Annotated in this window: 97 protein-coding genes, 1 tRNA gene, 1 pseudogene and 1 riboswitch (2 of these 100 only partly in view); of the genes and pseudogenes, 45 read left to right on the top strand and 54 right to left on the bottom strand. The window is 40.0% G+C overall.

Annotation, left to right across the window (positions count from 1 at the left end; translation table 11 throughout):
- The 4 genes from NMG88_RS07825 to NMG88_RS07840 all read right to left on the bottom strand — a co-directional run.
- Positions 1-1,314: the 5' portion of a YcjF family protein gene (locus tag NMG88_RS07825; RefSeq protein WP_235765648.1), read on the bottom strand. 285 nt of this gene lie to the left of the window's left edge; 1,314 of the gene's 1,599 nt are visible here — the first part of the coding sequence; its start codon is at positions 1,312-1,314; the stop codon falls past the left edge of the window.
- A gap of 206 nt (positions 1,315-1,520) precedes the next feature.
- Entirely contained in the window at positions 1,521-4,178 is a 2,658-nt protein-coding gene (locus NMG88_RS07830; protein WP_254035284.1) for a ParA family protein, read from the bottom strand.
- A gap of 34 nt (positions 4,179-4,212) precedes the next feature.
- Positions 4,213-4,647 carry a hypothetical protein gene (locus tag NMG88_RS07835; protein WP_227350378.1) on the bottom strand — a complete coding sequence of 145 codons (435 nt, stop codon included), beginning with the start codon at positions 4,645-4,647 and terminating at the stop codon, positions 4,213-4,215.
- A 204-nt stretch (positions 4,648-4,851) separates the two neighbouring features.
- Positions 4,852-5,433, bottom strand: coding sequence for a DUF1802 family protein (locus NMG88_RS07840; RefSeq protein ID WP_042153292.1), 582 nt, complete (start codon positions 5,431-5,433; stop codon positions 4,852-4,854).
- Between the two features lie 72 nt (positions 5,434-5,505).
- On the opposite strand from NMG88_RS07840, the gene NMG88_RS07845 reads away from it, so the two are divergent.
- On the top strand, positions 5,506-6,468 hold the full coding sequence (locus NMG88_RS07845) for an aldo/keto reductase (RefSeq protein ID WP_227350380.1): 963 nt from the start codon (positions 5,506-5,508) through the stop codon (positions 6,466-6,468).
- Positions 6,469-6,544: 76 nt separating this feature from the next.
- Here the strand turns inward: NMG88_RS07845 and NMG88_RS07850 are convergent, their stop codons facing one another.
- Positions 6,545-7,696 carry a nucleotidyltransferase domain-containing protein gene (locus tag NMG88_RS07850; RefSeq protein WP_227350381.1) on the bottom strand — a complete coding sequence of 384 codons (1,152 nt, stop codon included), beginning with the start codon at positions 7,694-7,696 and terminating at the stop codon, positions 6,545-6,547.
- A 55-nt stretch (positions 7,697-7,751) separates the two neighbouring features.
- On the opposite strand from NMG88_RS07850, the gene NMG88_RS07855 reads away from it, so the two are divergent.
- Positions 7,752-7,955, top strand: a complete 204-nt coding sequence (locus NMG88_RS07855; protein ID WP_254035285.1) for a magnetosome magnetite crystal formation protein family — start codon at positions 7,752-7,754, stop codon at positions 7,953-7,955.
- On the opposite strand, the gene NMG88_RS07860 is transcribed toward NMG88_RS07855, so the two are convergent.
- The 3 genes and pseudogenes from NMG88_RS07860 to NMG88_RS07870 form a co-directional block, all read right to left on the bottom strand.
- Positions 7,914-8,585, bottom strand: a complete 672-nt coding sequence (locus NMG88_RS07860; RefSeq protein ID WP_254035286.1) for a bestrophin family protein — start codon at positions 8,583-8,585, stop codon at positions 7,914-7,916. The genes NMG88_RS07855 and NMG88_RS07860 overlap by 42 nt on opposite strands.
- Positions 8,586-8,630: 45 nt before the next feature.
- Positions 8,631-9,110, bottom strand: a complete 480-nt coding sequence (locus NMG88_RS07865; protein WP_042153299.1) for a Crp/Fnr family transcriptional regulator — start codon at positions 9,108-9,110, stop codon at positions 8,631-8,633.
- Positions 9,111-9,270: 160 nt separating this feature from the next.
- A pseudogene (locus NMG88_RS07870) lies at positions 9,271-12,325 on the bottom strand (HEAT repeat domain-containing protein).
- Between the two features lie 256 nt (positions 12,326-12,581).
- Between NMG88_RS07870 and NMG88_RS07875 the strand changes: the two are divergent.
- Complete coding sequence (locus tag NMG88_RS07875; RefSeq protein WP_042153303.1) at positions 12,582-12,974, top strand: hypothetical protein; 393 nt, start codon at positions 12,582-12,584, stop codon at positions 12,972-12,974.
- 160 nt (positions 12,975-13,134) lie between these two features.
- Here the strand turns inward: NMG88_RS07875 and NMG88_RS07880 are convergent, their stop codons facing one another.
- On the bottom strand, positions 13,135-14,229 hold the full coding sequence (locus NMG88_RS07880; protein WP_254035287.1) for a Get3/ArsA fold putative tail anchor-mediating ATPase NosAFP: 1,095 nt from the start codon (positions 14,227-14,229) through the stop codon (positions 13,135-13,137).
- A 107-nt stretch (positions 14,230-14,336) separates the two neighbouring features.
- Between NMG88_RS07880 and NMG88_RS07885 the strand changes: the two genes are divergently transcribed.
- Positions 14,337-14,825 (top strand): DUF29 domain-containing protein, encoded by a 489-nt coding sequence (locus NMG88_RS07885; RefSeq protein WP_235751258.1) that lies wholly within the window; start codon positions 14,337-14,339, stop codon positions 14,823-14,825.
- Between the two features lie 197 nt (positions 14,826-15,022).
- On the opposite strand, the gene petP is transcribed toward NMG88_RS07885, so the two are convergent.
- The 12 genes from petP to NMG88_RS07945 form a co-directional block, all read right to left on the bottom strand.
- On the bottom strand, positions 15,023-15,229 hold the full coding sequence (gene petP, locus NMG88_RS07890) for a cytochrome b6f subunit PetP (RefSeq protein WP_026788853.1): 207 nt from the start codon (positions 15,227-15,229) through the stop codon (positions 15,023-15,025).
- A gap of 83 nt (positions 15,230-15,312) precedes the next feature.
- A complete protein-coding gene (locus NMG88_RS07895; protein WP_026788852.1) occupies positions 15,313-15,525 on the bottom strand; it encodes a hypothetical protein in 213 nt (70 codons plus the stop codon).
- 146 nt (positions 15,526-15,671) lie between these two features.
- The gene (locus tag NMG88_RS07900) at positions 15,672-17,153 is read right to left on the bottom strand and encodes a dolichyl-phosphate-mannose--protein mannosyltransferase (RefSeq protein WP_026797106.1); all 1,482 of its coding nucleotides are present in this window, start codon (positions 17,151-17,153) and stop codon (positions 15,672-15,674) included.
- 71 nt (positions 17,154-17,224) lie between these two features.
- On the bottom strand, positions 17,225-18,568 hold the full coding sequence (locus NMG88_RS07905) for a hybrid sensor histidine kinase/response regulator (protein ID WP_254035288.1): 1,344 nt from the start codon (positions 18,566-18,568) through the stop codon (positions 17,225-17,227).
- A 317-nt stretch (positions 18,569-18,885) separates the two neighbouring features.
- Positions 18,886-20,217 carry a glucose-6-phosphate dehydrogenase assembly protein OpcA gene (gene opcA, locus NMG88_RS07910; RefSeq protein WP_254035289.1) on the bottom strand — a complete coding sequence of 444 codons (1,332 nt, stop codon included), beginning with the start codon at positions 20,215-20,217 and terminating at the stop codon, positions 18,886-18,888.
- A gap of 181 nt (positions 20,218-20,398) precedes the next feature.
- Positions 20,399-21,928 carry a glucose-6-phosphate dehydrogenase gene (gene zwf / locus NMG88_RS07915; protein WP_042153315.1) on the bottom strand — a complete coding sequence of 510 codons (1,530 nt, stop codon included), beginning with the start codon at positions 21,926-21,928 and terminating at the stop codon, positions 20,399-20,401.
- A gap of 343 nt (positions 21,929-22,271) precedes the next feature.
- A complete protein-coding gene (locus NMG88_RS07920; protein WP_254035290.1) occupies positions 22,272-24,917 on the bottom strand; it encodes a glycosyltransferase 61 family protein in 2,646 nt (881 codons plus the stop codon).
- Between the two features lie 27 nt (positions 24,918-24,944).
- Entirely contained in the window at positions 24,945-27,698 is a 2,754-nt protein-coding gene (locus tag NMG88_RS07925; protein WP_254035291.1) for a zinc-dependent metalloprotease, read from the bottom strand.
- A 197-nt stretch (positions 27,699-27,895) separates the two neighbouring features.
- Positions 27,896-28,825, bottom strand: coding sequence for a DHH family phosphoesterase (locus NMG88_RS07930; protein ID WP_254035292.1), 930 nt, complete (start codon positions 28,823-28,825; stop codon positions 27,896-27,898).
- A 73-nt stretch (positions 28,826-28,898) separates the two neighbouring features.
- The gene (locus NMG88_RS07935) at positions 28,899-30,284 is read right to left on the bottom strand and encodes a DUF3370 domain-containing protein (RefSeq protein ID WP_254035293.1); all 1,386 of its coding nucleotides are present in this window, start codon (positions 30,282-30,284) and stop codon (positions 28,899-28,901) included.
- Positions 30,285-30,642: 358 nt separating this feature from the next.
- Positions 30,643-30,909, bottom strand: a complete 267-nt coding sequence (locus NMG88_RS07940; RefSeq protein WP_227350387.1) for a type II toxin-antitoxin system RelE family toxin — start codon at positions 30,907-30,909, stop codon at positions 30,643-30,645.
- The gene (locus NMG88_RS07945) at positions 30,906-31,115 is read right to left on the bottom strand and encodes a hypothetical protein (protein ID WP_026788845.1); all 210 of its coding nucleotides are present in this window, start codon (positions 31,113-31,115) and stop codon (positions 30,906-30,908) included. Before NMG88_RS07945 ends, NMG88_RS07940 begins: the two co-directional genes overlap by 4 nt.
- 471 nt (positions 31,116-31,586) lie before the next feature.
- On the opposite strand from NMG88_RS07945, the gene NMG88_RS07950 reads away from it, so the two are divergent.
- The 14 genes from NMG88_RS07950 to NMG88_RS08015 all read left to right on the top strand — a co-directional run bounded on the left by NMG88_RS07950 (position 31,587) and on the right by NMG88_RS08015 (position 47,920).
- Positions 31,587-34,001 (top strand): CHAT domain-containing protein, encoded by a 2,415-nt coding sequence (locus NMG88_RS07950; protein ID WP_254035294.1) that lies wholly within the window; start codon positions 31,587-31,589, stop codon positions 33,999-34,001.
- A 296-nt stretch (positions 34,002-34,297) separates the two neighbouring features.
- The gene (locus NMG88_RS07955) at positions 34,298-34,495 is read left to right on the top strand and encodes a hypothetical protein (protein ID WP_254035295.1); all 198 of its coding nucleotides are present in this window, start codon (positions 34,298-34,300) and stop codon (positions 34,493-34,495) included.
- Positions 34,464-35,069 (top strand): LamG domain-containing protein, encoded by a 606-nt coding sequence (locus NMG88_RS07960; protein WP_254035296.1) that lies wholly within the window; start codon positions 34,464-34,466, stop codon positions 35,067-35,069. The genes NMG88_RS07955 and NMG88_RS07960 overlap by 32 nt, the downstream gene beginning before the upstream one ends.
- 276 nt (positions 35,070-35,345) lie before the next feature.
- Positions 35,346-36,176, top strand: a complete 831-nt coding sequence (locus tag NMG88_RS07965) for an RNA polymerase sigma factor (protein ID WP_254035297.1) — start codon at positions 35,346-35,348, stop codon at positions 36,174-36,176.
- Positions 36,116-37,723: a tetratricopeptide repeat protein gene (locus NMG88_RS07970; protein WP_254035298.1), complete on the top strand. Its 1,608-nt coding sequence runs from the start codon at positions 36,116-36,118 to the stop codon at positions 37,721-37,723. Before NMG88_RS07965 ends, NMG88_RS07970 begins: the two co-directional genes overlap by 61 nt.
- Before the next feature lie 161 nt (positions 37,724-37,884).
- The gene (locus NMG88_RS07975; protein WP_254035299.1) at positions 37,885-39,615 is read left to right on the top strand and encodes a hypothetical protein; all 1,731 of its coding nucleotides are present in this window, start codon (positions 37,885-37,887) and stop codon (positions 39,613-39,615) included.
- 211 nt (positions 39,616-39,826) lie between these two features.
- A complete protein-coding gene (locus tag NMG88_RS07980; RefSeq protein WP_254035300.1) occupies positions 39,827-41,131 on the top strand; it encodes a hypothetical protein in 1,305 nt (434 codons plus the stop codon).
- Positions 41,132-41,257: 126 nt separating this feature from the next.
- Positions 41,258-42,418, top strand: coding sequence for a hypothetical protein (locus tag NMG88_RS07985; RefSeq protein WP_254035301.1), 1,161 nt, complete (start codon positions 41,258-41,260; stop codon positions 42,416-42,418).
- Between the two features lie 132 nt (positions 42,419-42,550).
- Positions 42,551-43,357, top strand: coding sequence for a hypothetical protein (locus NMG88_RS07990; RefSeq protein WP_254035302.1), 807 nt, complete (start codon positions 42,551-42,553; stop codon positions 43,355-43,357).
- Between the two features lie 161 nt (positions 43,358-43,518).
- Complete coding sequence (locus NMG88_RS07995) at positions 43,519-44,601, top strand: hypothetical protein (protein ID WP_254035303.1); 1,083 nt, start codon at positions 43,519-43,521, stop codon at positions 44,599-44,601.
- 160 nt (positions 44,602-44,761) lie between these two features.
- Positions 44,762-45,325 carry a mannose-binding lectin gene (locus tag NMG88_RS08000; RefSeq protein WP_254035304.1) on the top strand — a complete coding sequence of 188 codons (564 nt, stop codon included), beginning with the start codon at positions 44,762-44,764 and terminating at the stop codon, positions 45,323-45,325.
- 271 nt (positions 45,326-45,596) lie between these two features.
- On the top strand, positions 45,597-45,878 hold the full coding sequence (locus NMG88_RS08005; protein WP_254035305.1) for an S-layer homology domain-containing protein: 282 nt from the start codon (positions 45,597-45,599) through the stop codon (positions 45,876-45,878).
- Between the two features lie 200 nt (positions 45,879-46,078).
- The gene (locus NMG88_RS08010; RefSeq protein ID WP_026797093.1) at positions 46,079-46,945 is read left to right on the top strand and encodes a DUF4231 domain-containing protein; all 867 of its coding nucleotides are present in this window, start codon (positions 46,079-46,081) and stop codon (positions 46,943-46,945) included.
- Positions 46,946-47,053: 108 nt separating this feature from the next.
- Complete coding sequence (locus NMG88_RS08015) at positions 47,054-47,920, top strand: Uma2 family endonuclease (protein WP_254035306.1); 867 nt, start codon at positions 47,054-47,056, stop codon at positions 47,918-47,920.
- 87 nt (positions 47,921-48,007) lie between these two features.
- Here the strand turns inward: NMG88_RS08015 and NMG88_RS08020 are convergent, their stop codons facing one another.
- On the bottom strand, positions 48,008-48,736 hold the full coding sequence (locus tag NMG88_RS08020) for a hypothetical protein (RefSeq protein ID WP_141292605.1): 729 nt from the start codon (positions 48,734-48,736) through the stop codon (positions 48,008-48,010).
- Positions 48,737-49,121: 385 nt separating this feature from the next.
- Positions 49,122-49,898: a DUF362 domain-containing protein gene (locus NMG88_RS08025; protein ID WP_042153324.1), complete on the bottom strand. Its 777-nt coding sequence runs from the start codon at positions 49,896-49,898 to the stop codon at positions 49,122-49,124.
- Between the two features lie 366 nt (positions 49,899-50,264).
- Here NMG88_RS08025 and NMG88_RS22575 point away from each other — a divergent pair, with 366 nt between their 5' ends.
- The 4 genes from NMG88_RS22575 to tkt all read left to right on the top strand — a co-directional run bounded on the left by NMG88_RS22575 (position 50,265) and on the right by tkt (position 58,517).
- Positions 50,265-50,555: a DUF2949 domain-containing protein gene (locus tag NMG88_RS22575; RefSeq protein ID WP_081692362.1), complete on the top strand. Its 291-nt coding sequence runs from the start codon at positions 50,265-50,267 to the stop codon at positions 50,553-50,555.
- A 317-nt stretch (positions 50,556-50,872) separates the two neighbouring features.
- Entirely contained in the window at positions 50,873-54,571 is a 3,699-nt protein-coding gene (locus NMG88_RS08035; RefSeq protein ID WP_254032362.1) for a WD40 domain-containing protein, read from the top strand.
- A 392-nt stretch (positions 54,572-54,963) separates the two neighbouring features.
- The gene (locus NMG88_RS08040) at positions 54,964-56,193 is read left to right on the top strand and encodes a hypothetical protein (RefSeq protein WP_042153326.1); all 1,230 of its coding nucleotides are present in this window, start codon (positions 54,964-54,966) and stop codon (positions 56,191-56,193) included.
- A gap of 317 nt (positions 56,194-56,510) precedes the next feature.
- Complete coding sequence (gene tkt, locus NMG88_RS08045; RefSeq protein ID WP_227350392.1) at positions 56,511-58,517, top strand: transketolase; 2,007 nt, start codon at positions 56,511-56,513, stop codon at positions 58,515-58,517.
- Between the two features lie 216 nt (positions 58,518-58,733).
- Here tkt and NMG88_RS08050 read toward each other — a convergent pair whose 3' ends face one another.
- The 7 genes from NMG88_RS08050 to NMG88_RS08080 all read right to left on the bottom strand — a co-directional run bounded on the left by NMG88_RS08050 (position 58,734) and on the right by NMG88_RS08080 (position 64,617).
- Positions 58,734-59,552, bottom strand: a complete 819-nt coding sequence (locus NMG88_RS08050) for an ABC transporter ATP-binding protein (protein ID WP_042153331.1) — start codon at positions 59,550-59,552, stop codon at positions 58,734-58,736.
- Positions 59,553-59,731: 179 nt separating this feature from the next.
- Positions 59,732-60,541, bottom strand: a complete 810-nt coding sequence (locus tag NMG88_RS08055; RefSeq protein WP_026788828.1) for an ABC transporter permease — start codon at positions 60,539-60,541, stop codon at positions 59,732-59,734.
- 4 nt (positions 60,542-60,545) lie between these two features.
- On the bottom strand, positions 60,546-61,583 hold the full coding sequence (locus tag NMG88_RS08060; RefSeq protein WP_227357859.1) for an ABC transporter substrate-binding protein: 1,038 nt from the start codon (positions 61,581-61,583) through the stop codon (positions 60,546-60,548).
- 39 nt (positions 61,584-61,622) lie between these two features.
- Positions 61,623-62,336 carry a hydrogenase nickel incorporation protein HypB gene (hypB, locus tag NMG88_RS08065; RefSeq protein WP_042153335.1) on the bottom strand — a complete coding sequence of 238 codons (714 nt, stop codon included), beginning with the start codon at positions 62,334-62,336 and terminating at the stop codon, positions 61,623-61,625.
- 49 nt (positions 62,337-62,385) lie between these two features.
- A complete protein-coding gene (gene hypA / locus NMG88_RS08070; RefSeq protein WP_072005185.1) occupies positions 62,386-62,802 on the bottom strand; it encodes a hydrogenase maturation nickel metallochaperone HypA in 417 nt (138 codons plus the stop codon).
- Positions 62,803-62,888: 86 nt separating this feature from the next.
- Positions 62,889-64,082 (bottom strand): agmatinase, encoded by a 1,194-nt coding sequence (gene speB / locus NMG88_RS08075; RefSeq protein WP_042153340.1) that lies wholly within the window; start codon positions 64,080-64,082, stop codon positions 62,889-62,891.
- 81 nt (positions 64,083-64,163) lie between these two features.
- A riboswitch (guanidine-I (ykkC/yxkD leader) is annotated at positions 64,164-64,304 on the bottom strand.
- Between the two features lie 154 nt (positions 64,305-64,458).
- Positions 64,459-64,617: a hypothetical protein gene (locus NMG88_RS08080; protein WP_174235985.1), complete on the bottom strand. Its 159-nt coding sequence runs from the start codon at positions 64,615-64,617 to the stop codon at positions 64,459-64,461.
- 97 nt (positions 64,618-64,714) lie between these two features.
- Here NMG88_RS08080 and ftsW point away from each other — a divergent pair, with 97 nt between their 5' ends.
- Positions 64,715-65,917 (top strand): putative lipid II flippase FtsW, encoded by a 1,203-nt coding sequence (ftsW, locus tag NMG88_RS08085; RefSeq protein WP_042153344.1) that lies wholly within the window; start codon positions 64,715-64,717, stop codon positions 65,915-65,917.
- 324 nt (positions 65,918-66,241) lie between these two features.
- On the opposite strand, the gene NMG88_RS08090 is transcribed toward ftsW, so the two are convergent.
- Both NMG88_RS08090 and cphA read right to left on the bottom strand, forming a co-directional pair.
- Positions 66,242-66,544 (bottom strand): hypothetical protein, encoded by a 303-nt coding sequence (locus NMG88_RS08090; protein WP_026788822.1) that lies wholly within the window; start codon positions 66,542-66,544, stop codon positions 66,242-66,244.
- A 108-nt stretch (positions 66,545-66,652) separates the two neighbouring features.
- Positions 66,653-69,250 carry a cyanophycin synthetase gene (gene cphA, locus NMG88_RS08095; protein ID WP_254035307.1) on the bottom strand — a complete coding sequence of 866 codons (2,598 nt, stop codon included), beginning with the start codon at positions 69,248-69,250 and terminating at the stop codon, positions 66,653-66,655.
- 471 nt (positions 69,251-69,721) lie between these two features.
- Between cphA and trpB the strand changes: the two genes are divergently transcribed.
- Complete coding sequence (trpB, locus tag NMG88_RS08100; RefSeq protein ID WP_227397687.1) at positions 69,722-70,972, top strand: tryptophan synthase subunit beta; 1,251 nt, start codon at positions 69,722-69,724, stop codon at positions 70,970-70,972.
- 53 nt (positions 70,973-71,025) lie between these two features.
- Here trpB and NMG88_RS08105 read toward each other — a convergent pair whose 3' ends face one another.
- The 4 genes from NMG88_RS08105 to NMG88_RS22660 form a co-directional block, all read right to left on the bottom strand.
- Entirely contained in the window at positions 71,026-71,274 is a 249-nt protein-coding gene (locus tag NMG88_RS08105) for a hypothetical protein (RefSeq protein ID WP_254035308.1), read from the bottom strand.
- 136 nt (positions 71,275-71,410) lie between these two features.
- Positions 71,411-71,785: a hypothetical protein gene (locus NMG88_RS08110; RefSeq protein ID WP_254033328.1), complete on the bottom strand. Its 375-nt coding sequence runs from the start codon at positions 71,783-71,785 to the stop codon at positions 71,411-71,413.
- Between the two features lie 23 nt (positions 71,786-71,808).
- Positions 71,809-72,087 carry a hypothetical protein gene (locus NMG88_RS08115; protein ID WP_042153356.1) on the bottom strand — a complete coding sequence of 93 codons (279 nt, stop codon included), beginning with the start codon at positions 72,085-72,087 and terminating at the stop codon, positions 71,809-71,811.
- Positions 72,035-72,373, bottom strand: a complete 339-nt coding sequence (locus NMG88_RS22660; RefSeq protein WP_072005186.1) for a DUF6972 family protein — start codon at positions 72,371-72,373, stop codon at positions 72,035-72,037. The genes NMG88_RS08115 and NMG88_RS22660 overlap by 53 nt, the downstream gene beginning before the upstream one ends.
- Before the next feature lie 205 nt (positions 72,374-72,578).
- On the opposite strand from NMG88_RS22660, the gene NMG88_RS08120 reads away from it, so the two are divergent.
- Positions 72,579-73,094 carry a CAP domain-containing protein gene (locus NMG88_RS08120; protein ID WP_042153359.1) on the top strand — a complete coding sequence of 172 codons (516 nt, stop codon included), beginning with the start codon at positions 72,579-72,581 and terminating at the stop codon, positions 73,092-73,094.
- Positions 73,095-73,209: 115 nt separating this feature from the next.
- On the top strand, positions 73,210-73,836 hold the full coding sequence (locus NMG88_RS08125) for a ribonuclease D (RefSeq protein WP_042153361.1): 627 nt from the start codon (positions 73,210-73,212) through the stop codon (positions 73,834-73,836).
- Positions 73,837-74,712: 876 nt separating this feature from the next.
- On the opposite strand, the gene NMG88_RS08130 is transcribed toward NMG88_RS08125, so the two are convergent.
- The 3 genes from NMG88_RS08130 to NMG88_RS08140 form a co-directional block, all read right to left on the bottom strand.
- Positions 74,713-75,813 carry a DNA-methyltransferase gene (locus NMG88_RS08130; RefSeq protein WP_036833732.1) on the bottom strand — a complete coding sequence of 367 codons (1,101 nt, stop codon included), beginning with the start codon at positions 75,811-75,813 and terminating at the stop codon, positions 74,713-74,715.
- A 46-nt stretch (positions 75,814-75,859) separates the two neighbouring features.
- Positions 75,860-75,944: transfer RNA gene (locus tag NMG88_RS08135), tRNA-Ser, on the bottom strand.
- 25 nt (positions 75,945-75,969) lie between these two features.
- On the bottom strand, positions 75,970-76,893 hold the full coding sequence (locus NMG88_RS08140) for a TIGR04168 family protein (RefSeq protein WP_375295667.1): 924 nt from the start codon (positions 76,891-76,893) through the stop codon (positions 75,970-75,972).
- 120 nt (positions 76,894-77,013) lie between these two features.
- On the opposite strand from NMG88_RS08140, the gene nadA reads away from it, so the two are divergent.
- From nadA to NMG88_RS08165, 5 genes are all read left to right on the top strand, one after another.
- Positions 77,014-78,009, top strand: a complete 996-nt coding sequence (nadA, locus tag NMG88_RS08145) for a quinolinate synthase NadA (protein WP_027248981.1) — start codon at positions 77,014-77,016, stop codon at positions 78,007-78,009.
- A 189-nt stretch (positions 78,010-78,198) separates the two neighbouring features.
- Positions 78,199-78,831, top strand: a complete 633-nt coding sequence (locus NMG88_RS08150) for a TIGR04282 family arsenosugar biosynthesis glycosyltransferase (protein WP_026788815.1) — start codon at positions 78,199-78,201, stop codon at positions 78,829-78,831.
- Positions 78,832-78,960: 129 nt separating this feature from the next.
- The gene (locus NMG88_RS08155; protein ID WP_027248979.1) at positions 78,961-79,788 is read left to right on the top strand and encodes a pentapeptide repeat-containing protein; all 828 of its coding nucleotides are present in this window, start codon (positions 78,961-78,963) and stop codon (positions 79,786-79,788) included.
- A gap of 12 nt (positions 79,789-79,800) precedes the next feature.
- Positions 79,801-80,013: a pentapeptide repeat-containing protein gene (locus tag NMG88_RS08160; RefSeq protein ID WP_026797085.1), complete on the top strand. Its 213-nt coding sequence runs from the start codon at positions 79,801-79,803 to the stop codon at positions 80,011-80,013.
- Between the two features lie 124 nt (positions 80,014-80,137).
- Complete coding sequence (locus NMG88_RS08165; protein WP_042153369.1) at positions 80,138-80,755, top strand: CP12 domain-containing protein; 618 nt, start codon at positions 80,138-80,140, stop codon at positions 80,753-80,755.
- A 392-nt stretch (positions 80,756-81,147) separates the two neighbouring features.
- Here NMG88_RS08165 and NMG88_RS08170 read toward each other — a convergent pair whose 3' ends face one another.
- From NMG88_RS08170 to NMG88_RS08180, 3 genes are read right to left on the bottom strand one after another with little or no spacing between them, the layout of a single operon-like run.
- Positions 81,148-82,005 (bottom strand): 2OG-Fe(II) oxygenase, encoded by an 858-nt coding sequence (locus NMG88_RS08170; RefSeq protein WP_227350404.1) that lies wholly within the window; start codon positions 82,003-82,005, stop codon positions 81,148-81,150.
- Entirely contained in the window at positions 81,974-82,615 is a 642-nt protein-coding gene (locus tag NMG88_RS08175) for a hypothetical protein (protein ID WP_227365898.1), read from the bottom strand. Before NMG88_RS08175 ends, NMG88_RS08170 begins: the two co-directional genes overlap by 32 nt.
- Entirely contained in the window at positions 82,609-83,916 is a 1,308-nt protein-coding gene (locus NMG88_RS08180; protein WP_227365896.1) for an AAA family ATPase, read from the bottom strand. The genes NMG88_RS08175 and NMG88_RS08180 overlap by 7 nt, the downstream gene beginning before the upstream one ends.
- A gap of 101 nt (positions 83,917-84,017) precedes the next feature.
- On the opposite strand from NMG88_RS08180, the gene lpxC reads away from it, so the two are divergent.
- The 4 genes from lpxC to NMG88_RS08200 are packed head-to-tail and all read left to right on the top strand — an operon-like array spanning position 84,018 to position 86,681.
- The gene (gene lpxC, locus NMG88_RS08185) at positions 84,018-84,854 is read left to right on the top strand and encodes a UDP-3-O-acyl-N-acetylglucosamine deacetylase (protein ID WP_227350406.1); all 837 of its coding nucleotides are present in this window, start codon (positions 84,018-84,020) and stop codon (positions 84,852-84,854) included.
- 53 nt (positions 84,855-84,907) lie between these two features.
- Complete coding sequence (gene fabZ, locus NMG88_RS08190) at positions 84,908-85,369, top strand: 3-hydroxyacyl-ACP dehydratase FabZ (protein WP_042153372.1); 462 nt, start codon at positions 84,908-84,910, stop codon at positions 85,367-85,369.
- A gap of 40 nt (positions 85,370-85,409) precedes the next feature.
- Positions 85,410-86,225 carry an acyl-ACP--UDP-N-acetylglucosamine O-acyltransferase gene (gene lpxA, locus NMG88_RS08195; RefSeq protein ID WP_235765659.1) on the top strand — a complete coding sequence of 272 codons (816 nt, stop codon included), beginning with the start codon at positions 85,410-85,412 and terminating at the stop codon, positions 86,223-86,225.
- An 18-nt stretch (positions 86,226-86,243) separates the two neighbouring features.
- Complete coding sequence (locus NMG88_RS08200; RefSeq protein ID WP_227350408.1) at positions 86,244-86,681, top strand: DUF29 domain-containing protein; 438 nt, start codon at positions 86,244-86,246, stop codon at positions 86,679-86,681.
- Here NMG88_RS08200 and NMG88_RS08205 read toward each other — a convergent pair.
- On the bottom strand, positions 86,678-88,072 hold the full coding sequence (locus NMG88_RS08205; RefSeq protein ID WP_141292620.1) for an NACHT domain-containing protein: 1,395 nt from the start codon (positions 88,070-88,072) through the stop codon (positions 86,678-86,680). The two genes, NMG88_RS08200 and NMG88_RS08205, sit on opposite strands and share 4 nt — an antisense overlap.
- Before the next feature lie 329 nt (positions 88,073-88,401).
- On the opposite strand from NMG88_RS08205, the gene NMG88_RS08210 reads away from it, so the two are divergent.
- Complete coding sequence (locus tag NMG88_RS08210; protein ID WP_026797081.1) at positions 88,402-89,448, top strand: glycosyltransferase family 2 protein; 1,047 nt, start codon at positions 88,402-88,404, stop codon at positions 89,446-89,448.
- On the opposite strand, the gene NMG88_RS08215 is transcribed toward NMG88_RS08210, so the two are convergent.
- The 5 genes from NMG88_RS08215 to NMG88_RS08235 form a co-directional block, all read right to left on the bottom strand.
- Positions 89,445-89,885 carry a hypothetical protein gene (locus tag NMG88_RS08215; protein ID WP_026794578.1) on the bottom strand — a complete coding sequence of 147 codons (441 nt, stop codon included), beginning with the start codon at positions 89,883-89,885 and terminating at the stop codon, positions 89,445-89,447. The genes NMG88_RS08210 and NMG88_RS08215 overlap by 4 nt on opposite strands.
- 292 nt (positions 89,886-90,177) lie before the next feature.
- On the bottom strand, positions 90,178-90,375 hold the full coding sequence (locus tag NMG88_RS08220; RefSeq protein ID WP_026797079.1) for a hypothetical protein: 198 nt from the start codon (positions 90,373-90,375) through the stop codon (positions 90,178-90,180).
- Between the two features lie 61 nt (positions 90,376-90,436).
- Positions 90,437-92,056: a 2-isopropylmalate synthase gene (locus tag NMG88_RS08225; RefSeq protein ID WP_026797078.1), complete on the bottom strand. Its 1,620-nt coding sequence runs from the start codon at positions 92,054-92,056 to the stop codon at positions 90,437-90,439.
- Positions 92,057-92,208: 152 nt separating this feature from the next.
- Positions 92,209-92,730: a LabA-like NYN domain-containing protein gene (locus NMG88_RS08230; protein ID WP_026788799.1), complete on the bottom strand. Its 522-nt coding sequence runs from the start codon at positions 92,728-92,730 to the stop codon at positions 92,209-92,211.
- A gap of 72 nt (positions 92,731-92,802) precedes the next feature.
- Positions 92,803-93,141 carry a zinc ribbon domain-containing protein gene (locus tag NMG88_RS08235; protein WP_227365893.1) on the bottom strand — a complete coding sequence of 113 codons (339 nt, stop codon included), beginning with the start codon at positions 93,139-93,141 and terminating at the stop codon, positions 92,803-92,805.
- 69 nt (positions 93,142-93,210) lie between these two features.
- On the opposite strand from NMG88_RS08235, the gene NMG88_RS08240 reads away from it, so the two are divergent.
- Positions 93,211-94,131, top strand: coding sequence for a transposase family protein (locus tag NMG88_RS08240; RefSeq protein ID WP_042154442.1), 921 nt, complete (start codon positions 93,211-93,213; stop codon positions 94,129-94,131).
- Between the two features lie 151 nt (positions 94,132-94,282).
- Here the strand turns inward: NMG88_RS08240 and NMG88_RS08245 are convergent, their stop codons facing one another.
- The gene (locus NMG88_RS08245; protein ID WP_254035309.1) at positions 94,283-96,481 is read right to left on the bottom strand and encodes a DUF4347 domain-containing protein; all 2,199 of its coding nucleotides are present in this window, start codon (positions 96,479-96,481) and stop codon (positions 94,283-94,285) included.
- A gap of 746 nt (positions 96,482-97,227) precedes the next feature.
- Here NMG88_RS08245 and NMG88_RS08250 point away from each other — a divergent pair.
- Together NMG88_RS08250 and NMG88_RS08255 are read left to right on the top strand one after the other, a co-directional pair.
- Complete coding sequence (locus NMG88_RS08250) at positions 97,228-98,193, top strand: Rpn family recombination-promoting nuclease/putative transposase (protein ID WP_254030434.1); 966 nt, start codon at positions 97,228-97,230, stop codon at positions 98,191-98,193.
- A 53-nt stretch (positions 98,194-98,246) separates the two neighbouring features.
- Positions 98,247-99,224 carry an Rpn family recombination-promoting nuclease/putative transposase gene (locus NMG88_RS08255; protein WP_254033316.1) on the top strand — a complete coding sequence of 326 codons (978 nt, stop codon included), beginning with the start codon at positions 98,247-98,249 and terminating at the stop codon, positions 99,222-99,224.
- A gap of 69 nt (positions 99,225-99,293) precedes the next feature.
- Here the strand turns inward: NMG88_RS08255 and NMG88_RS08260 are convergent, their stop codons facing one another.
- Positions 99,294-99,785, bottom strand: coding sequence for a YajQ family cyclic di-GMP-binding protein (locus NMG88_RS08260; protein ID WP_026788794.1), 492 nt, complete (start codon positions 99,783-99,785; stop codon positions 99,294-99,296).
- A gap of 95 nt (positions 99,786-99,880) precedes the next feature.
- A complete protein-coding gene (locus tag NMG88_RS08265) occupies positions 99,881-100,384 on the bottom strand; it encodes a hypothetical protein (RefSeq protein ID WP_026788793.1) in 504 nt (167 codons plus the stop codon).
- A gap of 110 nt (positions 100,385-100,494) precedes the next feature.
- On the opposite strand from NMG88_RS08265, the gene NMG88_RS08270 reads away from it, so the two are divergent.
- Together NMG88_RS08270 and leuS are read left to right on the top strand one after the other, a co-directional pair.
- On the top strand, positions 100,495-101,922 hold the full coding sequence (locus NMG88_RS08270) for a carotenoid oxygenase family protein (RefSeq protein ID WP_227350409.1): 1,428 nt from the start codon (positions 100,495-100,497) through the stop codon (positions 101,920-101,922).
- 95 nt (positions 101,923-102,017) lie between these two features.
- Positions 102,018-104,585 carry a leucine--tRNA ligase gene (gene leuS / locus NMG88_RS08275; protein ID WP_042157288.1) on the top strand — a complete coding sequence of 856 codons (2,568 nt, stop codon included), beginning with the start codon at positions 102,018-102,020 and terminating at the stop codon, positions 104,583-104,585.
- 134 nt (positions 104,586-104,719) lie between these two features.
- Here the strand turns inward: leuS and NMG88_RS08280 are convergent, their stop codons facing one another.
- Complete coding sequence (locus tag NMG88_RS08280; RefSeq protein WP_193372484.1) at positions 104,720-105,520, bottom strand: sulfite exporter TauE/SafE family protein; 801 nt, start codon at positions 105,518-105,520, stop codon at positions 104,720-104,722.
- 282 nt (positions 105,521-105,802) lie between these two features.
- On the opposite strand from NMG88_RS08280, the gene cpcD/petH reads away from it, so the two are divergent.
- Together cpcD/petH and NMG88_RS08290 are read left to right on the top strand one after the other, a co-directional pair.
- On the top strand, positions 105,803-107,005 hold the full coding sequence (gene cpcD/petH / locus NMG88_RS08285; RefSeq protein ID WP_026788790.1) for a bifunctional rod-capping linker CpcD/ferredoxin--NADP reductase PetH: 1,203 nt from the start codon (positions 105,803-105,805) through the stop codon (positions 107,003-107,005).
- A gap of 331 nt (positions 107,006-107,336) precedes the next feature.
- Positions 107,337-108,290 (top strand): GDSL-type esterase/lipase family protein, encoded by a 954-nt coding sequence (locus NMG88_RS08290; RefSeq protein ID WP_254035310.1) that lies wholly within the window; start codon positions 107,337-107,339, stop codon positions 108,288-108,290.
- Between the two features lie 20 nt (positions 108,291-108,310).
- Here the strand turns inward: NMG88_RS08290 and NMG88_RS08295 are convergent, their stop codons facing one another.
- Entirely contained in the window at positions 108,311-108,496 is a 186-nt protein-coding gene (locus NMG88_RS08295) for a hypothetical protein (protein WP_036832366.1), read from the bottom strand.
- A gap of 413 nt (positions 108,497-108,909) precedes the next feature.
- Here NMG88_RS08295 and NMG88_RS08300 point away from each other — a divergent pair, with 413 nt between their 5' ends.
- The gene (locus tag NMG88_RS08300) at positions 108,910-113,265 is read left to right on the top strand and encodes a Calx-beta domain-containing protein (protein ID WP_227350411.1); all 4,356 of its coding nucleotides are present in this window, start codon (positions 108,910-108,912) and stop codon (positions 113,263-113,265) included.
- A 177-nt stretch (positions 113,266-113,442) separates the two neighbouring features.
- On the opposite strand, the gene NMG88_RS08305 is transcribed toward NMG88_RS08300, so the two are convergent.
- Positions 113,443-113,667: a hypothetical protein gene (locus tag NMG88_RS08305; RefSeq protein WP_254035311.1), complete on the bottom strand. Its 225-nt coding sequence runs from the start codon at positions 113,665-113,667 to the stop codon at positions 113,443-113,445.
- Positions 113,668-114,333: 666 nt separating this feature from the next.
- Between NMG88_RS08305 and NMG88_RS08310 the strand changes: the two genes are divergently transcribed.
- Positions 114,334-115,343 carry the 5' portion of a tetratricopeptide repeat protein gene (locus NMG88_RS08310; protein WP_227365882.1) on the top strand. It continues 913 nt past the right edge of the window, so 1,010 of the gene's 1,923 nt are visible here — the first part of the coding sequence; the start codon lies at positions 114,334-114,336; the stop codon falls past the right edge of the window.

The following is a 115,343-nucleotide window of genomic DNA, read 5'->3' on the forward strand; positions in this document are numbered from 1 at the left end:
TTGAATTGCCCGTCCGACTACTAAGGTTGCTAAATTTAATTGTAAGGCGGTTGAGACTAACTGAATTACCCCTTTTACTACACCTAAACTCCCTAAAGTTTTTGCTAGGGATAGGGCTAATTCTCTACCGCGATCGCTATTTAATTCACACCCATAAATTTTACCAATTTCTATCACCATTTGGGTATTAACAGCCGCCGTAGCAATTAAATCAATTACGGGTAAAGGTGTTACGGCAATTACCCCCGCACCTATCCATTGAAACCGCTCCACAATTTTTTCGGCTTCCCGTTTGCGTTGACTATCAATTAAGAGTCTAGCTTCTTCTCCTAACCGTTGGGATTGTAATAAAATATTATCAGCAATTAATTCTTCTCCTTCGGATCTTAAAATTAGGGCGATGCGTCGAATTAATGGCATAATATCCGGTTCCTGTTGAATTATTTCCCCCGTTTCTAATTTAATTGATTGCGGATTCGCGGCGATAGAAATGACATCATTTGCATCTAAAAATAGTTTAACTCTATCTTTAAGTTTTGCTAAAATAATATTTTGATCTGCTGCTGTGTACAAATCTTTTTTATTTAAAATAATTAGCGATCGCTTGCCAATTTCAATTAAAGCTTGTAAAGATTGATATTCCGATTGTCTTAAATCATTATCTAAAACAAATAATAATAAATTAGCATCAGTCGCCAGCGAACGGGCTAATTTTCCCCGCTCAGACCCGGCTATTCCTGCTTCTAAAATTCCGGGGGTATCGGTAATTAAAATTTCCCGCTCAATTCCATCTAATTTTAAATGATAGGTTTCTCCCACTTCTGTTGTTCCCATGGGTGCATTAACTTTCCCCACCATTCGACCCATTAACGCATTAACTAAAGAGGTTTTTCCTGCCGAACCCGTACCAAATACAACCACCTGAATATTACCTTTAGCTAATTCTAAAGCCATTTCTTGAGAGCGACTTAATAAGGCTTTTTTAGACACCTCATCCTGAATTTGAGTTACCTGTTCTTGTACAGATTTGATCGATGCTTCCGCCGCTTCTATCTTGTCTAAAGGTATTTTTAAAGGTCGCCGTTTTTTGCGAGATTTCCCTGATTTTTGGAAGAATCGAGTATAATAAAAAAAGGCAAAAATTGCCAATCCTAACAATATAATTAACAACAAAAGTAGCAAATTTGCTAAAATAGGATTAGCTGACCAAATTACCTGACTATAAAGAGCCGATAAGGAACTAACCAGCCAAATCATTAAGCCTAAAATTAGACAAATTCCAAAAATTAAAAGTAAATAACGAGAGATGGGCATAATGCGATCGCTCCAACCGTAAATCAGCCAATTTTATCTTTCTATACTATAGCAATCATAAACAAGCATTGTTATAGTTTGCAACTATCAACTTGTGTAAAAAATAAAGTTTTGGCTTTAATTTATGGAGAAGAAAAATAATTTTATTTATACGCTGTTTAAACAAATTAAATTCTGTGTTGGAGGAAATTGAGAAACCTAATTTACTACTTCGTACCTGTACGAATCATCTTGAAACCATAGACATAAATATCAGGAAACCCATAACGTTGTTCTTTTTCTCGCCATTTAGCCAGACCAATTCCGCTTAAAAAATTGGCAAATTCATCGAAATCAGGATATATTTCCTGTGCGCTTTTTTGCCATACTTGTTCAAGTTGTTCTCTGGATGGTAAAGATTGAACACCTTCTAGGGCTTCAAAAAATTGATATAGGTCAGGATATTCCTGTTTAATTGCATCACAACGTTCCTCTGAAGCCTTTTCTAAACCAATCTCCAGAGATTTTCCTCGGAGTAAACGATCAGTTGGATACTTAACAGATGTTTGTTCTTTATAAGTTAGCTCCTGCTCTTTTGCTCCTTGAAGTAAAGCACTTAAGCTGCGAGGAAATGCAGTACCATTTAAGTCGGATAAACGTTCGTAAACCCATCTATAAACATATTTAGATCTATGGCTTGTTCTTCGACGAATTCCCCACAATAAATCCAAGGCACGATTTAAGGTTTCTTCATTGGCATTATCAATATTTTCAACAGGTGCAGAACGATCTACGAAACTTTTAAAATCTCGTGATTGCATGGCTTGACGAAGGGCTAATCGTAAGAAATCTACCCTTGTCCACGTCAAAAATAGATCACGTCCATTAAAGTGACTTTTATTGTCAAAGTTTAACCGATTCCAAATATCTTCCCGGAGGAATATTTTAAATCGAATTGAGGTTAACCGACGGGCATCGCAAGATTGAATCAGTTGAAATAAACCCGTTAAAGCTTGTTGTCTGACTCCATTTTTTTCGGGGAAATCTTCATCTAAATCGTCATATAAAAGCCAAAGTGTTTGATTTTTATCCCGTGGTTGTTCCTTCAGAATATCTAAGACCTCAGGTAAAATAAGTCTCAAATTTGAATCCGTTGATAATTGAATTAATGCTCTAGTATGTTCAGACTGCCAGTTTTCGCGTGATAGTCCTTTCAGAATTTCGCGTAATTGAGTTTTCTGCCCCCCTTTATCTGGCAGTTTTAAACTGTTTTCTTGGAATAATCGCAGTATTAGGTATGCTCGCCAAAATTCTTCCCAACTTCCCTGATTTTCTTCTAACTTTTGATTGATGTATCGGAACTCGTCACGGGATGGACGACTATTCGTGAATCCTCCATGACCAGAAAGGAAAGTTACGGAATCTAATCGACCACGAGCTAACTGTTTAGCATTAGATTCATGTCTTAATAGAAGTAAGTAAAGTGCCGTTTTTCCCGTGCCTTTTCGACCGCGTATAAGACAAGTTGTTTCATCTAAGAATTTGTCAAAATTAGCAGTTTTCTGAAAGAGTAAATTCAAATCTTGTTTGGGATCAGCCGCGTTTAATGCTTGAAATTGAAGGCTTTCGATAATTTTCCAGCGTTGTTCTGCATCTGTTCCCGTTAGAATTTCCTGTGAGCGGATTTGATTAGTTTCTTCATCAATTAAGTTAGCAATTCGATTGTAGTAATCCAATAAGCCCGTTACAGGATAATGATCGGCTAGAGCAATGGGTTGAAGATAAGGTATTACTAATGGTTCTGCAATTTCCGATTGAGACTCATCTGAGTCATCCCCATTTTCACTCTGTTCATCTTGATCTATTTCTCGCTCAATTACTTCGCGCAAAAGTCGCCAAAGCTTTGTAACTTTAGCCATTCCAGTATCGCTGAGATCGGGAACAGGTGAAAACACAAAGTTTATTGACAGTTTGCCAAAAGAATTAAGTGATTTTAGGAGAAGATCGATCCCTTGTCGATTCTGCTCATTTGGAAATAAAAATATAATCGCTTCATCAGCAGCTTGGAGTAAAGATAAAGCACCCCATTCATTGATTCCGGTACGCGAATCTACCAAGATAATATCTGGTTTTAGCTGCTCTTGAATTTCACGACTAAAAATAGACCAGAGGGTTTCACCCTGATCAAGAATAGTAGTTGCTCGCAGATCATCAACTTTAGAAATATAATCAAGACTTAAAGAACCAGCAGGAACAATAAAAAGTCTTCCTGTAGCATCAGGTATTGTAACTTCTCCAAATATTTTGGTGATTAAAATATTAGGTTTTAACCCTTTCGGTAAATAAGAACGTTCATAAAAATAATCCACAATACCGAATTCAGGTAGTGGGTTTAAGCTAAAAGCTGTACTTAAACCAGGTGCTTCTAAATCTAAGTCAACAGCCACAACTTTTCGACCGCGCATAGCCAAAATCCAAGCAACATGGGTTAAGGCAGTTGTTCGACCCACTCCCCCTTTAAAGGAATAAAATGTTACTGTTCGAGGAATACGGGGTTGAGGTTGAGAAAATTGGGATTGATTTTGCGGATTTGCTGCCCATAATGCTAAATCTTGCCAAGTATTTATTGAGCTTCCATTTACAAGCTGTGGGGCTGACAAATTCAGGGATCGTGCTTCTTCTAATGTATATAAAGAAATGAAACCTGGGGATATCTTAAATTGACTTAGGATGTTTTGTAATTGATCCCTTCTCTGTGGTAAAGATAATTCATTAAAGCGATCACTTACAATTGTTAAATTCAGAAGTCCAGAAGTTGAAATATTGATGTCAGTCCATTCTTCCTGTGGACTCTGCACATAAGTGTCCGTAAGCTGCCGTTTCAATGATAGTTGCCAGATTTCCTCCATATCTGCCTCTTTAAAGTTGAGTAGCTTGCCTCTGTAACCAACCTATGAGACTCTTGTATGCAGATAGCCACTGCTTATAGTCTTCATCATTAGGTTCACTGCCATCGTAGCGCATATCTATAAAATGTTGATTTTTAGGATTTTCAACTGTGACCAGCCATTTCATGACCTGCGGAATCTTTTGAACCCTATCATAGAGCTTATGATGCCGCTTTAAAGCATCTTGAAAACTATGTCCTGGATTTGTGATTGTGTGACCATGATTATTAGAATCCGTCTTCCATTCTCGCTTTGCACTTTTGGGTAATGAAGCCAATATCATTGATTTTAGCAGACACTCTATGGTAACACCACCAAAGTGCATGGCGGCTACTTTTCGGTTAGATGAACAAAGTATTTCGGTATCCTTATGACGCTGTAAAAAAGCAGATTGGTAATCTTCCATGTTTGCCAGAGGTTTGGTGAAAATGATCAATCTAACAAATAACTCTCTTGCTTATTATATTATTACCTAGATGTCCAGTTCTTCCGTACTTACTTAAAACTCCTAAATTGTTCTGGAGTTGACACCCAGGCTTCAGGGTTATCTCCCGTAGTAAGCCCTTCAGGGCTTTCTTAAAAAATATGGAATAGAAGCCTGAAGGGTTCACTACGAGGGTTGAAGAATTTGATCAATAGTTGATACTTGTTGATCGTAGTCTTCTTGCATTAATATAGGAACCATATTTTCTAATGAAATCGTTTCCTTTAAATCTATCCAAGACCGACATCCTCCATAACTGGGATGATAAGCAATATTATAAACTTTCTCAAGTTTATAGGTTCTCAGTAATAAAATATAAAGGGGTTGATCGGGTTTGAATTGAAGGCGATCGCGCACAAATGCTTGATTCCAAATATGATATTTTATTAAGGAATTAATTAAAGATTCATCTTGAGCATTATTCCATGATAAAATATTAGTAATTTCCGCAAAACTACTAATTTTAACGGTTTCAGGATGCCAACCGGAAGCAACGGGTTGGACAAGATTTGCATATTCAGGTTTTAATAAAGTGGGTTTTTGATGTTCAAAGGTGGGATAGAGTAGAATTTTATCGTGATCTACCTTAAATTTTCCTCCTTGTTCTCGAATTCCGCCTTTTCTCAATAACATAATTGTTTCACCCATTTCTAGGGCTTGAATGGCAATATCCCATTCTTTTAAAGCATAATTTGTTACGGTTTCCATGATTTAACTATAGATGCTAATTTTTGCTAAAATTACATACAATAATAATAACCTACAACTGAGGAACTTAACATGGAAAAACGAACTCTGGGTCAATCTGATATTTTAATTACGCCCATTTTAATTGGAACTTGGCAAGCGGGAAAACGGATGTGGGTGGGAATTGAAGACGCAGAAACTATTAAGGCTATTCGTGCCGCCTTTGATGCGGGTATTACTACCGTTGATACCGCAGAAATTTATGGGGAAGGACACTCGGAACAAATTGTAGCTCAAGCGTTATCGGATGTCCGAGATCAAGTTATTTATGCTAGTAAAGTTTTTGCTAATCATTTAAAATATGATCAAGTGATTGCAGCCTGTGAACGATCTTTAAAAAATCTGAATACCGATTATATTGACCTCTATCAAATTCATTGGCCTTCTGGATTTATGAATTCGGAAATTGTTCCTATTGAAGAAACCATGAGGGCTTTAAATCACTTAAAAGAACAGGGCAAAATTCGAGCTATTGGTGTTTCTAATTTTTCTCGTTCTCAATTAGAGGAAGCCGCCCAATATGGAAGAATAGAAAGTTTACAACCCCCCTATTCTTTATTCTGGCAAAAGGTAGAAAAAGATGCCATGCCCTATTGCATTGAACAGAATATTTCGATTTTAGCCTATTCTCCCTTAGCCCAAGGATTATTAACGGGAAAATTTGGCTTTAATCATCAATTTGCCGAAGGAGATCATCGTTCTAAAAATAAACTTTTTGCTGATAAAGACCATTATCAACGGGTACAAAATGCCTTAGACAAATTACGCCCCATTGCTGAAGTTTATCACTGTACTTTAGGACAATTAGCGATCGCTTGGTTAATTGCTCAACCTCAAACTAACGCGATTATTGGGTTTAGAAATGCCGAACAAGCCCAACAAAATACTCTGGCAACTGAGATTATTCTTTCGCCCGAAGATATTGCAGAAATTGATAAAATCGGACGGACTGTTACTGATTATTTAGATGATAGTCCGGTGATGTGGAATTTTTAAAAGGTGATATTCTTAACCCATTCCCCATTCCCCATTCCCCATTACCTATTACCTATTACCTATTACCCATTACCCATTAAAATCCTTGCCGAGATACTAATTCAATGCAAAGTTGATTCACAACTTCCGCATCTACCTGTTTCGGCAAGGTAGAATTTTCTGCTGCTTGGTCGAGTTTCTCATAGAAACCTTTAGCAATTTCCATCACCTGATCATAAGAATATTTCCCTTTTTTGATGGCTAATAATTCCTCCGCATCTCCAGTTTCTCGACGGTCTACTATTAAAGATTGAGTTTCTAAAACCTCAATTCCGGTTTTTAATAGCCGAATTGCTTGCATAGCAAATTTGCAATCATATCCCACCTTAGCCTCCATCTCAGCCCGATCTCGATTGCGATTTTTTTTCCAATCTTGATAATGTTGGTATTCTCGACAGGCCCTTTGATACTGTTGACTTTTTTGCAATAATTGGATAAAATCGTTAGAGGAATTAGACAAATTTTGAGTCATTTCTAAAGTAGATTCTGGTAAGGGATACTGTTTTAAAACTCCTTTAAAATCTATATCCGCAGTTAGCAGTTTATACAGTTCTTGGCTGGGTTCTAAAAATTCAATGCGAGCGCGAACTAACCCATATAAATATTCTAAAAAACCATTCATTTGACTAACGGTTAAGGGCGGTATATCCACTAAACCAAATTCTGCCGCCGTCGGCTTTTCCGTTGGAGGATTCAATAACCAACGACGATGGGATTCTAACTTTTTAATTTGAGCATAGCCATAGCCAGAATAGGTTTGTTTGACTTTTTTAGATAAAAAAATCTGACGATGTTCTCTCAATCGTTCCCCAACTTCCGTCAGATGAATATAGTCTTTAAACCATAATAATTCTAAAATATTAGGGTTATTATCAATCAAGAGTTTCAGAAATTTTTTTAATTCATATAAACAGGTATCTTGAGATAAAAAGGGGAACTTTTCTGTCGGTTCTGTGTCCCAACCCCGATCTTTTTGTTCAATCAGATTAAATCCTAAATAATAGGGTTTGGTGGCAATAAATACCCCACGATAATCATAATCAGAAGCAGGGGTGTCCAGTCCATAACCTCTGGAACCCGTTAACGCGAGTAAAATTGTCCGGTTTTCAATCTCTAAACGGTTCATAAAGACAGAAATTAAAAAAGTGCGTTCTGCTATTTTACTGTAATTCAATTTCAGGTCTAACACAAATGTTATCCGGGGTTGATATAATAAATCAATTACCCTTTAAGGAGTGATCCTCATGGAACGAGATAAACGACTGATTCTATCGGTACTGAGTCATGGTGCAATCTTTTTTAGTGCTACCTTAATCGCCATTGGTATTCCTATTGCTATTTTATTTCTAGTTCAAGATTCCGTTGTCAAAGCAAATGCCAGAGAATCCCTAAACTTTCATATCAATTTATACATTTATGCGTTTGTATTTACAATTTTGATAGGCTAAAGGTAAAGGAGTTTTACTAATTCGTTCGCACCCCCCCAAAACATCGACCATGGTATCTAAAAGTTTATATAAAGCAGTTAATTGATAAATATGAAGGTGATGGTGTTTGTTTTGAGCCTGTAAATAATCTCCTATCCAAAAGGCAATTTCCAGAGGGGGATGATTCATTGTTTGCAGTTTTGTATACTGTTCTGAGGAAATTAAAGCCTCAATTTCTGAATTAATTTTCTCTCCCCTTAAATGAAGTTTAGTTGCCACTGCAAAAGCAACTAATAGTTTTAATATAGCGATTTTATTAGTGGTATCATTAATATCTTTTTCGGGAACTATTAACCAGATTTGACGAGAAAAATTTCTCACGGTATTGACTAAAGTTCCCCAAAGTTTTCGACCTTCCCAAAAGCGATCATAGGCTGTATTTGTTCGGAAAACTAATAATAAACCCAGAACCAAATCAGGAAAAATAAAATAATTAAAAACTTCCGATACGATCGGCCAATCATGATAATCGAATAGAGAAATTGCCATGCCCAATGTTGTACATAGAATCACACGGGGCATGATCGCTGGAATAACAGAGTTTTTAATGGTGACTGTTAACTTAAACCAGTTTTTTTCGCTATTAGACATATAAGTTTTTGAAGGTTTATCCTCCTAAAAATTCCTACTAACAGACTATCCGGCAGAAGGTCGCAGTTCGACGACTTTATTTCCTGCTACGGTCGGGGTAGGCGGATTTAATTTTTGATTCAGTTCTCGAATTCGTCGAGATAATAAACGAATAATATTAATCGCAATTCCGGGGGTTTCATCAATCGCATCATAGAGTTGCATTTGGGTTAAGATCAAACATTCGCAGGTTTCTAGGGTGCTGACGGTGGCGGAGCGAGGTTCGGCATCAAATAGAGACATTTCACCGAAACAAGTCCCTTTTCCCAATTCGGCTAAATTGCGATCGCCAATGTGAACTCGTACCCGTCCAGAAACCACAATATAAAGCGCCCGTCCTTCCTGACCCTCAGTAAAAATACTATGTTCATTAGGAAAGGATAATTCATCCATAACCGATGCTAGACGGACTAAAAAATCGTCTCGCAATTCTTTAAAAATCGGGACACCCCTGACAAATAAAAGGCGTTCAACGCTAGTTAACATAGGTTTACTAAAAAATTCATTTCTAGGAGGGAACACCGGAACACCGGAACACCGGAACACCGGAACACCGGAACACCGGAACACCGGAATAGGGAATAGGGAATAGGGAATAGGGGGAAAATCATTAACTTCTGTGTTCCGCACTCTATACCTTTGATCGCTATTTCACTCCAAGCTGTATCATTAACTCCTCAACTTGGTTTGCGACTAAATGATCGGGATCATTTTGTAGCATTGGCAATAATTCTATCAAAGCCCGTTCAGATGCAATCTTTAGATATGCTAAGACAGCTTCTCGAACAAACCCGGTGGGATGACGTAAGCACATCAGGGCTTGTTCAGCCGTTAAACTCCATCGGGAGCTTTTAGCGACATGGAAACAACAAGCCAAAGCCCAGTCCGAGAGAAAATGACGTAACTCTAATAAACGGCGTAGGCGATCGCTCGGTTTCATGGGTTGATAGCTAACTAAAATCGGATAAATTTTGCAATTTCTCCAATTTAGAGTGCTGATCGAGAATGCTAATTAATGCCCGTTTATGGGCAATATCAACAATATTATCAATAATTTCTAACCCCCGTGCGACATTAGAAGAAGAATTGGACTGGACATTAAAGGATGCGGCTTGAACCGAGCTATGGGGATACAAAAACTTCATTAACAGAAAGCAACGATCCACCGCATCAATTTCTAATCCTTCCAGGGCGCGTTTTAATAACTGTTGGGGAGCATGAATATCAGGGACAACCGGATCGAAGGGATCGAAGGGATCAAAGGTATCTGAATCTTCATCTTCCGAGTCCGATAGGATAGGTGTTTCTAGGGACAAATCTAGCAAAGCCGCATAAATTTGACCGATGAACATTAATTCCTGCTCAATTAAAATTTCTACCCCGGTGCGTCCGACCCGATCTAATACTCCTTCAATTCCAGTATCTTGAGGAATTTTAAGCAAAATTCTCAGGATATTGCGCCGGGTAGTTCCCCAGGAAATCATTAATTCACCGATCAAAGTATCCAGGGCTTCGGTAGTACCAATTTCGCCGAGGGCTGTCCAAGCCTGTAACCGCACTAAATCCGGCTTATATATATCACTAGCTTGCTGGATTAACAAAGGAATTGCCTCATTCCCTAATCTCACTAAAGCCTGTAAAGCCGTATCCCTTGTGGAACGATAGCAGAGAGCTTTCATTAAAGAAGGATAGTATTCTTCCAAATGGGTAGAGGCGATCACATCTAATAATGCACAACGGACGCGCAAAGATTCATCCTGTAACAAATCGTTAAGATAGAGCCGCAGTCCTTGTAAATAGTCAGCTTCTCCCAGGGCGCGGACTCCCATCACCCGTTCCCGTTCTTGGCCGTTGGTAATCATCCGCCGGATGGTATTGGTGGCGGCGGCCTTTTGTTCGCGATCGCCTCGACGCAAAATCAAGGCCCCGGCCGTTCCCCGCACCACCGGATCAACCTGGGGTTGGAGATAGGGGCGCAACTGTTCCATATCGGGACTGGTTTCGGTTAACCACAGGTATCGCAAAGCCAGGGCCAGGACTTCCGGGGCCAAAGTCCCTTGGGTAAAAGCTCGGATTTCCTCCAAATAGGCGGGATTTGGGTGATTGAGCATAATTTCCAAGCTCTGACGCTGTAACCCTGGGGAAAGACTACCCAGGAGGGGAACCAGGGTTTCACCGACGTTTTTCGCATCCAGTTGACTCAAGAGTTCAATACAGGAGCGTTTATCGGCTTCTTCTCCGGGTTTCTTGAGGGTTTCCACCACATTCCGCTTGAGTTGGGGCATATCAATATCCGAGACACTCAGCCGCCCCCGTTCGGCGCTGCGAACCAATAAACTCACATATTGGGCGCGAATTAACCAAACTACCAATAGCCAAACCACAGCCATGAGGATGATCAGACCGACGAACATTAATCCCTGTTCACTTTGTAACTGGGTTTGGGTCGATTCGGGAAAAATCAACCGCGAAATCCAGAGGGTAATTAAAATCAGTACCCCCGTCACCCCCGTGGACATGGGTTCAAACACCCCGTTTACCATTGATTGAATATCGCTGCGAACGTGATCCGGCAATGGTTGGAACAGGACGGCTCCGGTGGTTTCAATTAAGGTGTAATGGAATAATTCATCTAAGAATCGCAGGATCACAAATCCTAAAAATACCGAAAATATCCCGGTAATTCCGCCAATCAAGGAAATCGTGCCTAAAATAATCACCCCAACGGGTAAAACAATGGCGGTGACAAAGACTCCCGTGCGTTCAACTAATCGGCTAGACCCAAACCACTGTGTTAAGACTTGAGCTACACTCAAAATCCCTTCAAAGATTCCCAGGAAGCTAACAATCCCACTGGCTCCGGCCGTATCGCTTTGAAATTCTAATTGACTAAAAAATTGAAAATCTACTAATACATATAGGGCTTCTGCTAGAACAAAAAACGAGACTAGGGGAATCACATAACCCAACACCGGGCCCTTGAGATTGCGGGTACTAAATTCTTGTTCTTCATCTTCCGGTGTCCAGCGCGTGGAGTCGGGGAAGGATTGACCGTAGCGTTGGGATAGATAAAATAAAATTACGGCGGCTAGGAGTACCATCACCCCGGAAACCAAAGTGACGTTATTCAGTCCCACCACTTTTAATAGTAGGGGAAGGGAAAACCCACTAATTACCCCAGCGACTAGAAATCCACTACTAATAATTGGATAGGTGCGTTTAATTTCTCGAATATTAAACAGTTGGTTGGCGGTGATTGCATTATTTAAGTCGTTGAGAACATAAGACGCTTCCACCCATAACCACATTAAAAATAGGGTAATAAATTGAAGACTTAACCCTAATATTTTGATATCGGATAATCCTAGTCCCCAACGAAATAAAAATAGGGGTATTGCCATGATCACAAAGATAATGACAATCGCTTGACGTAGGGGAAAAACCTTTTGCAGCGATGAATAAACAAATCCCAAGCCTGAACCCATCCCGGCACTGGCGATATAGATCCAGGGTAATTTATCAGCACCGTATTCATCCAGGAATAAACCCACGGTACTTAGTTCTAACCAAATTAACCCCACGGACGCTAAGGTGTAGACCAAAAACATCAGTAGGGTTCTTTCTACTTCTTCCTGACGGAGATTCAGCCCCCGCAGCACCCCCTGTCCCAGCATAGCGGAACCACTGACTGGTTTTTCCATGCGATGCCCAAACCCCTTTTTGTGATGTTCAAAACCTCTGAATAGAGTTTAACTGATTTATCGCCCCTCTTGGGTTGGAGTTGAGGGTTGGTGGTTTCTACTCTACAAATATTAACGTTTCTCCTTGATAAACTCTCCTACCTTAGAGGTAGACTAGAAGTAATAGAAAGCAACGAAGATAACTCACTGCCCAAGCTGTTGCCATGCTCCCAAGTTTCGACAAACCTTTAATTTTCTACGTTTGAGTCCAGTTATTATGAACGCAGATACCTTTAACACCCATTCTGTTACCTGCCCAATTTGCCATCATACTAGCATTTTGCCCTCAATTGGAATGTTAGGTGGACTCTTTACTTGCCCTCACTGCCATACACATTTTGTCATGAGTCACAGTGGTCATTATGTGCGAGATCCCTTTTGTCTCCAGAAGTGTGCCGTTGCCCAAATGCTCCGACGCCAAAGTCATCCCCTTGCACGAATTCTACGAGATTTAAGCTTAACGAAAGGATTACCACTTTTAGCGATTATTAGCAGTCTTTTATTTTTGGGAGTATCCCTGACAATTAATGAAAAATTAAACTTAAATAATCAAACTATAGATTCTCAAGTAGAACCTTCACCCCGTTCTTCTTCCTCTGAACCCTATTAATAATTTAAGGTAATGGGTAATTGGTAATTGGTAATTGGTAATTGGTGATAGTGGTTTATTTTTCGATTAATAAATTAACAGTTAACGATTAACTCTCGCACTGATGACTTATGACTGATAACTCATAACTGATAACTGTTAACTGATGACTGATAACTGGTTAAAAGCTAATCGTTAAATAACCGTTTTGAAACTTGGCTCCAGTTACGGGTTTTCCGGTTAGGGCTGGGGGAAGAAAGATATTCCGCCGTTGATCTCCGGCTTCTATCGTGACTTCTGGGCCGTATTGGGTTAGCTTGACTTGTTTTTTATCAAAACTGGGCAGAAACAGGCTGACCTTGCGTTGTGCCACATCAATACTAATTGGTTTTGGAGCTAACCCAGCCTGGGTAAAATCAGGTAAAGACTTGATCAGAGGTTGCCAACTTTGACCGGAACGTGGGGGAATTACACTGACTTTTAACGGATCAAATGCCTCTGTAATTGCTTCTGTTAGGGATGTTTGGTTTAATAGCATCCCGCCCACGGTGAGTCCCACTTGTTGGGCGCTTCCCCATAAATATCTAGCTGTGGCGATCGCCACTTCATCTTGATTACTGACTAAATAAGCCGCCACTCGCTGAGGATCGGATACCGCCGTTTTCCCTTGCTCCAAGATATTATTCATGTCTTGAGTCGGTTGGGCAAAAGTATCCCCAGAAATATCAATATTCAGAACACTACTGGCAATCGGTTGTACAAAAGGAGAGAGGGTTTTTCCCAAATCCGACTCCATAAATACATTCCGAAAACGGCGTAAATACCAGCTTAAAATCTCTGGCATTCCTAACATTCTCAGGGTATCTTGACTGGCTAACCCATCATAAACAATTACATCATATTCGCCACTGGCATCATATTGGCGAATCGCGTTGAGGGCCAGGGCACTATCCATCCCGGGTAAAACCCCCAATTCCTGACCATAAACATTCCTAAAAAACGGGGTACGAACATATTGGTTTTCCAGCTTTTTTACTTCTTCCCAACTGCGTTCGAGTAAAACTGCACTTTTCAATTGTACGGCTTTTAAATGGGTGGCGATTTCCGTTGGATCACACCCCACTTCCGTTTCTAGTAGGATATTCCAGGCGGGACTACCATCTTGTCCGACTAATAATACCCGCTTCCGACTGGCGGCCAATTGTTGAGCGGCTGCGATCGCCAGTGTTGTCCGACCCGTACCCCCCTTGCCCAAAAATGTTAATGTTAAGGCCATTTATGATTTTCCTAATCTCGTTTATGGAAACTTGATCCTACAACAAATCAATTAGAATAGGTATACGGCAATCCGGTATATTTTCAACTCATCAAGGAGCTAATTTGATGAACTCTGAATTATCACTCAAACTCAACCAACTTTATGAACAAGATTTCCATTTATGGGTACAGCAAACGATTCAATTGCTAGAAAGCAAACATTTTGAAGAATTAGATTGTCAAAATTTAATTGAAGAATTAGACAGTATGGGAAAAAATGATAAAAATGCCTTAAAAAGTAATCTGAGGATTTTATTAATGCACTTACTGAAATATAGATTTCAGCCAGAAAAACGTTCTAATAGTTGGCAATATACAATCATTGAGCATCGTCAAAGGATTGAAGATGCACTCGAAAACAGTCCCAGTCTCAAGCCATTTTTAGAAAATATTTTTATACAATGTTATCAAGATGCCCAAAAATTAGCAGCCGCAGAAACAGGTTTACCCCGTTCTTGTTTTCCTGAAAATTGTCCATTTTCTATTGAAGAAACACTGAATATTGATTATTTACCCGATTCTGATAATAGTGATATATATAGCAATCCTCAATAGGTTGTGGTAGGGGCAATTCATGAATTGCCCCTACCACAAGGATTAAATTTCAAAAATATTACAACTTAAATAGGATTGCTATAGAAGCGAATGACATTTTGACAATTTCCAAAAATCAAGAGGATGATCCACAATAGCCTCAAGCCAAACTTGCAGATCATCCTCTTAATATTTCCCGTCCCCACCATAGGGGAATATTAACGAGAAACTTCTAGTTCATCTTCAAAGAACCAAGTTGCTGCTTTATTATCGAGTTGGACAATAAAACCGACTCCACTCCCATCTACCATTTTGAAGCCTTTGACAGTTCCAAAAGGATTTTGCTTGAGTTGAGCGATAATATCGGCAGGGACTCGCTCTATAACTCGACGAATCTTGACTCTTTGACCAATTTCGATTGCCACGTCCGGTGTTCTCCTTGGGGTATTAACCAATTCACAATTTAGTTTAATATGTCCTTGCCCCAGATTATCGAAAAAATGGGCAACTAAGAGGGAAAAACCCCATCTTTGAGTCCAGACAAGTTAATATGGATATTTGGGGTGGCTATTTCGGGGTTAGGACTGGATCTATTTTCTTTGGATAGACCCGCTAAAGACCAAGTTAAACTTAAAACTGCTAGTTTAGCGATCGCATCTAATTGTTTTTCTTGGGATTCTGGTACGGGGTATTCTTTGGAATCAGAGTTATTGTTATTCATAAAATTATATTTTTTAGAACCTATTACAAGTATTCACGATCTAGCTTGAGATTTCCGCAATATCTATCAAGATTATTTGTGATCATTATTACCAATTAATGTGATGAATCTCACCTTTTATTCTAAATTGGGATCAGTCCCAGAAGCTAAATCCAAGATCGAAACCACATCCGCAGTTGCCATTGTAGAGGGGATAAAGGCAGTCCCAAATATAAGGGCATCCAATACAAAAAACCAAATAAAACCAGGAATATGATCAGAAATCCTAGCCACCGAAATTGTTTATTATGACTATATAACCATCGTTCTACCCACCAAGCTAAAGCCATACAGCTAAACACAAATCCGGTCATATAGTGATAAATAAATAAACAGCGAGTAACTCTCACCCAGGGTAATAAATTTGCTAACCAATTCAAACTTAAAAATAGAGCCAACCACAGTTCCGGTGTCGGCGGAAATTCTAGGGATAATCTAGGTTTTAAATAGGGAAATCTAACAGATAAAGCCATCCAAACTCGTTGAATTAACAGAAAACATAATAATAAACTTGCTAAGGTCGATAACCACCATAAAAAGGGATTTCCCATCGCATGAACTGAATAAATAATGGGAAGTTGATCGGGATAACTTAAAGGTAAAGTTGGATCAAGGGGAGTGGTAGTATCAACTTTCTGATAAAAATAGGCAATTGGTCGTAACATCAGAATCCAACTGTACCATTTAGAACAGTAGGGATGAACTTTTGTACCATCTCCTAAGTTATGATGATAAGCCCAAATTTTAGCTTGAAGACCCCAAAAGGGCGGATCTGGATTTTGTTGTAAATGGGGAAGCCAACCGATCCAATAAACCAGAATAGGAATGATAATTAAGGTGACTAGAATAATAATTGTGGTGAGTTGATTTAGATTTTGTAAGGGAGATTTAAAAGATGTTTCTGGGATTATTTTTTTTGAATTTTTGGTACAATATTGAATCAATCCTGAGACTATTAATATTAAATAAATCCCCAATAAAAATCCTAATCCATTCCATTTAGTTAGGGCTGCTGCTCCTAATCCAATTCCGGCTAAACCCATCCAAAACCAATGGTTAATCCCTTTTTTATGTAAAGCCTTTAAAAAAAATAGTTGTCCTAATAATCCAAAAAATACAATATAAATATTACTCAGAGCATAGCGAGATTCTACTAGAAATAATCCATCTGTTGCCATTAAAAAGGTAGCAATTAAAGTATAACTGCGACGTTGAGTTAGTTGATAGGCGATCGCACCTACAATTAAGGGAATAAACGAACCAAATAAAGCATTAAACCACCGATAACTCCAAGTAGATAGGGTCGAACCCGTTAAATTATTAATGGTTTCTTGTCCGAAGGGTAGTTTAGATCCGAGCCAAATTCCAATGGCAATTAAATATTGACTTAGGGGGGGATGGGAATTAAAAAAAGGAGTTTCAGTTAAATAATTATTAGCAAATTGAGCAAAATAAACTTCATCAAAAACCAAACTATTAAATCGGCCTAAACCCCAAAATCTTAAAAGAATAGACCCAATAAATATTGAGATCATTCCCAAAGTAAAACTAGATAATTTGAGTTGAAATTTATATTTTGTATCAGTCATTATTTTTGGATTTAATTCCTATGTTGGGTCTGATAGTAGAGACTCACCATGGCGCGTCTCTATACTGATTACTAATTAATGATTTCTAATTCTCTACAAATCGGAATCTCGATAATAAATTCCGATCCTTTTCCTAACTGAGAACGACACAATAATCGCCCTTTGTGGGTATCTTCAATAATCTTTCGACTAATGGATAGTCCCAGTCCTGTGCCTTTTCCTACAGGTTTAGTGGTAAATAAATAATCAAAGGCACATTTTTTAGTATCTTCAGACATTCCCGTCCCATTATCCCTAACTGAAACAGCAACAGCACGACTATTAGAAACCAGATAGGTTGAAATTATAATTTGATTCGGATGTTGCAGTAATTCTTGATAGGATTTAGTGGCGCTAGATTCATTTAAGGCATCAATAGCATTATTAATTAAATTCATAAACACCTGATTTAATTGCCCCGGATAGCAGTCAACTAAAGGCATTTGACCATACTTTTTAATCACCTTAATATCAGGACGGTGATCGGTTGCTTGTAATAAATGTTTCAGGATTAATAGGGTACTTTCTAACCCTTCATGAATATTAAAAGGAACTTGAGCCTTAATATCGCTCCGAGAAAAAGTGCGTAAACTGGTACTAATATTAGAAATTCGATCTGTGCCTAATTTCATAGAAGAAATCAATTTAGGTAAATCTTCGATTAAATAGTCTAAATCAATGGATTCAGCATAGGCAAGAATAGAAGGATCGGCATTAGGATAATAACTTTGATACAGTTTTAAATGCTGAATTAAATCCTTAATATAAATATTAGCATGATTCAAATTACCCGCAATAAAGTTAATCGGATTATTAATTTCATGGGCTACTCCAGCAATCAAATGCCCTAAAGTTGACATTTTTTCACTTTGTACTAATTGCATTTGAGACTGTTTTAAATCTTCTAATACTTGGGATAATTCGGCTGTTCTTTCTAAAACCCGTTGTTCTAATTCTTGATTTTTTTCTAATAATTGTTGTGTTAAAGAACTAATTTTTAAATGAATTTTAATTCTAGCAATCACTTCTTCAGATTGAAACGGTTTAGTAATATAATCCACAGCCCCAATTGATAAGCCTTTGACCTTTTCTAAATTATCCATCACTGCGGTCATAAAAATGATCGGAATATCATGGGTTGAAGCATGACTTTTCAGGTGTTTGCAGGTTTCAAACCCATCGGTTTCGGGCATGACCACATCTAATAAAATCAAATCAGGTTGTTCAGTTTCCGCAACTTGAATAGCTTGATTACTATGGTTTGCGATTAAAATTCTCCAGCCACAATTATTAATAAAACCTGATAATAAATTAAGGTTTGTTGGGCTATCATCGACAATTAGTATGGTGGTTTCTTTGAATGAGTTGGAGTGCATATTAAATGGGATTATGATTTATGGATCAATCGAAATTGTTCCAGCAGAAAGCAAATTACTATCTCAACTCAACTTAATTATAAATATTCGTAGCCGTTGATCAATGAATTTATTTTCAATGCCTCCCAAAAGGAAACAAAAGACACAATACCCCCAACCTGTTGAGTATCTAAACTTATATGGAACTATTTAGATTATATTTTACGTTGACTGATCATGATTTGACAATGACACCCATCACAACTAATGGCGGACTCAACAAAAAACACCCCATCATGGGGTGCAACAAAGGGGGCTATTCTTACTTGAATCTGAACTTATTGTAACTTCAGAATTTGAGCCGTTAGATCCAGACTTTCCTCATAGAGAACATCCCGTCCCCAACGCTGTAACTGTTGAGCCATAAGGGATTCCGCTTTTTGATCCGTGGCGGCGATCACTTGTTCAGTCCGACAAGATTGGGCACTTCCTCCGGCTTCCATCCGCATACATCCGGTGGTTTCCGAACATAAAATTGTGCAGCAGTTGGCGTTAGGATTACTAGAAGTTAACCGTAATCCCACTAAATCTCCTGGAATTTCACCATAATCCGCCGTGGGAATTGCCGCGAGTTCGGCCATAATTTTTTTATCATTCGGCCCGATAAACTCAATATGTTTTAAATCATAATCCCCACCTTTAGCTACAAAAGAAACAGGTTTCCATTCCAAACGACTCGCAAACCACCCCAAAAACATTAGGGCTTGAGCCGCATTGCCTTTTTCATAGTCAATGGTGATATTATCAATTTCGACCAAGGAAGCTCTACGTTCTGGGGGGTCAAAGGCAGAGGCAGTTAATTCTTGCCAAGGGGAAAGTCGATGCCAATTCAAGTCAGCAATATAGGTTTCCTGTTCAATCAAATCGTTCATTTTTAACAATTCTGATTCTGGATCACTAAAATAAGAGGAATCCACAATCACACAATTACAACAACCCGCTAATTGTTTAAACAATTCCTGCTCTGGGTTAGGTGTGGCTTTCCACCAAACAAACTTAGGTAAATCGGGAATCATCAGGGAGGAAACCACACTTCCCACCCGTTCTAAGGCTGCTTTTGTGCCTCTGAGGGTAATATATTCACAACAGACTAACCCTTCTTCACTTTTTTTCTGAATCGGGCAGTAGGCAGAAACCTGGGCCGTAACTCCGGTATCCTCTCCTACAATTGGACACAGGGTAATAATCCGACAGGGATTTTGAGCGGCAATGGTTTCACTAATACTAAATCCCCGTCCATCCAGATTCGGAATAATTTGATCTTCGGGGGGAAGTTTGGTAAATTCTTGGCGTAATTTTAGCAAGGTATCGGGGTCAACTCGCCCGTTAATGAGTAAACCATAAATTCTCTGAGCTTCTTTAATCGCATTCCGGGTTGATGTTCCATGAATCCCATCAATACTGCCCAGATAAAACCCTAAAGCCCCCAACAATTGTTGAAATTCTTCGGGTTCATAAACCACCATACTAAAGGTAGCCGCCCGGGTAGCAATGGCGGTGGTTTTCCCATTTCCAATATTCTGACTCAGCCAAATACTACTTAACTCAGCTTCAATTTGACTGAGGGAAATATCCTTGGGTTTTTGTAACGCAACAAGTGGTGTAGTCATAATCAGTTATCAGTTAACAGTTAACAGTTATCAGTTATTAGTGATCAGTTATTAGTCATCAGTTATTAGTTATCAGTTATTAGTTATCAGTTATCAGTAAAGAAAAGAAGTGATTAAGAAACAGTTGATCAAATTCTTAACTCTTACACTGATAACTCTTACACTGATAACTGATGACTGATTAAAGTCTTCTCCAACGACGGCCATCCCGGTTGAGCAGAAGTTCTGATTCCACTGGCCCCCAAGTTCCGGCTTCATAGAGCGGGATAGACTCGGCTGGGGCTGGGGCATCCCAAACTTCTAAAACCGGGGTGAGGGCTTGCCAAGAGGCTTCGACTTCATCCCCCCGTGTAAATAGGGTTTGATCTCCTAACATACAGTCAACCAATAAACGGGCATAGGCATCTGTATTCGCTTTACCAAAAGCCGTATCATAGCGAAAATCCATATCAACGGAACGAGTCCGCAGAGAATTTCCGGGGGTTTTCACCTCAAAGCGCATGGAAATTCCTTCATTTGGTTGAATTCTCAAGACCAAAACGTTCGGGTTGGCCTGTTTTGCCGCGGACTGGAACATCAAAAATGGCACTTCTTTAAATTGAATGGCAATTTCCGTCACCTTTTTCGGCATTCGTTTTCCGGTTCGCAGATAGAACGGGACACCCTTCCAGCGCCAGTTATCAATATAAAATTTTAACGCGGCATAGGTTGGGGTGATGGACTCCAGGGCGGCTCCATCTTCGGAACGATAACCCGGAACCTGTAGGCCATTCATCCAACCGGGGGTATATTGTCCCCGTACCGCAGAATATTCTAAAAAATTAGTATCAGCCAGGTGGGTTGCTTGTACCACCTTAACTTTTTCGTTACGAATGCTATCGGCGTCGAGGGAGTTGGGGGGTTCCATCGCCGTCAGGGAAAATAACTGCATCAGATGGTTTTGTACCATATCCCGCAGCGCCCCGGAAGTTTCATAATAGCCCGCCCGTCCTTCTAAACCAACGGTTTCCGCCACGGTAATTTGGACGTGATCGACAAATTGACGGTTCCACAGGGGCTCAAAAATCGCATTGCCAAATCGAAACACCATCAAGTTTTGGACGGTTTCTTTCCCCAAATAATGGTCAATCCGATAGACCTGTTCTTCGCAACAGACTTGACGCACCACCCGGTTGAGAATTTGGGCCGAACCTAAATCTCGACCAAAGGGTTTTTCAATGACTAAACGCTGTTTTTTGGGGTCGGGGAGCATTCCGGCTCCACCTAATTGTTGAATGGCTTCGGCAAAAAAACGTGGGGCTACGGATAAATAAAAGACTCGGTTTCCTCTGGTGTGGCGCAGTTCATCGATTTCCCCTAAAAAGGCTTTGAGTTTTTGGTAACTTTCGGGTTCATCCATATTCCCCGAACAGTAAAAAATCCCTTGGGCGAAGTCGTCCCAAAGGGCTTGGGAATATAAACCGCCCCCAAATGCTTCCACCCCTTCCCGCAGGTGTTCGCGGAAAAAGTCGTGGCTCCATTCCCGACGAGCAACCCCGACAATGGTTATTTCTGGCGGAAGTTTGCGCTCTAATTTCATCTGGTAGAGGGCTGGGACTAATTTCCGTTGGGTTAAGTCTCCCGATGCACCAAAAATTACTAAAATCTGGGGTTCGGGAATTCGATCTTGTTGCAGTCCCACCCGCAAGGGATTTTCAATCAGTGTTACCATGTCTATTCCTTTTGCGACAGCGAGATTATTTTTCTGGTGGACTCTAGGGATTAAGGTAGCACGTTTACCCGTCCTAAATCGGCTAGAGATGTTTCCCAATTATGGAATTGAGTTAATTTATAATTTTTACCCTTGACAGTGCTTGATCCGGCAAAATTTTTGTTTAATTTAAGATTAGCTTGTGATTGCTGGTTTTTAGATATTAATTTTTCGGTAATTTTAACCCATTCCCAATAAGTACCTAAACAAAATTAATTACACATCCTCCACCCTGTTCCCTCCCCCCCTAGCCCCCCGTGCACGGCGGGTTTGGGGGGACTGTTCCCTCTCTCAACTAGGTAATTTATTTTGTGTAACTACTTAGTACCAGCAGATTTAAAAATTCTTGAATATTAACTAAAATATCTTCGGAAAAAGGTTGAGGATAAACTAAACGGTGGAGATAGTAACCTGGGAAGGTTTCTCCAATATAATAATAGTAATCTAATTCGACTAAATTACTAATCCACCAATAGCAATGATAGACATAATTTGGGGAAAATAACTCGATTACTTTGGTGTTGGGTTGACAAAAGACAAGATTGGTTAACCCACTCCCATGAGGTGCAATAATTATTTCAGCCTGGGAAAATAACCCAGCTTGTTCGATCACAGACATTGATTCTAATTTAATAGAGTGGAATCCCCAGGGTTGTAAAACCCTTAATAATTCATCTTCGTTTAAAATTCGACGGCTTTTTGCGGCATTTCTAGTAATATAAATTCGTTTAATATTAGGGGAACTTGTAATAACATCAGGATGCAAAAAATGTTGCTTTAAAAAATTACAAGTCCATGGAGGCATCCAAGCAGCACAACCAGGGAAAGAGGGCACAATTAAAGTTTGGGCTTGGAGATGATGGAATTCATTAATATTAATTTGTTTATTTGGGGGAATTTGTAATTTCTCTAAAGTCTCTTTTTGAAAAGACAAACGATTGTCAACAATAAAGTAATCAATTTCATTCCAATTCACACTGCTTTTTTTTAATAATTCTATTCGAGGTAATACATCTAACATCCAATGAAAATAAACCGAATTTGAAAGTCCGGCTAAAATAGCGACAGTCCCGTTGATAAAATAAATTGGAGGTAATTTATTAAGGGATAAAATAGAATGCTGACTGGGATTTTTGTCAGGATGACCCGGACTTAATAAAGGAAATTCTGGGGAAAGATCCCCTAAAAAATGTTGTTCTTGGGTTAAAATAGCCGATTGAGTTTGATCAGAACTTAACCAAAATCGCCCTTGAGGAATTTTAAGCACAAAAGCAGCAGGAAGTTCCATCTGTTGACCAAATCTAAAACTGAAATGGATAGAATTATCCAAGGATTTTGGGGGTTTTAGATTAACAATAGTTGCGGGATAAATTTGTTGATAATTGTCTGGAGTTGAAGGATTAGATTTTAGCCAATCTTCCGTTGATTGATCAAATTGAATTGGAGGGTTAATTGGTTTAATTTCCGAGAGATCAACAGAAGTATTTAATTTCCCTAATTCTGATAAATTGTTTAATAAACTATCAATCCAATTCGCAACAGAAGATTCATAAATCATGGCTTTTTTAAGATAAGATAATCCGGCTTCAATTTGGTTATTATAAATTAATAAAAATCCTAAATATCCTGAATATAAAGCTGATTTGGAATCAAATTTTAAACATTCTTTTAAACTATCAATGGCTTGATCAATTTCTCCAGTATGAAATAAAGCCTGACCTAAACCATAATAAGCCTCAACTAGATTATAATTAAAATCAATAACTGTTTTAAAATTAGCGACCGCCTGTTGATAACAGTTTAATTTTAATCGACATTTTCCCAATGCCAAATTATAACGAGCTTGTCTTTCTTCCCAGGAAATAGTATTATCTATTACAGATAAAAAATCCGATAAATTAGCCGCTAAATAACACTGAAACGCTTCTACATAATCCTGTTTATAATTATAAAATATATCTCCAGATTTTAAATAAACTAGAAAGTTATTGGGGGCGATATCCTGAGCTTGTTGAAGTAAAATTAAGGCTGGATCTGGATAGAAACTAGATAACATTTTGCTCAAACCAAGATATAACTCTATTGGTGGTGTTGCGGGAGATAATAATAAGTTTAAAAAATTAATTGTTAAGGAATTTATATTCCGAGTTGATAGGGTTTTATTCCCAGTTAAATCCTGATAAAATTGAGGCTGTTTCTCGATTCCTTGTTTAAGAAAACTAATTCCTTTTTCAAATAACCCCAAAATTATTAAACTAATTCCTAAATCGCTATAAGCGGGTGCATAGTTTGGCTGAAGTTGAATTGCATTTTCAAAGGCATTAATCGCAGATTCCCATTGTTTAATCTGAGTTAAACATAATCCTAATTGGTAATAAATTAAATGGTCTGGGGAATATTTAATAACTTCTTGATAACATTGAATTGCGGCTTCAAATTGTTCTAATTTTTGAAAGATATTTGCTTGATTAAGATACATTTGAATAGAATTGGGTTCTAACTCAATCCCTTTTTGCCAAATCCTAATAGCTGCTTCTAAATCTCCTTGAAGTGCAATAGTATGACCTAGATTATCATAAACCTCAAGATCGGTTTCACACCATTCTAAAATTGCTTCATAAATTAGTTGGGCAAATTCAAAAGATTGGGAGGATAAATATTCTCTTGCTTTACCTTTTAAAAAATTGACAAATTCAGTAATTTCAGTTGTTTCTAAATTAGATTCAGCAAAAGCAGAAAACCATATTGTTTGCGCCTGTAATACATCTCCCTGTAATAACCAAGATAATCCCAAATACCAATAATTAGCAACAATATCAGGAGACTCCAAAATACATTGTTCATAAACCGAGATGGCTTTTAAAAACTGTTGTTGACCCAAATAAGTATGTCCTAGACTTTGGAGTTCAGGAATAGATAGAGGCTGATTTGAGGTTGTATTTTTTGACACTGGATTACCTTTTAATTCAATATAAAGTTAATTAGATTCCACCTGTGATTCCAATATTTTTTGAATCCGATTCTGAGTTTGTTCTAAATGCGCTAAGGTGTAAGCATTCATTTTATTCTTGCTTCGTTTTAAGGTTGTTTCTAACTGATTATTTAACTGTTTAAGCTGATACCAAGCTACGGTTTCTGCATCTTCAGGAATGAAAATTTTTCGTAATACCATATTACTTAAAATGTCTAAATGTTGCCGTTGTAAAGAACGCCGTAGACTGGAAATTTCAATTTCTCCATTATTAGCTAAAATTTCCGTCCAGATGCCATTCTGAATAGTTTCAAATAATTCGGGTATGGTTAAAGCATTATTCGCCGTTGTTTTTAATTCTAAATCTCGCAACCTAAATAACCTTATAGGATTAAATAAATCTTGTAAAACATAACGATGAATAAGACTAATTAAGCTAGTAATAGGATAATCTAACCGACTATTTTGATCGGGATTTGCCCAATCTGACCAACGAGACGGAGCTAATTTGTTCAATAAATCAGGAGAAAAATTAAATGCTTTATCGTTAAAAATATAGGTTTCCAAGAGTTTTAACGCATTTCTTTGTTTTTCAATCGAAATCGGTTCTAAAGGTAAACGATTATTTCCATCTCCAGCCCGAGTTCGAGTAAAAGATTGTCCGCCAATATAAAGAGTTAAATGATTGGCTTGAATAAAATAATAGTTAACAATTGTATTGAACATTTTCCGAATTTTATCATAACCTTCTCCCTGACGAGGGGTATATTTTTCTAACCGTTTCCACATCTCAATTGCATTATCAAATTGCCATTGAGAATATTGCAACATATTATTACTTAAATCGTCCTGATTAATTGCTGGGTCAAGAAAAAATCTCAAATCCTCATCGGTTGCATAGGCTAATTCCGGTTGAATTGATCGTTTGGCAATCTCTTGTAACCTTTGCCATTCTCCCTGTGGAGTTGTACTAGCAATTGGTTGATAACCATATTCAATTGCCCATTGATCATAGGGCCCAATTCGGGTAGAAAAATAATCTCCCTGGATTGTTCCTTGGGGGGCTAAATTAACTGGAACATAATCCATAACTGAACTCACTAATCCTTTTTTTTGGGTAATTTCAGTATTATTTAATTCCTCTGGAGCTAGGAGGGTACTGCCTTTAAAATTATGTCTTAATCCCAAGGTATGTCCGACTTCATGGGCAATTAAAAGACGTAAATATTGCTTGATATAGAGTTCCGTTTTAGGACTATTGGGCATCACATTTCCCAAGAGAGATAAAGCAATTGTTCCTACATTGAATTGTTGCTTAGAACCTCGATGAAAGCAGGATTCATGGGTAAAATTAGCTAGGGCTTTTTTATTTTTTTGAGCTTCAGATTGATTGGCAATAGAATAGGCAGATAATCCCCTCGGACAAGGTTGATTTTCTGTCTTTAATCGTGAATTGGGCGGATGATTTTCTGTCCATATCGTTGATAAATTTTCTCCTGAAAATACATCTATTTCATCAGATAAACTTCGGATAGCATTACTTTCTATAATAATATCTGCATCTAAAATTTCCCCGGTTAGGGGGTTAGTATGGGAAGGGCCATAACCACTAAAGTCAACATCAAAGGAAGTAGACCAGCGAATGGTATTATAACGGACATCTGCGGGGTTCCAGGGGGCATTGTCGGGCATTTGTTCGACTTGAATCGCATTTATAAATCCGGCTTGTTCAAAGGCTTTATTCCAGAATAAAATTCCCTCTCGAATTGTCTCCCGATATTCTAAAGGTACGGTATTTTCAATCCAAAATGTAATCGGTTTAACCGGGGGAGAAAAATCAGTATTGGGGTCTTGTTTTTCCAAATTCCAGCGATTAATATAACGAACGGCTGTTGATCTTTCATCCCGTTTTGATAAATCTTTATAGGTGGTTGTAAAATACCCAACTCGTTCATCTGCTAACCGAGGAACATAATTATTACCATAAGGAACTGCTAATAAACTATAACGAACTTTTAAATTAAAGGTGCGGTTATCGGGTAAGGATGGAATATATTGTTCATCTGCATATTGTGTAAGAGAAAATCCAAATAGGGATTCAATTTCGACATTTTCTGGAAAGGTTTGAATTTCCGAAATATAGGATTTACTCGGATCAATCGCATAGTTAGTTGTTAAAAAATCTGAGAATTGGATCATTAACCCGGGTAAATCACTTTCCCCATTGAATAAATCCCCAATTTCAATTAATATAGTTTTTGTATCAGGATTAATACTTAAAATAGGTAAAGTTTTTAAAACAGATTCACTAAAGGAACGATTGATAGAATCAATTTGAGGATCATTTTCTTGAGTACGAAAATTAATATTAGGAACAACAAATTGAATTTTATTCTGTAGATGACGAAATTGAAAGAGAATATCTCTAAGAGCATATCCACTGAAAATTCCGGCTTCTCCGATACCAGATTCCAATGTCACAAAACACAGAAAATCTTGATTTAACTGTTCAGGTGTTAATTCTAAATAAACCTTTCCCGATTCTTTATTTTGATAAATTGTAAATAAACCTTCTAATTTTTTACTGCCTTTAATTATCTCCTCAAAAGACTGTTCAGCAACTTCTTGAGCCACTAAATTTTCTCTAAATTCAGAGATGGAAACCTCTTGAGCATCAACTTGAGATAATCTTAAAATTACTATTAAAAATGATATCAACCCTAACAAAAAAAAACGTTTAACTTTCTTGAATTTAGTCATAATTTACAGTCTTCTTTATAATCCTATCAATGGGGATATAAGTAGTTGCCAAGAGTGCTCAGGACATAGACTCTCTCTCCGCTTACCCGCCGGACATGGCTATATTTTGTCCTCATAACCATGTCCATTACTATATAGCCCAAAACGAGGCGATCATTCTAAAACATGAAACATCCCTAGAAACTAGACTATTAAACTTAACCGTCTTGATTAATTTGAGCAATTAATTCCTTTAGGATGTGCGGAGCCTGATCATTATCAATTTGGCAAGTTCCGGCGTTTTCATGACCCCCACCCCCATACTTTAACATCAACTCTCCAATATTGGTTTTAGAGGTTTTCTGAAAAATAGATTTACCCACAGCAAATACCGTATTTTGTTGTTTAACTCCCCATAAAACATGAATAGAAATATTACATTCAGGGAATAAAGCGTAAATCATAAACCGATTTCCCGCATAAATAGTTTCTTCGGAACGTAAATCTAAAACCACCAAATTTTGATGAACTTGGGAACAGCGTTTCAGTTGTTCTTTAAAATTTTCTTCATGTTCAAAATAAATTTCTACTCGCTCTTTAACGTCAGGAAGCTGTAAAATATCAACAATTTGATGATTTTTGCAATAATCAATTAACTCCATCATCAGTTGATAATTGGAAATCCGAAAATCTCGAAATCTTCCTAATCCAGTTCGAGCATCCATCAGAAAGTTTAATAATACCCAGCCTTCAGGATTTAAAACTTCTTCCTGATTAAATTGGGCGGAATCTGCCTTATCCACCGCCTCCATCATTTCCTCGGAAATATTAGGAAATTTAGCTTTTCCTCCATAGTAATTGTATAAAACCCTGGCCGCCGAAGCCGCATTAGGATCAATAATATAATTTTGATTAATAGAAGGATTTCTAAGGGTTTCACTTAAATGATGATCAAAGGCAAGATAAACCCCTTCAACATAGGGCAAATTCGTGGTAATATCCTGATTAGTAATTTCTATTTTGCCATCCTGCATATCTTTAGGATGAACAAATTTAATTTCATCAATCATCTCTAAATCTTTTAACAGCACCGCACAGACTAAACCATCAAAATCGCTACGGGTAACTAATCTATATTTTTGAGTCATTGTGTTTTCCTTGGGATTGAATATCCTAATTATAATGCTTAATTTTAGAGCTAAATAAGGTCAGTTTCCACTCTTAGTCTAAAGTTTTTACCGTTAATACTTGGGGCGGAGTCGCATCGGGGGGATAAATCAACTCCACTCCCACAGCACGAGAACCCCCCGCAGGTAAATTTAAGTTAACTAACCCTTCCCCCTGTTGTCCCTGACGTTGGACTAGGTGAAAATAACGCTGTTGGTTTTGTCCAAAATCATCAACATAACTCAGTCGCACCGTCCCGCGAAAAAATATTTGTCCCTGGGGGGGTTCAATAAAGGTTAACCGATTAGATGCCACATTTTGTTTAAATGGAGTTTGAATTGATAAACTCACGGTTTGGGATTGTCGGGTAGAATTATATAAGGGTAAAATGAGACTATAACGCACCCCATAATTGCCATGGGCGCGAAGGGCTGTATCAGGATAACGAGCTAATAAGGGTGCGCTTTGAACCTGTTGGGTTCCTAAAGTTGCCGTCGATACCGTACTTAAAGGATAAGAAAAAGCCGAACCTCGATCGGGAATGGTTAAATAATTCATCCCCGGACGGTCTACTACTGTTCCCGTCCATTGGGAACCCACAGACACCCCCGCCACACGACCATAAACCTTTTCTCCCGTGTAGACATTATCCCCGAAGGTTGGGATCACATCTCTGGGTTCGGCTAGTTTTCCCGTATTTAAAAAATCCCACCATTGGGCTAAAGCTGGGATTTGTGGGGGGAAAAACGGAGATAAAGGTAAGCGGGGAATATTGGGAATCATCGGAGAATTCATTGGGGAGTTAAACCGCACTAAATTCGCTAGGTATACAGGGCTATTACTTTGTAATCGGAGTAGGGTCGAACGGGCACTGGCCGTTGGGATGGGTAAACTAAACAACATCTGGGTTTGTTGGGGCGGAATTATGATTTGTTCAGGAAAGCTGAGTTGATTTCTTCCCCGTAAAATATCCCCCGCCATCCGTGACCCTGGCCCAGAAAATACCCGACCCTGGGGGTCTTCCACCAAAGGTGGTAATTCCACAAAGGGCGCGTCCGGTGAGGTAACATAACTAATCCCTTGCAGAATATTCAGGGTAACGGGTTGAGGACTGGGGTTATAAACTAATACTCCTTGATATAGGGTTTGTTGTTTATTAATCGGACGAGCAATATGATGGGAAAAAAATTCAAACTCTCCACTGATAGGAACATTTAGGTGAGCATTAGGAAATTTTTTCGCTGTTTGGGGAAAGGTAGACAATAAAATTCCTTCCCCTTTAACCACTTCGGGACTATTACTATTTAATACCGGAATTTCATTCAATTGTCCAGGTAAAGCTCGAATTTCCTGCGCTTGAGTAATATATCGTTTCCCTGGGTTTGGCGGGGGAATGGTAATCACTTCTGCTAAAACAAATGTAGGAATAAAAGGAAACATAGATAATGATTTAATCTCCTAAATTTACCAGCAAATATGGATTAAGCCCAGCAATGTCTGACTACGCTTAATAACTTTTGATTTGGGGGCGTCAACCGGAAACCTTGCTATTATACGCTTATCTCTGCGATAAAAGCTTCGATTCGAGGATTGAGGACTAAAATTTTAGCACCGATTCTCCAAAAGTCTCAATATGAAATAGAATAGCTGGTCGCACATCATTTAAAGTTTCTTCATAAGTATAGCAATCCTGAATAGTTTGTGTTAGGGGGCAATTCATGAATTGCACCTACCATCAGGATTAAATTTCAAGAAACCCGGTTTCTTAATTGATTGAATCTTGGATAATTATCAGAATCTAGGGAAAGTATCTGTAAATCTCTTTCCGATGCAATACCCTGATGAAAGACACGACACTATCATTAAATTTGATACCGATTCGGTAATCCCCAACTCTAATGCGATAGTAGTCTGCCTCACCTTTTAGTTTTTTTAGATTGCTAACTTCACTCAATTTTTCTACTTGCTCAACCCGTTCAATAACTTCCTGAATTCTGGGCAATAAGTTGGGATCAAGAATCTCGATTAAATCCTTTTCAAAACTCTTTCTAAATTCAATATTCATGGTTTTCTATGCAGAATTTTGAAAATTTCCTCGCGGCTGACTACTTCAGTATTTTCGCCTTCTTTAATCGCATTTTCCATTCCGATATCTTGTATGACTTCGGCAAAAAGTTCAGAAAATACTTCTTTTTCTTCTTGCACCAACTCAAAAATAGCTGTTTTGAGCAATTCTTTGAGTTTAGTTTCATCTAGGGTAATTTCAGTCATGGCTTTTTTTTGAGGTAACATATATTCTAGCTTAGTTATAGCTTAGTTATAGCTTCACGCCTCTAAAATAGTGCGTTGTAGCCAATTGTATCGCCTCTTCGTAGAAAATGAGGATGGGGTGTTTTTCCGGTGTCACAGAATATCCCTTATAATTTATCGTGTCAATGTTTGGATGCGCTGGCAACAAAAAAAGTAATCTTGAATTTTAATGTTGATTATTGCCTATTTGTAGTAAGCCCTTCAGGGCTTATTCATAAATCCCAATTATCAAGGATAAATTTACCAGCAAATATGGATTAAGCCCTTCAGGGCTTACTATGAAGTAGAATTGATTCATAAATGTTTAGGATCACTATAGCTCCTCATCAGTCCCTACGGACAGGAAATTTCCGGTTTCCGCAAGCAAATTTGCCTAATATTAGTTACCCTAGACTCAGGAGCAAAATAGTTACATTTCCGTCATAGATTTTTATGACTCAGGAATTCCATATTTCCGTTACCCCGGTTGGAGATAATGAATATTTGGTGCGAACCGAAAAAGTCGCATCCGGTGTTCCTTTAGCCGAAGAACAAGTTAAATGGCCTGTGGACGAATGGTTAGCCCAGGCTCGTCAATTGATGAATGATCCCCTGTTAGGTCTATTAGAGGGCCAAACAGTTCGTCGTTCCGGTGGTTTTGGCCAAACAATCGCATCTCAATCCACCAGTGATCCGCCTCTATTAAGTTTAGTAGAATTGGGTCAACAGCTTTATCATGGATTATTTCAAGGAACTTTACACAATAGTTGGACTTGCGCCCAAGCGATCGCCCAAAATCGTCAAGAATTATTACAATTACGCTTAGGCGTAAAAGGCAAACGATTATCGAGTTTACCTTGGGAAGTATTGCACGCCGCAGATCGTCCAATAGCGACGGGAACCGATGTGGTTTTTTCCCGTTACCAACCGGGGATGAATTCTATTCCCCAAACCCAAGTTAGAAAACCCAATCAACCCTTAAAAATTTTAATTGCTATTGCTGCCCCCACCGACCAAGAAACGCTACAACTAAAGCGGGAAGTGTTGCATTTACAAGAAGAATTGCGACGGGAAAATAGACGAAGTAACGGCAATTTTGTCAAACCCACAACCCCCGATATTCAACTAACTATTTTAGAACAACCCGACCGAGAACAACTCACTCAAGCCCTAGAACAAGGAGAATATCAAGTATTTCATTATGCCGGACATAGTAATTTAGGTGTATCTGGGGGAGAATTATATTTAGTTAGTCGTCGAACCGGGTTAACAGAAACCCTAAATGGCGATGATTTAGCCGGATTATTAGTTAATAATGGCGTGCAAATGGTGGTGTTAAATTCCTGTCGGGGAGCTTATGGAAATATACCAAATGTTAGCGATGATTCTGCCCAGTTAAATTTAGCTGAATATGCCGTTAAGCGCGGTATTCCAGGGGTGTTAGCTATGGCAGAACGTATTCCCGATGATGTGGCACTGACCTTAACGCGATTATTATATAGAAATCTAAATCAGGGTTATCCGATTGATTTAAGTTTAAGTCGAGCCAGACAAGGATTAATTTCTGCTTATGGTTCCGATCAACTATATTGGGCATTGCCAATTTTATATTTACATCGACAATTTGATGGATATTTAACCGCGAATCACGCCAATAATTCGATTCTCGAAGAACAGGAATTTTTACCTTTACCTTCTCCTCCAGTGGAACAAGAGTTGAAGCCAAAATCTACCACTAAAACTCTATCATTATCCGAATTAGATAACATGAATGATGATAATATCGAAGATCTATTAGATGATATCGTTTATGAAGATAATTTAGACAATGATTCAGATAATCTTGACTTTATTGGAGATTTTCTAAATAAATCAAAGGTTGAAAATCCCCCCATAAAAACCGAATCAATATCAAGTTTAGTATCAGAAAAAATACCTTCTTTATCTTTAAATTCACCGTCAAAACCTATTACAAATAAGTCTTTAAACTCTGATTCTAAAACCTTTTTATCGGGTTTAAGTGCCGTTAATTTATTTAAGGGAAAACGATTATTCTGGGTTTTACCATTTTTGCTCATTCCCTTGGGTTTTGGGGCTTTGTGGTGGCAAAATATGGCTTTACAATCGAAAAAATTAGCCAGTGATAGACAAACTCCTTTAGTTACTATTAACTCAAATCAACCTCAAGCTACGGATTTAAAAACAGCAAATACTGATTATGTTTTAGGAATTGCTGTTGAACAATTTTATCAGAGAAATCTATTATCGGCAGAAGAAGCAACTACAGAATTATTAGATAGAGGAGCATTACAAAAAGCTAAAGCCGCCTTAGCTGCGGTACAGGTTCAAGATTTGAATAATCCTATGGTTAATTTTCTTCATGGTCGGTTAGCTTGGCAATCTATTCAAAGGGGAAGTACGGAATATAAAATTGATGACGTGCGACGCCATTGGGCAAAAGCAGTTCAACAAAATCCTAAATCTATGAAGTATAAAAACGCCTTGGGTTTTGCTTATTATACCGAAGGAAAGTTAGAAAATGCCTATCAAGTTTGGATGCAAGTTTTAGAGGTTGAGGAACCTACTTTATCAGGAAAAATAACACCCGGAACTGCTAATAATATCCAGTCTCAAGTTCAACAACAAGATAAGTTAAATGCTTATGCGGGAATTTCCTTGGTTTGGTGGAGATTTGCTCAAACTTTGCCTAGTAAAGAAAAAGAATTTATGTTGAGTAAAGCGGTTAAATTTAGTAGTAAAGTGATGAGTGAAGCACCTAATAAATTTGAACCTAATGAATTATCTCAAAATTGGATGTGGTCTAAGGAGTTAATTCGAGATTGGCAATTATTGTTACAACAGAAATAGATGATTATTGAAATCATCAAAACTTACCCGAAGATAGCCCCATCCATAACCCGAATTAATAGATGTATGCTTGAAGTTGGGAAAACTTTTGTAGAGCGAGTATTGCTTCGATAGTGGAAGATATGGTAACGTATTGGGCAAAGTTTAGTTTTAAGCTTGAGTGCCTGTTTGATGGGGTGCATTTGTTGAGAAAAAACGCATCTAGCTCGAAAATTTCAGAAATTGCCTTCTGAGATCTTCTTATAGATTAGAAATCGAACTAACCCAAAACAATAACGTCGATCCGAGGATAAAAAATGACTCCCATACCAGTTTATAATTCAGAGGACAAAGTTTACACATTTAATGGTATCAGTGACTTTGAAAAAGTTGATAATAGCGACGCAATCAACTTTAGCAGCGATCAGGACTTCACCATAGCCGTTTGGGTTAAAGCCGAAAGTCAACAAAAAGACACGAAAAATGGAGATAGGGAAACTCTCTCTCTATATTAATGGAAAATTAGAGGGTAGCAATCAAGATACGACTACTGGGAATACCAAAACTAATAGTCCCCTCTATCTGGGTTGCCGAGGTTATCAAAATGCGGGCATGAATTATTTCATGGGCAGTATCAAGGGTTTATCTATTTATAATGTCGCCCTCAGTCCAGAGCAAATTCAGGCAGTGGTTAACCCGACCCCAGTGAAACCGATTATTTTAGACGGCCAATTGGAAATTCCCTGCAAATTGGAGACAGGGGTAGAATTTACTAACGAGCAGAGTCAGGATGTCACGTTTAAATTTACCCCATCAGGCCGATTTAGCGTTCCGGAATTTTTGCCGGAGTGTACATCAGCAGGAATTAAGGACTTCAAATATCAGGATGTGATGAAATATCCTAACAATACATCCTTTGCTCTGCTGGCGGTGAACAAGCAAACCGGTGCGGTTGTAGCAGAAGTGGGTCAAGAAACGACTCTAGTTGTCAAAGCGGGTGAAACTTTAATCTTCATTCTTAATGACGTGCCTGGGTGTTACTGCGATAACACCAGCGCCATCACAGTCAATTGGTCGTGCTCTGTCTAACTCCTTAACTGGCAACGGGCAATATTATTGCTTGAAACCCAGATCACAGTAAATATTTAAGTCCCATCAATCGCGGATCTAATTATGACCGAATCGAAGCGGTTTTGTCGATTGGTGGGATGACAATGACTTGATTTTTACTGGCTTTTATATTATAGATGTAAATTTTTCCAACTATTTTCAACACGGCTATAGAAATCCTAAATTATTTGTGGAATAATTCTTTAGGAGGATGACATAACGAACCCATTAAGTTAACTCCCATGCACTGAAAACATGAATAGTAATAAAACTTTACATCCCTTAGTAATTGCCCAAGCTGTAAAGACAATTTCGGATGGCACAAAAGAGAGAGAAAAACTGTTTTGGCAGCAATGGGGGCAGTATCGAGATTATCTTTATCATTGCTGCCTGAAATGGATGAGAGGTAATGCTATTGATGCCGAAGAGGTACTCAGCCAAGCGATGCTCAAAGCCATTGAGAAGATTAGACAGGGGAGTCATATCGTTACTAACTTTAAAGCTTGGTTGACCCGACTAACCTATAACCTCTGTATGGATATACATCGAGAATACAAGATGTTAGGTAATCGGGTTGAGAGCTTGGAAATAATATTTGAAAAAGGGGATGATGGGCTTGTTTCCTCCTCAAATAGTCCTGAAAGCTGGGCTTTGGAGTGCGAACTAGGAATAATCATTCACCGTGTGATTGAGGATTTACCACCCAGACTGCGGGAACCCTTTGTCCTATACTTCATTGAGGAGAAATCCTATCAGGACATAGCACAAGAGCTAGGGATATCCTACGACAACCTTTGCAAACGGATTTCACAGGCACGAGGAATTGTGCAAAAACGATTGACAAGGTATTTGTCTGGGTTAGAACAATCTTCTCTATTGCCTTTTAAGTTACCCGACAAAAAAAAGATAACCGAAGTAGAGAGTTTCGACTCCAATGCAATTATCAGGGCTGACTCAGAGATTACCCCACCCTCCCGACAAAAGGAGGGCTTTGATCGTTCCCTTAATTATCAAGTAAGTGCGATATGTCTCGAAACACTGCCTCATGCTTGGTATCACTCACCCAGTCCTCTGGGGTGGAGTTGAATATTCACCTAGTCTTAGAAGAAAAACCAACCCGACAACACCAGAAGTTGAAAACATTAAGTCAGTATGTGCAGCAGTATCCCTCTGGCTGGAAAAAAAGGTTGGAATTAGCTAATTTGTTCTACGCGATGGGTCAATGGTCTCTGGCGATTGAAGAGTATCGCCATGTCCTTGACCTACAGCCCCAATTAATCAATCTGTGGTTGAAGTTGGGGAAACTTTTGGAACTCATGCAACAGAAAGCTGAGGCAATTAAGGTTTATGAAAGTGCCTTAGCTTTCTCAGAAAATGAAGTTGTAAGTAAGAACATTAGCGGATTGATTGCCGTTTGTCAAGGTGATACGGAAAAAGCCATCATTGCGTTTGAAACGGCGGCTAACCTAGAACCAGATAACACTGCTACCTGGCTGGCTCTGGGACAATTGCAGATGGGTAGAGAGAATCCTGTGGGGGCTTTACAAGCATTTAACAGGATTTTGTCCATCAACCCAGATGATATTGTGGCTTTAATTCATAGCTATGATGGACTGCTCCAACTGGGGAATTATCAGGAAGCCCAGCGATGGCTGAATCAATTAATCGTCCTAGCTCCTAATGATTTGCGGGTACTTCAACGACAGTTGGATTGGCGTTGCACGATGAGATGGGTATCTGGTGAAGAGGGCAAGCAGACTAAAAAGATGATTAGCTCTGCTTTACGACAGGCACCTCATGGAGCCGAAGTCCATAAATCCTTAGCTTATTACCACATTTTTCGAGGAGATTGGGAGCAAGGAGTCAGGGTGTTAACAGAGTTTACTGAAGAACACCCTAATAATCCTCGTGGTTGGTATTACTATGGGCTGTGTTTATTTCACAGGGGGGATTATCAGAGTGCAGCTAAAGTGATACTGAAAGCTTATCGTCTCTATCCCAATGATTGTGAAATCTATCGAGCCTTATGTGAAATTTTGATTGCCTTTACCCAAGTTTCTCTCCCAGGAGGAAAGGAAAGTCTTGCTTCAATCGTGCAAGAAATGCTGGAGAGATTTCCTGAACGTTGGAGTGTTTGGGCGACAGCAGGGCGGGTGCTGGTGCAAAAATTTAAGCAAATTGAGAGGGGATGTCGTGTTTCTTTCCAGGGAACTCAACTTCAGCCTCTGTTACCGGATGCTTGGTTTCGTCATGGCCGAGTGTTAGCCTTAGCCCATAAACACCAAGAAGCGGTGGAGGTACTACAGCAAGGATGGCAGTTTTTACCTGAAAATGGGGGATATCTGCAATTCGTCTCGGCTGCGGTGTGGCTAGGAGAAAGTTATCGGGTGCTGGGGAATGATGGGGCGAGTCACCACTGGTGGGAAGAAGCTTGCGTGGGAAGTCAGGAACTGAGAATGTTCAATCCCGTTATGGCTGATTACTGGTTAGGGAGAGCTTTAGAGGGGTTAGGGGATGTTGTGGGGGCAATAAAGGTTTATCGCAGTGCCTTAAGTCAACAGTTACTTTATCCGGCTCGTGGGGAGGTTGAAGTGGCTTTGAAACGGCTAAAAACTTTATTGCGAAAGGGTTAACCTCGTTGAGGATGAGTTTCTAGTGGGATTGAGTTAGGGGAAAAAAACAGCCTCTAACTCAAAAAATTCAGAAATTGCCATCTGAGATCGTCTTATAGATACAGATGCCTAAGCCCGGAACCGGGCTACCACGAAAAAAAATCAGTTTACAGGTAAATAACATGGCCGAATCATCAATTGTTAAAGTTGATCCTAACGAGGAAAAGCTCGAATTAGTCATCAAAACGGGTAACAAAGAGGAAATCTATTCACTTTTGGCTAAACCGAGCTACACATCTGTGTTAGTCGTTGAGGCTGAACGGGAAATTTTGCAGACTTTATCGATCGAAAAAGTCATATTGAACTTAAAAACGACTGGTGATTTGATGTACCTGGCATTTAATGCCTTGTCAGGGGTACCGAATATCCAGGTCAAGATGTCTGACCTACAAAGATCGTTCTATGAAGCTTGTACAGTTTGCATAACAACAGTTCAAGGTTTTGTAACAAAGTCTGATGATGTCATCGAGAATATATTCTCGGCTTATAGCTTCTTATATCAGATTGAGGAAGAGGCAGCTGTGGATATAATTGCACAGTGTGGAGAGACTGCAAAAGAGATGGCTCAGGAAGCCAGAGCTTTAGCTGCTCGTTTTAAAAAAATTATAGCTGACTGCACCGTTGTACATAATGAGTCACTGGACTTAAGAAATATTAAGAATGAAGACCGAGAAAAGTTAAAGCAGGGTTTAGCCGAGTTGGCAGCAGTTCAGAAAAACGCTGAGACGCTTCAAGAGCAGATTAAATCATCACTAGAACAAATCAATATAGAATATGAGGAAGCTAAACAGATAGAGCAAAGAGAATCCCAAAGGGCTTTTGATCTAGGACTCGCCTCTACAATTATGGGGGGTCTGTCTGCGGCTTTTGGTGCAGGAGTTCAAATGTTCGCTGCGGCAAAAACTGGGGGATTGATGGGGGGAAATTTAGGCGGTGGAAACACTTCAGCAGGTAACACCCAAACCTCATCAACGAGCCCGACAATAAATAAGGTAGACTCATCAATAGCTGATTTGGAGAAAGCAACGAAAGAGGAGCTTGCACTTCAGCGAAAAAAACTTAAAGTTGAGCAAGAAATTGTTGAGTGCAACAAAAATATACAAGACCTACCTGATTCCCCGGCAAAAGAAGCTGAAAAACAGAAACTTCAACAAAAAACCCAAGAAAACCAATTATTAGCACAGCAGTTAGAACAAGCAAAACTAGCCCTCGAAGGTTTTCAAAAAGCCACAGATCGGATGTCACAGGACTTGAAAGAAATGTCAAGTTCCTCACAGTCTGCACTAGAGCGTGCGTCAACTCACAAACTTAATTTGTTCAATGCCCGGAATAAACTTGCAGAGGATAGCCGTCAAACGATGGCAAAACTTGCAGAATATGCAGTACGAGTCTCAAATACAAAAATCGACATTGATAATACAGCTATGGCGATTGAGAGTCTCGAATGTGCAGTTCGCGCTCTCGCCCAAGCCCACGTTGCATTGACTGAGACAGCATTATTTTGGGATTCAATGGCGAATTTCTGTGAAAGGCTGCAATCCCCAAGGGCTCAATCCTCACTGAAAAGCGCTATGAAGATCCAATCTGAGGATAAACGGCGTAAGGCATACTCTCAACCGGTTTTTATGAGAGCAGCCCTTGATATGCTCTGTAAATGGGTGGCTGTGAATAGCGTCTCTAAAAAATATCTGGTTGCTTCAAATGAGGTATTTCAAAAAGTTGGAGCCAACATCGCATCCGCACCTTCAATTGAGGCAGGGCAAAAAGCAGCACCAGCCTTAGCTCAATCAGTTCTTAAAAATCTTAATGCAGAACTGAAAACTTTAGATGTTCAAGCAGTGCTTGTACCTTAAAAATCAAACTTGAGCTATTTATCTAAGGTTGCTTAAACCCTAATAAAGCGATACTTCTAAGATAGTGGGTGTTGTGATGCTTTGCTCCACAACACTCATTATCTCTTCCCCCTTCCTCACTCCCTTTTGTTCCAACCCCTGTGTTGACGACATAAAGCAATGACTAACCCCCTCTAAAATTCTTGATCCACACATTAATTATCTAGGCAAAATGAGCGATCTAACGATACTGACACAAGATAATCTAGGCCTTTGGGTAGAACCTTATATAACGAATAAAGAAAAGATAGAGACCCTGATAATTCCTCAGAAAATTGACAGTAAATTTGTGGCTGATTCTAGGAATCAGATCCTTGGAGTTTTGTCAATGGATTCGTTAGTGCGGAATTTGGAAAATTCTGGGGATTTAGTGTTTCTGGCATTCAACGCTTCGGCGGGAACAGATATTCAGTCTCAAGTAGCTGGAATCCAGTTTTCACTGCATAAAATTTCTGGCCAATGTATTAACACACTTGATATATATATCAGTCAATGTCAACAAATCATGATTGCTCTGGTTAAAATATACAAATATCTATTGGCAGGTAAAGAATCATTAGCCGGTATTCAATTAGAGTATTGCGCGAAGATTGCAAACCAGATGGGTATTTATGCCAAAAGTTTAGGGGATAGTTTTGAAAATCTTTATAATCAGTCCTATGATGTCAGTAAAAATTCATTAAATTTACGAAATCTGAGTTACGCTGATCAGACTAAGCTGACTAAAGAATTGAATGAATTTAATGAACTTCAGACAAACGCGAAAGTCTATCAAGATAATCTTTTAAAAGATATCGATAAGCTGATTATAGATCATTGTGATTCCCTCTTAAAAATAGAAGAGTCTGCTGGCGGGGGCTTTAGCGGTTTTGTTGCTGGGTTTTTAGGGTTTTTTGGAGTCAATGTTCCTGACCCAAGAAAGGAACTTATAGCGCAAGAAAATTCTCGATACTTTGCTCAAATGCAACGTCTTCAGCAACAAAAAATTGAAACTCTTTTAAAAATCAGCAGATATGCAGGACAAATTTCCAACCTAGAAAGCAGTATTTCTGATGCTGCCAGATCTGTTGAGAGTTTCCATACTGTATATAAAGCACTCTCTACAATCGTGGTTTCATTGAAGCAGGAAACTGTTTTCTGGTATTCAATGGAAAACTACTGTAATAACCTTAAAAAATTCAAAAACCTTCAACCCCAGAAAAGCTTATCTTTAGAGAAAAAGATTCAGAGATATTCTAGCGAGCAATTCATGAATATGTTCTTGCGGAGCTTATCCCAATGGATGGCTGTCTATGGAATTTCTCAGGAATCTTTAGTAGCAGCAAGAACTATGGAAAATAAAGTAGCAGCTAATATACAGGCATCACCTTCAATCGAAACTGCTAAGAAACTAACACCTGAGTTAGCTAAAAAGCTTTTCGGTTCTGTCAATATGCAGATTCAAGCTTTAGAAGAGGCTACAAAGCCTATCAACTAAGGTTTAGAACAAGCCTGCTCGTCGTTGATGGAATAGCTGCAATAGATTGGAAATCATCGCTATCTAAAGTCAACCAACTCACTACTGAATTAAGTCACGGATAAACACAACTACCGGAGTATACAAATGAATTTTTTTCCTTCTAAAATACTACTCAATAAAGTCAAGTTTATGGGGAAAACGTTAGTCGTTTTTATTCTATCTTTACTGCTGTTTTTCCCAACTCCTGCATTGGCGTTTAACTTGAGTGGTTTCTTAAATGATATTCAGAAAGTTGACTTCAATAAAGTCGTTAATGATATTCAGAAAGGTGACTTGAATCAAGTCTCTAATGAGCTTCAGAAAATTGACTTCAATCCAGTCGTTAATCTGATTAAAAATACAGTTAATCCCCCTGCAAGTGTAGATCCATCTATTGCCTATAACCAGGAGCTACAATCATACATATCTAAACTTACAGTAGATTTTAAGGGCATACTGGAGTCAATTCAGAAACTTCCCACTCTACCTGAGAAGGAAGGTCAAGAAAGTCTGGCAACGATAGACAGTCAACTACAAAAACTTAAAGAGGATTCAAGTAACCGTGCCAAACAGTTTGATACTTGGAGTAATGAGCAGCAGAAAAAATATCAAGAACTTCTGAAGGACATCAACACAATGTATCAAGAGCAAGAAGTTTTGAAGAGAGAAGTGGAAGCCAAGAAAGCAGAATTACCCATGGTAGAACGTGAATTAGGTCTTGAGGGAAGTAAATATGATGAAGCTTACAATAAGTACGAAAAACTGAACCGCGAGATACAGGATAATTTGGCAGCGGCGAGGCACGTTAGAAGGGAATTAGATGGACTAACCTTTGATCCACTAGGGCTTAAAAGCTCGTTCAATGAAGAAATAAGAAAATACGAAGGTAAAAATCAAGAACTTGAACCGCTCAGAAATGATCTAAAATCACGATTGGATCGGATCTCGCAACTCCGCAATGCCGTTGAAAGCAAGAAAGCAGAACTCAGGTCGAAGCAGTCTCGTATCGATACATTAGAACAAAATAAAACCAAGTTAGAGAGCAACAAGCAGACAATAGCTGAAGCAGCAGTCCTAGCCACTAGAATGTCTTCATTCTGCAATAAGGCTGAAAACGACATCAACTTGGCAAAACAAAATATCGGGAACGTCAAAGAGTATGCGGATGCACTTTCTTCTTTCAGCGACCCGGATATCTTGGGTGAAATCAAAGATTTGGCTACATTAGTCACAAACTTAAGTAATAAAGTCTCTCAAGGAATTTAGAAAATACCTGTTAGACATGACTTAAGGAACAGACGCAATAGATAGCGGTGATTGCCATCTATTTCTATGTAGATTTAAACCCAAAAACGACTGAGTTAATTTATGGACACCCAAAACTACCGGATTATGAAAATGACATTTTTTACCCAGAAAAACCTACTAAGCCAAGCCAAGGTTGTGTGGAAAACCTTAGTAATTTTGATTCTAGCTGTACTGCTTTTTGTGCCAACACCCGCTTTAGCATTGGACTATAATGGCACAATAAAGTCCTATGTATCTAACGTGAAAGTAGAGTTAGATAGTGTATTGACAGCAATTAAAAAACTGCCCAATCTGTCTTACGAGACTGGTAAAACAACACTGTCAGAGATTGAGAGTCAATTACAAAAACTTCAAACCGAAGCCGGGAAAAATGCCGCAGATTTTCAGAAGTTGAGGGATGAAGGTGAGAAAGAGTACAAAAATGTTCTTAATGAGATCAACAAGCTATATGCCTCCCAACAAGCTATGGAGAAGGAAGTGCAGAGGAATGAAGTGGAATACCAGAAAAAACAAAGTGAACTAGAGCGCATTGAACGGGCTGCAAAAAAACTGGGAACGCAAGTGGATAATCAGTTTATCCAAGGAGCTGATAACTTCAGGAAGTATTTGGAAAAAAATAAGTCAGATCTATCATTAATTCAGTCTAGGCTGAAAGCTTTAATAGCCAGTAGAACCAAGTTAGAGGATGATAACAAGAAGTTGTCCGAGGGCATAAAATTAACCCAAGACATCTCCCAATTTTCTGATCACCTCGAAAAGCGAATTAACTTGGCAACACAAAAAACCGAGAACGTCAAAGGGTATGGGGAAGATCTTAAGTCTTTCAGTGACCCGGATATCTTAGGTGAAATTAGCGAACTCAATCAAATGGTGGCGAATTTAACCACGAACTTATAACAGGTTCGGTTCAGTAAGTTATAAAGCTTCACACTATTGTGCTACATACTTTCTGGAATATGTGCAATAGATGGCAATCATCGCTATCTATTGCTATCTAAATTTAAACCCAGAAACTTCTGATTTAATTGATGAGTGTCCAAAACCAACGGAGTATGAAAATGGCATTTTTTACCCAGAAAAACCTACTAAATCAAGCCAGGATTGTGTGGAAAACCTTGCTCTTTTTGGTTTTATCTACACTGCTTTTGGCTCAAGAACCCGTATTAGCATTAGACTATAATAGCGCAATACAGTCCTATGTATCTAACGTGAAAGTAGAGTTAGATAGTGTATTGACAGCAATCCAAAAACTTCCCAATCTGTCTTATGAAAATGGGAAAACAACACTGTCAGAGATAGACAATAAATTACAAAAAATTCAAATTGATGCTAGGCAAAATGCTGTAAAATATGGGAATTTTAGCGATAAATCTCAGAGAGAGTACGAAAATCGTCTTGATAGAATCAATCAGCTACAAGAAGAGCAGGCAAATCAAGGATATAATGAAAATCGCACTCTGGAATATAAAGTTTTTTCTCCAAACGCTATAACACGCGACATCGGTATATTCGGCGATAATAAGTATGTATACTTTTTTGACTTTGTTACCAACCATTGTGAAGCTAATAAACCTGTACCTGAAACTAAGGCTGGCTATATATATTTGACATTTCTTCCCTGTGTAGAAAGACTTGTTGGATCTGATAATGAGGATAATCTAAAAAACTTTAAAGAAGCGATGAAAATTTACTATATAATAGACCGAATCTATCAAGTGGTGGTTTACAACGGTTGCAAAACAGACCTTAGCACTAAAGAATTCGTGGACTGCGCCGTCCGCGCCCTTGATCAATATACTTTTGCCCGTGAAAGAAGTGGAACAAGTGGAACATATTACATCCAATCTGTAGGGCCTATAACGCGAAAGCCGGAAACAATCCGGTTTTTAGAAGCCTATTATATTGAGAAAAGTTTAAGAACTTTACGAATAGAAACTCCTGTGTTACAGAAGGCAATCGTATTAACCAATAAAATCTCCCAATTGTCTGATCACCTAGAAAAGCGAATCAACCTGGCAACACAAAAAGCCGGGAACGTCAAAGAATATGCAGATGCACTTCAATCTTTTAGTGACCCGGATATCTTAGGTGAAATTAGCGAACTCAATAAAATGGTGGCAAATTTAACCACGAACGTATAAATTGAAAAAAGAAAGTTTATAGGTGGATTGAGTTAGGGGAAAAAACGCCTCTAACTCAAAAAATTCAGAAATTGAGCTTGGGAAACGTCTTATTAGTGTAGAGAGGAAACACAAACCTCAATCTATAGGTAAAAACTCACAAAGACAAGGAGTAATTAAAGTGATCTTAAATCGTTGGATTAAGGCAATCTCCGTCTTAATATTTGTTTTTAGCTTGGCACTGATTACCAGTCCCTTGCCTGCTAATGCTGCTTCAAGTAGTTATCAACTCACCTGCGAAGATATTAATATTTACGGTTCTATATTAGAAGCGAATTGTAGAAGAAGGGATCAATCAGTAAATCAGACTCATTTATTGTTGGAAGGGATTGAAAATATTGATGGAACTCTCAAGGTCACTTCTTCTTGGAGACCTGCTAATTTTGATCAGTCTTGTGATCATATCTCAATTCGTGGAGATGTCATTTCTGCTCGATGTCGAACCAGATCAGGTCGCTATGTCTCAACCAGCATACGCTTAAATGGCATTGAAAACATTGATGGAGAACTAAAATACACCAGTGAACCAACAGATGAACCTGTTGCCTTTAATCAGCCTGAGGTTAATGAGGATGTAGAAAGAATTATCAGCGAGATCAGAGCAGATCAAGAGTTCAGATCGCATTTTGATAACGATCAAGAATTTGAGAATTATCTCAACAGATTCCGAGAAAGTTGGAATTAAAAAATTTGGGGTGAATTTGAGTTAGTTGCTCAATCACCATTTGCTATTGTTAAGCTGTTTTTTGATGAAGGGCGATCGCGTATCTTTCCCGAAGGAGCGTGATCGCTTTTTTTGTTTCTGGAAAATGCGATCACATGGAGGAGAATTACCCCTCACAACTTAATAAAGATTGCCACACCGAGATTGAAGTTGCGCTTCAGGTAATCCAAAGCTTTTAGTAGGATATCCAGGGGATATCTTCCGACCTAAACAAGAAATTTCCCGGGTTCAAGTGTTAGTCGATTTAGCAAGTGGGTTAGAGTTAAAACCCCATACAAATTCTCAACAAACCCTGAAAATATTCAAAGATGCTAATCAAATTCCTCCCTGGGCAATTGAGGGTGTTGCCACCGCCACAGAAGCGGGATTAGTCGTTAATTATCCTGATAAAAATACCCTCAATCCCAATCAAACTGCAACCTATGGTGAAGTGTCATCTATGATTTACCAAGGGTTAGTTTATCAGAAAAAAGCACAACCCATTGCTTCTGATTACATTGTGAATTCACGGTGACGGTTGACGGTTAAGGGCGGGGATACCCCGCCCCTACAAATCCGTGAAATCCGTGAAATCCGTTTAAAACAGAGCTTTTGATCAGGTTTCCACTGCTGAAACAGTATTCTCATTTCTTAGATAATTTAAAAATGTTACCCTTCCAGATGGTGTATAATATTGATGAAAGTTATTCTGCTTATTCCGTTAGCCTTTAAGCCATGACTAATGTTACAGAGACGAACCCAGCGTCGATGATCATTACCCTTGAGGATTCTTCCAGTTCACCCAACTCCAGCCTCCTACTGCTGCTAAAAATTGTTGAGTATTTTTCCTTGGCAGGTTTTGTAGGTGCAGCTTTCATTAACATTTTTGTTTCTGAGTTGCAAGTCGCTAAAATCTATGAAATTATTTTAGCAGCAACCTGGATTTGTTTGTTCTTAATTAACCGACAAGTTTTTCAGAACTATCAACAGGCAGACAAACTCTCCAAAATAAAGAAAAATGCTGCACTGTATACAATTTTAACAGGTAATTTAACAGGTGAGAATAGTCCTATGGATAAGTCGGTGATTACCGCCGCGAGAATCCAAGCATTAGAATATGCTCAGGAGTTAATTGAAGACTATAAAAAAACCCGAAGAGACTGTCGCAGTATTTACTATATTTCACAAACTGCCACAATTGTTTTATCGGGTGTCACTCCTATTTTAGTGTTAGTGGATAAACTAGAAGCTGGGGTATCTTGGTTAAAATGGTTGCCTGTAATTTGTCCCGCAATTGCAGCTATTGTTGCTAGTATTGTCACCTCTTTTCCGTTTCAAGAAAATTGGGTAGCGGCGAACACTGCTGTGGAATTATTAGAGGCGGAACAGGAAAAATTCATCTTAGGAGTAAGTACCTTGTATCAATATGATGCGATGGAAGATGGTCAACTTTCTAAAAAAGCTCAAAGAGCCATAGAAAACTTTATTGTTCAGGTGAATACAATTCATCTCAAACAAGTTCAATCCGCAAGTGAGAACAAACAAGAACAACCCCCAGATTCAACCCCTACTATAGAATTAACTCCCCCAACTAAAGCCTAATTTACGTTCCTTGTTTAATCCCAGGAAATCAACCCGCTTAGGCGGGTTTTTTGATGACCTGGATGAAACAGAGATTAAACGAATTTCAAACCGTCAGAGAATGCGTGGATGCTGCATTTAGAAATTGTCCTAACGTATGCGCGTAGCGCTATAACTCAAAAAATTCAGAAATTGAGCTTGGGAAACGTCTTAGAAAATATTGATGGAGAACTAAAATACACCAGTGAACCAACAGATGAACCCGTTGCCTTTAATAAAGATTGCCACACCGAGATTGAAGTTGCGCTTCAGGTAATCCAAAGCTTTGCTGACGGCAAAACAGAACTTGAGCAGCCCGTTCTGGCTGCGGCTCTAACCGATGCACTCGGAGCCGCCGGATATATTCAGCCGGAAATGCTAATTGCTTCTAATTTAGGGCTAGTTGCAACTGTTAATAAAAACACTGTTGTTAAAGCTCCAGACTGGTTTTATGTGCCTCAAGTCCATCCTCTACCTGAAGAGTTAATTCGTCGGAGTTATAGCCCTAATATTGATGGTGCTAATGTGGTGATCGTGATGGAATTTCTATCAGAAGCAGATGGAGGAGAACTATCTATCCGATCAACTCCTCCCTATGGCAAATTCCACTTTTATGAACGGATTCTTCAAGTTCCTACATACATCACTTATGACCCCTACTATAGAAGTTTAGAAGTCCGTTATTTGCAAGATGGGCGATATGTTTTACACCCAGCAAATGATCAGGGACGGGTATGGATTCCACAACTAGAATTATATCTGGGAATTTGGTCTGGGGGACGGTTGCAACAAACTATGAATTGGCTGCGTTGGTGGGATAATTCAGGTAATTTGTTGCTGTGGAGTTCAGAAGAAGCTATTCAAGAACGTCAACGAGCAGACCAAGAACACCAACGGGCAGAACGATTGGCGGCTAAGTTGCGGGAATTGGGAATTGATCCAGATTTGCCAGATTAAATACTATTAAATCCCACCAAAAAAACCAAAAAAAAATTAGCAACTCCGATCTCTTGTTTCTAGGTAGAACCTAGAAACAAGAGATCCCTACAAATCAATAAAGGGTTCAGTGTTGTCACTGCTAGTATCAGGAAGCGTTTCAACAGTTGGAGTTGAAATATTATTATCCGTTGGTTGTTCAACAGTTGGAGTTGAAATATTATTATCCTTTGGTTGTTCAACGGGTGGAGTTGAAATATTATCCTTTGGTTGTTCAACAGTGGGAGTTGAAATAATATTATTATCTGTTGGTTGTTCAACAGTTGGAGTTGAAATAATATTATTATCTGTTGGTTGTTCAACAGTGGGAGTTGAAACGTTATTATCCTTTGGTTGTTCAACAGGTTTAATTAACGCACTATTCGCCCGGATAAAACAGTTTGCAGGTGTGCCATCAAGTTTTTTCTTAACAAAAATCCAAGGTAAAAATTGAGCATCTCTGGTGAAAACAAAGCCACTATAACTCACTTGCGCTCGAAAAATCTCATCGGGTTTAAATGTGGCAACTACCGGCCAATTACTAATACTAGGAAATCCAGGGTTATCAGGATTCCAAATTTCTTCAATGCTTGAATTTCCCATGCGACAATTCAACCCATTAGGATCGGAATCAACAACTTGCCAATATAGATGGGAAGATAGGCTCACATAGTTACCTTGAGCATTGGGTTCAGGGAGGGGTTGAGCAGCCCAAGTAGGTGTGATTCCCAGTAGGAAAACCAACCCTAAACTTAAAATTACTATCCTATAAATCGCTTTGAATCGGTTTAGCATCATAGTCCTCATTGAATTAGGATTTTTTAGGTATCAGGAATTTACCCTTTGATTTGACTTGGGAGCAACCCCGTCCGGTGTGGTATGGCTATTCCTTGATTCTAACACTTCTTTAGAATATCCTTAAATACTATAAAATCATCAAACCTAAACATAAAAATTATTCTTCTATTCCCTCAGTGACAATCCCTTGCTCTATCCCCTGTTAAACTATATCTTAATCAAACCGTTCCTCGTTTTCAATAGATTTCTGGAACAATTTTAATCAAAGTTACATGATTATCTAGTCGATAATTGTGCGCTAACGGTTCCGATTGCCGAAACCCCAGAACATATTTTAGCTACCCAAAAAGCCTTTCATTTGTGTGGTCAAAATGGGGGTATTATTTTACGAACGCAGTTGATCAATCCGGCCTAAATAACTGGGAATTATTTCCCCTGCAACCCTACAGGCTTCTCGATCAACGCTGATTAAATCTTCCCCCCAAAATACTTTTCCTAATGGGATTGATTCACCTCGGTCGGGTTTCCAATTAGGACTGATAAATTGGCGATCGCCATCTACAATAGCCCCATCAAATAAATGTCCGATACAAAAATAAACATCCTGTAAGATTAACGGAACAGAAGGACGGTGTAATTGTCCTCGTGAATGGGGACTTCTCGCGCGATAATGCGCCCTGGGAAACAAACCATATAAATTTTTTAAGGATGCAGAAATTAAAGGGTTTCCATTTAGAATAGTTCGTTTAAATGCCCCGATACTAATTCGACAGTCCACCTCTGTCAATAAACTGGGGGCGAACATCGATTTAAACCGCACGGGTTGGGGGGACAAATTTGGATATTCAGTTAAAGGGAGGATATCCGCATCCAAAATCCGCATTCCGTCCCCTAAAATTTGATCTATCCCATGACGACGAACAATTTCACCCAGAGACACCGGAGAACAAACCCCTTCTACTATTAAAATTTCCGCATCAGGGTTTTGATGTCGCAGGGTTTGGATTACCGTGGTTAAGACCTGCAAACTGACGGTAACGGGCGGCCCAACGGGATATCCTAAATTGGGTTTGACCAAAATCCGTTTTGCCGTTAATGCGATTTGGGGGGGGTAATAGACGAATTCTGCTGTTTTGACGCCCTGAACGATAGAATTTCTCATAAAACCTACATTTCAACGATTAACCAAATTCGGGAATTTTTAATATTTTTTTAATGAATCGATTTTTATTAAACCATTTTTAGCAAAGGTACTCAAACTTCCATAACTAAAATACCATCAAAAAGCGATGTTCACCCAAAGAGTGGTAGCATTATCTCAATTCAACTCCGAAAATAAAATCTTGTAGAGACTGAGTGTAGTGATTATTTGCCCTGTGATGATGATCACATCATTAACCAGATTTAATCACAGATTTCGCCAGATATCTGTCACTGAGTAGCCCTAGATTTTCGGTAAGATTAATAATGTGGAACTTAATTTCTACCAGAATCTAACTTTTTATGCCCTATTTGTAGGAACCTCAAAATGATTTCACCCAAACAAGCACAACTAATTCAGTTTTTACGTTGGGAGTTAGCGATCCCCGCGTCCTCAATTGCTACAGCTTTGCGCCACCCTGAAAACGATTCAGGTCAGTTACCGATGATCCTATGGCAGTATGGATTAATTACACTAGAACAACTGGATCGAATTTTTGATTGGTTGGAACGATTTGGAAGCATCATGGAAGCGAAATCCGTCATGTATTCTTATCCTGATTATTCCCAGTCTTCAATGGATGAAACTATACATATCTCTGTTTCGCTGGCAGCGTAGTTTCCTCTGGCTTAAACTATTTTGAGAAAATGTCTTAAATCCAATTTTTTAAATTCTGTCTATGTCACGATGTTTAATTAGAAGATTTCAACGACCACAATCTCAATTCAATAATTACTAAGTCAGCTTTAATACAAGGCTGACTTTAATTTTAGTTAAGAATTACAACCGCCTCAAAAAGAAAACTTTCAAAGTTCATTGATGTTAATGGATATGATATCTTCTATATAAAAAATAAAATTCTGACCTTGAGAAGATCAAAGATAAGTTCCGATATAACCACTTTCTGTTACAATTCCTGCCACGGTATAGTAAAGGTGCGAGATAAACAGCAAAAACAAACTCGGTTGTATCTGTTGGTCATGATGAACTTTGAACAGGCACTTGCAATTACCGATACATTGGTTTTTAACAAAACCGGAAAACACTTGACTGACGCACAAATCGCCGTTATTCAAGGAACTTGGTACTGTCAGAAATATCATGAAATTGCTTTAGAATATCGCTGTACTCCTGAATATCTGAAGCAGGACGTAGGGCCAAAATTATGGAAGTTATTATCAGATGAGTTAGGTGAAAAAGTTGGGAAAAAGAATTTTCGCGCCGTCATTGAACGTCGTTCCTTAGACGCTTTATTACAGGAAGATGGAGAAGTCAGTAGTACAATTGTTCTCCCTAGTTTGCTCTTAACCGTCAACCCTCAACCCTCAAACCTTAATCCTCAAAAGTCAACCCCCTCAAATGTGGACTGGGGAGAAGCACCGGATGTGTCTCAGTTCTATGGACGCCTTCAAGAACTCGCCCAACTTGAACAGTGGACTTTGCAGGAAGATTGTCGGGTGATTGCGTTATTAGGAATGGGGGGAATGGGAAAAACCTCTTTATCAGTAAAATTTGCTCAACAAATTCATCCTAATTTTGATTATGTGATTTGGCGATCGCTCAGGAATGCACCGCCATTAACTGAAATTTTAATCGATTTAATTCAATTTTTTGCTAATAAGACTGAATATAACTTATCGACCGATCCTGCCCGTCAAATTTCTCAATTGATGGAATTATTAAGAACCTCTCAATGCTTAATTATTTTAGATAATTTAGAATCAATTTTACAAGAAGGAAATCGAGTTGGACGCTACTATCCAGGTTATGAAAATTACGGGGATCTATTTAAACGTTTAGGAGAAACCCAACACAAAAGTTGTCTATTGATTACCAGTCGAGAAAAACCCAGAGAAATATCAGCATTAGAAGGTCAAACTCTGAAAGTTCGTTGTTTACCTTTACCGGGATTAGATACAAAAAATTGCCAAGAAATCATTCAAACTAAAGGAGTTTATAGTTCCTTAAAACAATGGCAAGAATTAATTGAACGCTATGCCGGAAATCCCCTAGCATTGAAAATTGTCACCACTACTATTTATGATTTATTTGCTGGGAATGTTAGTGATTTTTTAGACCAAATCCGGGAAGGAACGGCGATATTTGGGGATATTAGGGATTTATTAGAACAACAATTGGGGCGAATTTCTGAACTGGAATTAGAAACCATGTACTGGTTAGCGATTAATCGAGAACCTTCTACAATAGTGGATTTAAGGAAAGATTTGTTATCAATTATTTCCCCCGTAAAACTGATCGAAGCCCTAGAATCCTTGAGTCGGCGATCGCTAATTGAAAAAAGTAGTGGGAGTTTCACCCAACAACCCGTAGTCATGGAATATATAATTGAAAAATTGATTGAAAAAGTTATCGAAGAAATCGAAACAGAAACCATTAATATTCTTAATCAATATCCCATAATAAAATCCCAAGCCAAAGATTATATTAGAGAAAGTCAAACCCGTTTAATCCTGCAACCGATTGTTCAAAAACTCCTCAACCGTTATCGAATTTCAGGAGAACTCAATCAAAAATTTAAAACCCTAATTGAACGGTTAAAACAAGACCGTCATTCCTCCGGTTATGGAGGCGGGAATATTCTGAATCTTTGTCACCACTTAGATCTCGATTTAGCAGAGTATGACTTTTCTCAATTAACACTCTGGCAAGCCTATTTACAAGATGCTAACTTACAAAACGTTAACTTTTCCGGTTCCGATTTATCTCGATCAGTGTTTGCCAAAACCCTAGGAAATTCCCTCACCGTCGCCCTGGGAAATAACGGAATTCTAGCCACCGGAGATACAGAAGGCAAAATTATTTTATGGACAGTCGAAGAAGGTCAACTATTATTAGTCTGTCAAGGTCAAACCGGAAGCGTCAAGTCCCTCAGTTTCAATTCTGATGGTACTTTACTCGCCAGTGGTAGTGAGGATCGAACTGTGCGACTGTGGAAAGTCTCAACCGGAGAATGCCTAAACCGTTGGTCAGACCATCAAGGAACGGTAAATTGCGTGGGTTTTAGCCCCCAAGGGGATTTATTAGCCAGTGGTAGCGATGACCAAAAGATTCGGATCTGGGATATTGATTCGGGACAATCTGTGCATCAGTTCATCGGTCATACTGACCGTCTATCCACCCTCACCTGGAGTCCCAATGGTGAACAGATCGCCAGCACCAGTGAGGATCAGACGGTCAAACTCTGGGATATTCAAACCGCAACCTGTGTACACACTTTCTATGGCAATGAGGCCTGGAATTGGGCCGTTACCTTCGTTGCTTCGGGATTAACTCCTGGTAAAATTCATTTGATCGCCAGTAGTACCCAGGAAAAAACAGTTCATCTATGGGATGCCAATACTGGTAACAGTTTCCATACCTTTGAAGGTCATCAAGACTCGGTTTGGATCGTGGTTTTTAGTCCCGATGGAGAACTATTAGCCAGTAGCAGCGATGACCAAACCGTGAAACTCTGGAATATCCGAACGGGAATGTGTTTAAAGACTTTAACCGGACTGGAAAGTCAGGTCTGTTCCTTAGCCTTTAGTCCCGATGGTCAAACCCTCGCCACTGGAAGTGTAGATCGGATAGTGCAGTTATGGGATGTGCAAACTGGGCAACGGTTACGAACCTTACGGGGTCATCGTCATCAGGTTTGGTCGTTTGTTGTGAGTCCTGATGGTCGGCGTTTGGCTATTGGTAGTGATGACAATAAGGTGCGACTGTGGGATGTGGGGACAGGTCGTTGTCTCAAGCATTTACCCGGTCATCTGGATTGGGTATGGTCAGTGGTCTTTAGTCCCGATGGCGGGTTAATCGCCACTGGGAGTTATGACCAAACGGTAAAACTTTGGGATGCACAGACGGGGGAATGTCTAAAAACCTTACATGGTCATAGCGATCGGATTCAAGCTGTGACCTTTAGTTCCGAAGGTATGCTACTCGCCAGTGCTAGTGATGACCAAACGGTGAAAGTCTGGGATGTACAGACCGGAGAACTGTTACAAACCTTAGAAGGTCATCGGCGTTGGGTGGGTTCGGTGGCTTTTAGTCCCCGGGATCGGATTTTAGCCAGTGGGAGTAATGACCACCAGATCCGAGTTTGGAATGTACTAACGGGAGAATGTTTGGCGGTTCTCGAAGGTCACAGTGATCGGGTTCATGTTTTGGGGTTTACGGACAAGGGTTCTGTTTTAGTCAGTGGGAGTTATGATCGTTCGGTGAAATGTTGGAATGTTGAAACTGGTGAATGTCTGCAAACCTGGCGAGGTGAACTTGAACGAGTCCAAGGAATTTTATTCTATCTTCAGAAAGAAGTTTGGGTAAGTGGCAGCTATGATCATAATGTTAAATTGTGGGATATTGCCACCGGGGAATGTGTGAAAAACCTCAAGGGTCATGATCACCCCGTTTGGTCAGTTCATGGTGATCCTCAAGGAAATTTTTTGGCGAGTGGAAGTCATGATCAAGGGATTAAGGTTTGGGATTTACATACTAATGAATGTTTAAAAACCTTACGCGCTGATAAGCCATACAATGGCTTAAATATTACGGGTGTGACCGGAATTACAACGGCACAAAAAGTTACACTTAAAGCCCTGGGAGCCATCGATCTTAACCGTGATCAAAGCTGATAAGAAATAGCTTTACCGAATCTTTACAATTTATCGCTGATTTTTGCTAAATCTTTATAGAAGTTGTAATGATTTATCTATAGAATATATGTATTATTACGTAAGCCACACTCTGCCTCAAGTTTTCAGTCATCCTTGGTTGATTCTTATTCAAATTTCTTTTGTTGTTACAGAAGAAGTGGGTTAAAGATAACTGGACGTTGTACTTGCCTCGATACCAGTAGGAGCATACTCCGAAAGAGACGGGAGGGAAAATTGAAATCTCACTTGTTCGAACATTGGGACGGTTAGGAAAACGGACTCAAGCAGGTTATGATGTTGGGTGACAGTTTGGGGTTGTAATAGTTTTCTTGTTGTGTTCGATCTGTCCCTAGAAAAAGAGGGGTTATACCGTGAATAGTTTGGGGTTCAGCCAGTATTACCATTCGTCAGATGAGCAAGTCATTTATGTTCATCTGCAATGCTGTGTTGATCTTGAAGCACCCCTACAACTGATTCAGCGTTTCTTTAATCTGTTTATCCAAGGTGGGGAATACCCCGATTTAGGAGTTAATTTAGCCGTCGGTCGGATTGTTGATTCCGATTTAGCTAATATAGAATTTCAGTATGTTCTGAACCGCAGTTGCTATATTTTAATTAACCGATGGCGCAAACATCCCAGGGATCAGTGGGCGATTCCTGAACTGATTCATAGTTTTGAACAAACACCCTCGGGTTTACCCTCCTGTTGGACAGCAAAACGCCTCCGTTCATTAGTTAAACGATTTACTCAAACCGAACAATACCAAGCTCTGCGCCGTTTGAGTATGGTTTTTGAAGAAAAAATCAAAGCGGAAGAAGATAAAAAAAGTGATAATGTCGAGGGTTTAATTAGTCGTTATCCCTATTTATATGATCATTGTTTTTTAACCGATGATAGTCCCGATGAACAACGCCAGGAAATTCGGGATATGCGGACGCAGGCTCAAGAAACTTTTGAACATGATTTATCTCAATATCTCACCTTTAAAAATATTCATCGGGAACAACGGTTAATCTTACCAACTGTGGAAAACCCTACCCTATTAACGGATAAAAAATTGAATTTTTCCCTCAAACATTTTACGGGGAGAATTGACGGTTATCATACCTATGATGATTTAGCCAAAATTTTTGTCAATCAAATTCAAAACGCTCGTACTTATCGGACGTTTAAAGAAGAATTGTATGAATATTTAACGGATGCAGTTGATACTAAATATGCAAAAAAACATTTTAATAATCGCTTGTACCGAGAACTTCAAGGGACGCTCTCACACAATGATAGTCAGAAAGTGAATGATACTCTGATAGCGGGAACCTGTCGCAAGTTATTAAATTTCCTAGTCGTAGAAAGTCCCCAACAACCCCATCACTTTGTGTTTTTAGATTTAAGCAGTAACTTGGGTGTGACTCGTTCAATTGGGTTACTCTTAAAAATTGTCTTAATTTGTCGGAAGGTTAAATCAGATTTAGAAAAACGGTTCTCGATTCTATTTAACCATTATGCCACTTTTCCCCGAGATAAAGTATTTTGGCTAGTGGAATCTTTGGAAAATCTCAATATTGCTTTTGGTCTTAACTGGGGAAAGTTGAAAGTATAGGAAGGAACACCAGAATAGGTAATAGGTAATAGGGAATATGTTAATTGATAAACATTTTTAAAGATATAGCAATCTTAAATTGGGGAAAATGGCAAGTAACGGGTAGGGTATTGACAAAATTGACAATTTGTGCATAGGCAAGAAAATAAACTTTGACCAAAAATCAAGAATTGGGTTGCTTGCGTGTCTCAAGTGATGAGATGATTGTGATGCGGTCTAAGGGTAATTCCAGAGCGACTTATGGCAGAGAATCACTTGTTGAGATTCTATAAAATGAGCGCTCACGCACTCACTAAAGTTTACAGATAACAATAATTATGGTTGATCCAGCCCAATCACTTGAAGAACTTTGCATTAATTCGATTCGCTTCCTAGCCATTGATGCGGTAGAAAAAGCTAAATCCGGCCACCCAGGATTACCAATGGGTGCCGCGCCCATGGCCTTTGTGTTGTGGGATCGGTTTATGCGGTTCAATCCCAAAAATCCTAAATGGTATAACCGCGATCGCTTCGTCCTATCCGCAGGTCATGGCTGTATGTTGCAGTATGCCCTCCTTTATTTAACGGGATATGATAGCGTCACCTTAGATGATATTAAACAATTCCGTCAGTGGGGTTCTCGGACTCCTGGCCACCCAGAAAACTTTGAAACTGAGGGTGTGGAAGTTACCACTGGCCCTTTAGGTCAAGGGATTGCCAATGGCGTTGGGTTAGCGATGGCCGAAGCTCATGACGCGGCGACCTTCAATAAACCCGATGCTGCACTGGTAGACCACTATACCTATGTGATCCTGGGTGATGGTTGCAACATGGAAGGGGTTTCTGGTGAAGCCTGTTCCTTAGCGGGACATCTGGGACTGGGTAAATTAATTGCCCTTTATGACGATAATCATATTTCTATTGATGGAAATACCGAGATTTCCTTTACCGAAGATGTGAGCAAACGGTTTGAAGCCTACGGCTGGCACGTTCTGCACGTTGAAAATGGGAATACCGACTTAGATGGTATCGCCGATGCTATTGCTAAAGCCAAGGCTGTCACCGATAAACCCACTTTCATTAAAGTTACCACCATCATTGGTTACGGTTCTCCCAACAGACAAAATACTGCTGGAGTTCACGGAGCCGCTTTGGGCGCAGATGAAGTGGCCGCGACTCGGAAAAACCTGGGTTGGAACTATGAACCCTTTGAAATTCCTGAAGATGCCTTAGCCCATACCCGCAAAGCCGTTGAACGTGGGGCTAATCTGGAAACTGAATGGAATAAAACTTGGGCTGACTATAAAGCCAAATATCCCCAAGAAGCTGCGGAATTTGAACGCCGCACCAGTGGAATACTCCCCGAAGGTTGGGAAAAATCCTTACCGACATTCACTCCCGATGAAAAAGGTAAAGCCACTCGCCAATATTCCGAAGGATGTCTGAATGCCTTAGCTCCGGCTATTCCCGAATTAATTGGGGGTTCGGCGGACTTAACCCACTCCAACTTAACGGAGATCAAGGGTTTTGGTAATTTCCAAAAAGGACAATATCAAAATCGTAACCTGCGTTTCGGTGTTCGGGAACACGGAATGGGGGCAATTTGTAATGGTATTGGCTTGCATGGTTCGGGGTTAGTTCCCTATTGTGCTACCTTCCTAGTCTTTGCCGACTATATGCGGGCGGCGATTCGTTTAGCTGCTTTATCGGAAATTGGTGTGATCTATGTGATGACCCATGACTCGATTGCCCTTGGGGAAGATGGCCCTACCCACCAACCTGTGGAAACCATTGCCTCCTTGCGGGTGATTCCTAACTTGTTGGTGATGCGTCCGGCGGATGGTAACGAAACGTCTGGTGCGTATAAAATCGCTGTGGAAAACCGTCATCGTCCCACATTGATAGCCTTAACTCGCCAAGCATTACCGAACTTAAACGGTAGTTCTATTGATGTGGTCGGCAAAGGGGCTTATGTTCTGTCCGATAGCGAAGGAACTCCCGATTTAATTCTAATCGGAACTGGAAGCGAGGTTTCTCTGTGTGTGGAAGTCGCCGAAAAATTAACCCAGGTTGGGAAAAAAGTTCGGGTGGTTTCTATGCCTTGTTGGGAACTGTTTGAAGAACAAGATGCTGCTTATAAAGAGTCTGTGTTACCTAAAGCTGTTACCAAACGTCTGGCTGTGGAAGCGGGTTGTGGTTTTGGTTGGCAACGTTACACAGGTAGCGAAGGCGACAGCATCAGCATTGATACCTTTGGTGCCTCGGCTCCGGGTGGTGTGTTGATGGAGAAATTCGGTTACACCGTTGATAATGTTTTGGCTAAGGCGAAAGCGTTATTGGGTTAAGCCAGAAATCAATTAGATTGATTGAGGTGGGCTAGACCCACCTTTTTCCGTCTTGTGCATTTGTATTAAATTGACACTCTCAGGTCTGAAGACACTGAGTTTTCAAGCCACCAGACTTATCGTATAAACAGTATAGCAACCGCCAAGGTAGTTAGGACACCAGACGGATCTTAGAACCCAGACGGTGAAGTATTTTCCCCCCTGTTCCCTCCCCCCCTAGCCCCTAGTGCACGGGGGGCTAGGGGGGGATGTTCCGGTGTTCCCTGCCATAACAGATTCTTCTTTGCTTCCCCGTAGTAAATCCATAATATCACCGACATATTTTTGAAATTCTAATTGACGTTTGATTTTATAATTACGTTCTTCGGGTAAATTAATTATAAATTCATCTTGGATTTGTCCGGGTCTGGTACTTAATACATAAATTCTTTGGGATAGAAATACCGATTCTTCAACGTCGTGGGTAATCATTAAAATTGTACAACCTGTTTTTTGCCACAGTTGCCGTAAAAATTGTTGCATGGTTTCTTTGCTTTGAATATCTAACGCCCCAAAGGGTTCATCCATTAACAAAATTTTCGGTTGTGTGGCTAAAGCACGGGCAATGGCTACCCGTTGTTTCATACCTCCTGAGAGTTGTTTGGGATAACATTGGGCAAAGGGAGTTAAGCTAACAACATCTAAATAATAGGAGGTTTGTTCTCGGCGTTGTTGATGGGAAACCCCCTGTAATTTTAAGCCAAATTCTACATTTTTTTGGACGGTTAACCAGGGATATAAGGTATAGCGTTGAAATACCATTCCCCGGTCTGCTCCAGGCCCGGTGACTTCCATTCCATCCACGATAATTTTACCCGAAGTGGGATAATCTAACCCGGCAATCATTCTTAATAGGGTGGATTTTCCTGAACCGGATGCGCCAACAGCACAGACTAATTCTCCGGTTTCAACGTGCAGATTAATATTTTGTAAGGCGACTAAAAACCCTGTTCGGGTGGGAAATTGTTTATGAAGATTATTTATTTCTAGGTGCATTTTTTTGAGTCCAAACTGAATTATACTATCGTTAGTATCAATTAAATTTTTATAAATTCTATGGCAATTCTTTCTAACTGAGAGTTAATTGTAACTAACAGTTAATTCATGAACTGTTAAGTAGGATACATTATTTTAGATAATGGGCAAAGCCCATCCTACGGTTAGAATACAGTTGATTAATCAACAGCCCATTTGCAGGTTGTTTTTAATAGGAGTCGAAAAGATAAATCAATGGCAAACCCAATTAAACCTAGAATGATTAAACAGGCAAAAATTTCATCGGTTCTCAGGAATTTTTGAGCAATAACAATGCGTTTGCCTAACCCCACTTCGGCGGCAATTAATTCGGCTACAACGACTAAATTCCAACCTGCTGCCATATTAATTCGTAAGGCATCAATAATATTAGGAATAATGGCAGGAATAATCACTTGCGTTAACACCTGTTGACGATTTCCTCCTAAAGTATAGGTGGTTTCAATTAAATCCTTGGGAACGAATTTCACCGCATCCATAACCATCAAGGTATTGAAAAACAATGTTCCGATAAAAATTAACATGATTTTCGGAGCTTCATTAATACCGAGATATAAAACTAAAAGGGGAATAAATGCCGGGGCGGGCATATAGCGTAAAATCCCAATTAAGGGTTCAGTTAATGCCCGAATACTGGCAAAAGATCCCATCGAAATTCCTAACGGAATTGCTAACATTGCCCCCAAGAAAAATCCCAACGTCACCCGTGTAATACTGGCTACGGTATCCTGTACTAAATACCCTTTTTCCCAGAGTCCAAAACCCGCTTGTAAAACTTGGGGAGGAGTGGGAAGAAAGCGAGAATTAAGAATTAACGCTAAGACCCACCATAAACAGAAAGGAATAACAATGGAAAGGGTGACTAATACCCAATTGAGAGCGGGAGGAATGTTTTCAGCAATACGCCAAAAAACAGTGGGTTTTAAAGCTTGGCGAGGTTTGGGTTCCATTGAATTATTGTTTGAGAGTTTCTGCATATTTTTTAACAAATTGAGCATCTAAAATGGGTTCTAAATTGGGTTTGGTTTTGAGGAGTCCCACTTGTAACATAAAGTCACTCATTTTTTTGGCGGCAAAGGGTAAATGTTTCATGGAATTTCCAGAATTAAAGGCTTCTAAATTGTCTTGAATGGTAAAAAATTTAGTCCCATCATTAAACATTTTGAACTCCTCACCAGAAACTCCCGCCCGTTTTGCCATAATTTCATTGGCTTTTTCAGGATTTTTTGCCATAAATTCTCGAATATCAAACCAAGTTTTAACTAATCCTTGCACCTGTTCAGGACGGTCTTGAATCAATTTTTGACTCACCACTAATAAATCGGGAATAGCCCCCGGAAATTCTTTAGAACTGATTAACTCTTTACTGCCTTTTCGTTGTAATGCTGTTAACCAAAAGGGAGGAAATGCCCCCACTGCATCAACTTGTCCCGCTACGAAGGCGGCAGATGCAGCCCCCGTTTCTAAGTTAACAATTTCTACATCTTGACGAGACATTCCCTCTTTTTCTAAAGCTAACGCCAATAAGAAATCATCCACTAAACCTTCTTCAACGGCGACTTTTTTGGCTTTTAAATCTTGAATTTTATTGATATTTTCTGCTACAATAATTTTATCATTTCCGGCAGAGTTATCATTAATTAAAACCGCCACTTGACCATTTTTAGAATCACCTACAAAGGCAATCGTATCATTTAAGGTTTGACAATTCCCATCTAATTGTCCCGCCGCCATTGCTTGTAAGGATTCTAAATAGCCATCAAACCATTTTAATTCAACGTTCAAGCCATTGGCTTTAAATAATCCTTCAGATTCTGCGATCGCCCAAGGCCACCATCCAGACCAATTACTATATCCTATAATTAGGGGGGGTGTTGTCGGAGTTGAAGCGTTATTATTCGGTGTGGAATTTTGGGCTTGATTACAACTTACAATTAACGCTAAACTCGCTACAAATACCCCAAATAAGGATAAAATTTTTCTGCGTTTCATCGATTTTTACCAGATGATTGAGTGGTTAAGTTTTGAGGGTTAAATGGACTGAAGATTTAAGGCTTCTGGGGTTAGGGTTTGCTTGGCTTTGACTTGTGTTCTTACCCATGCAAACCAAGTTTCTAACCCTTCTCCCGTTTTCGCAGAAACCGGAATAATTTTAACGTGAGGATTCATTTGTCGAACATTAGCAGCGATGCGTTCAACATCAATCTCTAAATAGGGGGATAAGTCCATTTTTGTGATTAATAAACAATCGGCTTCCTGAAACATAATGGGATATTTCAAGGGTTTATCTTCTCCTTCTGTGATACTTAATAACGCAATTTTAGCGTGTTCTCCAACTTCAAATTCGGCCGGACAAACTAAATTTCCCACATTTTCCACAAAGACTAAATCAAAGCTTTGAGGATCATAATCTTGTTCTAATTTATGAATTCCACCCCAGACCATTTTAGCATCTAAATGACAGGAACGCCCGGTATTAATTGCAATCACGGGAACGTTATATTGACGCAATCGTTCTGCATCTAATTCTGTGGTCATATCTCCTTCTATGACCGCAAATTTTAACTCTAAATTTAAAGCTTCTAGGGTTTTTTCTAATAATACCGTTTTTCCCGCCCCTGGACTACTCATAATATTTAAACAGGTGATTCCCCATTGATCAAAATGGGAACGGTTATCATCGGCTAAATGTTGATTAGCATGGAGTAAATTAATTCCTAAACTAACATCAAAGGTTTGGTGCATTTTGTTCTCCTATTGTTAATTAAAGTTGTGCTGGCAGTTAGGACAGAGACTAAGGGCACAAACCAGAAGGTAAACTCTTTTCCTCCCTGTTCCCTGTTCCCTGTTCCCTGTTCCCTGCTATAGAATATTCAATACGATCAATTTTTAATTCCCGACCGGAACGAATATCCTCCATCGGTGACTGACAGGTCGGACAAGCATAATGTAAACCGATTTCTGGGGAATATTCCGTTTGACAAGTATGACAATAGGCAATTAATGGAGTTTCTTGAATTTCTAGGATTACCCCTTCTAAAAAAGTATTGCGGGTTTGCACTTCAAAAGCAAACTGCAAACTAACAGGTTCAACACAGGTAAATTTACCCACAATCAAATGAATTTTATCAATTTTATAAGGTTCAGGCTGTGAATTCCACCAGTTTTTTACCGTTAGAATTAACGCCTTTGTCATGTCAGTTTCGTGCATAATTAGGAAACAGGAGAGAGCAGATAGCAAAAGATGGGGAAATCATGAGAAACCCGACACATGAAACCCGACACCCGACACCTAATTTATGACCATTGAACGAGTTCGGGTTGAGATTCGGGGTAAATGTAGGAGGATTTTTGTTTGCGGGGTAACTGTCCTGAAACCACTAAATGGGCGAGGGTATCGCAAATCACGCGAGTTGCCATTAAAGACGTAATATCGCTGATATCATAAGGCGGAGAAACTTCAACAACTTCTAAGCCACAAACGGGAGCATTTTGAACAATTTTTTTGAGTAAATGTAAGGCTTCACGAGGTAATAAACCCCCAGGTTCCGGCCATCCTGTCCCAGGGACAAAACCCGCATCAATACAGTCAATATCGAAACTAATATACACACAATCCGTGCCATCTAATGCCCGTTCTAAAGCAAAGTTTGCCGCCGCATCTAACCCCATTTCTGTAATATCAGTTACCGTGAGAATATTAGTGGCTCGTTCTCGACAAACCTTAACGCCTTCACGGGGAACTTGCCAGCCACCAATGCCCAATTGAACTAAATTTTTAGCTGGGGCATTCTTCATATTTGTGGCATGAAACCAGGGACAAGTGTGCATCCGTTCATCTAAGTCGGTTTCCTGGGTATCAACGTGACGATCAAAATGAATAATCCCAACTTTTTTATCGCCTAAATGCCGACAAATACCCCGAACAGTGGGGAAACCAATGGAATGATCTCCGCCTAAAATAATCGGAAATGCACCGGAACTAAAAACATGAGCAATGCCTTTAGAAATCTGATCAAAGGATTTTTCATTATTAGCGGGAATCGTAAAAATATCCCCGACATCACAAACCGTAATTTGTTCGCGTAAATCAACCCCTAATTCAAAATTGTAGGGGGTATAAAGAGCAGAAATTCGGCGAATTCCTTGGGGGCCAAAACGAGTTCCGGGCCGATAGGTTGTACCCGAATCATGGGGAACTCCAATAATCGCAACATCATAATTTTCGACTAAACGAACATCTTCTAAATAAGGAGCTTTTAGAAACGTATTAATCCCCGCATAATGGGGTAATTCTCCTCTGGAAAACGTCGGAATTCGGCGATCTTTGATACTTTCTGCGGCTTCTAAACCGTATTCTAAACCGCGATCTACTTCCTGTTGCCAACCTGTTAAAGGTAAGCGATTTTCCCGTTCTAATGCGCGTTGAGCTTCAGTTGAAAATTCATTGAAATTTTCATCGGGAGGTTGAAAAACAGATTGCTCACTCATGGAATAACTCCTGTTAGATGCAGATCAATCCGTACCATGCAAAAAGCCGAGAGCCGTTGCGAGGTACGTCCACTCACAAACTTCTCCCGGGCTTTTTTCCCGCCGTGTAGCTACCCTTTTTGAAGAACGGATTCCTAAAATCTGAATCCAGGATAGCTTGCTTCTCTCGGACCTGGCGTTTTCAGCAATTTGCAGCAAACCGGAACCCTAGAAGCAATTAATTTGAGTTAAAACTTGTCCTGAAATTAACAAGTTCTGAATCGAAAGACAGTATCAAAAGTTACAGAAGTCTCATTTCCTGTTTTTAAGAGTTATGCAGATTCACCTCAGAATTTGAGTATAAAGATCGCTTAATTTTAAGGCGACACCTTGCCAACTAAATTGAGTTTCTACTTGTTTTCTTCTCCATCACTAAAGCCCGGATTTGATCTCTAGGAACAAATTCTTCTGGGCCCGCAATTAACCGAATTGTGCGACAATTGGGACTATGCTGAACCATCAGGGGTTGATCAGGATGACTTCTGCGAGTGAACATATCCACTGGCTATCCTGAGTTCGATATTATTTTAATTGTCCTGAACGCCAAATCCTAAATTATTAACCCTAAGCCTAACTCATTAATTTTCTTGCTGATGAACTTAAGACAAATTTTCCCTTTTTCTACCTCTTTTTTGACCCATTGGTCAACGGAAGCAAGATGGTTACACTGGATAACCTTTCTCTGGTTATTTGTAGGCTTAATTGTGATGTTTTCTGCTTCCTATCCCATCGCCTATGCTGAACAAGGAGATGGATTATATTATTTTAAACGTCAATTAATTTGGACAGCCGTAGGATTAGTCGGATTTAGTTTTATTGTTCAATCTTCCCTGAGATTTTGGTTAAAAATTGCCCAATGGGGGGTTTTAATTGTTCTGGGATTATTATTTCTGACTTTAGTTCCCGGATTAGGAACTACTATTAATGGAGCTACACGCTGGATTTCAATTGGGCCGATTCCGATTCAACCTTCGGAGTTAATGAAGCCTTTTTTGGTCTTACAAAGCGCTCGTTTTTTTGGCAATTGGTATCGTTTAAATTGGCAAATTCGGTTAATTTGGTTAGGAATTTTTGGGATAGTTTTATTATCTATTCTTACCCAACCAAACCTCAGTACCACCGCCCTTTGTGGGATGACTCTTTGGTTAGTGGCTTTAGCGGCGGGACTGCCTTTTTCTTATTTAGGAGGAACAGCTTTAGGCGGGATACTTTTAGCTATTTTAAGTGTTACTATTAAAGAATATCAAAGACGACGAATTTTATCTTTTTTAAATCCTTGGTCTGATCCAATGGGAGACGGATATCAGTTAGTTCAAAGTCTTTTGGCGGTAGGCTCTGGTGGATTTTGGGGAACGGGATTAGGATTATCTCACCAAAAATTATATTATTTACCGATTCAATATAGTGATTTTATTTTCTCGGTTTATGCGGAAGAATTTGGCTTTATTGGGGGGATATTATTGTTATTATTGTTAACAATTTATGCAACCCTAGCCCTAAGAGTGGCGATGAAAGCACAACAAATTGAACATCAATTAGTAGCGGTGGGAGTGATGGTAGTGATGGTGGGACAATCTTTATTAAATATTGGGGTAGCCACGGGGGTTTTACCAACTACAGGTTTACCTTTACCCCTATTTAGTTATGGGGGAAGTTCCATGATTGCTAGTTTAGCTTTAGCTGGGTTATTAATTCGGGTAGCTAGAGAAGAAAATCAAGCCCAGGTAATTTCTTTAGCTGATCATCGGTCAACCCCAAACCCACGTCGCGGAATTGGGCGATCGCCAATCCGTTAAACAATTATTCCATTTCAGTTAAGAACAGGTCATAGAATCTAAGCAAGGATTGAGGGATACAGAGGAATGATATTGAAATGTACTTTCTAACCCTTCATGTAAATTCGTGGGTTGCACCGTCAATTCATCTTTTCGTGAAAAATTTCTCAGCGATCGGGAAATTTCAAAAATCTATTATTTGTATCTATTATTACACTGCTATAGGGGGTATTTCTCTCCCATAAAATTAAAATAGGGTTAAGAACAGTAGCTGCTAGACGAGTTTTTAACGTCTCTACTACAATTCTCAACCCGATGAATCGTTAAATTATTTTTGGCTAGAGGTTACGGTTTTTTGATTTCCTTGGCCAGATTTCGGTACATATCCATGCTGCTATCGGCTCGACGGCGTTCAGTTTTGCTAGAAGATTCCTCAGCCACAGGATTAAAAGATACCTGTGCTTTTGGCGTTGTAGATTTAGGAGCCTCAACTTCAACGGGGAAAGTCTTCTTGACTGGAGGTAAATCCTTGAATCTGTCCATATCCCCCAGACCTTGGGCTGCATTACCGTCGAGATAGAAACCACTTCCCGTTTCTTCCTGGGGTTTAGAATCCCCTTTTCTGCCAAACAAACCAAATAATGCCATCTTGCTCTCCCGCTAACTTGAGTTGTGAATAATTTTAAGTTTTATAACATTTTATCAGAAATTGTCTTTAATCTTAATTTGTTGTTGCTGCTAAAGCCCAACAACGAATTAAGGGCAATTATGTGACTGAAGCAGAGCTAAAACTTTCTTCACACCTTCGGGGAAAATCACCACCAAACTACCCGGAGTTGCTTCACCCAGAGCAGTTTGAATAGCTTGCACTTCTTCGAGAATAATCTCATAATCAAAATCAGGATTTTCCTGTTTAACCCCAATTTCAATATATTTAGCGACTTCTCCCCGTTGAGATCCTCGGTTATCCTCATCTTCCTTAATAATAATCCGCTCGAACATTTGGGCTGCTAATCGTCCTAATTCGGTAAAATCCTCCGGGCGTCGGTCTCCGGGCGCACAGACCACCCCAATTCTTTTCCCATCAGGCCAATTACGAACAAACTCCAGAATTGCTTGAAAACTGGCACGGTTATGGGCATAATCAAGTAAAACATGGAAAGACTGGTAAGGAATTAAATTCATCCGTCCGGGGGTTTGTTCCACCGACATCTGGAATGTCCGCAAAGCCTGACTAATCTCCTCAATGGTGACTCCCTGGACATAGGCCGCTAAACTTGCGGCCAGAGCATTAGCAATCATAAAGGGAGCTAACCCCCGTAAGGTGAGGGGAACATTCGCCATCTGTTCCACCCGAATCATTTGATCTGCTTTTAAAAAGGATAAATAACCCGATTCATAAATCGCGGCAACTCCTCCCTGAGCAACGTGCTCACTAATAATTGGGTTATCAGCATTTAGTGAAAAATAAGCCACTTTTGCTTTTACCTGTGATGCCATGGCTACAACTAAAGGATCATCGGCATTTAACACCGCATATTCACTAGCCGCCTTTGCCACAACGCTTTTCACCTCTGCCATCTCCTCCACGGTGTTAATATCCTGTAACCCCAGATGGTCTTCGGAAACATTCAACACCACTCCGACATCACAGCGATTAAACCCCAACCCAGACCGGAGAATCCCCCCCCGGGCGGCTTCTAATACGGCTAGTTCCACGGTGGGATCATTTAAAATTAAGGCGGCACTTTGAGGCCCGGTATTATCTCCGGCTTCTGCTAAAAAATCTCCGATATAAGTACCATCAGTGGTAGTAAAACCCACAACTTTTTTAGTTTTTTTAAGGATATGGGCGATTAAGCGGGTGGTAGTAGTTTTACCGTTAGTTCCGGTAATGGCGGTAATCGGAATCTGACTAGAAGTTCCGGGGGGATAAAGCATATCCACAATCGGAACTGCAACGTTTCGGGATTTGCCTTCATTGGGGTGAATGTGCATCCGTAACCCAGGGGCGGCATTCACTTCCACAATCACCCCGTCCACTTCTCGCAGGGGGCGACTAATATCGGGGGCGGTAATATCAATTCCGGCAATATCTAAGCCAATAATTTGGGCGGCGCGTTCGGCAATCCAAATATTTTCCGGGTGAATTTCATCGGTTTTATCAATGGCAATGCCACCCGTACTTAAATTAGCAGTTGCCTTTAGATAACAAATATCTCCTTTTTTGGGAATACTTTCTAACCGATAGCCTTGTTGTTTTAAAATATCAATACTATTGCGATCAATTTCAATCCGAGTTAACATATTTTCGTGACCACTACCTCGACGGGGATCAAGGTTTGTTTCTTCGACTAATTCTATTAAATTTGAGCGACCATCTCCAATAACATGGGCTGGAACCCGTTGAGCTACCGCCACAACTTTTCCATCCACAACTAACACCCGATAATCATTTCCTTGATAGTATCTTTCAACAATTATAGTGCCAATTTTTGATTCACTTTTAGCCATTTCGTAGGCGTTTTCCGCCTCGCTCCAGGTTTGAATATCTAGGGTAATACCTCTACCATGATTCCCGTCTAGCGGTTTTAAAACAATCGGGAATCCACCAATATCATCAATAGCTTTTTCTAAATCATCTAAACTATCAATAACGGTTCCTTTGGGAACGGGTAAACGGGCTGCATCCAAAAGGGTTTTTGTGCCTTCTTTATCTCCAGCAAATTCAATTCCTAAAATACTGGTGCCGTCGGTTTGGGAAGATTGAATTCGTCGTTGTTTTTTGCCATAACCCAATTGAATTACATGGCGGGCGGGTAATTCTTTCCAGGGAATTCCACGAGCTTCAGCTTCTTGAACAATTGCCTCCGTTGTCGGGCCAAGTTGAGCCTCTGAGAAAATTTCTTGTAAGTCTTCTAAATCCTGCCGCAGTTCAGTTTCCCGATAAAATCCATGATCAATTAAACTATGGCATAACCGCAGTGCCGACCTGGATACATAGCGTCCAGCTTTGGCTATTTTATATTCAAAGATCACTCGATAGACTCCGGGTTGGGAACTCGGACGAGTACAGCCAAAGTCTACGGGAATTCCGACTAATCTTTGCAATTCTAAGGCAACTTGTAGAACTACATCACTCATCAAGATTCCGGTCTTTAGATTTGTCAGGAAATCTTGATATTTTGGTTCAGTTAAATTGGGTAAAATTTCACAAAGTCCATCGCAGAAATCTGGAATTTCATGGGTGTAGCGATTATCCTTTTCTAAATCGAGGTGAATAATAATCAGATTGTGAACATCAATACTCCAATAATTAGGCCCTGATAAGGTTTGAGTTTTTATAATTTTCATTGGTATTCCCTCCTAAACTCATGGATACAGCCATTTCAGCAATTCAATATCGAAATTAATTATCTCACAATTTAGGAATATATAAACACTAAAATGCCTGAAGTTGGACAAATTTGCCAAAATTTAAGGAAAATATTAGATTCTGTTAAGACTTTACAATCAACCCTACAATTCCCTGGAGCAAGGATTGACTAATTAATAATGATTTAAACCCTAAGATCAGCTTTGGTTTTGAGAACATGACTAGCAACTGATCAAGCATCTCGAAGTAATTTTTTAGATCTCTTTTAAAGATTAATAGAAATCTATAGCAATCCGTGCCGAGGTTATGATTATTTTTTGACCTGCTAAATTATAGATGGAATCCCTGCCCGTTTACGCCGGGGAGGATGTCAATTTCTATATCGAAAAAACAGGGTGGGTCGATCTATAATTATAAAATTGTTCTTCAGTAATTATTTCCCAATCGCCGTGACTACCACTCCCTTACCTCCCAACCCCCAACGCCCCGCCACAAAACGCCCAGACCTGCTCGGACGCTTCGGACAATTTGGGGGCAAATATGTCCCAGAAACCCTAATGCCCGCCTTAGCTGAACTGGAAACAGCCTATAATCATTATCGTCAAGATCCTGAATTCCAAGCCGAACTACAAAGCCTGCTGAAAGACTATGTGGGACGACCTAGCCCCCTATATTTCGCCGAACGCCTCACCCAATATTGTGCCAGACCCGACGGCACTGGCCCACAAATTTATCTGAAACGGGAAGACCTCAACCACACCGGAGCCCATAAAATTAATAACGCCCTCGCCCAAGCCCTATTAGCCAAAAAAATGGGCAAACAGCGCATTATTGCCGAAACCGGGGCGGGTCAACATGGGGTAGCCACGGCAACGGTTTGCGCCCGCTATGGCCTAGACTGTGTGATTTATATGGGTATTCATGACATGGAACGTCAAGCCCTAAATGTGTTTAGAATGCGACTATTAGGGGCGGAAGTTCGCCCGGTGGAAGCGGGTACGGGAACCTTAAAAGATGCCACTTCTGAGGCCATCCGCGACTGGGTAACTAACGTTGAAACCACCCATTATATTCTAGGTTCCGTGGCTGGCCCCCATCCCTATCCCATGATTGTTCGGGATTTCCATAATGTGATTGGGGTAGAAACCCGCGCCCAATGTTTGGAAAAATGGGGTGGTTTACCTGATATTTTATTAGCCTGTGTCGGAGGTGGCTCTAACGCCATGGGGCTGTTTAATGAGTTTGTCCATGAAACCTCTGTGCGTCTAATTGGGGTTGAAGCCGCCGGGTCGGGGGTAGAAACGGGAAAACACGCTGCTACCCTCACCCATGGCCGGGTGGGAGTGTTACACGGGGCGATGAGTTATCTTTTACAGGATGATGATGGCCAAATTATGGAAGCCCATTCGATTAGTGCGGGTTTAGATTATCCGGGGGTGGGGCCAGAACATAGTTATTTAAAAGATTTGGGTCGGGCGGAATATTATAGCGTTACTGACCAGCAAGCGTTAGATGCGTTTCAACGGTTATCCCGTTTGGAGGGAATTATTCCAGCCTTGGAAACTGCCCATGCGATCGCCTATTTAGAAACCCTTTGTCCTCAATTAAAAGGCAGTCCTCGGATTATTTTAAATTGTTCAGGACGGGGAGATAAAGATGTTCAAACGGTACAAAAATTCTTGAATCATCCTAATAGTTGAATTCAGCACTAACAGCAAAATTGTTTGTAGGAAGGATGGGTGATACTAGAACATTATTGGTTATGTCGCAAAAAAGCACGTAGCCTTTCAAGTTCACCGTTTTGTAAACACTTAGCAAAAGAACGATTAGCTCGCGCATTTGGATGGGGAAGAAATGTAAACAATCTTTGATTCCCCCCTATTTCAATCAATTCAGATAGCAATTTTTCTGGGGGAATTTCAAATTCCCTTTGAATAACTTTTCTTGCAGGTGTTCCTAAGACGACTATCACCCTTGCTTTTGCTAGTTCTAAAATCCTCATAAATAGGCTTGTACACATTGCTCTTGCGCTTGTTCTACACCAATTTCGTGATGGGATTTGCAATGCACAATTTCTGTCAGCGCATAATCGAATCCTGGGATAACATCTCGTTGAAGAAGTTCAATCGCACGTTTCCTCACTGCTGCCCAAAATTGAGTAACGCGACTATAGGTTCCATCTGTTTGCAACGATTTTGTCCCATCCAGAATCCAGGTTTTATGTCCTCCTTCAAAACGATAATTAAAATTTCTTTCGATGACCAATCCCAAGTAGGATAAGCTTCATCACCACCAATTGATGGATTGGAACTGAGAAATAGAATGGGTGCTTTCTCTATTTCCCCACTGCACGGTTCAGGAACTTGGAATTTTTGTAAGCTGAGGGTATTTTGATACTCAACAATTGTACGACAAAGGTTTTCAGCAGCAGAATCCCCTAGGCATTGTTGTGCATGGGGGCAATTAACAATTTCATCTAGGAGAGTTTTTTCGGTCATTTCCTTATCGGACATAAAACCTTTCCATGCAACAAGTTTCAATCGCTCTGGCGAACTTCAAGGCTAAATAGGCGTCCTTCCAGTGGCTCGTATTCATCTTCCAATAGCCAGAGTTGAGCTTCTTCATAGTTCTGAAAAGCTTTTACAAGACTATAACGCTCAGAGGGGTCGAAAATATAACAACCCTCCATTTTGTCACCTAGTAACAGCAAGATGTAGGGTGGTGATTGCATTGAATCTACCCAAACTTCTAAGAAGTTCCAATCATCTTTCACTAGGTCGGGTGCGAGGAATTGCGTGGTATCGGTTGTTTGCATCAATTTTTACCTCACCGTAGAACAAAGGAGTTCTTGAACCGTCTGGACTCATCCGATAACCGATTGCTTCAGTAAAAAATAGCCCATAGCGCTCGTAATTCCGAACGCTGCCCGTGTATTCACCTCTTTCTATAATAGCTTGAGCAACTTGTAGCATCGTATCTTCATCATTGAAAACATGAATTGCTCGCCCTCGTAGGAGTAATCTCTGTGATTGAGGGGTGTTTGGTAGATGTTTAGGAATATGTTTAGGATCTAGAAAAATCTCACGGCTAATTCCGCTCATAATGCTCAGGCTATTGCGCTCCCTGAGAATATTACAGACTAAAATGGGTTAAAAATACCGAACAGGGTTACGTCCATCACCGAAACCGGAAGCCACAACTAGGAATATTGACAAAAATCATAATTTATGCTGTAAACTAAAAGCGATCGCAATTTCCCAGACCTCTCGCAACATTACCGCGTCAACAATATAGCCAGAATAAACTATGTTTAAGTTACCTGTAATGGGAATAGTCTTATTATTGGGAGGGTGTACATTTTTATCGAAAACTAACTTAATTTCCCCATCTTTACCGGAGGTAAAACCTATTTTAGCTTCAAATTCTTCTAATATTGAACAATTAGAATTATCGGTTTATCAGCAAGTCAATGAATATCGAAAATCCAAGAATTTACCTCCGTTAAAACTTGACCCTAATATTAGTGAACAGTCCCGAATTCATAGCTATGCAATGGCTAATGGGAAGGTTGCTTTTGGTCATGGGGGTGCGGAAGCTCGGTTTCAAAACATTAGTAAGTTTGCTCCATGGCGAGAAATTGCCGAGAATGTGGCTTTTAATTCTGGTTATTCTAACCCAGGAAAAGAAGCAGTTGAAGGATGGATAGAAAGTCCGGGTCATCAACGAAATATGGTGGGAAATTTTGACTTAACTGGAGTGGGTATTGTTAAAAATGCTAAGGGAGAGTATTATTTTACTCAGATTTTTGTTGGGAAAAGATAGTTAGGAATGGGGATCACGGATTTAAGAGGATTTCACGGATTTCACGGATTTTAATCTGTGTTAATCTGCCTAATCCTCAATAGGGTAAAATTAATTGAAACTGTTTTAAAATAATATGTCTAACTTTCAAGTTTGTGATGGGGATATTTCCGAAGCATTATTATCTGAATATCTGACCGCAGATGCTTTAGCGGTAGATACGGAAACAATGGGGTTATTACCTTGGCGCGATCGCCTTTGCTTAATTCAAATTTGTGATCCTAAAGGTCAAGTGACCGCCATTAGAATTGCCAAGGGTCAAAAAGAAGCTCCTAATTTAAAACAACTCCTAGAAGCTCCTAATATTCTGAAGGTATTCCATTTTGCTCGATTTGATATTGCTACAATTCGTTATTATTTAGGGATTGAAGTTAATCCGATTTTTTGTACTAAAATTGCTAGTAAATTAGTTAGAACTTATACCGGAAAACATGGACTGAAAGAGTTAGTTCAGGAATTGGAGAAAGTCGAACTAGATAAAACCTCCCAAAGTTCGGACTGGGGAAATGCGAGTAATTTATCGGACAATCAATTAAATTATGCCGCCAATGATGTGCGCTATTTATTAAATGTGCAGAAAAAGCTGGTTTCTATGCTAGAGCGAGAAGATCGTTTAGAACTCGCACAACAATGTTTTTCCTGTTTACCTGTACTTGTGACCTTGGATTTATTACAATTTAATGGTATTTTTGAACATCATTAAATTTTAACGCCTAATTCTAATCGGGATATTCTGAAAAAAAAAATTCCCCCAACCTAAGTTGAAGGAAAACCATCAGGGTGCATCTACTCTTGCTTATTCGTTTAGAATTATTTCCGATCGGGATATTCTTAAAAAAAATTCCCCCAACCTAAGTTGAAGGAAACCATCAGGGTGCATCTACTTTTGTTTATTCTTTTAGGATTATTTCTGATCGGGATATTCTCAAAAAAAAATTCCCCCAACCTAAGTTGAAGGAAAACCATCAGAGTGCATCTATTTTTGTTTATTCTTTTAAGATTATTTCTGATCGGGATATTCTTAAAAAAAATTCCCCCAACCTAAGTTGAAGGAAAACCATCAGAGTGCATCTATTTTTGTTTATTCTTTTAGGATTATTTCTGATCGGGATATTCTCAAAAAAAATTCTCCCAACCTAAGTTGAAGGAAAACCATCAGGGTGCATCTACTCTTACTTATTCCTGGGCGATTGGTTCTGATCAGGATATTCTCAAAAAAAAATTTCCCCAACCTAAATATGAAATCCAATTATAGATGCTACAGATTATCCCTCCACCCCTCCTGTAGAGACTTTGTATGCAACGTCTCTACAGGAGGAATATGTAGCAAACATTTCATGATGGAATATTATTTAATCAAATTGAAGAATTATTAAATAAATTCTGATATCCTTTAAATTATCCTATAAGTTGTTGGCTTATTTGAGTTGAAAAATGAAACCGTACCTGCTAAATGGACTATTTACAAAGATAAAACATCAAGGACAATATTAACGCAGGAAGAACGGCAATGTCAAATAATTGCTGGGCGATTTCCTAACAGTCAATGTGGGCTTTGGATTCTCTAAAATATAACAGATTAGCTCCATAATTCCGGTTGGATATACTCTGCTATTTGTTGAGGTGAATTATTTGTCTTGTTACCTTTTCCATTTAGTTTACGATCTACAGGTCTATCTTTGCCACGAATATCAGCAGCAAAAGCCGATTCTTCATAAAGTAAACGATCTTCCAACTCTTGTAAATGATATTCTTCCGGGTATATTTTCGCCTGACTGCGTTCGGTTGCCCTTTCACCTACTTGCACATCAAAACGAAATTTATCAATTGACTCCCCGGTTTTTTCTACATAATTTCGTAGAGTTTTTAAATTGGGAAAATAACCGCGATCATCTGGTTTTCCACTTAACCGCCGTTGGGCAATTTGATAATATTTATCATCGGTTTCTGCCCCTAAAAAATGACGTTCGTGATCTGTTGCTACAACTGCCACCGTACCCGATCCCATATAGGGATCAAGTACAATCTCACCTTTTAAAGTTGTCACTAATACAATTCTAGCAATCAAGTCTTCTGGAAATTGACAAGGATGTATTGTTTGTTCTTCGTGATTATGTTTGACATTCCGAAACATCCAAATATCGCCGGGGTTTTTTCCGTCTGGGTTGCAGGAAAGTTGACCCTTGCGATCGCCTCGGAAATGCTTTTTGTTTTGATACTTTTGCGGGACTCTGATGGCATCTAAATTAAATGTATAACTGTCGGATTTTGTAAACCAAAGGATCGTTTCATGGCGACAAGAAAATTTTTTTTGAGCGTGAAGTCCATGCTGTCTCGCCCAGATAATTCTATTCCGAGGAATTAAGCCGCAAGATTCTAAAATGGGAAAAAAACGAACGTCTAGGGGTATTAACATTCCTCGGTCGGAAAAAGCACCGATTTGCCAGAAAAGTGAACCAGATTTTTTCAGAACACGACTACATTCTTGCAGTACAATTGTCTGTTCTTCTAGGTAAATTTCCAGAGCTTTTCTGGCTTCATATTCCTTACCTAAATTGTATGGTGGTGAGGATACAACTAAGTCAACACATTCATCGGGTAAGTTTTTTAGCAGTTCAATGCAATTCCCTGGAAAAATTTTATCTAGTGGGATATGTTTTTTATCCTGGTGATGTTCCATTATAATTCACCTTTCAATTGAGATGATTTAATTATCCCTAAAATAACGGAGAGGGGGGGATTCGAACCCCCGGAACCTTGCGGCTCACCTGATTTCAAGTCAGGCGCATTCGACCACTCTGCCACCTCTCCAGTTGCTCATCGTTGAGCTAAATAATTATAGCATGGATGAGGATTGTGCCAAGCGCCGAGATAATAATTCTGTTTCAACGACCTGGAAGTCCTTACCCACCCAGACTAAGGACACTTCCGATACTTGGTTTTGGTCTAAACTGACTAGCGAAAAATTCCGTTGCTTCCCTTGGGGGGTTTCTCGAATCCGACTGACACAGGCGGAATTCAGATAAACTGTCCCCTCGGTACTCGTAACTAACCGTTGACGCTGACGGGTTTTGGTATGGCGCAGATGATGGTGCATGTGGCCGAAAGCGACTAGGGGAATGGTTTTACCCAGGGTGCGGGCGTGGGCGATCGCTTGGGCAAAATCGGGATCACCATAATCTCCCCCCATCGGGTTCCAATCTTTCCCGCAGGGAGCCTCTGCTGCCTCTCCTAACCCCGTGGGGCCGTTGTGACTCAAAAACAGAATCCGGTCAAAGGTTGCCGTTTCCACCGCCTGAATCATGCGTTGGGCGGATGCGGCAAAACCATCCACTCCAAATCGCTCCATGTAGAAATCGTTATATTTCCATTCTGGGCCCCCCCAACTGAAGGGACGCCCTCCGACTACGGTTAATTGCAAATCGGGAAAGTCCCGTTTTCCATAGCCGACATGATCTTCCCCGATTAAATCCAGTTGTTCTTGGACACGATCTTCGGTTGTCCGGTTATAGGGGCATTTTTGACGTCCCCAGTTGGTGGCGGTGTACCAGGCGTCATGGTTGCCAAAAGCGACGGCTTTGGGGGTATCCACGGCGGCGATGGTTTTGACGACATCCACCGCCTCATTGCCAAAATCCCCCACAAATAGGACTAAATCAACCTCTAAAGACTTCAATGCCAGGGCGTCCGCCTGTTCCCATTGATCATGAACGTCTCCAACAACGGCAATTTTCAGGGGTTTGGTATTCACAGGGATGATAGTTTCAAAGCTTCCTCACCTAGAATAAGCAATTTTGGGGCAACCGTGAATCCCCTTTTTTGGTGAATTCAACTATAATTAAACTACCCTGAACAATATTGAGAGTTCTGATAAGGTTCTATGTTTACATCCACCCTTCCCGCGACAAACCGTTCGACTGTTGCCGATTTACCCGAGGATTTGTTTGCAGCGATTCAAGAGCTTAAACAAAAATTGAACGCGGTTATTTTGGCGCATTACTATCAAGATCCTGATATTCAAGATATTGCTGATTATATTGGGGATTCCCTGGGACTGGCGCGACAAGCGGCGCAGACCGATGCTGATGTGATTGTTTTTGCTGGGGTTCACTTTATGGCAGAAACGGCTAAAATTTTGAATCCTGATAAGTTGGTGTTGTTACCGGATTTGGATGCGGGGTGTTCCTTGGCCGAAAGTTGTCCCCCCGATGCTTTTGCTCAATTTAAAGCCCAATATCCTGATCATATTGTGGTGTCTTATATTAATTGTACCGCCGAAATTAAGGCGATGAGTGATATTATTTGCACCAGTTCTAATGCGGTGGAGCTTGTTCGGCAAATTCCTGAAAATCAGCCGATTATTTTTGCGCCCGATCGCAATTTGGGCCGATATGTGATGACAGAAACGGGACGGGAAATGGTATTATGGGAAGGGGCTTGTATGGTGCATGAAAACTTTTCCCAGAAGAAGTTAGTGCAGCTAAAAATTGAACATCCTGAAGCGGAAATTATTGCCCATCCTGAATGTGAACTTCCGGTTTTAGACCAGGCGGATTATATTGGTTCCACTACGGCATTATTAAACTATGTCAAAAGTAGTCCTAAGTTAAGTTTTATTGTGGCAACCGAGCCCGGAATTATTCATCAAATGGAAAAAGAAACCCAGGGAAAATCTTTTATTCCTGCCCCGCCCATGAGTAATTGTGCTTGTAATGAATGCCCGCACATGAGGTTAAATACCTTAGAAAAACTTTATTTAGCGATGAAAAATTGTTCTCCAGAAATTACCCTTTCTGAAGAAATCCGAATTGCCGCTTTACGTCCGATTCAAAGAATGTTAGAAATGAGTCAAAATATTAATGTTTCCAAAGGATAGGAAGGAATCAGCAAAATTATAATTTTTGTCAAAATTGTAATATTCTATGGTAGGAGTTTGTTCTCTAAACCCGATTGAGGTCTAGTTTAGAGAGTGAACTCCTACATTTTTTTTCAGGAATCACTTATGATTGCAATATAAAACCTAGATCAAAAATCTCTTTCTTAAGATCAAACGGATAAATTTATCATGGATAAACATTTAATTATTTTCACCCGTTATCCCGAACCAGGAAAAACAAAAACCAGATTAATTCCGGTTGTGGGAGAAATTGGAGCGGCAAATTTACATCGTCAAATGACGGAAAAAACCCTAAATACAGTCCGAAAATTACAAAAAATAGAGCCTTTATCTATTGAAATTAGATTTACTGGAGGCAATTTAGATGTGATGCAAAATTGGTTAGGGGCAGATTTAATTTATGATGCCCAAAGTTTTGGGGATTTGGGAAATCGGATGGGAAAGGCATTTCAAATGGCATTTTATGAGGAAAAAACCCAGATTATGATGATTGGCACCGATTGCCCAGAATTAACTGTTGATATTTTATATCAAGGATTTAAGCTATTGCAAGATCATGATATTGTGGTCGGCCCTGCTAAAGATGGGGGATATTATTTAATTGGTTTAAAGAGTTATATTCCTGAATTATTTAAAGATATTCCTTGGGGTACAGCAACGGTTTGTGATATCACCCTCAATATTTGTGAAACCTTGAATTTATCCGTCGGTAAATTACCTGTATTATTAGATATTGATCGTCCTGAAGATTTAGTTTTTACTGAATTTAGCAATGAACAATTAGGGTATTATGGCCTGTGATGCCCATTTCCTAGAGATTGAGATTAAAGACAGACTCCCCAAAACCTAAGTAATCTGGGATGATGGAGGGAGTATTCTGCGGCTGTGTCATTCTAAATTAATACTGGGACTATTCGTGAGGCTAATGATATGGAGGTTGATGAATTATTAAAACGCTATGCAGAAGGAGAGCGCCTATTTCGAGCCGTTAGCCTCGTCGGAGTGGATTTAAGGGGTGTTGACCTCCGGGAAGCCACGATTGCTCGGGCTAACTTGGAAAATACCTCCTTCGTGGGGGCGAACTTAATTGGGATAAATTTTCGAGAAACTAAGTTTACGGGTGTTGACTTCACCGATGCGGATTTAAGCGATGTTAACTTAATTGGGAGCTATTTAGGCGATACCAAGTTCAATCGAGCCAACTTAAGCGGGTCGAGTTTGCGCGGGTCTTCTTCCAAAAATGTTAGCTTCACTCAAGCTAATCTCACCGAAGCTAACCTGACGGAATCGAATTTTGCCAGTGCTAATTTTGTGGGCGCGAATTTAACCCACGCTACCCTAGTCCGAACTAATTTGATGAAAGCTAATCTCACCGGAGCGATTTTAGAAAGCGCTAACCTAACCAACGTGATTATGCGAGAAAGCATCCTAGAAGGGGCAAATTTAACGAATGCGACCCTGAGTGGGGGAATGATGATTGGGGCTAATTTTCATGAAGCGGATTTAACCCGAGTCACGATGATTGGGGCTGATTTAAGCGAAGCTAACCTGAGTGAAGCCAACTTTCGAGGGGCAAATGTAACTTGGACAACTTTACGCGGGGCTAATATGAGCCGAGCTAGACTCTACCGCACTAAATTATCCTGGTCTAATTTGAGTGGTGTTAATCTGATTGAAGCGATTATGATTGATACTAAATTAGATCAAGCAAATTTGAGAGATGCGGATACCCGAGGTGCAATTTTACCGAATAAATAATGGATAGGTTCTGTGCAAATACAATCAACCATTGATTCTCAAGAACTGTTGCGTCGTTATTTAGCTGGAGAACGTGATTTTAACCATATTAACTTGATTGGTGCCCATCTATGTCAAGTCAATTTGGTTGGGGCTAATTTAATCGGAGCCTCCTTAGATCGGGCAGATTTAACTAGGGCTATACTTCATGAACTGTTCCCAGTCAGACTTTCTGAATCTCCTTAAATCCTAGTTTTTTAAGGTTTTAAATTTCCATATTTCAACATTTTAGAATAAATAAAACAACCCTTTTTTTTATTGCCAATTCAAGGTAAAATAGAAGTATAGAGTTTTTTGTGAATTAGCCACTATGATGCTGAAAGCTAGAGATATTATGACCGCCGAGGTGGTCACCATCAAGGGTTCCGCCACCGTTGCCGAAGCCTTTGAACAAATGAGTACTCTGTGTTTACGCGCCTTGATTGTTGAACGCCGTTATCCACAGGATGCTTATGGAATCGTCACCGAGACCGATATTGTTTATAAAGTCACCGCCTACGGCAAAGATCCTAAAAAAATCCGGGTTTATGAAATTATGACTAAACCTTGTATTTCCGTCAATCCTGACCTGGGTGTGGAATATGTAGCTCGACTTTTTGCTCAAACTAAAATTCGTCGCGCTCCTGTGATTCAGGATCAACTCCTAGGAATTATTTCTGTAACTGATATTCTGACTAAGGGAGACTTTGTAGAAAATCCTAAAAGCATTCTATTAGAAGAACGGATTCAAGAGTCGATTGATGAAGCCCGGGCGATTTGTGCTAAGAAAGGAGCAACCTCAAAAGAATGTGCCGCGGCTTGGGATATTGTAGAGGAATTAGAAGCAGAAGCGGCTCACCAAAAAGCCGAACGTTTAGAAAAAAGTGCCTTTGATTTGTACTGTGAAGAAAATCCCGACGCGGCAGAAGCTCGGTTCTATGATACCTAATCATTAATCAGAGTGATTTAGATGAGAAGTTTTCTCACTAATTGTAACAATTTCCCCCTCTAACCGAATGGTATAGAGGGGGTGTGTCTTTGTCTAAAAACAGGGAATAAGCAATATTAATAAGGGAAAATTATGCAAGATCACTCGTACCACGGGAAATTTGATTGTCAAAAATTATGATCTGCGTCAACATCCCAGTTATCAGAAAGCAGTTAAATCAGGAAAATCATCTTGGAGTGATCTGTTTATTTCCTTTTTAGAACCGAGTTTACTCATAAGCGCCTTAGAACCTATTTATAATCGCGTTATCGGAAGAATTAGAATATTGGGTGAATCATTTTAGGTTCGATTTGATTTTTAATGTCTTGGAAAATATAATCCAAAAATCTTAGTTAACCATGAATCCAACCATTGAGAGTAAATCGACTATCAGTAAACTTTTCAGAGGGACAATACACGGGTAAAACTTCATGTTTACACCGACTATCAAAAAATATAATACTATTATTAAGCGGTTTAATCTGAGTAAATTGTTCTTGAATTATGGCTGATTTTCCTTGAATTTTTGTTTCATACAACCTCAAATCTCCACCATAAAAACCTTGAGGTTCTTGATAAAAATAGTACAGATATGTTAATTTACGATTAGCTGCTTTTCCCCCATCCATATCTTGATGAATTTTATAATATCCCCCATGTAAATGAGCCGTAATTTGGATTTCTAAATAAGCAACTAAAAACATTTGTATTTGTAATTGTTCCATCACCTGCGGTCTAGCGGTGAGAATTTTATGGGTAATTAATTCATGAAATTCGGCAAAGTATTCAGGAAGTAAAATATAGGATTGACGATATTCTGATTCTTGATTAATTACTTCCGAGGAAAAGAAATTATTTTGATTGGCGAGGGTGAGATTTAAAAGTTTTTGATGATCTTCTTTTGAGAAAAAATCATTAATTTGTAGATAATCAGGATTTATAATAATTGTTTCTGGTTCTGGAATATTTGATGAATCATCAGAAGATGGGATAATATCTGATGAATTTGAATTAAAATCTTTCTGTTGTGATAATATTCCTATTTCTAATACTTTTAATGCGACATTTAGCCTTTGCTCATAGGGAATTTCTGGTTGATTCAGACTAGATTTCACAATATCTAAGGCTTGATTAAAAATTCGATCAAATTCTGCATTATATCTTTGAGGATTATCGGAATTAGAGAACATGGGAGATAATTTTTTTTGCATACATCAAAGTTTTTATAAAATCAATTTCTTGATTATCTGTTTCATCTTGAATACTCGATTGGATTAGTGCTTCAGATAGTTTATCTTGACAGCAATCTCTTTGAGAGTCATACTCACTAAATGATTCTGGATGATCAAAAGAAATATTTGCTTTTGTCTTCAACCACCAACGCATCCGTTCCTGTCTTCCTCTAAAATCAGGATGTTTAGCGATTGAATTATCCCAATCTGCAATAATCCAAGATTCCAGTTCAGGCGCGGCAAACCCAATCAATATTGGAATCTGATCACAATCTGGTATTGTTGATAGGGATTCCGATATGTTTTGTCTTTGTGTTTCTGGATTACGACAATCTAAATCATCAAAAACAAAAATCAGGTCACATTGATTTCTTTCTGCTTTTAAAGCAATCGGTAATTGCTCTTGAATTTGCTCAATCAAACTCTTACCTGTTCTTCCATAACTCATTAACGGATTAGGTTTAGGGCCGGGTTTTCGACGAACTGGCGTTTTTCTTTGGAATTGACACCCCGGAAAATTTTGTGTTAAAAAAGGGATTAATCCTCGAACTTCCGCTTCACCCCCTCCAGCAAAAACCCATACTACCACGGCCAACCTCCCAAACTCGGATCACCAACACGATATAAATCGCCTAATTCCCAACCTTCTGTTAATTTTGGTTCCAATATTTCCCGAGAAAGGGGTTTAATTGAAAAATGGTTTTGATCAGTGGAATGAAAATAAGAAATATTCTCCAAACGATCGGTAAAATGATCCAAAAGATCAGGACTATGGGTAGTAATAATCACCTGAGTTTTTTGAGCGGCTTGTTTAATCCACTCGGCTAAAATTGGCATCCAGGCAACGTGCAATCCTAATTCTGGTTCATCAATTACTAACAAAGAAGGTAGGACTGGAGAATGTAATATTGTTGCCCAACACAACATCCTCACTGTACCATCGGACATTTCATTGAGATAAAAGGGTTCATTCGTGTCTTTAAAATGCCATTCTACAGTTAAAGATAAACGACCAGAACGGATTGGTCTAATTCGACGAGTTTTGGGTAGAATGGATTTCATTGCTAAATTAAGACTTTCCTCAAAATCAATATTTTGATTATATAAGTTATCCAAAACTAAAGCTAAGTTATCGCCTGATTGAGATAAGTAAATATCACTTTGTCCTAGCTTTGGCTCGGCGGTTCTAATTTGGTTTAAATCCATGTTATTAGCATTATAAAAATGCCACTTTGAAACCAAGTCAATTAATTCTCTCCTGATTCTATAAATCGGTGTATTTTCAGGAGGATATTGACTATTTTCTAAAATTTTAGTAATTGATGATAGGCCCAAAGAATTTGTAGGAATATTGTCTAAACTTTCAAAATGAGTTGGGTAGTATTGACCGGGTTGATCGTAAACAGATACAACTCCTTTACCTAATCCTCTATTATGTAATTTATAATAATAAAAAGGATCGGAGTCGGCTGGATCATGTAAATCTTCCCCCCCATATAAATATTCTTCTGAAACTGTCGCCCTAGTTTCTCCCCTATCAGTATAGAGTTGTAAGTCAAAAACTACACTGTCTCTTTCAGGATTATTCGTCTGGGAAATTTGGGAAAAACAATAATAAAGATTAACTTTTGCTGGACTACTCACACTACTATCTAAAATTCTAGTGCCACCAATTTTGGAAATGGCATCTTCAAAACCACTCACTCCTCGATTTTCTTCGGGAATATTAATTAAGCAATTTTTTAAGAATTTAAGACAACTAATAAAATTACTTTTTCCCGAACCATTTGACCCGATAAATATATTCAGATTACTCAGATAAAATGGTTGCTCAGAACATAAATTTTTGTAGTTTTTGGTTGCCAAAAAATGCAATGAGGGTTGATTCATAAATCTTGACAATAATCACTATGTTTCTTAATCTTATCACAAAATAAAAAAATATGCAATACTTAAACATACAAATCCATAAAAATTAGGAGAGTTGAACATTGAGCATCAACAGCGAATATACCCTAAAAGAAGAGTTTAGTTGCTCCGGTGTGGGATTACATACGGGTGTGAACACAACGGTTAGAGTTTTACCTGCAAATATTGGGGAAGGACGCTATTTTGTGCGGGTTGATTTACCGGAAAATCCTAAAATTCCGGCTATATTAGAATCGGTATTATCCACAACTTTATCCACAGAATTAGGCACTATAAACGCTAAAGTTAGAACCGTTGAACATTTGTTAGCCGCCCTAACGGGAATGGGAATTGATCACGCTAGAATTGAAATTGATGGCCCAGAAGTCCCCTTATTAGATGGTTCGGCTCAAAATTGGGTAGAGGCGATCGCAACCGTTGGACGTCAACCCCTCGATATTCCCTCCCAGGACGTCCCTACTGTTCAAATTACCAAACCCCTATCCGTCCAGCAGGGCGATGGTTTTGTCGTCGCCTTTCCCGCATCCGAAACCCGATTTACCTACGGGATTGATTTTTCTGTCCCAGCCATTGGCAATCAATGGTATAGTTACACGGCTGATCCTGAAATCTTTGCGCGGGAAATTGCTCCGGCCAGAACCTTCACCCTAGAAGCACAGGTGGAACAGTTAGCAAGAGCGGGACTGATTCAAGGAGGTAGTCTGGATAATGCGATTGTGTGCGGAAAATCAGGATGGTTAAATCCACCTTTGAGATATGCAAATGAACCCGTGCGTCATAAAATTTTAGACTTAGTAGGGGATTTGAGTTTATTGGGTTTTCTGCCTCAAGCTCATTACTTAGCATACAAAGCCGGACACCATCTCCATGTTCAACTGGTTCAGGAAATATCAAAGTAGTAAGCCCTTTAGGGCTTCTTTCTACCACTAACGTTAACTTAAATTCATCGGATATGGACGACGCCCCTGTGTTGAACGCTGAAACAGTATTGATGATTGAGGAGATTCAAAATCTGTTACCCCATCGCTATCCCTTTGCGTTGGTGGATCGAATTATTGAATATGTCCCAGGTAAAAAGGCCGTGGGCCTCAAAAATGTCACCATTAATGAACCACATTTTCAAGGCCACTTCCCCGGACGTCCAATTATGCCCGGAGTTTTGATTGTGGAAGCCATGGCCCAGGTGGGCGGAGTGGTTTTAACTCAACTTCCTGATTTAAAAGGCAGTTTGTTTTTATTTGCGGGAATTGATAAAGTCCGATTCCGTCGTCCCGTAGTTCCGGGGGATCAATTGATCATGACTACGGAATTATTGGTCGTGAAACAACGCCGTTTTGGTAAAATGCAAGCTCGCGCCGAAGTCGATGGTAAACTGGCCTGTGAAGGAGAACTAATGTTCTCTCTTGTAGACTGAATTCTTATACCTTGTTAGGTTTTAACCTATTTTAATTTCTATGACGACCTTAATTCACCCCACTGCTGTGATTCATCCTGGTGCAGAACTCCATCCGACGGTTCAAGTTGGCGCTTATGCTGTAATTGGGGAATATGTTAAGGTCGGTGCAGATACGGTCATTGGTTCCCATGTTGTGATTCATGGCCGCACGGAAATTGGCGATCGCAATCAATTTTTTCCGGGGGCGGTAATTGGTTCGGAACCTCAAGATCTCAAATATGATGGTTCTTTGAGTTTAGTTAAAATTGGTAATGATAATCTGATTCGGGAATATGTCACAATTAATCGCGCTACAAATGCCGGGGACGCTACGATTATTGGGAATCAAAATCTATTAATGGCCTATGTTCATGTGGCCCATAATTGTGTGATTGAGGATCAGGTGGTAATTGCCAATTCTGTCGCCCTAGCGGGTCATGTTTATATTGAATCAAAAGCCCGATTAAGTGGGGTTTTAGGGGTGCATCAATTTGTCCATATTGGGAAATTAGCGATGATTGGCGGTATGACCCGAATTGATCGAGATGTGCCTCCATTTGTGTTAGTTGAGGGGAATCCTTCTAGGGTGCGATCTCTGAATTTAGTCGGGTTAAAACGGGCGGGATTTAGTTCGGAGGATTTTTCTTTATTAAAGAAAGCCTTTCGCTTATTATATCGTTCTGAATATTCTTTTACCCAAGGATTAGAACAGTTAGATTTATTATCGGATCATGCTGCTATTCAACATTTACGCCAGTTTATTAAACGTTCTCAAACCGATCCCGGACGTCGGGGAATGACTCCCGGGGCGAAACGCAAAACAACGGAAGATTAAGCGGGATTTTAGATAATCATGGATTTAAAAACACTCTATGAAACTGATGATGCTGAATGGTTACAAGAAACGGTTAAATTAATTAAAAATCACCAATTTGAACAGCTAGATATAGAGAACTTAATTGAGGAATTAGAGGATTTGGGTAAGGAAAAGAAAAACGCGGTAGTGAGTCTTTTGGAACAGATTATCCGTCATTTATTATTACTGCAATATTGGACAGGGGAAGCTGACTATAATAGAGTTCATTGGGAAGAAAAAATCTATAGTTTTAGAGTTCAGTTGAGACGAAAAATTACAACAAATCTCCGTAATTATTTAGATTCAGAATTTGATTCTATTTATCAGGATGCGTTAGGATTTGTCAAGATTAAAACTCAAAATTCCGTCAACTTTCCCCCAGAATGTCCTTACACCCTGGAGCAATTACTAGATATTAATTGGTTTCCAGTTTAGATTTTATTATAAAAATGATCCCGTAATAAACGATTAATAAAACGATAGCGATCGCCATTTCTTTGTAATAATAACCTATCCGTAGCATCATTCAAAAATCGTTGATAATTCCAAGGAATATTCCCATCTTTCCACAAAATCCATCGAATTACAAACTGTTCTATTTTTTGCTTTAAACCCGATTTTTCTAATAAAATTGCCCATAATAATCCCAATCCCATCCCCAGGATTAAAAGTGGAGTTGTTCTGAGAATAACTCCTGCTAATATTAATATTAGAATAATTCCCCAAATCAAACCTAGAATTAACTTTAATATTAACTTATAACGTGGTTTTTGTTCATTCTCATCTAACCAATGAATCGGTATTTTTTTCACTGAAAACTCTGTTAATTCATCGGTTGTTAGTCGAGTTGCTAACCATCCTAACCATCGTCTAAAACTTTCAGATTTTGGTGCTTTTCCCTGGGGATATTCCGATTTATGAATATCCTGATTCAGTTGACGACGAATATAAGCATTAAATAAATAATCACGTTGATCTTCAAAGGAATTAAGATGTTTCCAAGACATGATTAAAATTTCTTCATAAGCTAAGGTCATCATCGTTAGATATAGCGGTGTTTTTGCTAAATTTAATAAAGGTTTATCCCTTTCAATATTCTGCCAAAGTTCTCGACTACGAGAATTAATCAAATAATCTTGAATTTGTTGAATAGTTAAGGGACGTAAAAAAATAGCTCCATTCAAATCCAAGCGTTCCGATAGTTTTTGATAACTTATAACATTAGCACAGATCACCAAATGTAAAGGTGAAACATCCCCATTCAACATTTGATTAATTTGTTGAATATATTTAACTTGTTGATTCAAAGAAAGTTTATCTAATCCATCAATTAATGGTAAAATCTGAAGCTGTTGAATCCAATTTTGAACCACAGCAATAGAAATTCCATACTTAATATGCAGTTGTTCAACAATCCAATCTATAATCAATTGATCGGGATTCTTCCAAGTTGATAAATCCAGTAAAACAGGGATAGGTTCTTCAACATCAGTTTGAGCGCGACTAACTAATACTTTAGCTAATCCGATTAAGGTTGTAGTTTTTCCCGAACCAGTCGATCCTAAAATTAATAATCTGCCATTTAAACGATCAAAAACTTGAATAATTCCCGTATCATTCGTTAAACGAACACTCGGATGATGACTAACTTTTAACTCCACATCCCAGATTCGTCGCATTTTCAAGGGTGGCGTTTCTTGAGCTAAATAAGTTAATACCCCTCGATGTAAAGATTGTAAGCGATACTGTCTCACTTCATTTTGGACTTGAAGCAGCAACTTTTGACGATTGTGTAATTGAACCTGGGAAGAAGTCAATTTTGACATTGAAAATTTAGAATAAGTGAAAAACCGAAACCTACCTGTTTCCGCGAAAATATCACCAGTATAGCGCTACGCACTAGGGAACAGGGAACAGGCCGCGTCGTGAGCCGTGAGCCAGTCGAACGGTCGAACGAGAACACCGGAACAGTAAGCAGTGAATGAGTTTCAGAATTTAGAAGTGTCCTAACTTTAATGCGTAGCGCTATATAGCAATCCTAAATCTTCTCCGAAAAAAACATAGGAATTTTGTCTTCAAACCTCTACAATAAAACAGTCTAAAGCTGTGTAAGCATTCAGGACTGGGATTTGATAATTGATTTAAAAAGATAAAAATGGATATTTCACAAGCACCAATTTTAAAAACTCCAGAACCTGAATATGGAGATTTGATTTTTGATTCCCACACCTTAGCTATTTCAATCGTTGTACCTATTTACAATGAAGTAGAAAGTTTACCCCGACTGATTGCAGCGATTGATACAAATATGGCCGATTTGGGTTTAACCTATGAATTGATTTGTGTTGATGATGGGTCAAGCGATGGGTCTACGGAACTCCTGAAACAACAAGCCGAAATTAATCCTAATCTTAAAGCCATTGTTCTCCGGCGTAATTATGGTCAGACCGCAGCCATGGCGGCGGGGTTTAAGTATTCCCAGGGTCAGGTGATCATTACCCTGGATGGTGATTTACAAAACGATCCCCAGGATATTGCACTCCTGCTGAGGGAATTAGGTAAGGGGTATGATGTCGTCAGTGGTTGGCGGAAAAATCGACAGGATGACAAATTGAGCCGTTTGCTTCCCTCCCGCATTGCCAACTGGCTGATTAGCAAAATGACCGGAGTGCAGTTACATGACTATGGCTGTTCCCTCAAAGCCTACCGGACTGAGTTAATCGCCGATATGAACCTCTATGGAGAATTACACCGATTTTTACCCGCTTTAGCATTTATTGAAGGGGCAAAAATTACTGAAATTCCAGTTAACCATCATGCTCGTCGTTTTGGTCAGAGTAAGTATGGTTTAGATCGCACCTTTAGGGTGGTGATGGATCTGTTAACGATTTCTTTTATCAAAAAATTCCTAACTCGACCCATGCACGTTTTTGGTCTGTTGGGAATATCAGCTTTTGGGGTTGGAATTGTTGTTGGTGCTTATTTGAGTTTTATTCGCCTGGTCTTAGGCCAAGAGATTGCCGCTCGTCCCTTACTTACCCTGGCGGTACTCATGACCCTTACCGGAATTCAACTCTTTTGTTTTGGTCTATTAGCCGAACTCTCAATGCGAACCTATCACGAATCCCAAGATCGACCGATCTATCGAGTTCGTGAAGTGATCGAATCTAATGGTAAGAGCAATAACTCAAAAGCCCATTAATCTTCTAAACAGGGGATGGTACTGTTGACAGGAAAAACTTTACACATCATATATTCAGGGTGAAACCCCTCCCCAAGCTCTCCGTGCACAGGGGGTTTGTGGGGGCCGGACGGGTGACAAACCAATGAGGAGGAAGGGGTTTCTGCCGGATTGTTTTGAGGTTGAATACAAACAGCCACCTGTCCAACTCCAATCATTAAGGTTTGCACTCGTTCAAGAATTTGATCGAGATCCACGAGTAATGTTTCCGCCGCTAACAAAGAAGGGGTAACAATAAAAAAGGTTTTGACTCCGGTGGGACTAGGAGCAAAACCAAAGCTACATTCAGAAAGTTGAGACTGGTTTAAGGGAGTGAGAGCGTCAGAGAAACGTTTAATTAACGCCTGATGCAAAGACTGACTTAGCGCACGATCATCAGATATCGGTTGGGGTAACATGGTTCGTCCTTACCAAAAAATTCATTATAAAGCCCCGTCTTTTGGGGAAGCAGGGGAAGCAGGGGAAGCAGGGGAGCAGGGGGGGTAAACTCTTTTTATTACCAATTACCTATTACCCATTACCTATTACCCATTACCCACTTATGACGGCTTTTTATGATTTACCTATCATTTATTCTACCCTCCAGTTTAACATTAACTAATTTCCCATTGGTTTAAATTTTTAATCAGATTCATAAGTAAACCCTGGGTTAATCTCAGAACTTCCCTACATAACCAGCAGACCTAGCAATTAATTTTGTATTCTTTCTACCGGGGTATTGATCGTTTTAGCCTTTTTAAAAGTCAATAATCCTAACCCAGCCAAAAATAAAGTCAAAATTGCCATCACCACAATAAAGACTTTTTTGGTTTTCATCGTTGCTGCTTCATATTGCAACAACATTTCCTGTTTAATTTTTTTCTCTTGTTCCGAAGGTTCTGGATTCATGGAATTTAGTATTATGGGTTGAAAGTTGACGGTTAAACATTAACCGCCAACTACCTTCTAATTAACTCACCGAACTTTGGACAACCTCTTGAGACTGGGGTATACTTTCGGTCTGCATAGAAGCATACAAACGATTCAGAGCGTTCAAATAGGCCTGAGCCGAGGCTACAATAATATCGGTATTAACCGCATGACCGGAAAATACCCGGTCTTGATAACGTAACCGAATAGTAACTTCTCCAATCGCATCAATTCCCGCCGTCACCGACTGTACAGAAAACTCAATTAACTCATTAGGCACATTGGCGACCCGGTTAATCGCCTGATAGACCGCATCCACTGGGCCAGTCCCAATCGCGGCATCGGTTAATTCCTGACCATCGGGGGTGCGGACTGTCACCGTAGCCGTGGGACGGGCTTGATTTCCACAGGACACCTGGACAAATTCCAAGTGAAATAATTCCGGGGTTTGTTGAATTTCATCCTTAACAATGGCTTCCAAATCCCAATCGGTGATTTCTTTTTTCTTATCGGCCAATTCCTTAAACCGGACAAACGCCTTATTCACCTCCGGGTCGGTTAACTCAAATCCCAACTCCCGCATCCGAGATTGAAACGCATGACGCCCGGAATGTTTGCCCAAGACAATCAGGTTATCATTCAACCCAATAGATTGAGCATCCATAATTTCATAGGTGCGTTTATGCTTTAATATCCCATCTTGATGAATTCCCGACTCATGGGCAAAGGCATTCGCCCCAACAATCGCCTTATTCGGTTGGACTAACATCCCGGTCAAGTTAGACACCAAGCGAGAGGTTTTATAGATTTGGCGGGTATCAATATTGGTCAAGGAGGCTTCTGATTCTGGCTCTCGACCCAAAAAAGGATTAAAATACTGCCGACGGACGTGCAAAGCCATCACCAGTTCTTCTAAAGCAGCATTTCCAGCCCGTTCTCCGATGCCATTAATCGTGCATTCCAACTGTCGCGCCCCATTTTTTACCGCTTCTAAGAAGTTAGCAACGGCCAAACCCAAATCATTATGGCCATGGACGGAAATAATCGCTTGGTCGATATTGGGGACATTTTCCTTAATCCCTCTAATGATCGCCCCAAATTCCGCCGGGGTGGTATAACCGACGGTATCAGGTATATTAACCGTTGTCGCCCCGGCTGCGATCGCTCGCTCCAAAACTTGATACAAAAATTCTGGGTCAGACCGTCCCGCATCTTCAGGGGAAAACTCAATATCATCGACAAAGGATTTGGCATAGGCGACCATTTCTGAGGTAATATCCAAGACCTCAGACCGGGTTTTTTTCAATTTATATTGCAAATGGATATCGCTGGTAGCAATAAAAGTATGAATTCGGCGATGGAAAGCCGGAGAAACCGCCTTAGCCGCTGCTTCAATATCCCCTTTCACAGATCGGGCTAAACTACAAATCACCGGGCCATCTTCCGTACCTACTGCTTCTGCAATTCGAGAAACCGCATCAAAATCCCCATGACTGGCGATCGCAAATCCTGCCTCAATTACATCCACCCCTAAACGGGCTAATTGTCGAGCAATTACCAACTTCTCATCTACATTCAGGGTAGCCCCCGGACATTGTTCGCCATCGCGCAAAGTAGTATCAAAAATAATAATTCGGTCGGGGTTAGGTTGAAATTTCATCGCGGGAAAATCTCCTTGTAAGCGTTAACTGTTGACTGTTGACTGTTGACTGTTGACTGTTGACTGTTGACTGTTGACTGTTGACTGTTGACTTTTGGCTGTTCCGGTGTTTCGGTGTTTCGGTGTTCCGGTGTTCCGGCGTTCCCTAATCGTTAATAGTCTGTTTTTTCAATCTGTTCTCGAATATCGTTGAGATCGATATAACGATCGGTGGCATTCCGCAGTTCTCTAGCGATCATTCCTTCTGTAGAAACAACGGTAATATGAGTATTTTTAGATCGTAACAGTTCAATCGCTCGTTCAAAGTCCCCATCTCCACTAAAGAGGACGACCCGATCATATTGTTCTACGGTATTAAACATATCTACAACAATTTCAATATCTAAATTAGCTTTTTGGGAATACCGACCGGAACTATCATCGTAATATTCCTTGAGAATTTTAGTGCGAACTGTATAACCTAAACTGATCAGAGCATCTCGGAATCCTCGTTGATCTTGGGGGTCTTTGAGTCCTGTATACCAGAAGGCATTGACTAGGGTGATATCCACTTGTTCTGTTTTGAAATAGGTCAAAACCCTACGGGGATCAAAAAACCAACCATTTTTTTGTTGAGCATAGAACATATTGTTACCGTCCACAAAAATAGAAAGACGGTTTTTTACGTTAGGCATAGAAAATTAAGACCTAATATTTGTAGAATTGACACTCTCAGGTCTGAAGACACTGAGATTCTGCGGACAGAATTAGTTTAATCTAATTTTCGCTACGACTGCCGCATATCGTCTACTGAGTTGATTAAGCGACAAACCTAATCTTCCCGATACTTTTTTTAAAATATTAGCTGCACCATTTAAGTCAGCATTAACAACAAAACCATCAGATGTCCGATAAAGACCACGCTTAATTCTGTTTCCAGATGCTTTCCACCCTATCGGTTTTTCACCGTATTTGGGTAGGGAGTCCCCATCTAAGAAACTAGCTTTTGAAGTATAGGCTTCCTCGGTTTCAATAAACCTAATCCCGTGTAAATCACAGAGTTGTTTTACACGGGATTTTAATTTACCCAAAGGCATTTGAACCATTAGACATCTCCAAAATAGAAACGGGGAGGGATAGCAAGATGGTAAAATTGGATTTTACCCCAATGAGAGATGAGTAAATTAAGAGACTATCTGGACAAGAATCCCCAGCAAGCAAAAAGGCTATTAGGGATGGAATACGAACAGCTAATAAAACTTATTCAAGCCGCGGAGTTATTAGAGCAAGAAAGACGGCAGGAACAGGAAAAAGCTAAGATCAGGTTGATTAAAGCAGGCGGGGGTCGTCACCAGAAATTGTCTGTGGAGGAACAAATCTTACTAACTCTAATTTATCTGCATCAGATGCCGACATTTCAAATGTTAGGGTTACAGTTTGAAGTGAGTGAATCAACAGCGAATGATATTTTCCATAACAAGATAAAAATCTTGAGAGAATTACTGCCAGCCAGTTTAGTTGAGCAAATAAAAAAAAACGAGAGTGATTGGGAGTGGGTAGAAAAAATTCTGCTGGAATTTGAGTTAGTAGTAGATAGCTATGAACAGCCCATGCAAAGACCAACAGACAATGAAGAGCAAAAAAAATATTACTCAGGAAAGAAAAAAACACATACCTTTAAAAATCAAGTCATTGTCATGCCAAACGGGAAAGAAATAGTGGATATAGCTGTGGGTTATACCGGAGCAACAAGCGATCTAAAATTGTGGAGAGAAAGAAGGGAGGAATTGGGGAATAATCAAAAATACAGAGGGGATAAAGCTTATGTAGGGGAAACAGCAATTAATACACCATATAAGAAACCGAGGAATCAAGAAATATCGCTTGAACATCGAGAAGAAAATCGGTTAAAAGCCAAACAAAGGATTGTAGTCGAACATTTAATAAGACTGATAAAAATTTATCGAGTTGCTTCAGAAAGATTTCGGTTAAAGAGCCAAAATTATGAAGCAGTAATCTTGACAGTATGTGGACTAATAAGATGGCGAATAGGAGCGATTGTATTATTATCTAAGAATTGCCCAGAATGCTTTTAAAAAATGATTGAATATCAGAGATAAAATTCATTAATTATTATTAATGTAACTGAAAAAGCCTATGAATCCGTTACTTTGGGAGAACCAGGCACAGGAGTGCTAGAGGTTCAAAAAGTAGCGATAGAGAGCATTTGGGAATTTTCGGAGATGTCTAATTACTAACGCTTTGAGCCGTACTTGTCCAAGCTGTTAGGATTTGGTTGCCAGCGTTACTAAAACTGGGTTTGTCATTAACTGCGGTAACAGTGATGGCTGCGGTGTCGGTGAGGGCGCTGAAGACTGTGCTACCGCCGTTGGTGCTAGTGTCAGCAGTGCTGCCATTAGCACCCGCCATTTGATCCCAAGCGCGGAAGGTAATGCCGTTGGTGACAGTGCCGTTGTAGTTGGGAGTTGGTTGGAAATAAATGCGGGTATTGGCATTAGCTGCCAGTAGGCGAGCATTGGTATCGGATACTGCGCCCAAAGCAGTCCAAGTAGTACCGCCATCTATGGTGTAAAACCAACTGCCGTTAGTGGTGTCGGCCCCAGTGATGGCTACCCCTGCGACTGCGCCAGTGTCGGAGTCGGTGATGTTTGTACCGATAGCTGCAATGGATGAGATGAGGTTGCCGACTGCGCCAGTGGGAACATCTGCATCTTCTAGGATGGGAGTGAGGGTGACAACGGTATCGGCAAGAACGGGGGCGGTATTAAGAAGAATCGTGCCATAAACATCCTTATTGTCTTGGTTAGATCCTTGACCGTTGGCGGGAGTGTTAGCAGCTGGAGTGTTAGCTTGGTTGCCAGCGTTATTGCCGGTAAAGGTGGCCCCTAATGAGGTGACAGTAGGGAGTGCGGTGGGCATTCCTTGGTCGTTGCCATTGGTGTTGGTGAGGGATGTCATGGCAAATATTGCCCCACCTTTGCCTTGGCCGGGGTTGGTTTCACTACTACTGGGACTGGTTCGGGCGCCATTACCGCCTGTGGCAGTGTTGTTACTAAAGGTTGCGTTGTTTAGAGTCAAAGATCCTTGGCGAATAAAGATGGCACCCCCAAGGCCAGCGCCACCGCCGCCGGATCGGCCGTTAGCACCAATGCCGTTGCCACCAAACCTGCCGCCGGTACCAGTGGTGTTTATGACACCACCACCACCGCCACCGTAGCCGCCGTTGCCACCCCCGCCGGGGCCCCAGCCCCCACCGCCGCCGAAGCCGCCGTTGCCACCACGTTGGCCGCGACCAGCACCGCCGCCGCCGCCGAACCCCCCTGCGCCTCCGACGGTCTGCGGATCGTTTCTGATGGTGCCACCTCCACCGAAAAGGCCAATGCCACCACCGTAGTTGCCGTTGCCGCCATAGCCGCCAGTTCCACTGCCATTGGCAAACAGACCGCCGCCACTGCCACCAGATGGGCTACTACCGAACATCCCGCCGCCACCATAGCCGCCACCATAGCCGCGGTCAGCCCCAGTACCGCCGATCGCGGTATTGTTACTAAAGGTGACGTTATTCACCCCCACAGTGCCATTGTAGATGAATAAACCGCCACCCATGCCAGCGCCACGACCGCCGTCGTAAGCAGCTCCTCCTTGGGCTCGGCTGTTGGTGACTGTCATGTTGGAGAAATTCACGGTTCCCGACTTGACGAAGAAGGGACGAAAAGCATTATCGCCACTGACAGTATGGTTATTGCCAATAAAATCAATATTGCTGTTAACTAGGGTCTTCATTACCCCTTTAACAGTAACGTTTGTTTGTAGGGTAATAGTGTCATCGCCTGCGGCCTTATTCGCGTCTAAAATGGCTTTGCTTAATGTACCTGCTAGAGTGCCAGTGCCATCATCATCTGCTACCGTGACATTAAAGTTAGCCAGTGTATATTCATAATCTGCCATCGCCTCCTGATTAAAGGGTACGGTGGCTTCTATTTTGCCCGTTACTATTTCTAAATCCCAGTCGCCACCTAATGCTTGATTTCCGGTTAAGTCGTTAGAGGCAGCGACATCTGCCCCGGTAATTTCACTTAATCGTTCAACAAAATTCTTGCCAGTTTCTCCGGCGGCTACGTCGCATCCATACAATAGGATATCGCCATTTTCTGTGAGGGCATTTCCCCACTGTTTTAGCTGAGTATTAAAATTTTCTATATCATTCCCATTCAGTACATCAGTACCGAGTTTTAAACTGCCTTCGCTACCGTGAGAAAGTATCTGTACAGATTCAATATTTTTTTGATTAGCTAAGGCATTAGTAATTTGTTCAATCCCGCTAGATATGTTATCTAAAATTACAATTTGAGCGGTATCGGCGTTATTAATTAAGCTTTGATAATCTTGTACTGAGGAGTCTACGAAAATGATTTGCTTGTTCACGGCAGATTACGTGATTTTTTTGTAAAGTAATTTAATTCTTAGGTATGTAGTTGCGCTTCAGCGCTCTTAAGAATCGCCCAAGTGCAACTATGTACCTATTGTTCAAGGCACGAACTCCGTGAGAACCCTAACCATAATATTGTAAATCTATCGAAAGGTAGATGTCAATACCTAAATATTAGTAATTTTTCCAGGTAATCTTTAGCAAATCAGCACCCGTTTTTGTTCCGGGGAAATAAATACGGAAAACTCATTATTTTCACTCATGGCTTCCAACATTCGCTCCACTAAACCCCCCACTGGGCTAGTCATAGCTGCGTGAAACCTGATTGCTGCCAGTAAAGTAGAACCTGATCGTGGTAGTCCTGATATAAAGTGGGCTTTCACTGGCTTCGGTGTTGCAATGCTTACAGGTAGAATGGTTTGTTGTTGAGTCAGTCTGGTTAGGTCACCTGAATTAATTTAAAAGGCTGTATTTATACCTTTATACAGATGACACGCGACACTTTCAATATAAATAACCTAACAAGGTGCTTTTCGGTTGTCAATGGTTTAGCCGCTCAATGACAAATCTTTATATTTATTTGAGATATTTTACAGAAATTATCAAAAAAGTCGCAGTGATAACGTGGCGCGGGGGCGGGTTTATGATATTATTGATTTTATGTGTTTGTGTTATAGTCAAAAAAAGTAAATATAAATAACCATCTGCGTTAATCTTTACTATATTATTTCCAGGTGATACTATGAAATTTATTAATCCCAAAACAGACTACGCCTTTAAAAAAATCTTTGGTTCGGATCAAAGTCAAGATATTTTAATTAGTTTTCTGAATGCAATTGTCTATCAAGGTGAGACTTTCATCACTTCTTTAGAAATTATTGATCCCTACGCCCCCGGCAGAATTTCTGGTTTAAAAACCACTTATTTTGATGTTAAGGCTCAACTGAATAACGGCGAAAATGTATTAATTGAAATGCAGGCGTTTAATGTCCCAGCTTTTGGCAAAAGGATTCTTTATAATACGGCAAAAATGTATGTTAATCAACTAAAATTAGGGGAAGTTTATCCAGAATTAAGAGCAGCAATTGGTGTAGCGGTGACGGATTTTATTATGTTTAATGAACATAATAAAGTCATTTCACAATTTACGCTCAAGGAAGATGAGTTACAAGTAAATTATCAACATAGTCCGTTAAAATTAGTATTTGTGGAGTTACCAAAATTTAATAAAACTCTGGAAGAATTAACAACTATTACGGATAAATGGCTTTATTTTTTACGCAAAGCACCGGATTTAGAAGTAGTGCCAGAATCTATGTTAATTGTACCGGAAATTGAGAAGGCTTTTGCGATCGCTGATCGGGTAAACTTAAGTTTAGAGGAAGTAGATGATTTGGAGAAACGAGAACAGTTTGAACGGGAAAGAATAGGTGCTATTGAGTTGGGTAAGGCTCAAGGGTTGGCTGAAGGGATACAAATTGGTGAACAAATTGGTGAACAAAGAGGTGAACAAAGGGGTGAACAAAGGGGTAAAATAAATCTGATTAAACGCCAATTAAAACGGCAATTAGGTGAACTAAATCAATCAATAGAAGATAGTTTATCACAGCTATCATCAGAGCAGTTATCGGCTTTGGCTGAAGCTATTTTTGATTTTTCTAGTGTAGGTGATTTATCCAGTTGGTTAGAAACTAATTGCCCTAGTTGAACAGGACTGAGGTATTATCTAAGTCCCTACCTATATTATTTTCCACTAACACTATGAAATTCATTAATCCCAAAACAGACTACGCCTTTAAAAAAATCTTTGGTTCGGATCAAAGTCAAGATATTTTAATTAGTTTTCTGAATGCAATTGTCTATCAAGGTGAGACTTTTATCACTTCTTTAGAAATTATTGATCCCTACGCCCCCGGCAGAATTTCTGGTTTAAAAACCACTTATTTTGATGTTAAGGCTCAACTGAATAACGGCGAAAATGTATTAATTGAAATGCAGGCGTTTAATGTCCCAGCTTTTGGCAAAAGGATTCTTTATAATACGGCAAAAATGTATGTTAATCAACTAAAATTAGGGGAAGTTTATCCAGAATTAAGAGCAGCAATTGGTGTAGCGGTGACGGATTTTATTATGTTTAATGAACATAATAAAGTCATTTCACAATTTACGCTCAAGGAAGATGAGTTACAAGTAAATTATCAACATAGTCCGTTAAAATTAGTATTTGTGGAGTTACCAAAATTTAATAAAACTCTGGAAGAATTAACAACTATTACGGATAAATGGCTTTATTTTTTACGCAAAGCACCGGATTTAGAAGTAGTGCCAGAATCTATGTTAATTGTACCGGAAATTGAGAAGGCTTTTGCGATCGCTGATCGGGTAAACTTAAGTTTAGAGGAAGTAGATGATTTGGAGAAACGAGAACAGTTTGAACGGGAAAGAATAGGTGCTATTGAGTTGGGTAAGGCTCAAGGGCGAACTGAAGGGTTGACTCAAGGGCGTGCTGAAGGGCGTGCTGAAGGGCGTGCTGAAGGGCGTGCTGAAGGTATTGAAATTGGTCAAATAAATCTGATTAAACGCCAATTAAAACGGCAATTAGGTGAACTAAATCAATCAATAGAAGATAGTTTATCACAGCTATCATCAGAGCAGTTATCGGCTTTGGCTGAAGCTATTTTCGACTTTTCTAGTGTAGGTGATTTATCCAGTTGGTTAGAAACTAATTGTCCTAGTTGAAATAGAATAAACTAAGAATCCACTAGCCTTTAGGTAGTGGAGTATCAATCAAAGATAACTGTGTATATTTTACCTATAGTTTGTAAACTGTAATGCAGCCGGATAATCTTCTTCTTTCAGACGCTGAATTACTAATTGTAAATCATCTTTAGATTTAGCTGAAATCCTAACAGAATCCCCCTGAATAGATGCTTGTAATTTTTTAAATTCATCTTTAATTAATTTAGTGATTTGTTTTGATACTTCTTGAGTTAAACCTTTTCTGAGTTTAATTTCCTGTCTGACTCGATTACCACTGGAAGATTCTACTTTCCCATAATCAAAAATCTTCAAAGAAAGATTCCGTTTAGCGGATTTAGTTTGCAAAATTGTATGAATTGCATCGAGGGTAAACTCGCTATCTGTATTAACTATAATCGCAGTTTCCCCTAATTCTAGGGTAGTCTTAGTATCTTTCAAATCATAACGGCTTTTAATTTCCCGTTCGGTTTGATCAACAGCATTAACTAATTCCTGGCGGTCAAAATCACTAACAATATCAAATGAATAAGTAGAAGCCATAGTCAATTGTAATTATTTAATAAAAAAACTATCAGCGTAGAGACGTGCCAAGAGCGCGTCTGTACGAGTGACTGATTCAACATTGGTATTAACTACTAATCCAAATAGAATAGCGTCACAATTTTGCGCTGATTTTCAGCTTCCTCACAGGTACTTAGGAGGGTGACACTATCATGGTAGGCAAAACAGATTAACTGTTGACACCGAGAAATAATCTGTTGGTTGCAAAACCCACTAGCTTCAGCTAGGGATAAATCATCACCCTTAGCATTTTCCACCACATGAATCACCTGTTCTAACTGCTGGCGGGACTCCCTAGGCTGACGTTTCATGCTTTGGGGCAAAATTACCGTCAACAAATTGGGGTTAGCCCGCATTGCGCCTCGAATCGCCGCCGCGTTCGTTCCCGTTGAACCCGATGTAATCAAATGATTGCCTTCTAAAACCAAGGCATAACTCATCATCTCGATCAAGTTTTGATGGGTTAGGGGAATATGGCGGGAACCCAACAAAGCAACACGCTTGGAGCCAGTTTGTTGAATGGCTGCCAATTCTTCTAAAAAGTCATCTACTTTCGGCAGATTGATAGATTGGTTCAAGGATAATTACAAAATATAATCAGGACAATCCTGTAGATTTTAGCAAATTCAGCGACAATTATTCTGAGTGCAACTAAAGTTTTTATCTAATTTCATTGACTGTGATTGTTATGACAGCAACAACCGCCCAACCGACCTGGAATCAACAGTTTACCAGCCCCGCAACTGAGTTTCCGCCCACACCCTTACCCATTTTGTCGGGAAAAATACCCTCTGGGTTACGGGGTTCTTTATATCGTAATGGCCCAGGACGATTGGCACGGGGAGGACACCGAGTTGGACATTGGTTTGATGGAGATGGGGCAATTTTAGGGGTTCATTTCAGCGAAAAAGGGGCAACCGGGGTCTATCGTTATGTTCAAACCGCAGGCTATCAAGAGGAAGAACAAAAAAACCGTTTTATCTATGGTGGCTATGGAATGAAACCTTCGGGAAACCTTTGGGAACGTTTTCGTAAACCCCTAAAAAATGCGGCGAATACTTCAGTTTTAGCTTTACCCGATAAATTATTGGCGTTGTGGGAAGGGGGACAACCCCATAGTTTAGATTTAGAAACCTTAGAAACCCAGGGACTGGACAACCTCCAGGGTTTAGCTGAAAATACCCCCTATTCTGCTCACCCTAAAATTGATCCCGAAACCGGGGATATTTTTAATTTTGGGCAAATTTTGGGGCCGACTCCTGAGTTAATTTTATATCGGAGCGATCGCACGGGCAACATCAAACAACAAAATAAAATTCCTCTGGATGGAATTTCTGCCCTGCATGATTTTGTCCTAGCGGGTGAATATTTAATTTTTGTAATTCCCCCACTGCGGTTAAAACTTTTACCCGTATTTCTTCAGTTGAAATCCTTTAGTGAAGCCCTATCCTGGCAACCCCAAACCCCCACCCAAATTTTAATAATTGATCGTCATAATTTAACCTTAGTTAATCGGATTGAAACTGAACCTTGGTTTCAGTGGCATTTTAGCAATGGTTATGTTGCAACAGATGGAACGGTTATTGTTGATTTTGTCCGATATCAAGATTTCCAAACCAATCAATATTTAAAAGAAGTTGCCACCGGAAACACTCAAACCTTAGCCAAATCGACCTTATGGCGGATGGTATTGCAACCTCAAACGGGTAAATTACTACAATTGGAAGAACTCTGCGATCGCCATTGTGAATTTCCCTCGGTCAACCCCCAAGAAGTGGGAAAAAAAGCTCAATTTACCTATTTATCCCTTCATAAATCCGGTATTAATCCGGCGGTCGAAATGTTTGGCACAATTGGACGTTTTAATCATCAAACCCAAACCTTAACTACCGCCAATTTAGGGGAAAATCGTTATCCGATGGAACCTTTATTTGTTCAAGATCTCGATCATCCTCAACAGGGTTGGGTTTTAACCATTGTTTATGATGCTCGGCAAAATTCCAGCGAAGTTTGGATATTTGATGCCCAATCTTTAAACACGGAACCTGTTTGTCGGTTAGGATTACCCCATGTAGTTCCGAATGGATTTCATGGAACTTGGAAACCCGCGACTTAGGTTTGATAATCAGGCGAAATCGGTGGGGGTATAACCTCACCAATATGTAAAAATAATAAACAAATAAGAAAACGTATCCGGCACAAAGTATGGCTGTGGAGTCTCGATATCATCCTGCATCCCTCGAACAAAAGTGGCAACAAACCTGGGAAGAACAGGGGTTGTATAAAACCCCAACCGATAAAAACAAGCCCAAATTTTACGCCCTATCCATGTTCCCCTATCCGTCGGGGAGTCTACACATGGGTCACGTTCGCAATTACACTATTACCGACGTGATCGCCCGACTCAAACGGATGCAAGGCTATCGTGTCTTACATCCGATGGGGTGGGACGCCTTTGGACTCCCTGCCGAAAATGCCGCCATTGACCGAGGAATTCCTCCGGCGGAATGGACATATCAAAATATTGCCCAAATGCGGGAACAACTGCAAAAGTTAGGATTCTCCATTGACTGGGAAAAAGAAGTTACCACCTGTTCCCCGGAATATTACCGTTGGACACAATGGCTGTTTTTACAATTCTATAAGTGTGGACTCGCCTATCAAAAAGAAGCGGCGGTTAATTGGGATCCAATTGATCAAACGGTGCTTGCTAATGAACAAGTCGATAATGAGGGAAGATCTTGGCGGTCTGGCGCTATTGTTGAACAGAAATTATTGCGTCAATGGTTCCTAAAAATTACCGATTATGCTAACGAATTGCTCAACGATTTAGAGCATTTAAACGGCTGGCCGGAACGGGTTAAATTAATGCAGGCTAACTGGATCGGACAATCCATTGGGGCACAGTTAGAATTTCCGATCATTGGGTTAGATGAAAAGATTGCTGTTTTTACCACCCGTCCCGATACGGTTTATGGGGTTTCCTATCTCGTATTAGCCCCGGAACATCCCTTAGTTGCTCAGGTGACAACCCCGGAACAAAAAGCCGCCGTAGAAGCATTTATTCAAGAGGTAAAAAACGAAAGTCAAACCGATCGCACCTCAGAAGATAAACCGAAACGCGGCGTTCCTACGGGGGGAAAAGCCCTTAATCCTTTTAATGAAGAAGAAATTCCGATTTGGATTGCGGATTATGTTTTATATGGATATGGAACAGGCGCGGTCATGGGAGTTCCGGCCCATGATCTGCGTGATTTTCAATTTGCCACTCAATACGATTTACCCATCAAACAGGTGATTGTTCCCGATGATGCGGATAATGATAATGAGGAAAATGATCGGATCACAACGGCCTATACGGGGACGGGAATTTTAGTCGAATCCTGTAATTTTAGTGGGGAAAATTCCGAACACGGAAAACAAGCAATTATTAACTATGCAGAAGATGAAGGATATGGCAAAGGAATTATTCAATATCGCCTCAGAGATTGGTTGATTTCCCGTCAACGCTATTGGGGAACTCCGATCCCAATTATTCACTGTCCGAATTGTGGGGCGGTGGCTGTTCCCGATCAAGATTTACCCGTAAAATTGCCGGAAAATGTAAAATTTAGTGGTCGAGGTTTATCTCCTTTAGCCCAATTAGAAGATTGGATTAATGTGCCTTGTCCTAGTTGTGGAACTCCTGCTAAACGGGAAACCGATACCATGGATACTTTTATTGATTCTTCTTGGTATTATTTGCGTTATCCTGATGCCAAAAATGATCAACAAGTCTTCAATCCAGCTATTACTAATGATTGGATGGGGGTAGATCAATATGTGGGCGGAATTGAACACGCAATTTTACATTTATTATATTCTCGATTCTTCACAAAAGTTGTGCGCGATCGCGGATTATTACATTGTAAAGAGCCCTTTGAAAAGTTATTAACTCAAGGGATGGTACAGGGAATTACCTATAAAAACCGCACCACAGGTAAGTATTTTTCCGCTTCCCAAGTTAGTCCGAGTAATCCCCAAGATCCGACCACGGGAGAAAGGTTAGAAGTCTTCTATGAGAAGATGTCTAAATCTAAATATAATGGGGTTGATCCGTTAGAAGTGATGGGTAAATATGGGGCTGATACCGCCCGAATGTTTATTCTATTTAAAGCTCCTCCTGAGAAGGATTTAGAATGGGATGATGCCGATGTTGAGGGACAATTTCGCTTCTTAAATCGGGTTTGGAGAATTGTTACTGAATTTGCTGAAATTACGACTTCTAAACCTAAGAATCGAGAATTAACTAAAGTCGAAAAAGACTTAAAACGGGCGATTCATACGGCTATTAAAGAAGTCAGCGAGGATTTAAACGGAGACTATCAATTTAATACGGCGGTATCTGAATTGATGAAACTCAGTAATGCTTTATCAGAGGCGAATTGTCAGGAGTCTATCGTTTATTCTGAAGGCATTGAAACCCTGTTAAAATTATTAGCTCCCTTTGCTCCCCATATTGCGGAGGAATTATGGCAATTGATTGGAAAAACGGGTTCAATTCATACTCAAATATGGCCTGAGCATGAGCCAGAAGCCTTGGTAGTTGATGAAATTACCTTAGTGATTCAAATTAATGGAAAAACCCGCGGCACGCTGCAAGTCCCAGCAACCGCCAATCACCAAACTTTAGAAGAATATGCCCGAAATTCTGAAGTTAGTCAACGTCATATTGGGGATAAAACCATTAAAAAAGTGATTGTTGTCCCAGGAAAATTAGTTAATTTTGTGGTCGTTTAACCTAGAATGGTTAAAATACTTTAAGATGCCTCCAAACTTTTCCGGTTTGGGGGTTTTTTATAAAGGGAATCAACTATCTGTGAACCTGAATTTATCAACGAATAAAAACTTATCGGGTGCTTCAGTCTCTGGGTTTAAGTCAATAACATATTTAAACTAATGAATAATAAAAATAAAGCAAAAGCCATCCGTAATTTTTCCCCTGAAATTAAATGGGAAAGTGATGTCCCTAAAAAAGCTCCTAAAATTGTAAATGGGGCGATTAATAATAATGCTGGCCAGTAAATATATCCAATAAATCCAGGTAGAAAAGAATCACCATGGGAAGATAATAGAAAAGCCAGAGTTCCTAAAATAGAAATTGGTAAACTAAAGGATGAAGATGTTCCCACGACTTCATACATAGGTAATCCACAATAAATTAAAAAAGGAACACTAATTGCGCCACCTCCAACTCCTAGGAGTCCTGACTTAAAACCGATTCCCAACCCAACGGCGTTGATTATAGCTAATCTTGGTAAGGATTCTGATTGTACTTGAGGTTTAAAATCTAACAATAGTTTAACAGAAATCAATAATAAAAATAATCCGAAAATAATTTTAAGTAAAGCACTAGATAAAGTATGATCTAATAAAGCACCTAATAAAACACCTAATAAAATCCCCGGAATAATTTTCCAAAAAACTCCCCATTGCACATCTCCTTTAGAATGGTGTGCCACAATCGAAGCAGTCGCCGTAAAAGTCATTATACTCATCGAAGTGGCGATCGCACTGTGCATCACGAAATCGGGCGGAAAGTCCATTAAATTAAAAATATAAAATAACCCAGGGACAACTAACATTCCCCCACCAATACCGAGTAATCCGGCCGTTGTTCCCGCGGCTAGTCCCAATATTGCTAATAATACCCAAGGTAGAATCCCCATGATCATCAAAAAATATCCAGTTTCAAGCAATAGGCCGAATGTATTGTGGCACAAATTTTCAAAGCACGCTTCTCCCAAACTGTGATTAATTCCGATTAGCCGATGAACACTAAGCTGTAAAATAGTGCAAAGTGCAAATTGACAACAGTGACGGCCCTCAAGCCAGTTTGAGAGGGAAAAGTAATATTTAACTGTTTCCGTCCATCGCACGTTAAAAAAACTGGCAAGTGATGTATTCGTCACATTTTGTTAGTTAAGAGCTTAGGTATTATAAGGGAGAACCAACGAATGTATCTCAAGAGTGGAACTGGTGTTGCAACCAAGACAGGAGCTAACGGCCGTGTCTTTATCTTTGAAGTGGAGGGACTCCGACAAGGGGAAAATACAGACAAACTCAACTTCCCGATTCGTCGCAGTGGTGTCGTTTATATCACTGTCCCCTACGAGCGCATGAATCAAGAAATGCGTCGGATTGCTCGATTGGGGGGGAAAATTGTCAATATTCGCCCCGCAGGTGAACCTCAAGCTGCAACCACCGAAACTACCGTCCATGGACAGCAGAGTCAACCATCTGAAGAAAAAAGCAAGCCCATGACTGAAACCAAGGCTAAAACGGAAATTCCCGTTAATATCTATCGTCCGAACAATCCCTATATTGGGAAATGTATCGAGAACTATGAACTCGTAAGTGAAGGGGGTGCGGGCACTGTCCGTCACCTTACCTTTGACCTTTCCGGTGGGGACTTACGCTATGTTGAAGGTCAAAGTATTGGGATTATTCCTCCCGGAAAAGATAACAAAGGCAAATCCCATAAGTTAAGACTGTATTCCATTGCCTCGACTCGTCATGGTGACAAACTCGATGATAAAACCGTTTCCCTGTGTGTTCGTCAACTGGAATACAAACATCCTGAAACCGGAGAAACCGTCTATGGCGTTTGTTCGACCCATCTGTGCAATTTAGAAATGGGAGCAGATGTGACGATTACCGGGCCAGTGGGTAAGGAAATGTTACTCCCTGATGACGAAGAAGCTACGGTGGTGATGATGGCAACGGGTACGGGTATTGCACCTTTCCGGGCTTTCCTATGGCGGATGTTCAAAGAACAACATGAAGACTACAAATTCAAGGGTTTAGCTTGGCTATTCTTTGGTATTCCCTACACCGCCAATATTCTGTATAAAGAAGAATTGGAACAGTTACAACGGGAATTTCCTGATAACTTCCGCTTGACCTATGCCATCAGTCGTGAAGAACAAAATCCCGAAGGTGGCAGAATGTATATTCAAGATCGGATTAAGGAAAACGCCGATGAACTGTGGAAATTAGTTCAGAAAGATAATACCCATACCTATATTTGTGGTCTCAAAGGTATGGAAGGCGGTATTGACGAAGGCATGACAGTTGCTGCGGGTAAATCCGATGTTAACTGGAGTGATTACCAGAAAACACTCAAAAAGGGACATCGTTGGCACGTTGAAACCTACTAAATCAGTTATCAGTTATCAGTTACCAGTTATCAGTTACCAGTTATCAGTTGCCAGGTTAATAATTTATTTAAGTTGAAAATCACCGATTATAAACTGGTTCTTAACTGTTTTAAGTTAACTACAATAAGCAGTTAACTTAAAAATAGTTATTCAATGACAACTGTTAACTGACAAATCAAAATCAATTATTTACTATAATAACTAATAACTAATAACTGATGACTGATGACTGATGACTGATGACTGATGACTGATGACTGATGACTGATAACTGATAACTGATAACTGATAACTGATAACTGATAACTGATGAATGATGAATGATTATTTTATGATTCCAAAAACTGGCATTGCAATGTACCAAAAGCGACTTTTTGCTCTGCATAAAAGTCAAATTTATACTAATTTAGATGATGAAATTGATCAGCCAAATTATCAAGATTGGCTGGATATATTAAATCAAGAATCTGATTTAATCCAAGATAAAATTGCCAAAAAATCTGATTCATCTCGTCTGAATATTTTATTAGGAGATTCCCTAAGTATGTGGTTTCCTAATAGTTTATTACCATCGGAAGCATTATGGTTGAATCAAGGGATTTCAGGGGATACGACAAGCGGAATTTTAAAACGTCTGGATATTTTTGCTAAGAATAATCCTAATAATATTTATATTTTAGCTGGAATTAATGATTTAAAAAGGCAAGTTCCCGTTGTAGAGATATTAGAAAACCATCAAAAAATCTTAGATTATTTACAAAAAAATTATCCTGAAACTCAAATTTTAGTTCAATCTATTTTTCCGACTCAATTACCAACAGAAACTCTAAACTTTTCGATTCCAAATTCTTTAATTAAAGAACTCAATCAAAAGTTAGCCCAACAAGTTAACGACCAAGGAAGCATCTATTTAGACTTTCATCAACGATTTACTAATACCCAAGGAAATATTCGCTCTGAATTAACAACCGATGGTTTACACCTGAGTCCAGAAGGTTACAAAGTTTGGCAATTTGCCCTCAAACAAACCGAGTCTCGCCTATCCAAAAATCGAGATCATAACTATCAAAAATGGTTACAAAAATCATCAGAACTTCCCTTAAATGGACAGTCCTACCGTTGGGTTTCCTATAAAGTTAAACCTGGAGATACCCTAGAAAAAATCACCCTAAAAACATTAGGACAACAGGATTTCGATTATTGCGATTTAATCTCCATCCGCAATAACCTAATATCAGAGGTTCTCCCTCCAGATCAGTCAATCGAAATCCCCCAACTTATCTAAACGCGGATATTCCAAACCGACTAGAGAGTTTGGCGAGAAACAAATTTTTCCAAGTCCGCCTGAGTTTGTTGTAGCATTTGCTCACGAGAATCACGAGCTATCGTCAGGTTGGGAACTAAATTACGAGCTTGTAACGTCATGTGCAGTTGTAAATCTGCCACATAGGCACTTACGCCTTGCTGATCAGAAACCGTTGAGTATCCCATCTCTAACTTCACAGGTTTTTCTCCCTTTGCGCTTAACTGTGTTTTTTGGTCACTTGGTAGAAGGTATCACGTCTTTTGCCAGACTGTACGATCCCGCAACGAAGTTTAACGGTTTTGGGGATAATCTTTACAGTTCGTTACAGATCGAGGAAGATGGGAGGCAACTAAACGACTAACCGCTAATCATTGCAATATTGAGATTTGTTAACAAAGATGGCACTTATGGGTAAGCTCTGTAGTGTTAACAAAATTTCTATTAGAGGGAAATATTTCAGCAGATGACTCACTAACCTAGGGACAGGATGCACCAGACTGGGGTTAATTCGTATTCTGTACTTTATAATACAGAATAAATGATACTTAACCTAGTTAAAACCCAAAATCAATTACCCACTTAAATTAGATTTTTAGATATGGCACAACTTATTGGCACCGCGAGCGATGATTTCCTAGCTGGGACACCCGAACCCGATGAAATCTTAGGATTTGCTGGAAACGATACCCTGAATGGATTAGGCGAAAACGATACTCTAAATGGAGGTCAGGATCAGGATTTACTGTCTGGGGGTAATGGGAATGATCTGATGTTTGGGGATCTGGGAAATGATACCCTCGAAGGAGAAGCAGGGAATGATATTGCCTATGGCAATAATGGGGATGATCAACTCAATGGCGGTGACGGTGACGACCTCCTTTATGGTGGACAGGGTAACGATACCCTATTTGATAGTAGTGGAAATGATCAACTATTTGGAGATAGAGGAAACGACCTACTTTATAGCGGAAGCGGGAAAAATGAACTCACCGGAGGCGGAGGTTCCGATGTATTTGTAATTGGTCGAGAACTGATAGATACTGAAGTTGATAGTATTACTGATTTTAGAGTTGGAGTCGATTTAATTGGATTAACTAAGGAATTAAAATTTGCTGATTTGCGGTTTGTTCAAGTGGGAAATGATACCGTAATTGAAGATAAGATCAGCAATCAAAAACTGATTATTATTCAGGAAACTCAAGCTACAACCATTAATAATCAAGCTAACTTTACCCAATCAATCGAAAGCCTTACACCCGTTATTGAGTTTACCAATAATAATTCCCTGGTAGTCAAAGAAGGCGAAACACCAGCCCTATTCGTCAACGTTCAACGAGCAGGTTCTCCCTTTAATACGGTAAGTGCCAAACTGGAACTACAACTCGATACCGCCACGGCTAGTGACGTTAGCGTAGAACCCATAGAAGTCATTTTCAAACCTTACGAAACTTTCAAAATTGTTCCCATTCCCATCACCGTTATTGATGATCGGGAAGCCGAACCGAATGAAATCTTTAAATTAACCCTAGCCAATCCCACGGGAGGAGCTACCCTAGGAGAATCTCAGGCAATTGTTATTACCCTACAAGACAATGATAGTAGTTCACAGGGAACTGTCCCGCCCGTAGATTCAAAACCGCCGATCGTTTTTCCCATCGGGCCCTTTCCCTCCGCGATTAGTCTGTCGGTTGCTCCCTCTACTATTCTGGAAAATAGCCAAGAAAACTTTGTTTATACCTTTACACGGGCGGGAGGTTCCCTCGACCTACCCATTAACGTTAACTTCACCGTTGGAGGAACAGCAAAACTAGGGGAAAACTATACCGTTATTGATAACGAAACCTTTACGAATACAGGGGGTAGCGTTTCCTTCCCAGCAAATAGTACCATCGCCACCCTCAAACTCGCCCCGATCAACAACGATAAATTTGAAGAAGACCCCCTAACTATCGATATCACCTTAAGAGAATCCGGCTTTTTATACACCGCTAATCCTCAACAATCCACCGCCGTAGCCAGTATCCAGAGCGAAGATCTCCCGCCCAAACCCCCGGTTTATAACTTTAGTCAATCTAAATTTTCCATCTTTGAGGGTGATCCTGGCAATCCTGGGCAAGCTACTATTACGGTTAATCGTACTTTTGATACCAGTCAGCAATCAAGTGTCAAGATTCTCCTCACCCCCGCCGGACAGAATGGCGGAACACCTGGAGTTGATGTTGAACCCACGGAAATCGTCCTCCAATTTGCCCCCGGTCAGACCGAGAATACCTTCCAAATCCCGATCATTGGTGATGATGTTATTGAACCTTCAGAAATAATTATCCTCTCTTTTGCACCGGACGGTTTTCTACCCACCGGACAGGCTGGAACCCTTTATCCTACAACCAACTTAATTATTAATGACGACGATGGCCCCACTACTTATGATTTCAAAGAACCCCTATTCAAAACCCTTGAAGGTAACTCAACTAATATTACCCAACTGGTAAAAATTGATCGTTCTGGGGATATTAATGTCAACTCCTCCGTCTCAGTCAATGTCACTGGGGTGAATGCTATCCCCAATGTAGATTTTGTTCCCGGGCCGATCACCGTGAACTTCACCCCGGGACAAATCACCCAAACCGTCCCGATCACTATTCTCGGCAACCTCACACCCAATCAAAACCGAACCCTGAATCTCTCCCTCAATCCCCCCCTAGGGGCTTTAGTGGGAAATATCCATCCCACCTCAGAGTTACTGGTGATTGATGATGATAATGTTCCGACCTACGACTTCACCACTAATACTTATCGGATTCGGGAAGGGAATAATGATATTACCTACAGTGAAATTACTGTTGTTCGCTCAGGAAAGGTTGATATTGACTCATCGGTGACGGTGGACTTAAACCCCGCAGCCCAAAACGGAGCAACTTCAGGAGAAGACTTTACTCCATCTGAAATTCCCCTGGAATTTACATCCGGGGAAATTAGCAAAACGATACAAGTCACGATTATCGGAGATGAGGTATCCGAGTCCACTGAAACTGTCCTCCTCTCCTTTTCCAACTTTGACAATGATGGACAATCTGGAACCACAGTCCCGCAGGCGGCTCTAATCATTGAAGATGATGATTCCCCACCAACCTATAACTTTACCCAGAATAACTACAGCTTAGATGAAGGAGACATCACGAACCTGTTTAATGAAGTTCAGGTGCTTCGCTCAGGAGATATTACTCAAACCTCTAGTGTGGATGTGGTATTTACCAGTGATACCGCGATCGCTAATACGGACTTTACACCAGGGCCACAAAGAATTCAATTTGCTATTAACCAAGACAAACAAATTGTCCCCCTTGGTATTATCGGGAACACCCTGGTGCAACCTGACCGCAGCTTTGGACTCTCCTTTGCCAATTTTGACAAAAATGGACAAGATGGAAATAATATCCCTACCAGTACCGTTATCATCAAAGATGACGACAAAGCCACCCTCAGTTTAACCACGGTAGAAGCAATAGCCACGGAACCTGTCACCACAAAAGTCCCCAATGAACAGCCCAAAAACGGTATTTATCGGATTAGTCGCGCCCCGGATACCTTTGGGGATTTAACCATCAACCTCACCCTAGAACCCGATAAAATTAGCCCGGCAGATTATACCCTGAGCACCTCAACGGGTCAAACCGTAGCGGTCACAGGCAACTCCACCGCTACTGTTACCCTTCCTAACAATCAAGCTAGTATTGATATCATCCTGACTCCGATTAATGATGTCCAAGCCGAAGCTGATGAATCTTTAACCCTAGTCTTAGCGGACGGGAACTATAAGATTAATCCCAAAGAAAATACGGCACAGGTGACGATTCTGGCCAATGATACCGCCGTGACTCAACTAGGGGATACTAAGAGTCAAGCCCCCGAAGACTATGCCACCCTAGAAGGTTCATTACGTCAGGCGATTCTCAATGCTGGAATTCTACCCGGAGAAGATACGATTACCTTTGTTGACAAAGCCACTTCTGGGGTGATTAATCTGGCAGGGGCTTTACCCGGTATCGGTAGCGATATTATTTTTGATGGGCCAGGAGCCGATAAGCTGACTATTCGTCGAGATACGGGGGGGGACTACAATGTTTTCACTGTTAATGGCGGGAATGTTACCTTTGAAGAATTGAAACTGAGCAATGGTTTCCCCGCCGGAACGATACCCAATACCAGTAGTACCACCACAGGTAGTCGGGGCGGTGCGATTAATATTACGTCTTCTACCAGTAAGGTTAAGGTTCTCGATAGTTGGCTAGATGGAAACCAGGCGAATAATGGGGGGGCGATCGCCAACTCCGGCCAACTTACTGTTCAAAATAGTACCATCAGCAATAACATAGGTAGCAACGGTGGTGGAATTATTGTGATTGATGGTCAAGTCCAAATTATTAATAGCACGATTGCTAACAATAAAGGTATGATCGGTGGCGGCGTGTTTAACTCCGTTGCGGACTTGACGATTACTAATAGCACAATTGCCTTCAATAATGCGAGCGGAAACAGTGGCGGGGTAAGGAATATTGGGGGGGTAGCCAACCTGAAAAACACAATTATTGCTAGTAACACCTCCCCCCTTAACCCCGATGTTGGAGCGTCCATTGAATTTGCCTTCAAGAGTGGCGGCAATAACCTAATTGGAAACGGAACTGGGGGAGAGGGTTTAGTAGATGGGGTTAAAAATGATATTGTCGGCAGTACGATCGCCCCAATCGATCCCTTACTCAGTCCCTTACAAAATAACGGCGGCACTACACCAACCTTGGCTCTAGCTAGTACCAGTCTTGCTATTAACAAGGGAAGTAATAGCTTTATTGCCCCCTATACTGACCCTGGACAATTTGATCAACGGGGGGCAGGCTTTAACCGGATCATCAATAACATTATTGATATCGGAGCCTTTGAGTCCCAAGTGTTTTAATCAGTTATTAGTTGTAGCAACCGCCAAGGCAGTTAGGACACCTGACGGATCTTAGAACCCAGACGGTGAAGTATTTCCCCCCTGTTCCCTGCCCCCAAGCCCCCCGTGCACGGGGGGTTTGGGGGGGCTGTTCCGGTGTTCCCTGCTATATCAGTTTGAAAACTCATTGACTTCTGCTTAGGAGGGATCTCGGCGTTGAATAAATTCAAAGCCACCCTCCTTATTTTTGGGCAAGTATTTTCCTGTTGCTAATAGTTTTACTTTTCTGACTTGTGCTAAGTTTTGAGGCGAGAAGCAAGGTTCAAGGGTTTCTGTCCTTAAATGGTGGGGATCTTGAGGGTGGGTACGATTAATCACCATATTTTTCTTGATTTTGGAAATATTGGTCAATCTTAGCATCATTTTTTTGACATTGAGAACAATTTAAAGATTCAATTTAGATTCTCTGGGGTTACTCATTTTGAGGCAAGATTCTAGTTTAATAAATTTTGATTTAGGTCAATTGTCTAATCCGATCTTTTGCCAAAATGTTGCTCAACTCTGTTGTCCAAAATTTTTCCTACCCTATAATTTAGGACGGTCAATGTCGTTCACTTTTAACCTAGAAGCACCTATCTGATTACAAACGATTATTCCCAAAATCATCCCAAGTTCTCATTTTCACCCTAAGACTGTTCTCCCTGCTAGACTTAAAATTGGTCTAGGTAGGGTCTTCGCAGATCAAAAGCGGATTCGGTGTCAACTTGGTTTTCAGCAGTAGAGGGGGGGGAAACCCAAAATTGCAAAAAATAACTCATAAAACCGAGAATGTATGATAAAATCAAAAATTAGAGGTTTTTAGTTTCTTGGACTAATTGCTCAAGCTAGAACTGAGCGATTTTTGAAGGGGTGGAGCCGACTCTGATGTATAACTGAAAATTGTTATAGCTGGGTTGTACCTTCACCGAAGATCAGATGGGATTGATCCTTGATTCTGAATAGAAATCAATAGAAATTAACACCTATTGACAGAATTAGAATTGAGCATCAATATTGAATTCACAGTTGATTTATTAGGTTAAATTTGATATGGTACCGAGAGAATTTTTAAAGACTGTAGCTACGAGAGTTGGAATTTCCGACAATGAACTCGAAGTGATGGCGCGGGCAATCCAAGGAGAACCGATGACTGCGATTTCTAAGCAATTAGGGGTTCGCAAGGATGCCTTGCAGAAACGCTTGGGTGAGGTTTATAGGAAACTAAATATTAGCGGTGCAGGGCCGGGAAAATTAGCAAAATTGCAGCAAAAGTTACTGTCAGAATATCAAACCGATGGTACTAATCAAGGGAGCCAAATCAATGGTCAATCCGGTCGCAAAAAGCGGTCGATGAGTGGCCTTGACCCCCAAGGTTTCAGTAGTAATGTTCAAATCGATTGGGGGAATGCACCCAAATTGGCAGCCTTTTATGGCCGTTTGGAAGCTATGGCTACCTTAAAACAAGGATTAGTCACCGAACGTGCTCACCTGATGATGTTGGAGGGCATGGGCGGTATTGGGAAAACGGCTTTGGCGGTTAAATTAGTTCAGGAAATTGCCCCGGACTTTGACAAAGTGATTTGGCGCTCACTCCGAGATAAACCTTCTCCGAGTGAGTTTATCGCCTCAACTTTTCCTGAACAATCTCAAGCCCCTTTAGGTTGGGATGATTCGGAACAAATCGCCCAATTGTTGAAAACCTTATCGGATTCTCGGTATTTGTTAGTAATTGATGAGATAGAATATATCTCACAACTCGGGAGTAAAGATGCGGCTTTCAAAAGTTATGAATCTTTATTTCAACAGATTAGTGAGTCTTCCCATCGTAGCAGTGTTTTATTAATCGGTTGGGAATTTCCGCTTTCGTGGCAACAGTTCGCGTCTAAAACCTCAGTACAGTTAACTGGGTTATCGGAACAAGACTCTCAACAAATGGTTTTATCCGGTCAAGAATCCCTCTATTTAGATGAAAAATTCCTATCAGAATTGATTCATTTATGTGGTGGCAACCCCTTAATTTTAAAATTATGGGCGGCTAAGATTCCTGATTTTACAATTAG

Source organism: Planktothrix agardhii, assembly GCF_904830935.1.
Lineage (GTDB): Bacteria > Cyanobacteriota > Cyanobacteriia > Cyanobacteriales > Microcoleaceae > Planktothrix > Planktothrix agardhii.

Excerpts from the sequence above, each read along its gene's own strand:
- NMG88_RS07835 (WP_227350378.1), bottom strand. The coding sequence starts at position 4,647 with ATGGAAGATTACCAATCTGCTTTTTTACAGCGTCATAAGGATACCGAA.
- NMG88_RS07840 (WP_042153292.1), bottom strand. The coding sequence starts at position 5,433 with ATGGAAACCGTAACAAATTATGCTTTAAAAGAATGGGATATTGCCATT.
- NMG88_RS07845 (WP_227350380.1), top strand. The coding sequence starts at position 5,506 with ATGGAAAAACGAACTCTGGGTCAATCTGATATTTTAATTACGCCCATT.
- NMG88_RS07855 (WP_254035285.1), top strand. The coding sequence starts at position 7,752 with ATGGAACGAGATAAACGACTGATTCTATCGGTACTGAGTCATGGTGCA.
- NMG88_RS07860 (WP_254035286.1), bottom strand. The coding sequence starts at position 8,585 with ATGTCTAATAGCGAAAAAAACTGGTTTAAGTTAACAGTCACCATTAAA.
- NMG88_RS07865 (WP_042153299.1), bottom strand. The coding sequence starts at position 9,110 with ATGTTAACTAGCGTTGAACGCCTTTTATTTGTCAGGGGTGTCCCGATT.
- NMG88_RS07875 (WP_042153303.1), top strand. The coding sequence starts at position 12,582 with ATGAACGCAGATACCTTTAACACCCATTCTGTTACCTGCCCAATTTGC.
- NMG88_RS07880 (WP_254035287.1), bottom strand. The coding sequence starts at position 14,229 with ATGGCCTTAACATTAACATTTTTGGGCAAGGGGGGTACGGGTCGGACA.
- NMG88_RS07885 (WP_235751258.1), top strand. The coding sequence starts at position 14,337 with ATGAACTCTGAATTATCACTCAAACTCAACCAACTTTATGAACAAGAT.
- NMG88_RS07895 (WP_026788852.1), bottom strand. The coding sequence starts at position 15,525 with ATGAATAACAATAACTCTGATTCCAAAGAATACCCCGTACCAGAATCC.
- NMG88_RS07900 (WP_026797106.1), bottom strand. The coding sequence starts at position 17,153 with ATGACTGATACAAAATATAAATTTCAACTCAAATTATCTAGTTTTACT.
- NMG88_RS07905 (WP_254035288.1), bottom strand. The coding sequence starts at position 18,568 with ATGCACTCCAACTCATTCAAAGAAACCACCATACTAATTGTCGATGAT.
- opcA (WP_254035289.1), bottom strand. The coding sequence starts at position 20,217 with ATGACTACACCACTTGTTGCGTTACAAAAACCCAAGGATATTTCCCTC.
- zwf (WP_042153315.1), bottom strand. The coding sequence starts at position 21,928 with ATGGTAACACTGATTGAAAATCCCTTGCGGGTGGGACTGCAACAAGAT.
- NMG88_RS07925 (WP_254035291.1), bottom strand. The coding sequence starts at position 27,698 with ATGACTAAATTCAAGAAAGTTAAACGTTTTTTTTTGTTAGGGTTGATA.
- NMG88_RS07930 (WP_254035292.1), bottom strand. The coding sequence starts at position 28,825 with ATGACTCAAAAATATAGATTAGTTACCCGTAGCGATTTTGATGGTTTA.
- NMG88_RS07935 (WP_254035293.1), bottom strand. The coding sequence starts at position 30,284 with ATGTTTCCTTTTATTCCTACATTTGTTTTAGCAGAAGTGATTACCATT.
- NMG88_RS07940 (WP_227350387.1), bottom strand. The coding sequence starts at position 30,909 with ATGAATATTGAATTTAGAAAGAGTTTTGAAAAGGATTTAATCGAGATT.
- NMG88_RS07945 (WP_026788845.1), bottom strand. The coding sequence starts at position 31,115 with ATGACTGAAATTACCCTAGATGAAACTAAACTCAAAGAATTGCTCAAA.
- NMG88_RS07950 (WP_254035294.1), top strand. The coding sequence starts at position 31,587 with ATGACTCAGGAATTCCATATTTCCGTTACCCCGGTTGGAGATAATGAA.
- NMG88_RS07955 (WP_254035295.1), top strand. The coding sequence starts at position 34,298 with ATGACTCCCATACCAGTTTATAATTCAGAGGACAAAGTTTACACATTT.
- NMG88_RS07960 (WP_254035296.1), top strand. The coding sequence starts at position 34,464 with ATGGAGATAGGGAAACTCTCTCTCTATATTAATGGAAAATTAGAGGGT.
- NMG88_RS07965 (WP_254035297.1), top strand. The coding sequence starts at position 35,346 with ATGAATAGTAATAAAACTTTACATCCCTTAGTAATTGCCCAAGCTGTA.
- NMG88_RS07970 (WP_254035298.1), top strand. The coding sequence starts at position 36,116 with ATGTCTCGAAACACTGCCTCATGCTTGGTATCACTCACCCAGTCCTCT.
- NMG88_RS07975 (WP_254035299.1), top strand. The coding sequence starts at position 37,885 with ATGGCCGAATCATCAATTGTTAAAGTTGATCCTAACGAGGAAAAGCTC.
- NMG88_RS07980 (WP_254035300.1), top strand. The coding sequence starts at position 39,827 with ATGAGCGATCTAACGATACTGACACAAGATAATCTAGGCCTTTGGGTA.
- NMG88_RS07985 (WP_254035301.1), top strand. The coding sequence starts at position 41,258 with ATGAATTTTTTTCCTTCTAAAATACTACTCAATAAAGTCAAGTTTATG.
- NMG88_RS07990 (WP_254035302.1), top strand. The coding sequence starts at position 42,551 with ATGACATTTTTTACCCAGAAAAACCTACTAAGCCAAGCCAAGGTTGTG.
- NMG88_RS07995 (WP_254035303.1), top strand. The coding sequence starts at position 43,519 with ATGGCATTTTTTACCCAGAAAAACCTACTAAATCAAGCCAGGATTGTG.
- NMG88_RS08010 (WP_026797093.1), top strand. The coding sequence starts at position 46,079 with ATGACTAATGTTACAGAGACGAACCCAGCGTCGATGATCATTACCCTT.
- NMG88_RS08015 (WP_254035306.1), top strand. The coding sequence starts at position 47,054 with ATGCTGCATTTAGAAATTGTCCTAACGTATGCGCGTAGCGCTATAACT.
- NMG88_RS08020 (WP_141292605.1), bottom strand. The coding sequence starts at position 48,736 with ATGATGCTAAACCGATTCAAAGCGATTTATAGGATAGTAATTTTAAGT.
- NMG88_RS08025 (WP_042153324.1), bottom strand. The coding sequence starts at position 49,898 with ATGAGAAATTCTATCGTTCAGGGCGTCAAAACAGCAGAATTCGTCTAT.
- NMG88_RS22575 (WP_081692362.1), top strand. The coding sequence starts at position 50,265 with ATGATTTCACCCAAACAAGCACAACTAATTCAGTTTTTACGTTGGGAG.
- tkt (WP_227350392.1), top strand. The coding sequence starts at position 56,511 with ATGGTTGATCCAGCCCAATCACTTGAAGAACTTTGCATTAATTCGATT.
- NMG88_RS08050 (WP_042153331.1), bottom strand. The coding sequence starts at position 59,552 with ATGCACCTAGAAATAAATAATCTTCATAAACAATTTCCCACCCGAACA.
- NMG88_RS08055 (WP_026788828.1), bottom strand. The coding sequence starts at position 60,541 with ATGGAACCCAAACCTCGCCAAGCTTTAAAACCCACTGTTTTTTGGCGT.
- NMG88_RS08060 (WP_227357859.1), bottom strand. The coding sequence starts at position 61,583 with ATGAAACGCAGAAAAATTTTATCCTTATTTGGGGTATTTGTAGCGAGT.
- hypB (WP_042153335.1), bottom strand. The coding sequence starts at position 62,336 with ATGCACCAAACCTTTGATGTTAGTTTAGGAATTAATTTACTCCATGCT.
- hypA (WP_072005185.1), bottom strand. The coding sequence starts at position 62,802 with ATGCACGAAACTGACATGACAAAGGCGTTAATTCTAACGGTAAAAAAC.
- speB (WP_042153340.1), bottom strand. The coding sequence starts at position 64,082 with ATGAGTGAGCAATCTGTTTTTCAACCTCCCGATGAAAATTTCAATGAA.
- NMG88_RS08080 (WP_174235985.1), bottom strand. The coding sequence starts at position 64,617 with ATGTTCACTCGCAGAAGTCATCCTGATCAACCCCTGATGGTTCAGCAT.
- ftsW (WP_042153344.1), top strand. The coding sequence starts at position 64,715 with ATGAACTTAAGACAAATTTTCCCTTTTTCTACCTCTTTTTTGACCCAT.
- NMG88_RS08090 (WP_026788822.1), bottom strand. The coding sequence starts at position 66,544 with ATGGCATTATTTGGTTTGTTTGGCAGAAAAGGGGATTCTAAACCCCAG.
- cphA (WP_254035307.1), bottom strand. The coding sequence starts at position 69,250 with ATGAAAATTATAAAAACTCAAACCTTATCAGGGCCTAATTATTGGAGT.
- NMG88_RS08105 (WP_254035308.1), bottom strand. The coding sequence starts at position 71,274 with ATGAGGATTTTAGAACTAGCAAAAGCAAGGGTGATAGTCGTCTTAGGA.
- NMG88_RS08110 (WP_254033328.1), bottom strand. The coding sequence starts at position 71,785 with ATGTCCGATAAGGAAATGACCGAAAAAACTCTCCTAGATGAAATTGTT.
- NMG88_RS08115 (WP_042153356.1), bottom strand. The coding sequence starts at position 72,087 with ATGCAAACAACCGATACCACGCAATTCCTCGCACCCGACCTAGTGAAA.
- NMG88_RS22660 (WP_072005186.1), bottom strand. The coding sequence starts at position 72,373 with ATGAGCGGAATTAGCCGTGAGATTTTTCTAGATCCTAAACATATTCCT.
- NMG88_RS08120 (WP_042153359.1), top strand. The coding sequence starts at position 72,579 with ATGTTTAAGTTACCTGTAATGGGAATAGTCTTATTATTGGGAGGGTGT.
- NMG88_RS08125 (WP_042153361.1), top strand. The coding sequence starts at position 73,210 with ATGTCTAACTTTCAAGTTTGTGATGGGGATATTTCCGAAGCATTATTA.
- NMG88_RS08130 (WP_036833732.1), bottom strand. The coding sequence starts at position 75,813 with ATGGAACATCACCAGGATAAAAAACATATCCCACTAGATAAAATTTTT.
- nadA (WP_027248981.1), top strand. The coding sequence starts at position 77,014 with ATGTTTACATCCACCCTTCCCGCGACAAACCGTTCGACTGTTGCCGAT.
- NMG88_RS08150 (WP_026788815.1), top strand. The coding sequence starts at position 78,199 with ATGGATAAACATTTAATTATTTTCACCCGTTATCCCGAACCAGGAAAA.
- NMG88_RS08155 (WP_027248979.1), top strand. The coding sequence starts at position 78,961 with ATGGAGGTTGATGAATTATTAAAACGCTATGCAGAAGGAGAGCGCCTA.
- NMG88_RS08165 (WP_042153369.1), top strand. The coding sequence starts at position 80,138 with ATGATGCTGAAAGCTAGAGATATTATGACCGCCGAGGTGGTCACCATC.
- NMG88_RS08170 (WP_227350404.1), bottom strand. The coding sequence starts at position 82,005 with ATGCAAAAAAAATTATCTCCCATGTTCTCTAATTCCGATAATCCTCAA.
- NMG88_RS08180 (WP_227365896.1), bottom strand. The coding sequence starts at position 83,916 with ATGAATCAACCCTCATTGCATTTTTTGGCAACCAAAAACTACAAAAAT.
- fabZ (WP_042153372.1), top strand. The coding sequence starts at position 84,908 with ATGGACGACGCCCCTGTGTTGAACGCTGAAACAGTATTGATGATTGAG.
- lpxA (WP_235765659.1), top strand. The coding sequence starts at position 85,410 with ATGACGACCTTAATTCACCCCACTGCTGTGATTCATCCTGGTGCAGAA.
- NMG88_RS08200 (WP_227350408.1), top strand. The coding sequence starts at position 86,244 with ATGGATTTAAAAACACTCTATGAAACTGATGATGCTGAATGGTTACAA.
- NMG88_RS08205 (WP_141292620.1), bottom strand. The coding sequence starts at position 88,072 with ATGTCAAAATTGACTTCTTCCCAGGTTCAATTACACAATCGTCAAAAG.
- NMG88_RS08210 (WP_026797081.1), top strand. The coding sequence starts at position 88,402 with ATGGATATTTCACAAGCACCAATTTTAAAAACTCCAGAACCTGAATAT.
- NMG88_RS08215 (WP_026794578.1), bottom strand. The coding sequence starts at position 89,885 with ATGTTACCCCAACCGATATCTGATGATCGTGCGCTAAGTCAGTCTTTG.
- NMG88_RS08220 (WP_026797079.1), bottom strand. The coding sequence starts at position 90,375 with ATGAATCCAGAACCTTCGGAACAAGAGAAAAAAATTAAACAGGAAATG.
- NMG88_RS08225 (WP_026797078.1), bottom strand. The coding sequence starts at position 92,056 with ATGAAATTTCAACCTAACCCCGACCGAATTATTATTTTTGATACTACT.
- NMG88_RS08230 (WP_026788799.1), bottom strand. The coding sequence starts at position 92,730 with ATGCCTAACGTAAAAAACCGTCTTTCTATTTTTGTGGACGGTAACAAT.
- NMG88_RS08235 (WP_227365893.1), bottom strand. The coding sequence starts at position 93,141 with ATGGTTCAAATGCCTTTGGGTAAATTAAAATCCCGTGTAAAACAACTC.
- NMG88_RS08240 (WP_042154442.1), top strand. The coding sequence starts at position 93,211 with ATGAGTAAATTAAGAGACTATCTGGACAAGAATCCCCAGCAAGCAAAA.
- NMG88_RS08250 (WP_254030434.1), top strand. The coding sequence starts at position 97,228 with ATGAAATTTATTAATCCCAAAACAGACTACGCCTTTAAAAAAATCTTT.
- NMG88_RS08255 (WP_254033316.1), top strand. The coding sequence starts at position 98,247 with ATGAAATTCATTAATCCCAAAACAGACTACGCCTTTAAAAAAATCTTT.
- NMG88_RS08260 (WP_026788794.1), bottom strand. The coding sequence starts at position 99,785 with ATGGCTTCTACTTATTCATTTGATATTGTTAGTGATTTTGACCGCCAG.
- NMG88_RS08270 (WP_227350409.1), top strand. The coding sequence starts at position 100,495 with ATGACAGCAACAACCGCCCAACCGACCTGGAATCAACAGTTTACCAGC.
- NMG88_RS08280 (WP_193372484.1), bottom strand. The coding sequence starts at position 105,520 with ATGATCATGGGGATTCTACCTTGGGTATTATTAGCAATATTGGGACTA.
- cpcD/petH (WP_026788790.1), top strand. The coding sequence starts at position 105,803 with ATGTATCTCAAGAGTGGAACTGGTGTTGCAACCAAGACAGGAGCTAAC.
- NMG88_RS08290 (WP_254035310.1), top strand. The coding sequence starts at position 107,337 with ATGATTCCAAAAACTGGCATTGCAATGTACCAAAAGCGACTTTTTGCT.
- NMG88_RS08295 (WP_036832366.1), bottom strand. The coding sequence starts at position 108,496 with ATGGGATACTCAACGGTTTCTGATCAGCAAGGCGTAAGTGCCTATGTG.
- NMG88_RS08300 (WP_227350411.1), top strand. The coding sequence starts at position 108,910 with ATGGCACAACTTATTGGCACCGCGAGCGATGATTTCCTAGCTGGGACA.
- NMG88_RS08305 (WP_254035311.1), bottom strand. The coding sequence starts at position 113,667 with ATGATGCTAAGATTGACCAATATTTCCAAAATCAAGAAAAATATGGTG.